This is a genomic window from Salmonella sp. SAL04162 (assembly GCF_046551535.1).
Taxonomy (GTDB): domain Bacteria; phylum Pseudomonadota; class Gammaproteobacteria; order Enterobacterales; family Enterobacteriaceae; genus Salmonella; species Salmonella enterica.
On record NZ_JBGDVX010000001.1, the window covers coordinates 228,121 to 337,515 of the forward strand.

120 protein-coding genes, 5 tRNA genes, 7 pseudogenes and 1 riboswitch (2 of these 133 cut by a window edge) are annotated in these 109,395 nt (G+C 49.9%); of the genes and pseudogenes, 65 read left to right on the forward strand and 67 right to left on the reverse strand.

Features of this window, described 5'->3' with window-relative positions; translation table 11 throughout:
• The 3 genes and pseudogenes from ACLJRH_RS01160 to ACLJRH_RS01170 all read left to right on the forward strand — a co-directional run.
• Nucleotides 1-98, forward strand: a pseudogene (locus ACLJRH_RS01160) (tail fiber assembly protein) (its annotated part extends 34 nt beyond the left edge of the window); the annotation flags it as partial.
• A 67-nt stretch (nt 99-165) separates the two neighbouring features.
• Nucleotides 166-888, forward strand: a complete 723-nt coding sequence (locus ACLJRH_RS01165; protein WP_001033375.1) for a hypothetical protein — start codon at nt 166-168, stop codon at nt 886-888.
• A 108-nt stretch (nt 889-996) separates the two neighbouring features.
• On the forward strand, nt 997-1,188 hold the full coding sequence (locus ACLJRH_RS01170) for a DUF2767 family protein (RefSeq protein WP_000343069.1): 192 nt from the start codon (nt 997-999) through the stop codon (nt 1,186-1,188).
• 15 nt (nt 1,189-1,203) lie between these two features.
• Here ACLJRH_RS01170 and ACLJRH_RS01175 read toward each other — a convergent pair whose 3' ends face one another.
• Nucleotides 1,204-1,470: a hypothetical protein gene (locus ACLJRH_RS01175; RefSeq protein WP_000798891.1), complete on the reverse strand. Its 267-nt coding sequence runs from the start codon at nt 1,468-1,470 to the stop codon at nt 1,204-1,206.
• Between the two features lie 341 nt (nt 1,471-1,811).
• On the opposite strand from ACLJRH_RS01175, the pseudogene ACLJRH_RS01180 reads away from it, so the two are divergent.
• Nucleotides 1,812-1,889: pseudogene (locus ACLJRH_RS01180) on the forward strand (hypothetical protein); the annotation flags it as partial.
• A gap of 129 nt (nt 1,890-2,018) precedes the next feature.
• On the opposite strand, the gene sopA reads toward ACLJRH_RS01180, so the two are convergent.
• On the reverse strand, nt 2,019-4,367 hold the full coding sequence (gene sopA / locus ACLJRH_RS01185; RefSeq protein WP_000704009.1) for an SPI-1 type III secretion system effector HECT-type E3 ubiquitin transferase SopA: 2,349 nt from the start codon (nt 4,365-4,367) through the stop codon (nt 2,019-2,021).
• Nucleotides 4,368-4,634: 267 nt separating this feature from the next.
• Here sopA and ACLJRH_RS01190 point away from each other — a divergent pair.
• From ACLJRH_RS01190 to ACLJRH_RS01225, 8 genes and pseudogenes are all read left to right on the forward strand, one after another.
• Nucleotides 4,635-4,728, forward strand: a pseudogene (locus ACLJRH_RS01190) (heavy metal-binding domain-containing protein); the annotation flags it as partial.
• A gap of 259 nt (nt 4,729-4,987) precedes the next feature.
• Entirely contained in the window at nt 4,988-7,264 is a 2,277-nt protein-coding gene (gene phsA / locus ACLJRH_RS01195; protein WP_023137035.1) for a thiosulfate reductase PhsA, read from the forward strand.
• Nucleotides 7,265-7,278: 14 nt separating this feature from the next.
• On the forward strand, nt 7,279-7,857 hold the full coding sequence (gene phsB, locus ACLJRH_RS01200; protein ID WP_001016236.1) for a thiosulfate reductase electron transport protein PhsB: 579 nt from the start codon (nt 7,279-7,281) through the stop codon (nt 7,855-7,857).
• On the forward strand, nt 7,854-8,618 hold the full coding sequence (phsC, locus tag ACLJRH_RS01205) for a thiosulfate reductase cytochrome B subunit (protein WP_001092553.1): 765 nt from the start codon (nt 7,854-7,856) through the stop codon (nt 8,616-8,618). Before phsB ends, phsC begins: the two co-directional genes overlap by 4 nt.
• 123 nt (nt 8,619-8,741) lie before the next feature.
• Nucleotides 8,742-9,914 carry a serine-type D-Ala-D-Ala carboxypeptidase DacD gene (gene dacD / locus ACLJRH_RS01210; RefSeq protein ID WP_000925038.1) on the forward strand — a complete coding sequence of 391 codons (1,173 nt, stop codon included), beginning with the start codon at nt 8,742-8,744 and terminating at the stop codon, nt 9,912-9,914.
• A 150-nt stretch (nt 9,915-10,064) separates the two neighbouring features.
• Entirely contained in the window at nt 10,065-10,532 is a 468-nt protein-coding gene (gene sbmC / locus ACLJRH_RS01215; RefSeq protein ID WP_023137034.1) for a DNA gyrase inhibitor SbmC, read from the forward strand.
• Nucleotides 10,533-10,650: 118 nt separating this feature from the next.
• Nucleotides 10,651-11,709 (forward strand): FUSC family protein, encoded by a 1,059-nt coding sequence (locus ACLJRH_RS01220; protein WP_023137033.1) that lies wholly within the window; start codon nt 10,651-10,653, stop codon nt 11,707-11,709.
• Between the two features lie 243 nt (nt 11,710-11,952).
• A complete protein-coding gene (locus ACLJRH_RS01225) occupies nt 11,953-12,288 on the forward strand; it encodes a DUF496 family protein (RefSeq protein WP_000450405.1) in 336 nt (111 codons plus the stop codon).
• A gap of 33 nt (nt 12,289-12,321) precedes the next feature.
• Here ACLJRH_RS01225 and pduX read toward each other — a convergent pair whose 3' ends face one another.
• From pduX to pduA, 21 genes are all read right to left on the reverse strand, one after another.
• On the reverse strand, nt 12,322-13,188 hold the full coding sequence (gene pduX / locus ACLJRH_RS01230; protein WP_001518728.1) for an L-threonine kinase PduX: 867 nt from the start codon (nt 13,186-13,188) through the stop codon (nt 12,322-12,324).
• 93 nt (nt 13,189-13,281) lie between these two features.
• Nucleotides 13,282-14,496, reverse strand: coding sequence for a propanediol utilization propionate kinase PduW (gene pduW, locus ACLJRH_RS01235; protein WP_023137032.1), 1,215 nt, complete (start codon nt 14,494-14,496; stop codon nt 13,282-13,284).
• The gene (pduV, locus tag ACLJRH_RS01240; protein ID WP_023137031.1) at nt 14,481-14,933 is read right to left on the reverse strand and encodes a propanediol utilization protein PduV; all 453 of its coding nucleotides are present in this window, start codon (nt 14,931-14,933) and stop codon (nt 14,481-14,483) included. The genes pduW and pduV overlap by 16 nt, the downstream gene beginning before the upstream one ends.
• A 4-nt stretch (nt 14,934-14,937) precedes the next feature.
• Nucleotides 14,938-15,288, reverse strand: a complete 351-nt coding sequence (gene pduU, locus ACLJRH_RS01245; RefSeq protein WP_023137030.1) for a propanediol utilization microcompartment protein PduU — start codon at nt 15,286-15,288, stop codon at nt 14,938-14,940.
• Nucleotides 15,288-15,842: a propanediol utilization microcompartment protein PduT gene (pduT, locus tag ACLJRH_RS01250; RefSeq protein ID WP_000075772.1), complete on the reverse strand. Its 555-nt coding sequence runs from the start codon at nt 15,840-15,842 to the stop codon at nt 15,288-15,290. The genes pduU and pduT overlap by 1 nt, the downstream gene beginning before the upstream one ends.
• A gap of 2 nt (nt 15,843-15,844) precedes the next feature.
• A complete protein-coding gene (gene pduS / locus ACLJRH_RS01255) occupies nt 15,845-17,200 on the reverse strand; it encodes a cobalamin reductase PduS (RefSeq protein ID WP_023137029.1) in 1,356 nt (451 codons plus the stop codon).
• Nucleotides 17,197-18,309: a 1-propanol dehydrogenase PduQ gene (gene pduQ / locus ACLJRH_RS01260; protein WP_001091459.1), complete on the reverse strand. Its 1,113-nt coding sequence runs from the start codon at nt 18,307-18,309 to the stop codon at nt 17,197-17,199. Before pduQ ends, pduS begins: the two co-directional genes overlap by 4 nt.
• Before the next feature lie 11 nt (nt 18,310-18,320).
• Complete coding sequence (gene pduP, locus ACLJRH_RS01265; RefSeq protein ID WP_001605976.1) at nt 18,321-19,715, reverse strand: CoA-acylating propionaldehyde dehydrogenase PduP; 1,395 nt, start codon at nt 19,713-19,715, stop codon at nt 18,321-18,323.
• A complete protein-coding gene (pduO, locus tag ACLJRH_RS01270) occupies nt 19,712-20,722 on the reverse strand; it encodes a two-domain cob(I)yrinic acid a,c-diamide adenosyltransferase PduO (RefSeq protein ID WP_023136923.1) in 1,011 nt (336 codons plus the stop codon). The genes pduP and pduO overlap by 4 nt, the downstream gene beginning before the upstream one ends.
• 9 nt (nt 20,723-20,731) lie before the next feature.
• Nucleotides 20,732-21,007 carry a propanediol utilization microcompartment protein PduN gene (pduN, locus tag ACLJRH_RS01275; RefSeq protein ID WP_000549823.1) on the reverse strand — a complete coding sequence of 92 codons (276 nt, stop codon included), beginning with the start codon at nt 21,005-21,007 and terminating at the stop codon, nt 20,732-20,734.
• A 3-nt stretch (nt 21,008-21,010) separates the two neighbouring features.
• Nucleotides 21,011-21,502 (reverse strand): propanediol utilization microcompartment protein PduM, encoded by a 492-nt coding sequence (gene pduM, locus ACLJRH_RS01280; protein WP_001012960.1) that lies wholly within the window; start codon nt 21,500-21,502, stop codon nt 21,011-21,013.
• The gene (locus ACLJRH_RS01285) at nt 21,499-22,131 is read right to left on the reverse strand and encodes a phosphate propanoyltransferase (protein WP_000356727.1); all 633 of its coding nucleotides are present in this window, start codon (nt 22,129-22,131) and stop codon (nt 21,499-21,501) included. Before ACLJRH_RS01285 ends, pduM begins: the two co-directional genes overlap by 4 nt.
• Nucleotides 22,131-22,613 (reverse strand): propanediol utilization microcompartment protein PduK, encoded by a 483-nt coding sequence (pduK, locus tag ACLJRH_RS01290; RefSeq protein ID WP_001284380.1) that lies wholly within the window; start codon nt 22,611-22,613, stop codon nt 22,131-22,133. The genes ACLJRH_RS01285 and pduK overlap by 1 nt, the downstream gene beginning before the upstream one ends.
• 3 nt (nt 22,614-22,616) lie before the next feature.
• Nucleotides 22,617-22,892, reverse strand: a complete 276-nt coding sequence (pduJ, locus tag ACLJRH_RS01295; RefSeq protein ID WP_001057755.1) for a propanediol utilization microcompartment protein PduJ — start codon at nt 22,890-22,892, stop codon at nt 22,617-22,619.
• A gap of 19 nt (nt 22,893-22,911) precedes the next feature.
• Entirely contained in the window at nt 22,912-23,262 is a 351-nt protein-coding gene (gene pduH, locus ACLJRH_RS01300) for a propanediol dehydratase reactivase beta subunit PduH (protein ID WP_000377981.1), read from the reverse strand.
• Nucleotides 23,252-25,084 carry a propanediol dehydratase reactivase alpha subunit PduG gene (gene pduG / locus ACLJRH_RS01305; RefSeq protein ID WP_023136924.1) on the reverse strand — a complete coding sequence of 611 codons (1,833 nt, stop codon included), beginning with the start codon at nt 25,082-25,084 and terminating at the stop codon, nt 23,252-23,254. The genes pduH and pduG overlap by 11 nt, the downstream gene beginning before the upstream one ends.
• 15 nt (nt 25,085-25,099) lie before the next feature.
• Nucleotides 25,100-25,621 (reverse strand): propanediol dehydratase small subunit PduE, encoded by a 522-nt coding sequence (gene pduE / locus ACLJRH_RS01310; RefSeq protein ID WP_001090597.1) that lies wholly within the window; start codon nt 25,619-25,621, stop codon nt 25,100-25,102.
• A 14-nt stretch (nt 25,622-25,635) separates the two neighbouring features.
• Nucleotides 25,636-26,310, reverse strand: coding sequence for a propanediol dehydratase medium subunit PduD (gene pduD, locus ACLJRH_RS01315; RefSeq protein WP_023136925.1), 675 nt, complete (start codon nt 26,308-26,310; stop codon nt 25,636-25,638).
• 10 nt (nt 26,311-26,320) lie between these two features.
• A complete protein-coding gene (pduC, locus tag ACLJRH_RS01320; RefSeq protein ID WP_001256896.1) occupies nt 26,321-27,985 on the reverse strand; it encodes a propanediol dehydratase large subunit PduC in 1,665 nt (554 codons plus the stop codon).
• An 18-nt stretch (nt 27,986-28,003) separates the two neighbouring features.
• The gene (gene pduB / locus ACLJRH_RS01325; RefSeq protein WP_004105122.1) at nt 28,004-28,816 is read right to left on the reverse strand and encodes a propanediol utilization microcompartment protein PduB; all 813 of its coding nucleotides are present in this window, start codon (nt 28,814-28,816) and stop codon (nt 28,004-28,006) included.
• On the reverse strand, nt 28,816-29,097 hold the full coding sequence (pduA, locus tag ACLJRH_RS01330) for a propanediol utilization microcompartment protein PduA (protein ID WP_003030255.1): 282 nt from the start codon (nt 29,095-29,097) through the stop codon (nt 28,816-28,818). The genes pduB and pduA overlap by 1 nt, the downstream gene beginning before the upstream one ends.
• A gap of 524 nt (nt 29,098-29,621) precedes the next feature.
• Between pduA and pduF the strand changes: the two genes are divergently transcribed.
• The 23 genes from pduF to ldtA all read left to right on the forward strand — a co-directional run bounded on the left by pduF (nt 29,622) and on the right by ldtA (nt 49,647).
• Nucleotides 29,622-30,416 carry a propanediol diffusion facilitator PduF gene (pduF, locus tag ACLJRH_RS01335; protein WP_001000023.1) on the forward strand — a complete coding sequence of 265 codons (795 nt, stop codon included), beginning with the start codon at nt 29,622-29,624 and terminating at the stop codon, nt 30,414-30,416.
• 216 nt (nt 30,417-30,632) lie between these two features.
• Nucleotides 30,633-31,544, forward strand: coding sequence for a transcriptional regulator PocR (pocR, locus tag ACLJRH_RS01340; protein ID WP_023136926.1), 912 nt, complete (start codon nt 30,633-30,635; stop codon nt 31,542-31,544).
• 325 nt (nt 31,545-31,869) lie between these two features.
• Nucleotides 31,870-32,045, forward strand: a riboswitch (cobalamin riboswitch).
• 96 nt (nt 32,046-32,141) lie between these two features.
• On the forward strand, nt 32,142-33,521 hold the full coding sequence (locus ACLJRH_RS01345; protein WP_023136927.1) for a cobyrinate a,c-diamide synthase: 1,380 nt from the start codon (nt 32,142-32,144) through the stop codon (nt 33,519-33,521).
• On the forward strand, nt 33,518-34,477 hold the full coding sequence (gene cbiB / locus ACLJRH_RS01350; RefSeq protein ID WP_000153655.1) for an adenosylcobinamide-phosphate synthase CbiB: 960 nt from the start codon (nt 33,518-33,520) through the stop codon (nt 34,475-34,477). Before ACLJRH_RS01345 ends, cbiB begins: the two co-directional genes overlap by 4 nt.
• Before the next feature lie 10 nt (nt 34,478-34,487).
• A complete protein-coding gene (locus tag ACLJRH_RS01355; protein ID WP_000558993.1) occupies nt 34,488-35,120 on the forward strand; it encodes a cobalt-precorrin-8 methylmutase in 633 nt (210 codons plus the stop codon).
• Nucleotides 35,120-36,259 (forward strand): cobalt-precorrin-5B (C(1))-methyltransferase CbiD, encoded by a 1,140-nt coding sequence (cbiD, locus tag ACLJRH_RS01360; RefSeq protein ID WP_023223154.1) that lies wholly within the window; start codon nt 35,120-35,122, stop codon nt 36,257-36,259. The genes ACLJRH_RS01355 and cbiD overlap by 1 nt, the downstream gene beginning before the upstream one ends.
• On the forward strand, nt 36,253-36,858 hold the full coding sequence (locus ACLJRH_RS01365; protein ID WP_000958829.1) for a cobalt-precorrin-7 (C(5))-methyltransferase: 606 nt from the start codon (nt 36,253-36,255) through the stop codon (nt 36,856-36,858). Before cbiD ends, ACLJRH_RS01365 begins: the two co-directional genes overlap by 7 nt.
• On the forward strand, nt 36,848-37,426 hold the full coding sequence (locus tag ACLJRH_RS01370; RefSeq protein ID WP_000650985.1) for a decarboxylating cobalt-precorrin-6B (C(15))-methyltransferase: 579 nt from the start codon (nt 36,848-36,850) through the stop codon (nt 37,424-37,426). The genes ACLJRH_RS01365 and ACLJRH_RS01370 overlap by 11 nt, the downstream gene beginning before the upstream one ends.
• Complete coding sequence (locus tag ACLJRH_RS01375) at nt 37,410-38,183, forward strand: cobalt-precorrin-4 methyltransferase (RefSeq protein WP_000004870.1); 774 nt, start codon at nt 37,410-37,412, stop codon at nt 38,181-38,183. Before ACLJRH_RS01370 ends, ACLJRH_RS01375 begins: the two co-directional genes overlap by 17 nt.
• Nucleotides 38,164-39,219 carry a cobalt-precorrin 5A hydrolase gene (cbiG, locus tag ACLJRH_RS01380; protein WP_001098922.1) on the forward strand — a complete coding sequence of 352 codons (1,056 nt, stop codon included), beginning with the start codon at nt 38,164-38,166 and terminating at the stop codon, nt 39,217-39,219. Before ACLJRH_RS01375 ends, cbiG begins: the two co-directional genes overlap by 20 nt.
• Complete coding sequence (locus tag ACLJRH_RS01385) at nt 39,219-39,944, forward strand: precorrin-3B C(17)-methyltransferase (protein WP_000953637.1); 726 nt, start codon at nt 39,219-39,221, stop codon at nt 39,942-39,944. Before cbiG ends, ACLJRH_RS01385 begins: the two co-directional genes overlap by 1 nt.
• Nucleotides 39,941-40,732 carry a cobalt-precorrin-6A reductase gene (locus ACLJRH_RS01390; protein WP_001001975.1) on the forward strand — a complete coding sequence of 264 codons (792 nt, stop codon included), beginning with the start codon at nt 39,941-39,943 and terminating at the stop codon, nt 40,730-40,732. The genes ACLJRH_RS01385 and ACLJRH_RS01390 overlap by 4 nt, the downstream gene beginning before the upstream one ends.
• Nucleotides 40,733-40,734: 2 nt before the next feature.
• The gene (gene cbiK, locus ACLJRH_RS01395) at nt 40,735-41,529 is read left to right on the forward strand and encodes a sirohydrochlorin cobaltochelatase (RefSeq protein ID WP_000709792.1); all 795 of its coding nucleotides are present in this window, start codon (nt 40,735-40,737) and stop codon (nt 41,527-41,529) included.
• Nucleotides 41,526-42,239, forward strand: coding sequence for a cobalt-factor II C(20)-methyltransferase (locus ACLJRH_RS01400; RefSeq protein WP_001013552.1), 714 nt, complete (start codon nt 41,526-41,528; stop codon nt 42,237-42,239). The genes cbiK and ACLJRH_RS01400 overlap by 4 nt, the downstream gene beginning before the upstream one ends.
• Complete coding sequence (gene cbiM / locus ACLJRH_RS01405; protein WP_023136912.1) at nt 42,236-42,973, forward strand: cobalt ECF transporter S component CbiM; 738 nt, start codon at nt 42,236-42,238, stop codon at nt 42,971-42,973. Before ACLJRH_RS01400 ends, cbiM begins: the two co-directional genes overlap by 4 nt.
• A 1-nt stretch (nt 42,974) precedes the next feature.
• Nucleotides 42,975-43,256 carry an energy-coupling factor ABC transporter substrate-binding protein gene (locus ACLJRH_RS01410; protein ID WP_000753212.1) on the forward strand — a complete coding sequence of 94 codons (282 nt, stop codon included), beginning with the start codon at nt 42,975-42,977 and terminating at the stop codon, nt 43,254-43,256.
• Nucleotides 43,243-43,920: an energy-coupling factor ABC transporter transmembrane protein gene (locus tag ACLJRH_RS01415; protein WP_000147138.1), complete on the forward strand. Its 678-nt coding sequence runs from the start codon at nt 43,243-43,245 to the stop codon at nt 43,918-43,920. Before ACLJRH_RS01410 ends, ACLJRH_RS01415 begins: the two co-directional genes overlap by 14 nt.
• A gap of 8 nt (nt 43,921-43,928) precedes the next feature.
• Nucleotides 43,929-44,744, forward strand: coding sequence for an energy-coupling factor ABC transporter ATP-binding protein (locus ACLJRH_RS01420; protein WP_000881544.1), 816 nt, complete (start codon nt 43,929-43,931; stop codon nt 44,742-44,744).
• A complete protein-coding gene (locus ACLJRH_RS01425) occupies nt 44,741-46,261 on the forward strand; it encodes a cobyric acid synthase (protein WP_023136913.1) in 1,521 nt (506 codons plus the stop codon). The genes ACLJRH_RS01420 and ACLJRH_RS01425 overlap by 4 nt, the downstream gene beginning before the upstream one ends.
• The gene (gene cobU, locus ACLJRH_RS01430; RefSeq protein WP_000973196.1) at nt 46,258-46,803 is read left to right on the forward strand and encodes a bifunctional adenosylcobinamide kinase/adenosylcobinamide-phosphate guanylyltransferase; all 546 of its coding nucleotides are present in this window, start codon (nt 46,258-46,260) and stop codon (nt 46,801-46,803) included. Before ACLJRH_RS01425 ends, cobU begins: the two co-directional genes overlap by 4 nt.
• On the forward strand, nt 46,800-47,543 hold the full coding sequence (gene cobS, locus ACLJRH_RS01435; protein ID WP_023136914.1) for an adenosylcobinamide-GDP ribazoletransferase: 744 nt from the start codon (nt 46,800-46,802) through the stop codon (nt 47,541-47,543). The genes cobU and cobS overlap by 4 nt, the downstream gene beginning before the upstream one ends.
• Nucleotides 47,544-47,569: 26 nt before the next feature.
• Entirely contained in the window at nt 47,570-48,640 is a 1,071-nt protein-coding gene (gene cobT, locus ACLJRH_RS01440; protein ID WP_001193969.1) for a nicotinate-nucleotide--dimethylbenzimidazole phosphoribosyltransferase, read from the forward strand.
• 77 nt (nt 48,641-48,717) lie between these two features.
• The gene (ldtA, locus tag ACLJRH_RS01445) at nt 48,718-49,647 is read left to right on the forward strand and encodes a L,D-transpeptidase (RefSeq protein ID WP_001255049.1); all 930 of its coding nucleotides are present in this window, start codon (nt 48,718-48,720) and stop codon (nt 49,645-49,647) included.
• A 225-nt stretch (nt 49,648-49,872) separates the two neighbouring features.
• Here ldtA and ACLJRH_RS01450 read toward each other — a convergent pair.
• Nucleotides 49,873-49,948, reverse strand: a tRNA-Asn gene (locus tag ACLJRH_RS01450).
• Nucleotides 49,949-50,107: 159 nt separating this feature from the next.
• Between ACLJRH_RS01450 and ACLJRH_RS01455 the strand changes: the two genes are divergently transcribed.
• The 3 genes from ACLJRH_RS01455 to ACLJRH_RS01465 all read left to right on the forward strand — a co-directional run bounded on the left by ACLJRH_RS01455 (nt 50,108) and on the right by ACLJRH_RS01465 (nt 53,205).
• The gene (locus ACLJRH_RS01455) at nt 50,108-51,565 is read left to right on the forward strand and encodes an EmmdR/YeeO family multidrug/toxin efflux MATE transporter (protein WP_023137323.1); all 1,458 of its coding nucleotides are present in this window, start codon (nt 50,108-50,110) and stop codon (nt 51,563-51,565) included.
• 140 nt (nt 51,566-51,705) lie between these two features.
• Nucleotides 51,706-51,781: transfer RNA gene (locus ACLJRH_RS01460), tRNA-Asn, on the forward strand.
• Nucleotides 51,782-51,942: 161 nt separating this feature from the next.
• Complete coding sequence (locus ACLJRH_RS01465) at nt 51,943-53,205, forward strand: tyrosine-type recombinase/integrase (RefSeq protein ID WP_023137322.1); 1,263 nt, start codon at nt 51,943-51,945, stop codon at nt 53,203-53,205.
• Between the two features lie 627 nt (nt 53,206-53,832).
• On the opposite strand, the gene ACLJRH_RS01470 is transcribed toward ACLJRH_RS01465, so the two are convergent.
• The 3 genes from ACLJRH_RS01470 to ACLJRH_RS01480 form a co-directional block, all read right to left on the reverse strand.
• Nucleotides 53,833-54,717, reverse strand: a complete 885-nt coding sequence (locus ACLJRH_RS01470) for an integrase domain-containing protein (RefSeq protein WP_023137321.1) — start codon at nt 54,715-54,717, stop codon at nt 53,833-53,835.
• Between the two features lie 850 nt (nt 54,718-55,567).
• Nucleotides 55,568-55,900 carry a type II toxin-antitoxin system PemK/MazF family toxin gene (locus tag ACLJRH_RS01475; RefSeq protein WP_023137319.1) on the reverse strand — a complete coding sequence of 111 codons (333 nt, stop codon included), beginning with the start codon at nt 55,898-55,900 and terminating at the stop codon, nt 55,568-55,570.
• A complete protein-coding gene (locus tag ACLJRH_RS01480; protein WP_023137318.1) occupies nt 55,901-56,158 on the reverse strand; it encodes a hypothetical protein in 258 nt (85 codons plus the stop codon).
• Nucleotides 56,159-56,258: 100 nt separating this feature from the next.
• Between ACLJRH_RS01480 and ACLJRH_RS01485 the strand changes: the two genes are divergently transcribed.
• The gene (locus ACLJRH_RS01485; RefSeq protein WP_223120927.1) at nt 56,259-56,447 is read left to right on the forward strand and encodes a hypothetical protein; all 189 of its coding nucleotides are present in this window, start codon (nt 56,259-56,261) and stop codon (nt 56,445-56,447) included.
• Nucleotides 56,448-56,505: 58 nt separating this feature from the next.
• Here ACLJRH_RS01485 and ACLJRH_RS01490 read toward each other — a convergent pair whose 3' ends face one another.
• The 5 genes from ACLJRH_RS01490 to ACLJRH_RS01510 form a co-directional block, all read right to left on the reverse strand.
• Nucleotides 56,506-56,712, reverse strand: coding sequence for a helix-turn-helix domain-containing protein (locus tag ACLJRH_RS01490; protein ID WP_023137317.1), 207 nt, complete (start codon nt 56,710-56,712; stop codon nt 56,506-56,508).
• Nucleotides 56,709-57,188: a hypothetical protein gene (locus ACLJRH_RS01495; RefSeq protein WP_023137316.1), complete on the reverse strand. Its 480-nt coding sequence runs from the start codon at nt 57,186-57,188 to the stop codon at nt 56,709-56,711. The genes ACLJRH_RS01490 and ACLJRH_RS01495 overlap by 4 nt, the downstream gene beginning before the upstream one ends.
• A gap of 637 nt (nt 57,189-57,825) precedes the next feature.
• A complete protein-coding gene (locus ACLJRH_RS01500; RefSeq protein ID WP_023137315.1) occupies nt 57,826-59,868 on the reverse strand; it encodes an AAA family ATPase in 2,043 nt (680 codons plus the stop codon).
• Nucleotides 59,869-60,296: 428 nt separating this feature from the next.
• Nucleotides 60,297-61,427 (reverse strand): hypothetical protein, encoded by a 1,131-nt coding sequence (locus ACLJRH_RS01505; protein WP_023137313.1) that lies wholly within the window; start codon nt 61,425-61,427, stop codon nt 60,297-60,299.
• Nucleotides 61,424-62,422: a ComEC/Rec2 family competence protein gene (locus ACLJRH_RS01510; RefSeq protein ID WP_410958001.1), complete on the reverse strand. Its 999-nt coding sequence runs from the start codon at nt 62,420-62,422 to the stop codon at nt 61,424-61,426. The genes ACLJRH_RS01505 and ACLJRH_RS01510 overlap by 4 nt, the downstream gene beginning before the upstream one ends.
• A gap of 775 nt (nt 62,423-63,197) precedes the next feature.
• Between ACLJRH_RS01510 and ACLJRH_RS01515 the strand changes: the two are divergent.
• Together ACLJRH_RS01515 and ACLJRH_RS01520 are read left to right on the forward strand one after the other, a co-directional pair.
• Nucleotides 63,198-63,663 (forward strand): annotated as a pseudogene (locus tag ACLJRH_RS01515) (STM2901 family protein).
• Nucleotides 63,657-63,983, forward strand: a complete 327-nt coding sequence (locus ACLJRH_RS01520) for a DUF1493 family protein (protein ID WP_000228161.1) — start codon at nt 63,657-63,659, stop codon at nt 63,981-63,983. Before ACLJRH_RS01515 ends, ACLJRH_RS01520 begins: the two are co-directional and overlap by 7 nt.
• On the opposite strand, the gene ACLJRH_RS01525 is transcribed toward ACLJRH_RS01520, so the two are convergent.
• Nucleotides 63,972-64,133, reverse strand: coding sequence for a hypothetical protein (locus tag ACLJRH_RS01525; RefSeq protein WP_001531298.1), 162 nt, complete (start codon nt 64,131-64,133; stop codon nt 63,972-63,974). The genes ACLJRH_RS01520 and ACLJRH_RS01525 overlap by 12 nt on opposite strands.
• 45 nt (nt 64,134-64,178) lie before the next feature.
• Between ACLJRH_RS01525 and ACLJRH_RS01530 the strand changes: the two genes are divergently transcribed.
• Nucleotides 64,179-65,633 carry an AMP nucleosidase gene (locus ACLJRH_RS01530; RefSeq protein ID WP_000428191.1) on the forward strand — a complete coding sequence of 485 codons (1,455 nt, stop codon included), beginning with the start codon at nt 64,179-64,181 and terminating at the stop codon, nt 65,631-65,633.
• A 917-nt stretch (nt 65,634-66,550) separates the two neighbouring features.
• Here ACLJRH_RS01530 and ACLJRH_RS01535 read toward each other — a convergent pair.
• Nucleotides 66,551-67,108, reverse strand: a complete 558-nt coding sequence (locus ACLJRH_RS01535) for an NAD(P)H-dependent oxidoreductase (protein ID WP_023201872.1) — start codon at nt 67,106-67,108, stop codon at nt 66,551-66,553.
• A gap of 114 nt (nt 67,109-67,222) precedes the next feature.
• On the opposite strand from ACLJRH_RS01535, the gene ACLJRH_RS01540 reads away from it, so the two are divergent.
• Nucleotides 67,223-67,564 carry a winged helix-turn-helix transcriptional regulator gene (locus tag ACLJRH_RS01540; protein ID WP_023137514.1) on the forward strand — a complete coding sequence of 114 codons (342 nt, stop codon included), beginning with the start codon at nt 67,223-67,225 and terminating at the stop codon, nt 67,562-67,564.
• A 316-nt stretch (nt 67,565-67,880) separates the two neighbouring features.
• Here the strand turns inward: ACLJRH_RS01540 and ACLJRH_RS01545 are convergent, their stop codons facing one another.
• From ACLJRH_RS01545 to mtfA, 5 genes and pseudogenes are all read right to left on the reverse strand, one after another.
• On the reverse strand, nt 67,881-68,162 hold the full coding sequence (locus tag ACLJRH_RS01545; protein WP_023137513.1) for an Arm DNA-binding domain-containing protein: 282 nt from the start codon (nt 68,160-68,162) through the stop codon (nt 67,881-67,883).
• A 166-nt stretch (nt 68,163-68,328) separates the two neighbouring features.
• Nucleotides 68,329-68,404 (reverse strand) — tRNA-Asn (locus tag ACLJRH_RS01550).
• Nucleotides 68,405-68,572: 168 nt separating this feature from the next.
• Nucleotides 68,573-68,837, reverse strand: a pseudogene (locus ACLJRH_RS01555) (Arm DNA-binding domain-containing protein); the annotation flags it as partial.
• 167 nt (nt 68,838-69,004) lie between these two features.
• Nucleotides 69,005-69,080: transfer RNA gene (locus ACLJRH_RS01560), tRNA-Asn, on the reverse strand.
• A gap of 100 nt (nt 69,081-69,180) precedes the next feature.
• A complete protein-coding gene (gene mtfA, locus ACLJRH_RS01565; protein ID WP_000598926.1) occupies nt 69,181-69,978 on the reverse strand; it encodes a DgsA anti-repressor MtfA in 798 nt (265 codons plus the stop codon).
• An 88-nt stretch (nt 69,979-70,066) separates the two neighbouring features.
• On the opposite strand from mtfA, the gene ACLJRH_RS01570 reads away from it, so the two are divergent.
• From ACLJRH_RS01570 to ACLJRH_RS01605, 8 genes and pseudogenes are all read left to right on the forward strand, one after another.
• A tRNA-Ser gene (locus ACLJRH_RS01570) sits at nt 70,067-70,156 on the forward strand.
• A 286-nt stretch (nt 70,157-70,442) separates the two neighbouring features.
• A pseudogene (locus ACLJRH_RS01575) lies at nt 70,443-71,230 on the forward strand (DUF6387 family protein).
• A 207-nt stretch (nt 71,231-71,437) separates the two neighbouring features.
• Complete coding sequence (locus ACLJRH_RS01580; RefSeq protein ID WP_023137511.1) at nt 71,438-71,677, forward strand: helix-turn-helix transcriptional regulator; 240 nt, start codon at nt 71,438-71,440, stop codon at nt 71,675-71,677.
• Nucleotides 71,678-71,758: 81 nt separating this feature from the next.
• Nucleotides 71,759-72,049: a hypothetical protein gene (locus ACLJRH_RS01585; RefSeq protein WP_023137510.1), complete on the forward strand. Its 291-nt coding sequence runs from the start codon at nt 71,759-71,761 to the stop codon at nt 72,047-72,049.
• A 52-nt stretch (nt 72,050-72,101) separates the two neighbouring features.
• Nucleotides 72,102-72,398 (forward strand): hypothetical protein, encoded by a 297-nt coding sequence (locus ACLJRH_RS01590; RefSeq protein WP_023137509.1) that lies wholly within the window; start codon nt 72,102-72,104, stop codon nt 72,396-72,398.
• A 100-nt stretch (nt 72,399-72,498) separates the two neighbouring features.
• Complete coding sequence (locus ACLJRH_RS01595; RefSeq protein ID WP_023137508.1) at nt 72,499-72,741, forward strand: H-NS-like DNA-binding protein; 243 nt, start codon at nt 72,499-72,501, stop codon at nt 72,739-72,741.
• Nucleotides 72,742-72,790: 49 nt separating this feature from the next.
• Nucleotides 72,791-73,195 carry a hypothetical protein gene (locus ACLJRH_RS01600; RefSeq protein WP_023137507.1) on the forward strand — a complete coding sequence of 135 codons (405 nt, stop codon included), beginning with the start codon at nt 72,791-72,793 and terminating at the stop codon, nt 73,193-73,195.
• Between the two features lie 227 nt (nt 73,196-73,422).
• Nucleotides 73,423-73,965, forward strand: coding sequence for a hypothetical protein (locus ACLJRH_RS01605; RefSeq protein ID WP_223195336.1), 543 nt, complete (start codon nt 73,423-73,425; stop codon nt 73,963-73,965).
• 218 nt (nt 73,966-74,183) lie between these two features.
• Here ACLJRH_RS01605 and ACLJRH_RS01610 read toward each other — a convergent pair whose 3' ends face one another.
• The 4 genes from ACLJRH_RS01610 to ACLJRH_RS01625 form a co-directional block, all read right to left on the reverse strand.
• Nucleotides 74,184-74,588 (reverse strand): H-NS family nucleoid-associated regulatory protein, encoded by a 405-nt coding sequence (locus tag ACLJRH_RS01610; protein ID WP_023137505.1) that lies wholly within the window; start codon nt 74,586-74,588, stop codon nt 74,184-74,186.
• 157 nt (nt 74,589-74,745) lie between these two features.
• A complete protein-coding gene (locus ACLJRH_RS01615; protein ID WP_023137504.1) occupies nt 74,746-75,225 on the reverse strand; it encodes a DUF4756 family protein in 480 nt (159 codons plus the stop codon).
• An 82-nt stretch (nt 75,226-75,307) separates the two neighbouring features.
• Nucleotides 75,308-76,099 carry a hypothetical protein gene (locus tag ACLJRH_RS01620; protein WP_023137503.1) on the reverse strand — a complete coding sequence of 264 codons (792 nt, stop codon included), beginning with the start codon at nt 76,097-76,099 and terminating at the stop codon, nt 75,308-75,310.
• Nucleotides 76,100-76,126: 27 nt separating this feature from the next.
• A complete protein-coding gene (locus tag ACLJRH_RS01625) occupies nt 76,127-76,861 on the reverse strand; it encodes a replication/maintenance protein RepL (protein WP_023137502.1) in 735 nt (244 codons plus the stop codon).
• Nucleotides 76,862-78,215: 1,354 nt separating this feature from the next.
• Between ACLJRH_RS01625 and ACLJRH_RS01630 the strand changes: the two genes are divergently transcribed.
• The 3 genes and pseudogenes from ACLJRH_RS01630 to ACLJRH_RS01640 all read left to right on the forward strand — a co-directional run.
• Nucleotides 78,216-78,485, forward strand: coding sequence for a hypothetical protein (locus ACLJRH_RS01630; RefSeq protein ID WP_023137501.1), 270 nt, complete (start codon nt 78,216-78,218; stop codon nt 78,483-78,485).
• 169 nt (nt 78,486-78,654) lie between these two features.
• On the forward strand, nt 78,655-79,617 hold the full coding sequence (locus ACLJRH_RS01635) for a hypothetical protein (RefSeq protein WP_023223150.1): 963 nt from the start codon (nt 78,655-78,657) through the stop codon (nt 79,615-79,617).
• An 811-nt stretch (nt 79,618-80,428) separates the two neighbouring features.
• Nucleotides 80,429-80,614 (forward strand): annotated as a pseudogene (locus tag ACLJRH_RS01640) (SymE family type I addiction module toxin); the annotation flags it as partial.
• Nucleotides 80,615-80,690: 76 nt separating this feature from the next.
• On the opposite strand, the gene ACLJRH_RS01645 reads toward ACLJRH_RS01640, so the two are convergent.
• From ACLJRH_RS01645 to ACLJRH_RS01655, 3 genes are all read right to left on the reverse strand, one after another.
• Entirely contained in the window at nt 80,691-81,134 is a 444-nt protein-coding gene (locus ACLJRH_RS01645) for an SMI1/KNR4 family protein (protein WP_023136572.1), read from the reverse strand.
• A gap of 1 nt (nt 81,135) precedes the next feature.
• Nucleotides 81,136-81,348, reverse strand: a complete 213-nt coding sequence (locus tag ACLJRH_RS01650) for a deaminase domain-containing protein (protein WP_049815089.1) — start codon at nt 81,346-81,348, stop codon at nt 81,136-81,138.
• 191 nt (nt 81,349-81,539) lie between these two features.
• Nucleotides 81,540-81,980, reverse strand: coding sequence for a hypothetical protein (locus tag ACLJRH_RS01655; protein WP_023136573.1), 441 nt, complete (start codon nt 81,978-81,980; stop codon nt 81,540-81,542).
• A gap of 2,157 nt (nt 81,981-84,137) precedes the next feature.
• Between ACLJRH_RS01655 and ACLJRH_RS01660 the strand changes: the two genes are divergently transcribed.
• The gene (locus tag ACLJRH_RS01660; protein ID WP_000208509.1) at nt 84,138-84,350 is read left to right on the forward strand and encodes a cold shock domain-containing protein; all 213 of its coding nucleotides are present in this window, start codon (nt 84,138-84,140) and stop codon (nt 84,348-84,350) included.
• Between the two features lie 10 nt (nt 84,351-84,360).
• Nucleotides 84,361-84,549 (forward strand): hypothetical protein, encoded by a 189-nt coding sequence (locus ACLJRH_RS01665; RefSeq protein WP_024131163.1) that lies wholly within the window; start codon nt 84,361-84,363, stop codon nt 84,547-84,549.
• Between the two features lie 258 nt (nt 84,550-84,807).
• Here ACLJRH_RS01665 and ompS1 read toward each other — a convergent pair whose 3' ends face one another.
• Nucleotides 84,808-85,986: a porin OmpS1 gene (gene ompS1 / locus ACLJRH_RS01670; protein ID WP_023137089.1), complete on the reverse strand. Its 1,179-nt coding sequence runs from the start codon at nt 85,984-85,986 to the stop codon at nt 84,808-84,810.
• Nucleotides 85,987-86,635: 649 nt separating this feature from the next.
• Between ompS1 and drpB the strand changes: the two genes are divergently transcribed.
• The 4 genes from drpB (at nt 86,636) to ACLJRH_RS01690 (ending at nt 89,677) form a co-directional block, all read left to right on the forward strand.
• The gene (drpB, locus tag ACLJRH_RS01675; protein ID WP_000107430.1) at nt 86,636-86,935 is read left to right on the forward strand and encodes a cell division protein DrpB; all 300 of its coding nucleotides are present in this window, start codon (nt 86,636-86,638) and stop codon (nt 86,933-86,935) included.
• Nucleotides 86,936-87,026: 91 nt separating this feature from the next.
• On the forward strand, nt 87,027-87,722 hold the full coding sequence (locus tag ACLJRH_RS01680) for a phosphohydrolase (RefSeq protein WP_023137090.1): 696 nt from the start codon (nt 87,027-87,029) through the stop codon (nt 87,720-87,722).
• 73 nt (nt 87,723-87,795) lie between these two features.
• Nucleotides 87,796-89,226 carry a DNA cytosine methyltransferase gene (locus ACLJRH_RS01685; RefSeq protein WP_023137091.1) on the forward strand — a complete coding sequence of 477 codons (1,431 nt, stop codon included), beginning with the start codon at nt 87,796-87,798 and terminating at the stop codon, nt 89,224-89,226.
• Complete coding sequence (locus ACLJRH_RS01690) at nt 89,207-89,677, forward strand: very short patch repair endonuclease (RefSeq protein ID WP_000785978.1); 471 nt, start codon at nt 89,207-89,209, stop codon at nt 89,675-89,677. Before ACLJRH_RS01685 ends, ACLJRH_RS01690 begins: the two co-directional genes overlap by 20 nt.
• Here ACLJRH_RS01690 and yedA read toward each other — a convergent pair.
• Entirely contained in the window at nt 89,666-90,586 is a 921-nt protein-coding gene (yedA, locus tag ACLJRH_RS01695; protein ID WP_023137092.1) for a drug/metabolite exporter YedA, read from the reverse strand. The two genes, ACLJRH_RS01690 and yedA, sit on opposite strands and share 12 nt — an antisense overlap.
• Nucleotides 90,587-90,755: 169 nt before the next feature.
• Here yedA and ACLJRH_RS01700 point away from each other — a divergent pair, with 169 nt between their 5' ends.
• From ACLJRH_RS01700 to dgcQ, 3 genes are all read left to right on the forward strand, one after another.
• Entirely contained in the window at nt 90,756-91,673 is a 918-nt protein-coding gene (locus ACLJRH_RS01700; protein ID WP_085920526.1) for a DUF808 domain-containing protein, read from the forward strand.
• 76 nt (nt 91,674-91,749) lie between these two features.
• On the forward strand, nt 91,750-91,935 hold the full coding sequence (locus tag ACLJRH_RS01705; protein WP_000232161.1) for a YodC family protein: 186 nt from the start codon (nt 91,750-91,752) through the stop codon (nt 91,933-91,935).
• Nucleotides 91,936-92,099: 164 nt separating this feature from the next.
• Complete coding sequence (gene dgcQ / locus ACLJRH_RS01710) at nt 92,100-93,812, forward strand: cellulose biosynthesis regulator diguanylate cyclase DgcQ (RefSeq protein ID WP_001119828.1); 1,713 nt, start codon at nt 92,100-92,102, stop codon at nt 93,810-93,812.
• Here the strand turns inward: dgcQ and ACLJRH_RS01715 are convergent.
• Both ACLJRH_RS01715 and yodD read right to left on the reverse strand, forming a co-directional pair.
• The gene (locus ACLJRH_RS01715) at nt 93,791-94,606 is read right to left on the reverse strand and encodes a mannosyl-3-phosphoglycerate phosphatase-related protein (protein ID WP_000948786.1); all 816 of its coding nucleotides are present in this window, start codon (nt 94,604-94,606) and stop codon (nt 93,791-93,793) included. The genes dgcQ and ACLJRH_RS01715 overlap by 22 nt on opposite strands.
• A gap of 309 nt (nt 94,607-94,915) precedes the next feature.
• Nucleotides 94,916-95,143, reverse strand: a complete 228-nt coding sequence (gene yodD, locus ACLJRH_RS01720; RefSeq protein ID WP_000844798.1) for a YodD family peroxide/acid resistance protein — start codon at nt 95,141-95,143, stop codon at nt 94,916-94,918.
• Between the two features lie 128 nt (nt 95,144-95,271).
• Here yodD and dsrB point away from each other — a divergent pair, with 128 nt between their 5' ends.
• Nucleotides 95,272-95,466, forward strand: coding sequence for a protein DsrB (dsrB, locus tag ACLJRH_RS01725; protein WP_000867218.1), 195 nt, complete (start codon nt 95,272-95,274; stop codon nt 95,464-95,466).
• A 38-nt stretch (nt 95,467-95,504) separates the two neighbouring features.
• Here dsrB and rcsA read toward each other — a convergent pair whose 3' ends face one another.
• The 14 genes from rcsA to fliF all read right to left on the reverse strand — a co-directional run bounded on the left by rcsA (nt 95,505) and on the right by fliF (nt 107,022).
• Nucleotides 95,505-96,128, reverse strand: coding sequence for a transcriptional regulator RcsA (gene rcsA, locus ACLJRH_RS01730; RefSeq protein ID WP_000103971.1), 624 nt, complete (start codon nt 96,126-96,128; stop codon nt 95,505-95,507).
• Nucleotides 96,129-96,409: 281 nt separating this feature from the next.
• Entirely contained in the window at nt 96,410-97,204 is a 795-nt protein-coding gene (fliR, locus tag ACLJRH_RS01735) for a flagellar biosynthetic protein FliR (protein ID WP_000616953.1), read from the reverse strand.
• An 8-nt stretch (nt 97,205-97,212) separates the two neighbouring features.
• The gene (gene fliQ, locus ACLJRH_RS01740) at nt 97,213-97,482 is read right to left on the reverse strand and encodes a flagellar biosynthesis protein FliQ (RefSeq protein ID WP_000187355.1); all 270 of its coding nucleotides are present in this window, start codon (nt 97,480-97,482) and stop codon (nt 97,213-97,215) included.
• 9 nt (nt 97,483-97,491) lie between these two features.
• Nucleotides 97,492-98,229 (reverse strand): flagellar type III secretion system pore protein FliP, encoded by a 738-nt coding sequence (fliP, locus tag ACLJRH_RS01745; RefSeq protein ID WP_001253411.1) that lies wholly within the window; start codon nt 98,227-98,229, stop codon nt 97,492-97,494.
• Nucleotides 98,229-98,606 carry a flagellar biosynthetic protein FliO gene (fliO, locus tag ACLJRH_RS01750; RefSeq protein ID WP_000978275.1) on the reverse strand — a complete coding sequence of 126 codons (378 nt, stop codon included), beginning with the start codon at nt 98,604-98,606 and terminating at the stop codon, nt 98,229-98,231. Before fliO ends, fliP begins: the two co-directional genes overlap by 1 nt.
• A complete protein-coding gene (gene fliN, locus ACLJRH_RS01755; protein ID WP_023136534.1) occupies nt 98,606-99,019 on the reverse strand; it encodes a flagellar motor switch protein FliN in 414 nt (137 codons plus the stop codon). The genes fliO and fliN overlap by 1 nt, the downstream gene beginning before the upstream one ends.
• Nucleotides 99,016-100,020, reverse strand: coding sequence for a flagellar motor switch protein FliM (gene fliM, locus ACLJRH_RS01760; protein WP_000502811.1), 1,005 nt, complete (start codon nt 100,018-100,020; stop codon nt 99,016-99,018). The genes fliN and fliM overlap by 4 nt, the downstream gene beginning before the upstream one ends.
• 4 nt (nt 100,021-100,024) lie before the next feature.
• Nucleotides 100,025-100,492, reverse strand: coding sequence for a flagellar basal body-associated protein FliL (gene fliL, locus ACLJRH_RS01765; RefSeq protein WP_000132169.1), 468 nt, complete (start codon nt 100,490-100,492; stop codon nt 100,025-100,027).
• A 104-nt stretch (nt 100,493-100,596) separates the two neighbouring features.
• Complete coding sequence (fliK, locus tag ACLJRH_RS01770) at nt 100,597-101,820, reverse strand: flagellar hook length control protein FliK (protein WP_023136535.1); 1,224 nt, start codon at nt 101,818-101,820, stop codon at nt 100,597-100,599.
• Nucleotides 101,817-102,260: a flagellar export protein FliJ gene (fliJ, locus tag ACLJRH_RS01775; RefSeq protein ID WP_000046981.1), complete on the reverse strand. Its 444-nt coding sequence runs from the start codon at nt 102,258-102,260 to the stop codon at nt 101,817-101,819. Before fliJ ends, fliK begins: the two co-directional genes overlap by 4 nt.
• A 21-nt stretch (nt 102,261-102,281) precedes the next feature.
• Nucleotides 102,282-103,652, reverse strand: a complete 1,371-nt coding sequence (fliI, locus tag ACLJRH_RS01780) for a flagellar protein export ATPase FliI (protein WP_000213257.1) — start codon at nt 103,650-103,652, stop codon at nt 102,282-102,284.
• Complete coding sequence (fliH, locus tag ACLJRH_RS01785; protein WP_000064158.1) at nt 103,652-104,359, reverse strand: flagellar assembly protein FliH; 708 nt, start codon at nt 104,357-104,359, stop codon at nt 103,652-103,654. Before fliH ends, fliI begins: the two co-directional genes overlap by 1 nt.
• Nucleotides 104,352-105,347 (reverse strand): flagellar motor switch protein FliG, encoded by a 996-nt coding sequence (fliG, locus tag ACLJRH_RS01790; RefSeq protein WP_000067735.1) that lies wholly within the window; start codon nt 105,345-105,347, stop codon nt 104,352-104,354. Before fliG ends, fliH begins: the two co-directional genes overlap by 8 nt.
• Entirely contained in the window at nt 105,340-107,022 is a 1,683-nt protein-coding gene (gene fliF / locus ACLJRH_RS01795) for a flagellar basal-body MS-ring/collar protein FliF (protein WP_001276830.1), read from the reverse strand. The genes fliG and fliF overlap by 8 nt, the downstream gene beginning before the upstream one ends.
• Nucleotides 107,023-107,238: 216 nt before the next feature.
• On the opposite strand from fliF, the gene fliE reads away from it, so the two are divergent.
• On the forward strand, nt 107,239-107,553 hold the full coding sequence (fliE, locus tag ACLJRH_RS01800) for a flagellar hook-basal body complex protein FliE (protein WP_001529222.1): 315 nt from the start codon (nt 107,239-107,241) through the stop codon (nt 107,551-107,553).
• Between the two features lie 120 nt (nt 107,554-107,673).
• On the opposite strand, the gene ACLJRH_RS01805 is transcribed toward fliE, so the two are convergent.
• From ACLJRH_RS01805 to yedE, 3 genes are all read right to left on the reverse strand, one after another.
• A complete protein-coding gene (locus ACLJRH_RS01805) occupies nt 107,674-108,060 on the reverse strand; it encodes a hypothetical protein (RefSeq protein ID WP_080187403.1) in 387 nt (128 codons plus the stop codon).
• 264 nt (nt 108,061-108,324) lie between these two features.
• Nucleotides 108,325-108,558 carry a sulfurtransferase-like selenium metabolism protein YedF gene (yedF, locus tag ACLJRH_RS01810; RefSeq protein ID WP_023223116.1) on the reverse strand — a complete coding sequence of 78 codons (234 nt, stop codon included), beginning with the start codon at nt 108,556-108,558 and terminating at the stop codon, nt 108,325-108,327.
• A protein-coding gene (gene yedE, locus ACLJRH_RS01815; protein ID WP_323808606.1) for a selenium metabolism membrane protein YedE/FdhT crosses the window boundary here: on the reverse strand, nt 108,555-109,395 show its 3' portion. Its footprint extends 422 nt past the window's final position; 841 of the gene's 1,263 nt are visible here — the last part of the coding sequence; the start codon falls outside the window, past its right edge; the stop codon is at nt 108,555-108,557. Before yedE ends, yedF begins: the two co-directional genes overlap by 4 nt.

The window sequence follows — 109,395 nt, forward strand, 5'->3', positions numbered from 1 at the left end:
AATGGAAAAAATACAGGGTGCTGGTAAACCGGGTGGATACATCGACCGCGACAAAAATCGACTGGCCTAAGAAACCTGAACAACCGCGTACCTTATAGGTTGATTTGAGGCGCAGTGATGATGGTGTACACTGCGCTTATCGGTACATATGTTTAGGGATGAAAAATGAATAAAATTGGTATAGTAGTTTTGTTGTCATTTTTTATGATCGGTTGTAGTGCTTGGGATAAAGGTAAAGCAAAAACAATCGAGCAAAAGCGGGATTACCTATTGGAGTATGGTCCGCAGTACGTGCCAAGTTTTTTAGTTCCTCAGTCATTGGTACATCAGCCTCCTCTAAGCGTTACTGTGTTACGAACTAAACTAGTTGATAATGGTGGGGAGACAAGTGAATTTCTCCACCGATTGGTTGATAAATGCTTTGAATCTTCGGATAGGTATTGCACTGTTAGTATGTATTATTCTGAGAACGAAAAAATAGAGAAGAAACGGCAAAAAATAGCCAATAAAAATAAACAAACATCAGTAAAAAAAGGAGACCTTTTTTATTGTCGAATGACGTTAAATCAATCTGGTGGGCCAGTTGATACTAGTCGCATGAGAGTACGTGTAAAGGACAACGTTGATTCCGTTGGTTTCCTTTTTCCTGACGATAAGCAGATTATCTCACCAAAATTAGAAGTTGTTGATTCTGACTCAGGTGAGCGATATGGACGGGCGGCTGATGGCTCCATAACCGTATCGGCTAGTTATGATGGTCATGCTTACGAAATTCAAATATTTAATACTTTGCCTGTAAGCCAATTTAACGGGGCGGTGGTAACACACACTTCGGCACTCGAATTTGCGGGTAGTATTGATGTATTTGATTGTAAAAAGGTTAAATAAAATACATATCAATATGTTTATAACCATAGAAATATATAGACATAAATGGTGCACTATGGCCTATATTACAATGATGTTGGTTCAGCGATAACAGAGCGAGAAACAGTTATGGATGAGGAAAAACAAGCTGTTTTTGACGATATATGCAGGGTTATTGGACGCGCAGTAGTCATGCTAAAAGAAACTAATCAGCCAGTTACCAAAAACAGCATAAACCTGATGCTGCAAGCGCACTCGGATCAGAGTGATGATGCGTATCTGTCCAGAATCTATGCTGTTGCAAAAGATGTAATGGAATAGCGTAAACCTTCCTATTTACTGGATTAAATTTTCTGAGCGACGTTCTATCCCCGCGTTCATGTAGTCGATAGCCTTTTGAAGCTCTTCTATGAGTGCAACCGCCCGAGTACGAGAGATACACATAAACTGGTCAGGAAACTCTTTAATTGGCCAGTTTGGTATACAGGCCATGTTATCTGTGAATGAAGCGGACAGGTAAACTTCATTAGTTCGAAGGGAATAGCCTACTTCAAAACTGGTGAGTTCGGGTAAGCTGCTTACGTTAGATTCAGTGTTTTTCATGTGGTGCTCCCGTACTGGTTTTTTGTACAGTATTATTCAAATTTAGGCTATCAGTCAAATGGCAAATTTAGGGGTGTGAGTACATAATTAAGTACATTTTTATATGTTACTTTTGTTTAATTCTATTTAATTCAGTGGGTTGTGATTTTGTTTTCGTAATCGTGGAAGAGGAATGTGCTCTGTATGCTGTCGTTTTTAACTGTCACTTGATGTACACGCCTGATGTTATATGTATATGAAATATTTTATTCTTTTATTTTGTCGTTGATTGATTGTATTTGTACACCAATTGATATTGTTGCTAATGTTCGTACATGCGATGGTGAGTACAAAATACTAAAATGACCATCAGCGACACTAAGCTACGCTCCCTCTATGGTAAACCATATTCCGGTTCATCTGAAATTACTGATTCCGATTTAGTACTGTATGGAATTTAGGCCAGGGTCAATCTGGCCGGGATCTCAAAAAATGCATGGACTAAAACGGGTCTATTTACAGAGGGACACAACGCTGTGTCCCTTAATTCCATACGGGTTAAGGCTGGACTACGCCCAGGCCAGTGGCAGGATGGATGACAGAACACTCGGGAAATATTTTCTGGCATGACGTTGCATACTATCCGCCACAACGCTGGTACAGGTAAAGGCGCCATGGAGGCCGTGAAAACGGTCGGACCAGTCGGTAAACTGTTCGCTGGACGGGAAGATCGCCGGAGACAGCTCCCAGGCTTTCTGCATCAGCGCCTCCGCATAGCCTCTCAGGGCCGGCGGAGAGTCATGCTCAGTGCCGAAAATGGCGCTGGAGGAATAGCGTGCGAATGCGGTACTGAGACAGAACAGGGTTTCCGCCTGCTTCTGTGGGGTGGCGTCAGTCAGGTGATAAGCACTGAGGATGTGCTGGTAGTGTGCCGGGCTGAGTTTGCCTTCAGGAAACAGGGGGTCAAAAATGGTGTTCAGACGCGACACTGAGGCATCATCAATCAACTTCACGGTGGAATGTTTCTGGTTCGTGGCGGCAATAAACTGCTGGTTCAGCTCCCCGTGCTCTTCAGTGCTGAGGATGATATCAATCAGTTCCCCAAAGCGTCGCTGCACGGCCTGCTGATTAAATGCGGCGAGAAACACCGGAAAGTCATGACGGAATAACTCTACCGGAGAGATTTGCGCGGTGGAAACGTTCTCTCCGGCTCGCAGCAGGTAAAAGTTGTCCCATGCAGTGTCAGGAGTAGGGTTTAGCATTGTTAACAGCGTGTCAGTGGAGAGCATCATCGCCGTGTCTGAATCTTGGGAGGAAAGCAGCAGGAAATTATCTGCAGCGCGGGTTGTCCAGTCCGGGCTGCCGTCATAATTGCCGAAGAGCCCATTATGGATGTGGGGAGACACCGCCGGGTGAGCAAGATACTGTTCATAAAGCGCTGCAGCTTTCTGGCGGGTGCCATCAGTGCAGTCTACGCCTGTCATACAGTGTAAAATCACCTGATTAAAGAGTCCGCTGTGAGTGGTCATGGCGGCGCTGTTCCTGTCAAACGAATCCAGCAACACAGGCAGTATGCGCTGCTGATAATATGTGTCAGGAGCCGGCAGGGGAACGTCATTATAGGTCTGGCACTGGTGGGCAAAAAAACGTTCCTGAACAGGCCTGATCCACTCGCTGATAAGCGCACTTTGCGTATAGGGGGGGTGGGCCAGTACGCTCACCAGCGAGCTTTCAACTGGCCGGATACGTGCCTCTGTTAAGCGGCCACTCCGAAATGACTTTACCAGATCTTCCATTGCACGGACTTTTTCCTGTCTGTATTTATCGGGCAGGTTGTTAATGGTCATCAGAATACTTTTACCATTATTATGTTCATGATTTAAAAATCCATCCACAGCGTTCTCAGTCCAAAGGAGTGGCATTTGCAGCCAGATATCACCTAGACGAATAAAATTTCCGCCCCCTGACACTGACGGAGGTGATGAATTATCCGGTTCATTTAAAATAACGTCGGAGAGGTTGGCTTTGTGAGGTATAAGCGTATTTTTTAAGGTTGTATTAATAAAAGAGGGCTGTTGTTGTGTAGTAATTGAATACAGTAAAGACACTTCATTCATGTTTGAATTACTAAATTTCGTATTACTGCAGACTACATCATTCAGTGTCGAATAAGTGAATCGGCATTCGTCAAAATGTAAATGAGATATATCAGAATAAGTAAATTTTGAATTTGAAAAGTTGAACCCCTTGATAATATCGCCGTCTCGCTTCATGAAGTTGGGGGGCAATATTTTGCTGAATTTAATATTACGGAAATCTGCGTTTGAAAAATCGCGATCTGCGGTCGTAAGGGGTTCTCCGGCTTGCTGTCGTAAAACTGCATCCGTGAGTTTCTTAGCCCAGTCGGCAGGTGATGACGGGGAAGACGTAGCCTGAAGTGAGAGGGAGGGGGATACTGGTGGTGTTCTACCTTCAGAAACCGTTGGCCTGTTATTGGCTGATACAGAGACTCCACCGGGGAGCGGGGCCGCACCTGTCACTCTGTAATTATAATCACGTGATTGATTTGCTATATGCTTACGCATGAATGCTGCAGTCATTTTTGAGGCATCTTCTTCTGAAATATTTTTCTTACCTGTATTATTTGTATCTTTAATATTTTTAACAGTAATCAATGTTTTGTTTAAGGTGTTTTTATCTTTCGGCTGAAAGAAGTCTTTTATTTTTTGTGGTAACGTGAACTCAATCGGTGAGTCCTTTCCTGTTTTAAATTTTTCATTTAAATATGTATGCGTGTTTTTAACACTGGTTATTTTTGAGGCGAGCCCGTTTTTCGTATGTTCACGAATAGAGGTAATTAATTTTTTAACCTGGTTAGGAATAGTAGAAAAATTAATTGTGCCTGATGATATTTTCATTAGAATTCCTTATCAACATCATTATGGAAAAACGGTCTGGATTTTTAACGCCTTAGAAGTAAGTTTCATATGTCGGTATGGCGATGGAGATCACAATTCACCATGTTATCTGGCAGGTTTCTTTCAGAAAGTGTCCATCCTGCCATCATGTCACCGTATTGTGGGATGCTGACGTATCTGAGGAAAAATCCATGCATAAGAGAGCGGGTCGGGTAACGAAGCCTATAAGTGCGCAAAAGTAAACCCGCTTTGATGCTCAATCAGCGTTTTTTCGCCGGCATTCGGGATATCGTCGGCGGACGGTCCGGCGCGTATGAGAAAGAACTGCGAAAAGCCGCGCGAAATCGCTTTTCAGGAACTAATCGTTTTTTTTAAAATATTATTACGTGTTATTGGAGTTGTATCATTTTTATAATTAACAGTGAGTTGTTTGATAATTCTGCTGATTATTTAATGACAGTCCATGTGCGTGTTCAGAAAATATAAAATTTTTATAAAACAAAAGGTTTTATCGTGTCGGCATCTTCATTTTAACAACTATTTCAAATTGTGATTGAAGCCGACATTTCATAATACAAATTAAATATAATCTTCAGCTATATCTAATAACAGGAGGTTATATGAGCATTAGTCGTCGTTCTTTTTTGCAGGGGGTAGGCATCGGCTGCTCTGCCTGCGCGCTGGGCGCTTTTCCGCCCGGGGCGCTGGCGCGCAACCCGATTGCCGGCATTAACGGTAAAACCACGCTAACGCCAAGCTTGTGCGAAATGTGTTCCTTTCGTTGCCCTATTCAGGCGCAGGTAGTCAATAACAAGACCGTTTTTATCCAGGGCAATCCTTCTGCGCCGCAGCAGGGGACGCGCATATGCGCCAGGGGCGGGAGCGGCGTCAGCCTGGTCAATGACCCGCAACGGGTTGTAAAACCTATGAAACGCACCGGGCCACGCGGCGACGGTGAATGGCAGGTGATTAGCTGGCAACAGGCTTACCAGGAAATCGCGGCGAAAATGAATGCCATCAAAGCGCAGCATGGCCCCGAGAGCGTGGCTTTCTCTTCCAAATCGGGCTCGCTCTCCAGCCATCTTTTCCATCTGGCTACGGCCTTTGGTTCGCCTAATACCTTTACTCACGCCTCAACATGCCCTGCCGGGAAAGCCATTGCGGCAAAAGTGATGATGGGCGGCGATCTGGCGATGGATATCGCTAACACGCGCTATCTGGTTTCGTTTGGCCACAATTTGTATGAAGGGATTGAAGTTGCCGATACCCATGAGTTAATGACCGCGCAGGAGAAGGGGGCCAAAATGGTGAGCTTCGATCCGCGTTTGTCGATATTTTCCAGCAAGGCGGATGAGTGGCACGCTATTCGTCCCGGGGGGGATTTAGCGGTTCTGCTGGCGATGTGCCACGTCATGATTGATGAACAGCTCTACGATGCGTCTTTTGTTGAGCGTTATACCAGCGGATTTGAACAGTTAGCACAGGCGGTAAAAGAGACGACGCCGGAATGGGCCGCCGCGCAGGCCGATGTCCCAGCCGACGTTATTGTCCGGGTGACACGCGAACTGGCCGCCTGCGCGCCTCACGCTATTGTCAGTCCTGGTCATCGCGCGACGTTCTCGCAGGAAGAGATCGATATGCGGCGTATGATTTTTACGCTTAATGTGCTGCTCGGTAATATTGAGCGCGAAGGCGGGCTATATCAGAAAAAAAACGCGTCGGTTTACAACAAACTGGCCGGAGAAAAGGTCGCGCCAACGCTGGCGAAACTCAACATTAAAAATATGCCGAAACCGACGGCGCAACGCATCGATTTGGTCGCACCGCAGTTTAAATATATCGCCGCTGGCGGTGGCGTGGTGCAAAGCATTATTGACGCGGTGTTAACCGAGAAGCCTTACCCGATAAAGGCGTGGATTATGTCGCGGCATAATCCTTTCCAGACCGTCACCTGTCGTTCGGACCTGGTAAAAACCGTTGAGCAACTGGATCTGGTGGTCAGCTGCGATGTCTATTTGAGCGAGAGCGCGGCGTATGCCGACTATCTGCTGCCGGAATGCACTTATCTCGAACGGGACGAAGAGGTATCGGATATGTCGGGACTGCACCCGGCTTACGCTCTGCGCCAACAGGTCGTAGAGCCGATTGGCGAGGCGCGTCCGAGTTGGCAAATCTGGAAAGAACTTGGCGAGCAGTTGGGATTAGGGCAGTACTATCCGTGGCAGGATATGCAGACGCGCCAACTCTATCAATTGAACGGCGACCATGCTTTAGCGAAGGAACTGCGACAGAAAGGGTATATCGAATGGGGCGTTCCGCTGCTATTACGCGAACCAGAATCCGTTCGCCAGTTTACGGCGCGTTACCCCGGCGCTATCGCGACGGACAGCGACAACACCTATGGCGAACAGCTTCGCTTCAAATCGCCCTCCGGCAAAATCGAACTTTATTCCGCAACCCTGGAGGAATTGCTCCCAGGCTACGGCGTTCCGCGCGTTCGTGACTTTGCGCTTAAAAAAGAGAATGAGCTTTACTTCATTCAGGGCAAGGTGGCCGTGCATACCAATGGCGCGACGCAGTACGTACCTTTACTCAGCGAGCTAATGTGGGATAACGCGGTCTGGGTCCATCCGCAAACGGCGCAAGAAAAAGGCATTAAGACCGGCGATGAGATCTGGCTGGAAAATGCTACGGGTAAAGAGAAAGGTAAGGCGCTGGTGACGCCCGGAATCCGCCCGGACACGCTTTTTGTCTATATGGGATTTGGCGCTAAAGCTGGGGCCAAAACGGCGGCGACGACACACGGTATCCACTGTGGCAATTTACTGCCGCACGTGACGAGTCCGGTATCCGGTACGGTAGTGCATACCGCAGGCGTGACGCTGAGCCGGGCATGAGGGAGGAGGGAACCATGAATCATTTAACGAATCAGTACGTCATGCTGCATGATGAAAAGCGTTGTATCGGCTGCCAGGCGTGTACCGTTGCCTGCAAAGTGCTTAATGACGTACCGGAGGGATTTAGCCGCGTACAGGTACAAATTCGCGCCCCTGAACAGGCATCCAACGCACTAACCCATTTTCAATTTGTCCGCGTCTCCTGTCAGCACTGTGAAAATGCGCCATGTGTCAGCGTTTGTCCTACCGGAGCGTCATATCGTGATGAAAACGGGATCGTGCAGGTGGATAAATCGCGCTGTATTGGCTGCGATTATTGTGTTGCCGCGTGTCCTTTCCATGTGCGCTATTTGAATCCGCAAACCGGTGTCGCCGACAAGTGTAACTTCTGTGCCGACACGCGGTTGGCGGCTGGCCAGTCTCCGGCGTGCGTATCCGTTTGCCCAACGGACGCGCTGAAATTCGGCAGACTGGATGAGAGCGAGATCCAGCGCTGGGTCGGTCAGAAAGAGGTCTATCGCCAGCAGGAAGCGCGTAGCGGCGCGGTCAGTCTGTACCGTCGTAAAGAAGTCCATCAGGAGGGTAAAGCATGAATACTATCTGGGGAGCGGAACTACATTATGCGCCAGATTATTGGCCGCTGTGGTTAATTTACGCAGGCGTCGTGGTGCTGCTCATGCTTGTTGGGCTGGTTATCCATGCGTTATTGCGCCGGATGCTGGCGCCAAAAACGGCGGGCGGCGAAGAGCATCGTGACTATCTCTACTCGCTGGCGATTCGCCGTTGGCATTGGGGAAATGCGTTACTGTTTGTTTTATTACTGTTAAGCGGTTTATTTGGTCATTTTTCTCTCGGCCCTGTAGCGCTAATGGTACAAGTGCATACCTGGTGTGGTTTTGCCTTACTGGCTTTCTGGGTCGGGTTTGTGCTGATCAACCTCACCACAGGTAACGGGCGTCACTATCGGGTAAATTTTTCCGGACTGGTAACGCGCTGCATACGCCAGACGCGTTTTTACCTTTTTGGCATTATGAAAGGGGAAGCGCATCCGTTCGCGGCAACAGAGCAGAATAAGTTCAATCCACTGCAACAACTGGCATATCTGGCGATTATGTACGCGCTGGTACCGCTGTTAATCATCACCGGTTTGCTGTGTCTCTATCCGCAGGTTGCGGGTCTGGGCCCTGTGATGCTGGTGCTGCATATGGCGCTTGCTATCATCGGCTTACTGTTTATTTGCGCGCATCTCTATCTGTGTACTCTTGGCGACACGCCGGGACAAATTTTCCGTAGCATGGTTGACGGCTATCATCGTCATCGTACCGCGCCGCGCGGGGATAAGTCCGCCGTCTGAGCGTATCCATAAAATAAAGTCAGCAAGAAAATGTGCCTTGTGTCACATTTTCTTGCAATTTATCCATGTTTGTTTAACTGAACTTCCGTAAAAAGAACGGCAAATAGAGACCATCCTGAGGACATGCTGTTGAAACGCCGTTTGTTTATTGCCGCTTCTTTATTCGCGATGCACCTTTCTCCTGCGCTTGCGGCCGATGCCGTAAGTTTTGCTCCCCAACCGCCAGCCATTGATGCAGGCGCCTGGGTGTTGATGGATTACACTACGGGACAGGTTCTTACCGCCGGTAATGAACACCAGCAACGTAATCCCGCCAGCCTTACCAAGCTAATGACGGGCTACGTCGTCGATCGCGCCATCGATAGTCATCGTATCAGCCCTGACGATATCGTCACCGTTGGGCGCGACGCCTGGGCGAAGGATAATCCGGTGTTTGTCGGCTCCTCGTTGATGTTTTTAAAAGAAGGGGATCGCGTGTCGGTGCGTGATTTAAGCCGTGGCTTAATCGTGGATTCCGGTAACGATGCCTGTGTGGCGCTGGCGGATTATATCGCGGGCGGGCAGCCGCAGTTTGTGGCGATGATGAACAGCTATGTGAAAAAACTCAATTTGCAGGATACCCATTTTGAAACCGTCCACGGTCTGGATGCGCCGGGACAACATAGCTCCGCGTATGACCTGGCCGTACTCTCCCGGGCGATTATTCACGGCGAGCCTGAATTCTATCACATGTACAGCGAGAAAAGCCTGACCTGGAACGGCATCACGCAGCAGAACCGTAACGGCTTGTTATGGGATAAGACCATGCATATCGATGGGCTTAAAACCGGACACACATCGGGGGCGGGATTTAATCTTATCGCATCGGCGGTGGACGGGCAGCGTCGACTTATCGCTGTTGTGATGGGAGCGAAAAGTTCGAAAGGCCGTGAAGAACAGGCGCGAAAACTGTTGCAGTGGGGCCTGCAAAACTTTGCGACGGTGCAGATTTTGCACAGCGGTAAAAAAGTGGGCAGCGAGCGAATCTGGTATGGAGACAAAGAAAAGATTGCGCTGGGTACGGAACAGGATTTCTGGATGGCGCTGCCTAAAGCGGAAATTCCGCATATCAAAGCAAAATATGTGCTGGATAGAAAAGAGCTGGAGGCGCCAATCGCCGCTCATCAACAGGTAGGTGAAATAGAGCTCTACGATCGGGATAAACTGATCGCTCAGTGGCCGCTGGTTACTCTGGAATCGGTGGGTAAAGGCGGTATGTTCTCTCGTCTGAGCGACTATTTTCAGCATAAAGCGTAAGCCGTTGTCACACACCGTTCACCGCCATCTGAGGTGTCAAAAGGGCGGGATTGCGAGGTTGCTCACAAAATGATCACGCAGTCCTTGTGACCGTAAAATGCTGTAATTATACTGTACATTCATACAGCATTGTAAAGTGACGGAGGCAGCATGGATTACGAAATCAGGCAGGAACAAAAACGCAAGATAGCCGGTTTCCACATGGTCGGTCCATGGGAACACACCGTGAAGCAGGGTTTTGAACAACTGATGACGTGGGTGGATCGACAGCGGATCGTGCCAGTTGAATGGATTGCCGTCTATTACGACAATCCAGATGTCGTACCTGCAGAAAAACTCCGCTGCGATACCGTGGTGTCCGTGGCAGAGAATTTCATCCTGTCGGACAATAGTGAAGGCGTAATCGTGACCGCCATTGAAGGCGGCGAATATGCCACTGCTGTCGCGCGAGTGGAAGACCGTGACTTTGCGAAGCCGTGGGAACGGTTTTTTGACGTCCTGGAGCAGGATAGCGCTTATCAGATAGCCTCTGCGCCCTGTTTTGAAACCTATCTGAATAACGGTATGGAAGATGGATACTGGGATATTGAAATGTATATTCCGGTACAGCGGAAGTGATCGACTGGTTTCCTGTCTGAAAAGAGCGGACGGATAATGTGTTCCGTCCGCCAGTGCGCTATTTTTGCTATAAAGCAGGTACAATGCATTTTTTGCCATTCCCGTAAGGAGCGCAAGCGTGCGTGCCGATAAGTCATTAAGCCCTTTTGAAATACGGTTGTACCGTCATTATCGCATCGTGCATGGCATACGTATCGCCCTGGCGTTCATTCTTACCTTTCTGCTGGTTCGTCTGTTTTCTATTCCCGAGGGCACATGGCCGCTAATCACGTTAGTGGTGATTATGGGGCCCATCTCATTCTGGGGAAATGTAGTGCCTCGTGCTTTTGAGCGCATAGGCGGTACGATCCTGGGCGCGGCGTTAGGGTTGGTGGCGCTACGCCTGGAGCTCTTTTCCTTACCGCTGATGCTGGTGTGGTGTGCGATAGCGATGTTTTTGTGCGGCTGGCTGGCATTAGGGAAAAAACCGTATCAGGCGCTACTGATAGGCATAACGCTCGCCGTTGTTGTCGGTGCTCCCGCTGGTGATATGAATACGGCATTATGGCGTGGCGGGGATGTGATTTTGGGGTCGCTACTGGCGATGTTGTTTACCGGCATCTGGCCCCAGCGCGCCTTTTTGCACTGGCGCATCCAACTGGCGCATTGCGTCACGGCGTATAATCGGGTGTATCAGGCAGCGCTGTCGCCGAATTTGCTGGAGCGCCCCCGGTTGGATAAACATTTGCAACGGTTGCTGAACGATGTCGTCAAAATGCGCGGGCTGATAACGCCCGCCAGTAAAGAAACCCGGATACAAAAATCTATTTTCGAGGCCATTCAGACCATCAACCGCAATCTGGTTTGTATGCTTGAATTACAAATCAATGCCCACTGGGCGACGCGCGCCAGCCATTTTGTGATGCTTAACGCGCACACATTGCGTGAAACCCAGCAGATGACGCAGCAAACCTTGTTAACGATCGCCCACGCGTTGTATGAAGGCAACCCGCAGCCGGTACTGGCAAATACCGGTAAACTGAATGATATTGCTGCCGAGTTGCGGCAGCTAATGAACGAGCAGCAGGGCGACGCGGTGGCTGAAACCCCCATCCACGGCTATGTTTGGCTAAGTATGGAAACGGCCCGACAGTTGGAACTGCTTTCGCATTTGATCTGCCGGGCTTTGCGCAAATAAAAAGCAGATGGGGTGAATGAATTTGTTGCTGCTTCGATTCAGCAAAGATTAAGAGTATGATACTAATATAAGGATAAATGAGTGCTACTGGCAACGATTTTATCCCCGAACCTTCAGGTTTCCCCAGACGGCGACGTAACGGTGTTTCCTCTGGCGGCTTGAAGTATGACGGGGATAAACGTAATGTTTATCCACTAGCAGTTGCTTAACGAATCCGAATCTCACATTATCAGGGGTGTAAAAATGGAAACAACCAAGCCTTCTTTCCAGGACGTGCTGGAGTTTGTTCGTCTGTTCCGTCGCAAAAATAAACTGCAACGTGAAATTCAGGACATTGAGAAGAAGATCCGTGACAACCAGAAGCGTGTGCTGCTGCTGGACAACCTGAGCGACTACATCAAGCCAGGTATGAGCGTTGAGGCGATTCAGGGTATCATCGCCAGTATGAAAAGCGACTATGAAGATCGTGTTGATGACTACATCATTAAAAATGCCGAAATCTCCAAAGAGCGTCGTGACATTTCCAAAAAGCTGAAAGCGATGGGCGAAATGAAACACGCCGATGTAAAAGCCGAATAATGCGCTACGGCAGTGGGAGCGTATATCAGGCTCTCACTGCAGTTTGACCCCGCCTGTGACCATCTTGAGTAAATGTTGTTTTGGCCAGTGTCGGGTAAGTTTTTTCTCTGCCAGCTTACCTTTCAGACGCGCAATATCATGACGTTTCCGGTCCAGCATCAGACCCACCACGCTACCGCTATGCGCCACGTTCAATCCGTATAAATCACACTCTTCGACCAGCGACAGCAGGGCGGTAAAGCCCGGCTTAGGTAACAGCGTCTGGCTGGCGATAGCGCTAAGCGTTGCCGCCTCACCCAGTCGGAGCGGATTTTGCGTTATACAGGCTTCCTGCACCAGATTCCAGGCCTGCTGCAAGGTTGCTGAACTTGCTATTAATTTCTGCTGGCGAGGGAGACGGTGGTAATCTTGCGTGCGCAGTGTGACCGGGCTTTCCAGTACCAGCAAATCGATTGGCGGCGGTGGCTCGCAGGCGATTTGCGTGGCCGCATTATTATGATCAAACAGCGTTAACTGATGAAAAACGGTGCTATCAGTGGGTTCGATTGAGACGCAAAGCTGTGCAAGGGTAGTTTCATCCAGCGAATGGCCAAGATGATGCGCCGTTGCCACTGCCGTAGCGGCAATATCTGCGGTGCTGCTGGCCATGCCTTTGGCAACGGGAATTGACGAACGCACATCGACGCGAATCTCGTTACTCCAGTGCGCAGGATACTGCCAGTGCGCCAGAACGCGCTCCACCATCGCCCGCGACAATGGGCGCTCGTTTACCAAGGGCGGCGCAGCCGTGACTGCTACGGTGCTGTACCAGTCAACGGGGCAGGAGACCAGTTTCTCACTGCCCAGAATCCATCCCTGGATAAGTTCTCCGCATGAGGCGGGGCATTGCGCAACAGCCACGTTATCACCTTTCAGGTACGAATAGTGTGCGCGCATAGTGTCATGGTAAAAGCGTTATTACCATGACTTGCCGCAATGCGTCGTATAACCCTCTCAGGCTGGTACACAAAGCCCTTCCGTGGCCGGTAGCGCAATGCGCATAACGTCTTGTGCGATCATTAACTCTTCGTTGGTGTTGATGACGGCGACTTTCACCAGGGCGTTCTCCGTCTGGATAAATGTCGCATTACGCTGATTTTTCTCTTCATCAACGGCTAAGCCTAAAAACTGCAAATTATGGCAAACCGCCGATCTGGCGCGCGCTGAGTTCTCGCCAATTCCCCCAGTGAATACCAGCGCATCCAGTCCTCCCATTTGCATAATATAGCTGCCAATAGTGGCGCGAATGCGTTCGGCAAACAGAGTGAGAGCGAGTTTAGCCTGCCGGTTACCGGTATTGGCTGCCTGTTCGACATCGCGGTAATCAGACGACACGCCAGAAACGCCCAGCAAGCCTGACTCATTATTTAATAACTGATTCAACTGTTGCGGCGTTTTGCTTTCGCGCTGGGCTATCCACGGCAGAATAGAGGGATCAATATCTCCGCTACGGGTGCCCATCATCACGCCTGATTGCGGCGTAAAGCCCATCGACGTATTGACCGAACGCCCGTTCTTGATGGCGCAGATGCTGCTACCGTTTCCAAGATGACAACAAATCACCCGTAATGTGCTGAGTGGTACGCCCAGCTTTTCCGCCAGAACGCCGCTGACATACTTATGGCTGGTGCCATGAAAGCCATAACGGCGAATCCCCAGTTCAGCATAATAATGCCAGGGAAGCGGGTAAATATAGGCGGGTTCATCCAGCGTCTGGTGAAATGCCGTATCAAACACGGCTACGGAAGGGGCATCAGGCAACAGTTGACGAAAAACGTGAATACCCAACGCGTTTACCGGGTTGTGAAGCGGGGCCAGTTCAGCAAGACGTTCGATTTGCGCTAACGTTTCATCCGTGACCAGCGTCGAGTCTTTAAAAAACTCACCGCCGTGCGCCACACGATGGCCCACCCCGTCAATGTCCCGCAGACTGTTAATGATTTGATAACCCAGCAGCTTTTCCAGAAGCAGCGTTACCGCATCGCGATGATCGGCAACGGGGACGGTTTCCTGCCATTTTTGGCTGTGCGTCTTAATTGTCACTTGCGCATCCGCCATACCGATACGTTCAATCAGCCCCTGACAGAGCATGTCGCCCTGCGGCATCTCCAGCAGCTGGAATTTTAACGATGAGCTGCCGGCGTTAATGGCCATTATTTTGTAAGACATAAAGGTTCCTTCGAATTCAGAAAATCCAGCACGGCGTCGAGACCCGAATTATTCAACGCGCTGGTAATAAATATCTGCTGTGCGCCAGCCTGCGTAAGCCATTGTGCGATAAGCGAAATACGCTGCGGCTCGGCGAGATCGGCCTTGGTGACCAGGCCAATCGTCGGGCGGTTCATCGGGGCGGTAAACCCCGGAGAAAAGGGCGACCACTGGGCGTCGGCATTTAACACCAGGGCGATAACGTCGGCCTCGCAGGCGCTGGTTAGCAGGGCGCTATACAGGCAGCGGTTCTCCAGATATTCGCCCGGCGTATCGATGGCCATCGGCGACCATTCAATGGCCTGGGTTTTCTTATAATGGAGCGCTTCGCCGCGCAGGCTTTGGGTCAGCGAGGTTTTTCCGCACTGGCTGGGGCCGATAAACATCAAACGCTTCATGACGTTACGTCCGGGTGATCGAGCAGGTGGTGAAATGCATCATCTCGCCCAGCGTGCGCGTTACCTGCTTGAGGGCATATTCCACAGCGGAAACATCGCCGGTCAGCACCACGGCACCGGTAAAGCGATCGAGAAAACCAATTTCCACCGCGCCGGATTTAGTGGCGATATCGCAGGCGATAATCGATGCTTCGCTCGGCGTGATGGTAAGGATGCCAATGGCGGACACTGCATCCGGCAGGCCCAGCTTCTTAAAGAGATCTTTCCCTGGATTAGCAATCAGGTGCGCGAGAGTGACCTGTTTCCCCGGCACGTATTCCTGAATCATGCGATCCGTTGTCGGTTGTCTTTCCATTATCCCTCCACCATCTGTCGCCACATGGCTTCATGCGGGCGCGGGATCACCGAGCGGTAAACCAGCAACCCTTTCTCGCCCGCGCTTTCGCTGGCAACCGTCACGGCGTTATTGACGTCAGAAACGTCGCCTGCCACCACCATGTAGCATTTACCGCCGATGCCGAAGGCCATATGCACCCGCACCAGGGTGACGTTTGAGCCTTTCACCGCCCGGTCTGCGGCGCTAATGCAGGCCGCTACGCTCCAGGTTTCGACGATACCTACCGCCTGGCGCTTATCGACGCTGTTCAGGCCGCTGATGGCCGGAAGTACGCTGGGATGAATATTCGCCAGCACCAGGCTGTCGACGAGCATCTCGCCGGCCTGCGACGTACCGGTTTCAATGGCCTGCTGGATAGCGCCGATATCGCCGCCCAGCATCAGTAAAAACTTACCTGGGCAGATGGTCTTGCTGACCAGTAGATCGACGTTGGCGCTTTTCAGCATGGCATCACCAAGCTCCATGCCTTTGGCGATGCTGGTGAGTTCTAAAATTCCTATAGCCTGAGACATGGTTAACCTCTTACAACCGTGATGGCCTGTTCGCTGATGGCCGAAACAATGCCGTCGATGCTGGCGTGAATGGGTGCGCCGAGCGCGCCAGGCGGGACATCGGCAACGCATTGCCCGCGCGTCACGCGTTCTCCCACCGCAACGTTCGCTACCGCGCTGGCACCAATATGCTGGCGCAGCTGCAAAGTGACTTTTTTTACTGACGGCTCTTCTTCAACCAGCGGAGCTTCCTGGTACCAGGGGCTTAGTCCCAGTTTGGCGATCAGCCGCTTCACCGGCACCAGGCGATATTTCGCCATTTCGTCGGCCGGGTTCAGCGGCCCTTCGTAGCGCTGGTTTTGCGCCCGCAGCTCGCGTTTTAACATGCGGTTGATGCGCATCGGCGAGATCCCCACCGGGCAGGCCACGCTTTCGCAAACGTTGCATTCCGAGCAGGTAAGGGCGCTCAGCAGCAACTGCGGCGTGGCAGCCTGGTGAAAGTTCACCGCCCGCACCAGCAGGTGCGGGGAGAGTTCGTGGCCGATCAGGTGTCGCGGACAGAGATCGGTACACAGTCGGCACTGTTCGCAGACGGTACGCGCGACGGAAAGCACCGTGCGCTCGTCCTGCATTCTCCGCTGGATAAGCGGATGGCTTTTTGGGAGCACCAGCAGGCCGCCGGTAGTTTTCGTCACCGGGTTATCAAGAGAGGTAATCAGGCCCCCCATCATCGGGCCGCCGTTAATAAAACCAGGGTCGTCGACCGTTGCGCCGCCCGCCAGCGCCAGCACTTCATGCAGTGACATGCCGATAGGAACGGTAACGGTCAACGGTCTGGCGACCGCGCCGTTCACGGTCAACGTGCGACGAGTGACCGGAAACTGCTGCTCGACCGCCCGGGCAATATTCAGCACCGTTTGCACGTTATTGACGACCACGCCGACGCTGGCCGGTAGCGCAGCCGGGGCGACCCGGCGGCCGGTTGCCATCCAGATAGTTAGCACCTCATCGCCCGCAGGATAAACATCCGGCAGGATATACAGGCGGATACCGGCTGGCAGCTGCGGGGTGAGCGCGTCGATGGCCCGGCGGTATTTTTCTTTCAGGGCTATCACCCCTTCGCGCGCGCCGGTTGCCGTCATCGCGTACTGCACGCCGCGAACAAGACGCGCGGCCTGCTGCCACATCAGTTGCTGGTCAACTTTGAGCATCGGTTCACACTCGGCGGCGTTCACCAGAAAAATCTCTACCTGCGCCTGTAGTTTGACGTGAGCGGGAAAACCTGCGCCGCCCGCACCCACAACGCCCGCTGCGCGAACGCGCTCGCGAATTTCATCGGCACTATGGGGCATTTCAACGGCGTTGACGGCGGTACTCATAGCAGTTCCTCCAGCAGTTCACGAATTTCCTCGGCGCTGGCCGGGCGCGGGTTGGTGCGCAGCGTAACGTCAGCCAGCGCAGCCTGCACCATCGCCGGAATGCGTGCGGAAAAGTCGGATCTTCCTTCTTTAAGCGCAACGGCCAGTGAGGGAAGGGCACAGCGTTGCTTAAGCAGTTCGATTTGCTGAATTAGCGCATTGATTGCCGCAACGTCATTGGCTTCTGCCGGGCAAAAGCCGCAGGCTTTGGCCATTCGCGCGTAGCGTTTGGCGGCGCGCGGAACTCCGGCGTTAAAACGGATAACCGTGGTTAACAGCAGGGCGTTGGCCAGGCCATGCGGAAGATGAAACTGCCCACCAAGCTGGTGGGCGATAGCGTGGTTAAGCCCCAGCCCCGCCTGGCTGAAGGCCATCCCGGCGAGCGTTGAAGCGTTGTGCATTTTCCCGCGCGTCGCCACGCAGTCGCCTTTTTCCACCGCCGTGGGCAGGTACTGAAACACCAGTTTGGCGGCTTTTTCCGCCAGCGCGTCGGTAAAGTCGCTGGCGTGCGGTGAAACCCACGCTTCCAGGGCGTGGGTCAGCACGTCCATGCCGGTGTTGGCGGTAATCTGCGGCGGTACGCTGACCACCAGCTCCGGGTCGAGGATCGCCATATCCGGATACAGCGCATTGTTGAACAGCGGATACTTAATGCCTTTATCCGGGTCGCTAATTACGCAGGCGCTGGTGACTTCCGAACCGGTGCCGCTGGTGGTCGGGATCGCCACGCAGGTTTCGATATTGATGCCGCTTTGCTGGCTAAACCAGACAATCGCTTTCGCCGCGTCCATTGCCGAGCCGCCGCCAAAACCAATCACCACCTGCGGCTGCAGGGCCTGCATTTGCGCAATGCCCTGCACCACGGTATGGATGGTGGGGTCCGGCGTTATCTCGCTAAAGACGCTGATGCGGTTATCTGCGGGCAGCGCGTTACGCAGGGTATCCAGCAGCGGAGAGCGAGCCAGAAAGCCATCGCAGATTATCCAGATGTGCTTATTGGTAAAGCGCTTGAGCACCGCCAGGCTGCCCTGACCGCTGTACAACCGCGTTTGTAGTGAGAAGGTATTCATCGCGACCTCGGTTAGCGAATAGAAAAGCCGTTGGTCAGCACGCAGCGCCGGGAGCGGGCAAAAGTACGCGCTGACGTGGTCCCTTCACCGGTTGGCGTGGCGATAGTGAAGGTGGTAAAGCCTTCGCCGCCGACGCCGATCCCGGCATAAGAGGGGCCGTTTTTGACGAATATCGAGGTTTGCAGCGTGCGGGCCGCGAGGTTCAGGCGCGACACGTTCTGCGAGTGCATAATGGCGGTATGATGCAGCCCCTCTTCAACCTTCAGGGCCAGGGCCAGCGCGCTATCGAAATCGCTGACTTTTACCACCGGCAGCATCGGCATCAGCTGTTCGCTGGTGACCCACGGATCGTCAGCGCTAACCAGCGCAATCAGCAGACGCGGCGCTTTTGCAGGGACAGCGATCCCGGCGGCTTCCAGCATGGCCGATGGGCTCTTGCCGACCAGTTTTTTATTGGCCTGACCTTCAGGCAGGCAGACGGCGCGGAGTTTGTCGGTATCGGCCGGGCTTAGCAGCAGCGCGCCGAAGGTTTGCATTTGCTGCACCAGACGCTCGGCGACGCTCTCCACTACGATCAGGCTCTTCTCGGCAATGCAGGGCAGGTTGTAATCGAATGACGCGCCGTTGATAATATCTTCCGCCGCTTTCACCAGGTCTGCTGTTTCATCGACGATGCAGGGCGGGTTACCCGCGCCAGCGCCAATCACCTTCTTACCGCTCTTCATGCCCATTGCCACAATGCCCGGGCCACCGGTAATGGCCAGTACCGCGATTCGCGGGTGGGCCATCATCTGCTGGGTCGCTTCGAAGGTGGGTTCAGCCACGGTCACCACCAGATTGCGGATGCCGCAGCAGCGGAAGGCAATCTCTTCAATCAGGCTAATCAGCTTCAGAGAGACCTTTTTCGCGCCCGGATGCGGGCTAAAGTAAATACTATTGCCCGCCGCCAACATGCTGATGCTGTTATTGATGATGGTTTCCGTCGGGTTGGTGCTTGGGGCGACCGAACCGATGACGCCAAACGGTGAGTATTCAAACAGCACCATGCCGCCGTCGCCGGTCAGCGCGGTGGTGGTGAGATCTTCTACGCCCGGCGTGTTGTCCAGCGCAGCCTTGTTTTTGAGGAGTTTATCTTCTTTGTTGCCCATCCCTGTTTCATTGGCACTCTCTTCCGCCAGGGTCGCCAGCAGCGGCGTCAGCTCCTGACGCATCGCGCTGATAATGGCGCTGCGGGTTTTTAGCGGGCACTGCTGATAACGTAAGAATGCCTGGTGCGCGGCATCGATGGCCTCGCTCACGGACTGGAAAATCCCTTTGCCCTTAGGCTGGGCCGGCGTTTGCGCTGGCGTGGTTAATTGCTCGCTAAGAATGGTGCGAATCAGGGTTTCGAGTTCAGAAGTATTCATTGATGAGTTCCCACGTTAATAGCCGCGATGGCGGTCTGTGCTATGTCCATGTCCTGCTCAACGCTGCCGCCGCTGATGCCAAGACCCCCAATTAATATGCCGTCGCGCCACAGGGCGTAACCGCCGCCAAAGGTGACCACTTTTCCCTGTAAATGATTTTCCAGACCGTAAAGCGCGGCGCCCGGCTGAACGACATCGCTCAGCTCATGGGTCGCCGTTTTCATCGCCACTGCGGTCCAGGCCTTTTTCGGCGCCAGTTCGCTGCTGACCAGCAGGGCGTCCGGCATCCGCCAGGTCACAGTTTCCGTGCCGTGCGCGTCAACGATGCTGACGACTACCGGAACCTGCAGTTGCTGCGCGCGCTCAACGGCGGCGCGGGTGAGCTGGTGCAGATCGTGGAATGAGAGGGCCACGGGCGTTGTCTCCTTGCTGCGGGTCGGCTGGCTGGCAGCCAGATAGCGCTTGCTAACTTCACGGATGATGTTGGCCTGGTGCGCATCGCTATCTTCCGCGCGGGCCAGGGCGTACAGGCAGTCCGATAAGCGGTTGATGTAGCGCATCAGCACCTGGCGTACGTTGACTTCAGTTGCCAGTTCAACCAGACGGCGTTCGGCGCGGCGCGCCAGCGTGCGGGCAAAATGTAAGCGGCTCGCGGCTTCGCAGCGTCCGGGTAAAATAAAGCTGTGCAGCGGTTCGACGCGGGCCATTGCCCGATCGATAGCGGCTTCCAGGGCCGAAATCTCTTCGCTGCTGATGTAGCGCTGTTTGGGCGACGGCTGCTCGCTGTCGCTGGCCAGCTCTGCGCTAAACCAAAAAAGTTGCTGCTGGATGGCCTCGAGTAAGGTGCGGTGATTTTCATCCGCAGCGGCGCAGGCGCACAGGCTCAGCGCGGCGTTCAGCTCATCCAGCGTGCCGTAGGCTTCAACCCGCGGGTGGGTTTTGCTCACCCGCTGGCCGGTAAACAGTGATGTGGTGCCAGCGTCACCTGTTCGGGTATAAATCGCCATAACCGCCCCTTAACGCGAAAGCGTATCTACAATGCCGACAACGGCGAGGTCGATGGCCTCATTTGGCCCGGAAAAAACGTGCCTGGCGCTGGAGCCGCCGCTGAGCAAAACCAGCTCGCCAATGCCTGCGCCGACGGAGTCCACGGCCACTTCATCGCCGGAGGTAGGCGAGGCGGGGAGTTCGCCATCGGCGCTGACCCGACGCACCAGCAGCAGCTTTTTCCCAATCAAAGAAGGTGATTTTTGCGTGGAGACAACCGCGCCCGTGACTCGTGCCAGATGCATGATTTACTCCTGCTTAATTAATTGAATATTCCGCGCATTGGCCGCGTCACGCGCCATGGCGGTCACGATGCATTTGCGGTGGACAACCACACGCCCCCGGCTTAGCAGCGCGACATCGCGATAGCTCAGCACCGAACCCGCATGCAGAACCAGCGGCAGTCCGTGCTCATCGGTGAATACCAGCGGCAGACGAGCCAGTTTTTTTACCGGGATAACCGGCAGCAGCTGGCTGTGCAGGCTGAGCTGTACGCGGATGCCAAACGCCAGCGCGTCGTGAATTTTCCGGGCGGCGGCATCGTCGGTTTCTGCATCCGCAAGCTGACTCAGCAGCGGCAGGTCGACGAGCAGGATGCGCAGCGACGCGTGCTGACAGAACAGTGCTGGACAGTCGGCATCGCGAAGTTGCGTAACGCTCAGCGTCGCCGTGCTCTGGGCACGGCGATGCAGCCGGGAGACAATCTCCTCGACAATGCGCTGCAGGGTTTCGCCGTTCATCGCGGGCCTACCAGCCGGGCAAAGGCCTGCGGGTTATCGGCACCAGCGGCGTTGGCTTCATCGGTATCAATGTGCATTTCGAGGCGCATGTCCGGTGAAACGCGAATCGCCACGTTGTTGAAAATCAGCCCGCGCTCGTCGCCTTCAATCGCCACTGAAACCCTATCGCCGTGGGAAACCCGCAGGATCAGCGCATCAAGCGGCGACATATGGATATGCCGCTGCGCGACGATAACCCCGGAAGGTAGCTCCAGTTCGGCAAAGGGGCTGACCAGGCGGATGCCCGGCGTCCCCTTCAGGTTGCCGGACATTCTCAGCGGCGCGGCAATCCCCAGCGTTCTCGCATCGGTACGCGAAATTTCCACCTGGCTTACCGAGCGCAGCGGACCGAGCAGGCGCACATTTTTGAGCTGCCCTTTCGGTCCCACCAGGGTGACGGTTTGCTCCGCGGCGTATTGTCCCGGCTGCAGCAGCGCTTTTTTCTCGCTGATGGGATGGCCGGGAAACAGCCGCTCATAATCCTGTGCGGACAGGTGGATATGACGGTTTGAGACGCCCAGCGGGATAGGCCGCAGGCGCATCTCATCAAGAACTTTACTGACCGTTGATTGCAGAAGCTCTTTATCCATTACGCTTCACCTCGCTTACCGGGATGAATGCAAAGCGTACGAGGTTCGCCCTTCTGGCGAGGACATTTTGGATCCAGACACAGGTTGCAACTGACCAGTTCTGATTCCTGCGGGGCCTCTTCTGCTGTCGCTTCAGAAACGACATCAGCTATCTCTGACGCTTCAGGCTCAGGTTCAATGACGGAGGGTGGGGGGGGCTCTGCGAGCAGGATCCCTTCTCCGGGCCTGGCGATAACCTTGTGGGCCACCAGGCCATTCCGCTGTTCGGCGAAATGCGCACCGGTGGTGATAGCCGCCTGAACGGAGGCCACATCACCGGTAATTTTAATCACCATCCAGCCTGAACCATTGGTCTTTTCGAGGGCGAGCAGCGTGATAGAAGCGGATTTCGCCATGATATCGGCGCAGCTGATAGCCAGTGCCAGACCACAAACTTCAAGTAATCCCAGTGATTGCTTCACGCGGTGCTCCTTATTCGCCATCGATTAGGCTGATTTCGGTAAAATGGCCTCAACATCGCTGTGCGGACGCGGGATAACGTGGCAGGATTTCACTTCACCCACGACGCTTGCCGCCGCGCTGCCTGCATCTACGGCTGCTTTAACCGCGCCGACATCGCCGCGAACCATGACGGTAACCAGGCCAGAACCAATTTTTTCGTAGCCCACCAGCTGTACGTTGGCGGATTTAACCATTGCATCGGCGGCTTCAATGGCGCCGACCAGCCCTTTTGTTTCAACCAGTCCCAGTGCGTTATTCATACTGCAGTTCTCCTGTTGCTTAGCTATTCAGATCCCGGAAAGGGATCCCTTTGACCAGCCGTGCCGCGTTATTACCGGTGTTGCGTTGGGCCTGACTGTCCTGATGATGCATCAGCGTAAAAAGCGGCGCCGATGCGGGTAAATTCTTGTAATGCACGACCAGCGAGTGTCGATCGCAGGCAATGCCAACCAGCAGCGGCGAGCTGCGCGCCGCCTGCCAGGCGCTGTCAACGACCTCTCCTGCCGGATGATGCTGAAGCAGGAAAGGGATGCCTTCCTCTTCAATGCCCAGCAGCACTTCGTGCCAAAGGCTGGCGCAGTCGCTGATAACGGTAATGACGATTGCCGGGGCGCTGTGATTACTGTCCATGTGCAAACTCCTTATGCCAGGAGAGAATCAGGCCGGTGGCCACCGCGTTTCTTGGGCCTTCGCTGCCGCGAATATTTCCTCGCCCGGCGACCAGGCGGTAGTGCGCCAGCGCATCGGTGACCAGCTGCGGAACTTCGAAATCCAGCGACGAGCCGCCGACCAGCACCACGAACGGAATATCGCGAATGTTGCCGGTTGGACTGACCTGACGCAGCGCGCGCAGGGCGTTGGTGACAAAGACGCGTTCTTTAGCGCTGCGGCGAATGGCGCGCACTTTTTCCAGCGCTAAGTCGCCGGGAAGCGGCACCAGTTCGTCCGGTTTCACCACGCAGACGCGGGCGAACACAGCGGGAGGCAGCGGCGTCGGGAAGAACTGGACGCTGCCGTCCTCGTGGCGTAAGTGGAACAGGCTTTCGACCTTAGCCAGCGGGTATTTTTTGATCTCTTCCGCCAGATAGCGGTCTTCCAGCCCCAGTTCGCGGGCAATAATCATCGTGACCATGTCGCCTGCCCCGGCGAGATGGGTGGCGATGATTTCGCCTTTAGGGTTGATGATGGAGGCATCGGTGGAGCCCGCGCCGAGGTCGAGGATCGCCAGCGGTCGGGTGGTACCCGGCGTGGTCAGCGCGCCCAGAATGGCGGCTTCAGCCTCAGCGCCGCCGATCTGCACGTCGATATTAAGCTTCTGCTCAATTTCACGGGCAATCATCGCCATCTGCAGACGGTCTGATTTCACCATCGAAGCGATGCCGACGGCCTGCTCCAGCGAGAACTCCCCGGCCAGACCGCCGGTGACGCTCACCGGAACCGAGGTGTCAACGGCCAGAAGATCCTGAATGAAAATCTCACTGCTCGGCTTATTGGTTAGCTCGGCCATGGTCTGGCGTACGTGTTCCAGCATGCCGCCGATATTGGTCCCGGCCTCGCCGGTGACGTTGTCGAGCTTGCCGCAGCCGTCCACCGCTTTCATGATGGCTTCGGCACCGGCGGCAACATCCACGCGCATGGTACGACCCTGCGCCTGCAGCTCCAGGTTACCGGCGGGTATTGCGCGCGCTTTGACGTCGCCGGATGGCGTTTTAACCACCACGGCGGAACGGTTGCCGATCAGCGCGCGCGCCATCGGGACGATGTTTTTTGTCTCATCGGCGTTGAGATTAAATACGGTGGCGATACCGTAAGGGTTAGAGAGGGTTTCGATAACCTTTCCCGGCACGGCGACTTCAATCGCCGCCAGCATCCCCAGCGGAATGCGGTCGATGTACAGAACTTCATCGACAATCGGTAGCGATTTTTCCAGCCGGTTGCTGACCAGTACGCCATCGTCGCGCTGCAAAATGACGCCGGTAATCTGGTATCCGGCGCGCATTGAGGCGTTGATAACATTGGCGATATCGGCAAAATCAAAGGCTGACGATACCACCAGAATATAGGACGAGTCCGCCGGGCGGGTTAACAGCTCCTCCGGCGTAATCGTGATACCCACACCAAGGCCTACTCCGCCCGGCGTTTTTGGGTTATGGCCAATCATTGTCGATTCGGTGATGATGGTTTCGGTAATGGTTTCCATCGCCACATCGCCAATCACCGGCGTGGCTTCGTTAATGCGGATGAGCGAAATATCGCTGACATTGATCCCCGCGCGCTTTGCGACGAGGGCGAGCGCTTCCTGAATGCCGAACACGTTACGCAACGTGCCTTTGATCCCGGTCGTTTCCGCCAGCGCGCTGTGCGTAATCGTCAGTGCGCCAGTCTCATCTTGCCGCGCCAGCGCGACTTCCGTCGATGAGTTACCGATGTCAATGCCAGCTATATATCGCATCACATACCCCTGTAATTAATCGTCGCCTTTGAGTTTTTTACGCTCAACGTACAGCCCTGCCGCTTCACGAACGAAAGCTGCGCAAATCTTTGCCTGATAACGGTTTTCGAGATCGTCGGCGATAGCGAGCAGCTCTTCTTTCGTTGAACGATACGGACGAAGGGCGTTGTAGATTTCCAGAATGCGATCGTCCGGTACCGCGGTCAGTTCGGCGGCGCGTTCGAAGTTCATCGCCAGCCGGTCGCGGCCCGCGTCCTTGGCGATAGACGCCTGTAAGCGCAGGGTTTCCGGGGTAATACGCATATCCTGAGCGGTGACTTTATTGCTCAGCACGTTTTCCAGCGTAAAGTCGTCCAGCGTTTTATTGGTGGCGGTTTTCACCCATTCCGGGTGTTTGTTCGCCAGCGGGTAGTCGCTGACCTTTGCGCTGCGGGACGTGCCGCCTGCCGCAGGAGCCGCTGCTGGCGCATCGCCCTGCAGGCTGTTCATGCGGCTCAATACGTCCCGGACCATCGATTCAATTGCGTCGGTATTCATGGAGTTATCCTTTATCAAAGCGCCACGCGCAGTTCCTGCGGGTTTTTGCCCGTCACGACGTACTTGGTCTCTTTAATGTGCAAAATGGCCGACTTTGCCTGGTACTTCGGGCGTGCCATCTGGTCATTGAGCGTAGGGACCGGCTGCGGTGATTCGCGTTTCGCATAACGGGCGGCGTTTTTACCAATCTGACGGTAGGTTTCCAGCGTCAGCAGCGGTGCCTGCGGGAACAGCTCCAGGTTGGAGAGCGGCGGTAGCCCCTGCTGGTGGATAACCGTAGTACCTTTCGACTGGATGCCGATGGAGATGCCGGATCCGCTCAGGCGGTTACCTTCAACGGCGACGAACGCCACGTCGGAAGATTTAAAGCAGCGAATCACGCGCGCCTTGATGCCTTCTTCTTCAATACCGGCAATGACTTCGCGCAGAATGCTCTTATGCGGTAAGCCCACGATATTGACGGTTTGCGCCAGGCCAAATGCCGGGCCGACGGCGATAATGACTTCGTCCTGCTGAGTGCCCTGGCGCGCTTCGCCCACTTCGGTCAGAAAGCTGTCGCCCGCAGGCGCAGCGGTCTGTGGTGCTGTGGATGCCGCAGGCGCATTAAACGAGACGGGTTTATCGCTGCCCTTCATATCGCGGAGCACATCTTCAATTATCTGGCGCAGCAATTTTTCATTAATTTCCATTTCTCACCCCTTAATCAATCTCGTTGGGATCAAGAGCGCCAGGGATGTTTTTAATCTCTTCCCAGCGTTCTCCCTGCAGGCGATAACCTGTTGCCGGACCGGCATAGTCATTGACGTCATTAACCGCAGAGAGCACTTGTCCGTCGCCGACGATAATGGCGGAGGTGTGCAAATAGTCGCCGGTTAGCTTGGCTTTCTGGATGTTGAGCATGTCCTGGGCCACGTCGGTAAACCCGCCCTGCGCCAGCGCTTTAACGACTTCCAGACCGTTGCGGTTTTTATTGATGATTTCCTGGGCGAACTTGATGTCTTCGACGATGTTACGCTCCGGCATATCTTTCGAACCGTGGGCATAGGTCGCGGCTTCAACTTCTTCATCGGTAATCGGCGGTAGTCCCATTCCGGCAAACACGGCCTGCAGCGCGCGGGCGGCTTTGTTACGGATGGCGATAACGTCCTCTTCGCGAACCGGGCGCAGACCGCCGTCCACTTTCAGGTCACGCTGGATAACGTTGTAGTCGTCAAAGTCTTCCGCATCTTCGTTGGAACCGGCGAACATGTTGTCGTAGTTCGGCACCGCGGAATAACCAGAGGAGATAAAGTCGGTACCCGGCAGGAACTGCATCAGCAGGCGCGCTGTACGACGCATATCGGAGTGGGTGAAGGTCTGGTCGTTACTGGAGGCGCATTCCAGATCCAGCGAAGAGCAGATCAGGTTTTCCGCCAGCACGGCACGAATGCCTGACGGCACGGCAGACGGTACGCCGATGCAGCTTACGGAGCCGTTTTGCAGACCCTGAACGCCAGCCGCTTTGGTGATATAGATGCAGCGCGCTTCCAGATACAGCATGGATTTGCCTTCGGCGTAGCCCATCTGCACTTCGGAGCCAGAACCGGAGGTGAAGCGCATTTTCAGGCCGCGAGAGGCGTAGGAAGAGGCTAAGAAGCCCTTCGACCATGGTGTATCGTCACCGTCGGTGAAGACCGGCTCGGTGCCGTAAACGGAGATGGTTTCGGCGTAGCAGGTGTGGCCCAGCATGCCGAGCTTAAGCTCGGTGGCTTCTTCCAGGGAGCACTGCGTCAGTACGCCCGGACGACCAACCTGAGAGCCGACCAACAGCGCGATGGCGTTGAACGGCGCGTAGCGTGCTACCGCAACGGTGGTTTCTTGTTCGTCAAACCCGCGCCATGCGCCTTCGGCGGCGTCGGCGGCGATTTGCACCGGGTTATCCTTGACGTTGGTGACGTGTGCCTGCTGAGACGGCGTGCGGCGAGCGCGCATTTTTTGCATCGCCATCATCATTTCGACGACGTTCATATGCGAAACCACTTCAACAATTTTCGCCGGGGTCATCGCGGTGGTCAGCGGGACGATTTCGCTACGCTTAACGTTCGGATCGCAGAGCATGTTGGCCAGCTTGACCGAATCCATCGCCATCACTTCTTCGGCGCGGTTCAGGTTGATGCCGTAGCGAGCGATAAAGTGGTCGATCAGGTCGAATTCGCTAACCGGTTTTCCGTCCAGCTCGGTCACCGCGCCGTTAACGATTTTAATCGACGGTTTCGGGTCGTTCGGGCTTTCCATTGCGATAAAGCCTTCTTCGATCCACTCCTTAACGAAGCCGTCCTGATTCACAGGGCGTTTCGCCAGTGCTTCAAATCTTTTCGATCTCATGAATCAGCCTCGTGGGTATCAGATGTAGGACGGGCGATCGTTTTTCGGTTCAGAACCGAGGGTCGCAAGGACGGTTTTGCCGATTTCGCGGGCGGAGGTCACCGCCTGGCGGACCGCGCCGGAATCGCCGGAAATCACCAGAATAGCTTCGTTACTAAAGCTGGTGCCGTGCGCCGGAGAGCTGTACGCCACGACTTCAACGTTGGCTGACTTCAGCGCGGTATCGGCCATCAGTACGCCTACGGAAGCCGGAGCGCCGACGATAATGCCGCAGGCGCGGCCAATCGGCGCGCCGAACGCTTTTTCCAGCGCGTAGCTGGCGCGAGCGGTGTACTGCAGTTCGATATGTCCGGCTTCGTTGCCGTAAACATCACCGAAGGTGCGGTCCAGCTCTTTCAGCGCGACTTCGATACCGCGCTTGACGTCGGAAACGTCGTTGCCGCCTAAAATAATCAGCGAACCGTGGCCCGCGCCGCCTTTGGTATCGCGCGGCAGCTCAATGCTGACTACTTCGGTATTGGTGGCTTTCACCGCTTCGTCCGCCGCCATAATGTGCGGGCCTGCGCCGGTGCGGGCGCCGAGAATGCCGATGGAGCGATAGCGCTTCTCAAGCTTCATCGCATCCAGCAGGGCGGTATCGACGTTAGCGATAACCAGGCCAAGGGTGTCGCCAATGGCGGTCCCGACAAATTCCGTTAAACTGCAGCTTTTTTCTGCCATAGCCGTCTCTCGTATTGGGTGGTTTTCAGTAGGGATGGCCTGCTGTTCCGGCGTTGCCACACGGGCAATCACCTGCGCCATGATCTGTTCAACCAGCTCATTGCTGCTCATTAGCTAATTCCCTTCGGTAAGATTTTTTCTACATCGGTGTGAGGGCGTGGGATGACGTGTACGGCTTTCACTTCACCCACGTTGCGTGCGGCTGCGGCACCTGCATCGGTGGCCGCTTTGACCGCGCCAACATCGCCGCGCACGATGACGGTTACCAGCCCGGAGCCAATCTTTTCATAGCCCACTAACATCACATTGGCTGACTTAACCATTGCATCAGCGGCCTCTATGGCTGCGGTTAAGCCTTTGGTTTCTACCATTCCTAGTGCTTCTTGTTGCATAAAGACCTCGCATGGAGTGTTCCGATAGTGGGGACTATAAGAAGATGCGAGGAAAAAGAATGGCTGACTTGCTGTTGAGCATCAGAAAATAATGGGAAAACAATATGACTAAATTGTCTTTTGCTTTTATAACTTATTGATAAATTACATTTAATTTATTATTGTCTATATGATTATTTTGTTTTTATTATTTCATTTTTACATTTTTGTTAGTGACGAGAGTATTTTTATTTGATATGGCGAAAGACGCAAAATGTGATGTTTATTCGAAATTGATAAGTTGGCTTGTGCAATATTTTATTATTTCAACAGGCGTATTTTATAGCTCAAATTTCCCGTGTGATGGGCTGATAAAAATATCGGAAAAGCAAAATTTTGCTATCGCAACACGATTTTTCCGGAAGGCAGGCCCGCAGGTTGCCAACAATTTACAGGTGGCACTTTTTATAGTGAGGTTAGCTGTACTCTACCGCCAGCCGAAACTTGCGCTGGCCAGGACACGAACTTTGCTCAGAAGGTGTCACATGAATGATTCTCTAAAGGCGCAATGTGGTGCGGAATTTTTAGGCACCGGACTCTTTTTGTTTTTTGGTATCGGTTGTTTGAGCGCACTCAAAGTCGCAGGCGCCAGCCTCGGATTATGGGAGATTTGCATTATTTGGGGGCTTGGAATTTCACTGGCCGTTTACCTTACGGCCGGGATCTCCGGCGGACATCTTAACCCTGCGGTGACGATTGCGCTGTGGCTGTTTGCCTGCTTCCCCAAACAGAAAGTATTGCCTTATATTATTGCCCAGTTTGCCGGCGCTTTTGGCGGCGCTCTGCTGGCGTATGTGCTTTATAGTAGTCTTTTTACTGAATTTGAGACTGCGCATCATATGGTGCGCGGTAGCGTCGAAAGTTTGCAATTAGCCAGCATTTTCAGTACCTATCCGGCCGCAGCGCTAAATGTATGGCAGGCTGCGTTGGTGGAAGTGGTCATTACGTCGATTCTGATGGGCATGATCATGGCATTGACGGATGATGGCAATGGCATTCCTAAAGGGCCGCTTGCGCCTTTGCTTATTGGGATACTGGTTGCCGTTATCGGCGCGTCTACTGGACCTCTTACCGGTTTTGCAATGAATCCGGCGCGTGATTTCGGTCCCAAACTGTTCACATGGTTAGCGGGGTGGGGGAACATGGCGATGAGCGGTGGGCGAGAGATCCCTTATTTTATCGTGCCGATTGTCGCGCCTGTTATCGGCGCCTGTGCCGGAGCAGCCATATATCGCTATTTTATTGGTAAGAATTTACCTTGTAACCGCTGTGAACTGTAAGAAAATGCGAACCAGATTCACAGCAATGATGTATCGTAAAAACAGGTGAGATAATTTCGTGATCTGCTTTCACGAACTGATCAAAACGTCTCCCAGCAATGGGAGACTTTTGATATTGTCATTGTACTTTTTATCAGGGCCAGGATAATGGTAATAAAAAGTGAATGTAAATAATGTGTTTTGTTTATAACAATAAATTAACTGAGGGGTTTTATCATGATTTCTGCGAGCGCTCTGAACTCAGAACTCATTAATAAAATCGCACAGGATTTTGCACAAGCCACCGGTCTGGCGGTTGTGGTTGTCAATATTCATGGTGATGAAATATCTGAGCTATTCAATTTCACGCCGTTTTGTCAGTTGATGCGACAGCATCCCCAGCATAGTACACGTTGTCGTATGAGCGATCGCTGCGGGGGACTGGAGGCATCGAAGTCCGATCAACCCTGTATTTATCGTTGTCATGCCGGTCTAACGGATTTTTCTATTCCGCTGGTAATTGCAGGGCATTTAGTTGGCTTTGTTTTATGCGGACAGGTTCGTTTAAGTAATGACGTGGAGTTGGTAAACATTCTTAATATCGACGATCGCTGGCAGGCTGACCCTGAGCTCTTGAATGAATTTCGGAATGTGCCAGAGATGGACTATTCACGCGTTATCGCTTCCGCCGATCTCCTTAAACTGATTGTTGAGAATTGCCTGAAAAAACAGCTCAATTTCGTGGTTATCAAAGACAATCCGCAGCAATCGGAGGCAAATAAAGCCGCTCGTGGTCCCACTCCGCATGACAGTAAAATGAAAAAAGCGCTTCGCTATATTGATGCGCATTTGTCCGACGATCTTCGTCTTGAGGATGTCGCCTCACATGTCTATCTCAGCCCCTATTACTTCAGTAAGCTATTCAAGAAATATCAGGGAATCGGATTTAATGCGTGGGTGAACCGCCAGAGAATGGTTAGCGCCAGAGAATTGCTTTGCCATAGTGACTGGAGTATTGCCAGTATTGCGCGTAATTTAGGCTTTTCGCAAACCAGCTATTTTTGTAAAGTCTTCCGCCAGACCTATCAGGTTACGCCGCAGGCTTATCGCCAGCAGATAAATGAGAATTCTCATCCTCCATCGTTATGAATAGCAATATTTTGCTATTGCCGATTTTTGATAGTGTTTTGTATCTTAATCATTTCAGAAAGAAAATTTATCTGGTGTAACAATAAATTGTCATAGCGCAACAAAATAATAAAATTTAGGGCATAAACTGCACCAGTTTTTATTTTTGTGATGAAGTACAGTGTCAGGAAAGATAAGTTTTATTACGCTTTGTCGATACGTTTTATCGTCAATATACCGGTAAGGATGAGTAGATTAACGTCAGATGAGCAACCGCTCAGGTTATTGCTCACAGAAATGTAAAACGTAGCACATTATTAATTGCCGTTATGGGTGTGCCGTACAGCCATAACGTAAACCAACAGGTTTGCCACATTTGTGGTAGGGAAGGGGGTGAAAATCCCCCGCAGCCCCCGCTGCTGTGATGCTGACGACCCCGTAAAGACCACTGATCGCAAGATTGGGAAGGACGGGCGAGGAGGACGCTAAGCCAGAAGACCTGCCTGTCGGTGATAACCAACAACTTCGGTGGGAAGTGGGTTGCGAAGACGCGTACAGTCGAAAGACTGAACATGCGCGTACCTGTATACCCCTACCACCCTGAACAGGATCAGGGTAATGGCGGCAAGGCATCACGCATTTATTCTTGCAGGCACAGGAAGCGGTTGCGGCAAAACCACGGTGACGCTTGGTTTGTTGAGGCTGCTGCAAAAACGCGCGCTGCGCGTACAGCCGTTTAAAGTTGGGCCAGATTACCTTGATACCGGCTGGCATACCGCTATCTGTGGCGTGGCGTCCCGTAATCTTGACAGTTTCATGCTTCCTCCTCCTGTTCTCAACGCCTTATTTTGCGAACAAATGCGGCAGGCGGATATCGCCGTCATTGAAGGGGTCATGGGGCTGTATGACGGCTATGGCGTCGACCCCAATTATTGCAGTACAGCCGCAATGGCGAAACAGCTTGGTTGCCCGGTCATCCTACTGGTGGACGGCAAGGCTGTTTCAACGTCGCTTGCGGCTACCGTTATGGGATTTCAGCACTTCGACCCGACCCTCAACCTCGCGGGCGTGATTGTGAATCGCGTCACTAGCGACGCCCACTATCAGCTCCTCAAAAATGCCATTGAACATTATTGCTCACTGCCGGTACTGGGGTATGTCCCTCCTTGCGACGGCGTCGCATTACCTGAACGCCACCTGGGGTTGATTACTGCCAGAGAATCCCTCGTCAATCAGCAATCATGGCATGATTTTGCCGCCACGCTGGAACAAACAGTGGATGTGGATGCGTTACTCTCGCTGAGCGTGTTATCAGCGCTTCCGACGGGAATGTGGCCTGAGCGCCCCGATAACACAGCGGGGGCAGGGCTGACGCTTGCTCTGGCGGATGATGAGGCCTTTAACTTTTATTACCCCGATAACATCGATTTGCTGGAGCGTGCCAGCGTTAACATTGTGCGTTTTAGCCCACTGCATGACCGCGCATTGCCTGATTGTCAGATGATCTGGCTGGGCGGTGGATATCCCGAATTATACGCCGCAGAGCTGGCGGCAAATACGGCGATGTTAAAACATTTGCGGGCGGCGCATCAGCGCGGCGTGGCGATTTACGCGGAGTGTGGCGGTCTGATGTATTTGGGGAGCACTCTGGAGGATAGCGGCGGGGAAATTCATCAGATGGCGAATATTATCCCCGGTCACAGCAAAATGGGTAAGCGACTTACCCGCTTTGGTTACTGTGAGGCGCAGGCTATGCAGCCAACGCTATTGGCGGTGCCTGGTGAGATAGTGCGCGGCCATGAATTTCACTACTCAGATTTTATCCCCGAAACACCCGCCGTTATGGCCTGTCGTAAGGTTCGCGATGGTCGCGTGTTACAGGAATGGACCGGCGGCTGGCAGACAGGCAACACGTTTGCCAGCTATCTGCACGTCCATTTCGCCCAGCGTCCGGAAATGTTGCAGCACTGGCTGGCGGCGGCGAGGCGCGTATTATGACGATTCTTGCCTGGTGTATCGCCTGGGTGCTGGATTTTATCATCGGCGACCCTCAACACTGGCCCCATCCGGTACGCTGGATAGGCCGTTTAATCACGTTTGTGCAGCGTATTGTGCGTCGCTATTGTCCCGGCGATAAAGCGCTGCGGATTGGCGGCGGCGTAATGTGGGTTGTGGTTGTCGGGGCGACCTGGGGCGTGGCATGGGGCGTACTGGCGCTGGCGCAGCGGATTCACCCCTGGTTTGGCTGGAGCGTCGAAGTCTGGATGATCTTTACCACGCTGGCCGGACGCTCTCTGGCCCGCGCCGCGCAGGAGGTTGAGCGACCGTTGCGGGAGAACGACCTTGCGGAAAGCCGAATAAAACTCTCCTGGATCGTCGGGCGCGATACGTCACAACTTCAGCCAGCGCAGATCAATCGCGCCGTGGTGGAAACGGTTGCAGAAAACACCGTTGACGGCATTATCGCGCCGCTCTTTTTCCTCTTTCTCGGCGGCGCGCCGCTGGCGATGGCCTACAAAGCCGTCAATACCCTGGATTCAATGGTGGGCTACAAACATGAAAAATACCGGGCGATTGGTATGGTCAGCGCCCGTATGGACGATGTAGCGAACTATCTTCCTGCCCGACTGAGCTGGCTGTTGCTGGGCATTGCGGCAGGACTGTGTCGCCTGAGTGGTTGGCGGGCGCTACGTATTGGCTGGCGTGACCGTTATAACCACAGTAGCCCAAATTGCGCCTGGTCGGAAGCGTGTGTGGCCGGCGCCTTAGGAATCCAGCTCGGCGGCCCAAATAACTACTTTGGCGAGCGTGTGGACAAGCCCTGGATCGGCGACGCGCAGCGCGATATTTCCGTGGACGATATTTCCCGAACGATTCGATTGATGTGGGTCGCTTCAACCCTGGCGCTGGCGCTGTTTATTGTAGCGCGGTGCGGGTTATCTGGCGTGGCCTGAGGACGACAGTATGCATTATATCCAGCAGCCCCAAACCATTGAGGCCAACAGTTTCACCATTATTAGCGACATTATTCGCGAAACGCGTCCTGATTACCGTTTCGCCAGTCCGCTCCATGAGGCCATTATCAAGCGGGTTATTCATACCACCGCCGATTTCGACTGGCTGGACATTTTGTGGTTCTCTGCCGATGCGCTGGAGCAGCTTTGTGATGCGCTACGCCAACCGTGCATTATTTATACCGATACCACGATGGCGCTGTCCGGCATTAATAAAAGATTACTGGCGACGTTTGGCGGCGAGTGTCGCTGTTATATCAGCGATCCGCGCGTGGTGCGCGCCGCAAAAACGCAGGGGATTACCCGTTCAATGGCCGCCGTCGATATTGCTATCGCCGAGGAGGAGAAAAACAAGCTCTTTGTTTTCGGTAATGCGCCGACGGCTCTGTTCCGTTTGCTTGAACATAACGTGACGGTGAGCGGCGTGGTGGGCGTACCGGTAGGCTTTGTCGGCGCGGCGGAGTCCAAAGAGGCGCTCACCCATAGTCATTTTCCCGCGGTTGCCGCGTTAGGGCGTAAAGGCGGCAGTAACGTGGCTGCCGCTATCGTCAATGCGCTGCTCTATCACCTCCGGGAGGCCTGATGAGCGAGCTTTCTTTTGACGCGCCGGTCTGGCACCACGGTAAAGCGTTACGTAAAGGATATACCACCGGTTCCTGCGCGACGGCGGCGGCAAAAGTCGCCGCGCTGATGGTATTGCGTCAACATCTGATTCATCAGGTCTCCATCGTCACGCCGTCGGGCGTCACGCTATGCCTGAACGTGGAGTCGCCGCACATTGAAGGCCAGCAGGCGATAGCCGCAATTCGTAAAGATGGCGGCGATGACGTGGATGCCACGCACGGGATGCTGATTTTTGCCCGTGTTACGCTCAACGACAGCGGTGAGATTACGCTCACTGGCGGCGAAGGTATTGGTACGGTAACGCGTAAAGGGATTGGACTACCCCTCGGGAGCGCCGCCATCAATCGTACGCCGCGTCATACCATTGAATCTGCGGTGCGCGAAGCGATAGGCCCGGCGCGTGGGGCCGATGTGGAGATTTTTGCCCCGGAAGGTGAAGCGCGGGCGCAAAAAACGTATAACTCGCGGCTTGGCATTCTTGGCGGCATTTCCATTATTGGCACTACCGGCATTGTGACGCCGATGTCGGAAGAAAGCTGGAAACGCTCGCTATCGCTGGAACTGGAGATCAAACGGGCGTCAGGATTAACGCGGGTGATACTCGTGCCGGGCAACCACGGCGAACGGTTTGTTCGCGAACAAATGGGCGTCGACACACAGATGGTCGTCACCATGAGCAATTTTGTCGGCTACATGATTGAAGAGGCGGTACGGCTGGGATTTTGCCAGATAGTGCTGGTGGGGCATCCTGGAAAATTGATCAAAATCGCCGCCGGGATCTTTCATACCCATAGCCATATTGCCGATGCGCGCATGGAAACGCTGGTCGCGCATTTAGCTTTACTGGGCGCGCCGCTGGAGTTACTCACCCTGGTCAGCGATTGCGATACCACTGAAGCGGCAATGGAGCACATTGAAGCATATGGCTTCGGGCATATCTATAACCATCTTGCCAGGCGTATTTGTTTGCGAGTCATGCAGATGCTGCGTTTTACCAAAACGCCGCCTGTCTGCGACGCCATCCTGTTTTCTTTTGATAACCATATTCTCGGCAGTAATCGTCCCGTCGACGAGATTGCTAAGGAGCTGCAATGCTAACGGTCGTGGGAATGGGGCCCGCCGGACAGCATTTGATGACGCCTGCGGCGCTGGAAGCGATAGACCACGCCGATGCGCTGGCAGGCGGTAAACGGCATTTGGCGCAGTTTCCGGCGTTTGGCGGCGAACGATTTACGCTGGGCGCGGATATTGGCGCGTTGTTGTCATGGATTGCCGCCCGTCGGGATAAAGGGATCGTGGTGCTGGCCTCCGGCGATCCGCTGTTTTATGGCATCGGTACACGCCTGGTGGCGCATTTTGGTATCGAACAGGTTCGCATTATCCCTGGCATCAGCGCCGTACAGTATCTGTGCGCACAGGCTGGAATTGATATGAATGACATGTGGTTGACCAGTAGCCACGGTCGTTGCGTCAGCTTCGATCAGTTAGCGAACCATCGCAAAGTGGCGATGGTCACGGATGCCCGCTGCGGGCCGCGAGAAATCGCGCGGGAACTGGTCGCGCGGGGCAAAGGGCATCGCTTAATGGTGATTGGTGAAAATCTGGCGATGGAAAATGAGCGGATCCACTGGCTACCCGTCAGTGCGGTCAACGCCGACTATGAAATGAATGCAGTGGTGATCCTGGATGAAAGATGAGCTTTTTCTGCGCGGCGAGAACGTACCGATGACCAAAGAGGCGGTACGGGCGCTGGCGCTGTCGAAACTTGAGCTCCACCGCGCCAGTCACCTGATTGACGTCGGGGCGGGAACGGGAAGCGTCTCAATTGAAGCGGCGCTGCAGTTTCCTTCGTTGCAGGTGACGGCTATCGAGCGTAATCCTGCCGCGCTACGGCTGCTTGATGAGAATCGTCAGCGCTTTGCCTGCGGCAATATCGATATTCTCCCCGGCGAAGCGCCAATGACCATAACCGGGAAAGCCGATGCGGTGTTTATGGGCGGCAGCGGCGGTCATCTGACGGCGCTGATTGACTGGGCGATGGGCCATCTGCATCCCGGTGGCCGTCTGGTGATGACCTTTATCTTGCAGGAAAACCTTCATAGCGCGCTGGCGCATCTTGCGCACATCGGCGCATGTCGAATGGACTGTGTACAGCTTCAGCTTTCATCGTTAACGCCGCTGGGGGCGGGACACTATTTCAAACCGAACAATCCTGTTTTTGTTATCGCCTGTCAGAAGGAAGAAAACCATGTCAGAGACATTTGATCCACGCTGTGTATGGTTCGTCGGCGCCGGGCCGGGCGATCGCGAGCTGATCACGCTTAAAGGCTACCGCCTGCTGCAACAGGCGCAGGTAGTTATCTATGCCGGTTCGCTGATCAATACCGAACTGCTGGATTACTGCCCCGCGCAGGCAGAACGCTACGACAGCGCCGAACTGCATCTTGAGCAGATTATCGAGCTGATGGCCGCGGGCGTGAAAGCGGGAAAAACGGTGGTGCGGTTGCAAACGGGCGATGTCTCGCTGTACGGCTCCGTGCGTGAGCAAGGCGAAGAGTTAACCCGCCGTGGTATCGACTGGCAGGTAGTGCCTGGCGTCAGCGCGTTTCTCGGCGCTGCGGCGGAGCTGGGTGTGGAATATACCGTACCGGAGGTATCGCAGAGTCTCATTATTACCCGTCTGGAAGGGCGTACGCCAGTACCGGCGCGCGAACAACTGGAGGCGTTCGCCAGTCACCAGACGTCGATGGCGATTTATCTCTCCGTTCAGCGTATTCACCGGGTGGCAGAACGTCTCATTGCCGGCGGTTATCCGGCAACTACGCCTGTCGCGGTCATCTATAAGGCTACCTGGCCGGAAAGCCAGACCGTTCGCGGCACATTAGCGGATATTAGCGACAAAGTACGTGATGCTGGCATCCGTAAGACGGCGCTAATCCTGGTCGGGAATTTTCTGGGTAAGGAGTATCACTACTCAAGACTCTATGCAGCGGACTTTAGCCATGAATACCGTAAAGCCTGAATCCATTGCGTTGTTTTGCCTGACGCCCGGCGGCGTGGCGCTGGCAAAGAGACTCGCCGCGATGCTGCCGTTAACCTGCTTTACCAGTGAAAAACTGCGGGAAGAGGGATTTATTCCCTTCGATGGCGGATTCGCTAATACCGCCCGGCAGGCTTTTACCACTTATACCGCGCTTATTTTTATTGGCGCGACCGGCATTGCCGTTCGTGTCCTGGCGCCGTTAGTGAACGACAAGTTCAGCGATCCGGCGGTGGTCGTCATTGATGAACGTGGTCAGCATGTCATTAGCCTGCTTTCCGGTCATGCGGGAGGGGCCAATGCCTTGACGCGCTACCTGGCAGGAATGTTAGGCGCCGATCCGGTGATTACCACGGCAACGGATGTCAATGAGATGTCCGCGTTGGACACCTTAGCTTTCCAGCTTAACGCCCGTATGACCGATCTTCGAACGGCGGTAAAAACCGTTAACCAGATGTTGGTCAGTCATCAACGGGTGGGGTTATGGTGGGATGCCGAACTAACGGAAGAGATCGGCCAGTGCGATATTCGCGGTTTTATCCCTGTTGATGATTTGCAGCGGTTGCCTGAGCTGGATGCGCTTATCTGCGTCTCTTTGCGTAATGACCTCCCTGAGCTTCCCGTACTGCACTGGAAACTGGTGCCCCAGCGTGTGGTGGCGGGAATTGGCTGTCGCCGCAATACGCCATTTCCCCTGTTAGCGACATTACTGGCGCGCCAGCTTGAAGCGCAGAAACTCGATCCGCTGGCGTTAAAAGCGATTGGCAGCGTCACGCTCAAAAAAGGGGAGCCGGGGCTTATTCAGCTCGCCTCCTGCTGCCGCGTGCCTTTTAAAACCTTTACCGCCGAAGCGTTGCGCGAATTCGAACACCATTTTCCCGGTTCTGGCTTCGTCAGAAAAACGGTGGGCGTTGGCAGCGTATCCGGCCCGGCTGCGTGGTTATTAAGCCAGGGACAATTGTTAGGCGAGACCCTGCGAGAACAGGGCGTCACTATTACTTTAGGAGTTGCACACTGATGTTGAGCGTAATTGGTATTGGCCCCGGTTCGCAGGCAATGATGACGATGGAGGCGATTGAGGCGCTTCAGGCGGCGGAAATCGTCGTGGGCTACAAAACCTATACCCATCTGGTTAAAGCATTTACCGGCGATAAACAGGTGATCAAGACCGGCATGTGTAAGGAAATTGAACGCTGCCAGGCGGCTATTGAACTGGCGCAGGCCGGGCATAACGTCGCGCTCATCAGCAGCGGGGATGCGGGAATTTACGGCATGGCGGGTCTGGTGCTGGAACTGGTCGGCAAGCAAAAACTGGACGTCGAGGTGCGGCTCATTCCTGGCATGACCGCCAGCATCGCCGCCGCCTCTTTACTGGGCGCGCCGCTGATGCATGACTTCTGCCATATCAGCCTCAGCGACCTGCTGACCCCGTGGCCGGTAATTGAAAAGCGCATCGTTGCCGCCGGAGAGGCAGACTTTGTTATCTGTTTTTACAACCCGCGCAGCCGCGGGCGCGAAGGGCATCTGGCGCGCGCGTTTGACCTGCTTGCCGCCAGTAAAAGCGCGCAAACGCCGGTTGGCGTGGTGAAATCCGCCGGACGTAAGAAAGAGGAAAAATGGCTGACTACGCTCGGCGATATGGATTTTGAACCGGTAGATATGACCAGTCTGGTCATCGTTGGTAATAAAACGACCTATGTTCAGGATGGGCTGATGATAACGCCGCGAGGTTACACGCTGTGAATGAGGGAGATGTGCTGGTGGTGGGCGGCACCAGCGATGCGCGCGCGTTATGCCGACAACTGGATGCGGCGAACGTCGCATACACCTTATCCGTGGCGACGCCAGCCGGAAAAGCGCTGGCTGGCGACATTAAAGGACAGGTGCGCTGTGGTCGTCTGGAGTACGGGCAGATGGTCGCCTGGCTAAAAGAAAACCGTACTCGCTGGGTAATAGATGCATCGCATCCTTATGCAGAAATGGTCAGCCATAACCTCCTTCGCGCCTGTGAAACGGCAGGCGTGTTGTTAAGTCGTTATCAGCGTCCGGAGCAGCTTAGCAATCTGACGCATCCGCTTCTCTATACGGCGCGCAGTATTGCCGATGCCTGCGAGATAGCGAGGCGTTTTGGTCCGCGCGTGTTACTGACGACCGGCAGTAAAGATCTGGCCGTCTGGCGTGCCGGGCTGGCGGAAAAAACGTTGCTGGCGCGCGTACTGCCCGTGGCGGAGGTGATTCAACGCTGCAGCGAACTGGGGTTCGGCGTTGGAGAAATTTTCGCATTGTGTGGGCCGTTCAGCGCTGATTTTAACGCCGCGTTTTACCACCAGTGCCGGGCCGACGTGGTCATTACCAAAGCGTCCGGCGCGGAGGGGGGATATCAGGAAAAAGTTCAGCCCTGTCTGGATGCGGGCATTCCCTGCATCGTTATTGCGCGCCCGACGCCACTTGTGACGGGTGATGAGTTACTGGAAAGCCAGGCCGCCTTTGCGCAGCGTTTATCGCGCTGGCTGGCCGCAGCTAAGGAGTAAAAATGAAAAAAGCGCTTCTGGTGGTCAGTTTTGGCACCAGCTATCACGACACCTGTGAAAAAAACATTGTGGCGTGCGAACGTGATCTGGCGGCGTCCTGCCCCGATCGCGACCTGTTTCGCGCCTTCACTTCCGGAATGATCATTCGCAAGCTTCGCCAGCGTGACGGTATCGACATCGATACGCCATTACAGGCTTTGCAAAAGCTTGCCGCACAGGGATATCAGGACGTGGCGATTCAGTCGTTGCACATTATTAACGGCGACGAATATGAAAAAATTGTCCGTGAAGTACAAACCTTGCGTCCGTTATTCACTCGCCTGACGCTGGGCGTGCCGCTGCTGAGCAGCCATAACGATTATGTGCAGCTAATGCAGGCGTTGCGACAACAGATGCCATCGCTCAGACAAACGGAGAAAGTCGTTTTTATGGGCCACGGCGCCAGCCATCACGCATTCGCAGCTTATGCCTGTCTCGATCATATGATGACCGCGCAGCGCTTTCCGGCGCGCGTCGGCGCCGTAGAAAGCTACCCGGAGGTCGACATCCTGATCGACAGCCTGCGTGACGAAGGCGTCACCGGCGTACATTTGATGCCATTAATGCTGGTGGCGGGCGATCACGCCATTAATGATATGGCTTCAGACGACGGCGACTCATGGAAAATGCGCTTTAACGCGGCGGGCATTCCGGCGACGCCGTGGCTGAGCGGGCTGGGAGAAAACCCGGCTATCCGGGCGATGTTTGTCGCGCATTTGCACCAGGCGCTGAACATGGCGGTAGAGGAGGCGGCATGAACGGTAAATTATACGCATTAAGTACCGGGCCAGGCGCGCCCGACCTGATAACCGTCCGCGCAGCGCGGATTCTTGGCTCGCTGGACATTCTGTATGCGCCCGCCGGTCGTAAGGGGGGCGATAGTCTGGCGCTGTCGATTGTGCGCGACTATCTCGGTGAGCAGACGGAAGTACGTTGTTGCCATTTCCCTATGAGCGCTGACGGCGCCGAGAAAGAAGCGGTCTGGAACGAGGTTGCCGCCGCGCTTACCGCAGAGGTGGAAGCAGGTAAACAGGTCGGTTTTATTACCCTGGGCGATGCGATGCTATTCAGTACCTGGATTTTTTTACTCCAGCGAATCGGCTGCCCGGAGTGGCTGGAGATTGTCCCCGGCGTCACGTCCTTCGCCGCGATAGCCGCCCGCGCGAAAATGCCGCTCGCCATAGAACGGCAATCGCTGGCGGTTATTTCTTGTACCGCGCCGGAAGCGGAAATAGCCCAGGCGCTACAACAGCATGATAGCCTGGTGCTGATGAAAGTGTATGGCCGGTTCGCCCGTATTAAAGCGTTGCTGGCGCAGGCCGGCCTGCTGGAGTGTGCCTTAATGATGTCCGAGGCCACACTGCCCGGCGAGCAGTGCTGGCGCCATCTCCACGAGGTCAACGATGATCGACCGTTGCCCTATTTTTCGACCATTCTGGTCAATAAACAGTGGGAGTATGCAGAATGAAACTTGAACAGCAGCTTAGACAGTTGTCTTTCAGTGGACTGGCTGCAGCGATATTGCTGATGGTTGTCCCGCAACAGGCGTTTGCGATGCATATCATGGAGGGCTTTTTACCGCCAGTGTGGGCGCTGGCCTGGTGGTTACTGTTTTTACCCTGCTTGTGGTATGGGCTGGTGCGCTTACGGCGTATTGTGCAGGAGGATAATCATCAGAAGGTACTGCTGGCGCTGTGCGGCGCGTTTATTTTTGTCCTGTCCGCGCTCAAAATTCCGTCGGTAACGGGGAGTTGTTCACATCCGACCGGCGTTGGTCTGGCGGTTATCTTGTTCGGGCCCGGGGTGGTGGCGATTCTCGGTGCGGTTGTGCTGTTGTTTCAGGCGCTATTGCTGGCGCACGGCGGCCTGACGACGCTTGGCGCAAACGGAATGTCGATGGCGGTGATTGGCCCGGTTGTCGGTTATCTGGTGTGGAAAATGGCCTGCCGTGCCGGACTGCGCCGCGATGTCGCCGTTTTTCTGTGCGCGATGCTGGCGGATTTGGCGACCTATTTTGTGACTTCAGTCCAGCTTGGCGTTGCGTTTCCCGATCCCCATGCCGGAGCGACAGGGTCTGTTGTGAAGTTTATGGGGATTTTCTGCCTCACACAGATTCCTGTCGCCATTGCCGAAGGTTTATTAACCGTCATGATTTATGACCAGTTGACTAAACGGCAAGTGATTACCGTACAAGGACATTAAAATGAAAAAAACGTTGATGTTGTTAGCGATGGTGGTGGCGCTGGTGATTCTGCCGTTTTTTATTAACCACGGCGGTGAATATGGCGGTTCAGACGGCGAAGCGGAAAGCCAGATTCAGGCTATTGCGCCGCAGTATAAACCCTGGTTTCAGCCGTTATATGAACCTGCCAGCGGTGAAATTGAAAGCCTGCTGTTTACCCTTCAGGGCTCTCTTGGCGCGGCGGTGATTTTTTATATCCTGGGGTATTGCAAAGGTAAACAACGCCGTGATGACCGGGCTTGATCGACTCAGCTATCAAAGCCGCTGGGCACACGTTGCGCCGCAGCGCAAGTTTTTGCTGTGGCTGGCGATGATGATACTGGCGTTTGTTCTGCCGCCTGTAGGGCAGGGCATTGAGCTGCTGATCATTGCCGGATTGAGCTGTTGGCTATTGCGCATATCCCTCTGGCGCTGGTGTCGATGGATGGCGATACCTTTTGGATTTTTGTTGGTCGGCGTGATAACGATTATCTTCAGCATCAGCCGCGAGCCGCAAATGCTGCTGGCTGGCATCTCTGTCGGGCCGTACTGGATCGGGATTACCCGTGCGGGCGTGGTTACGGCGAATGAAACGTTCTGGCGTAGCCTGACGGCGCTGTCCGCGACGTTGTGGCTGGTGATGAACCTACCGTTTCCGCAGTTAATTAGCTTGCTTAAGCGCGCGCATATTCCACGCCTGCTTACCGAGCAAATCCTGTTAACGTGGCGCTTTCTCTTTATTCTTCTGGATGAGGCGGTGGCAATTCGTCGCGCGCAAACGCTGCGTTTTGGTTATTGCAGCCTGCCGAACGGCTATCGATCTCTGGCAATGCTGACTGGACTCCTGTTTACGCGGGTGTTAATGCGTTATCAGCAAATGACCACCACGCTGGATATCAAACTGTATCAGGGTGATTTTCACCTGTAAGGACTATTATGCTTGCCACTTCAGACCTGTGGTTTCGTTATCAGGATGAGCCGGTACTTAAAGGGTTAAATCTGGATTTTTCGCTTTCGCCTGTTACCGGTTTGGTGGGCGCGAACGGCTGTGGGAAGTCTACGCTTTTTATGAACCTGAGCGGCCTGTTGCGTCCGCAAAAAGGGGCCGTGTTGTGGCAGGGAAAACCGCTGGATTACAGCAAGCGCGGACTACTGGCGCTGCGCCAGCAAGTTGCGACGGTTTTTCAGGACCCTGAACAGCAGATTTTTTATACTGATATCGATAGCGATATTGCGTTTAGTTTACGTAATTTGGGGGTGCCGGAAGCGGAAATCACGCGCCGCGTCGACGAGGCGCTAACGCTGGTTGACGCCCAACATTTTCGCCATCAGCCCATTCAGTGTTTGAGTCATGGGCAAAAAAAACGTGTGGCTATCGCCGGAGCGCTGGTGCTACAGGCGCGCTATCTATTGCTGGATGAACCCACTGCTGGTCTCGATCCCGCAGGGCGCACTCAGATGCTTGCTATCATCAGGCGGATTGTGGCGCAGGGCAATCATGTCATTATCTCCAGCCATGATATCGATCTTATTTATGAAATTAGCGATGCCGTATACGTGTTACGTCAGGGCCAGGTCCTGACGCATGGCGCGCCTGGCGAGGTTTTCGCGTGTACGGAAGCGATGGAACAAGCGGGGCTAACCCAGCCCTGGCTGGTCAAACTTCATACTCAACTGGGACTGCCGCTGTGTAAAACAGAAACGGAGTTTTTTCATCGAATGCAAAAGTGCGCATTCAGGGAGGCGTCATGACACAGGCAGTTATGTTGCAGGGGACGGCATCCGACGTCGGCAAAAGTGTGCTGGCGGCGGGTTTATGCCGCATTTTTTATCAGGATGGTCTGCGTACCGCGCCGTTTAAATCGCAAAATATGGCGCTTAATTCTGGTATTACGCCGGATGGTAAAGAGATGGGGCGGGCGCAGATTTTTCAGGCGGAAGCCGCGGGGATCACGCCAGATGTGCGTATGAATCCGGTGCTGCTCAAACCGACCAGCGATCGCCAGGCGCAGATCGTGCTGATGGGGAAAGTGGCGACCAATATGGATGCGGTGAGTTACCATGACTATAAACCGCGTTTGCGTGAGCAAATCCTTGCGGTCTATAACAGCCTGGCGCAGGAATATGACGTTATTGTGCTGGAAGGCGCCGGAAGCCCGGCGGAAATCAATCTGCGCGATCGTGATATCGTCAATATGGGAATGGCGGAAATGGCCCAGTGTCCGGTTATTCTGGTGGCGGATATCGACCGGGGCGGCGTATTCGCCGCTATTTATGGCACGCTGGCGCTGTTGCATAAACAGGAGCGTGACAGAGTAAAGGGCGTCATTATCAACAAATTCCGCGGCGACGTGGCACTACTCTATTCCGGTATCGAACAAATCGAATCGCTTACCGGCGTCCCGATCCTGGGCGTGATGCCGTGGCTGGATGTGGATCTGGAAGATGAGGATGGCGTCGCGCTGCAAAACGATAAATATCGCGGTAACGCCCCCCGTGATATCACTATTGCCATTGTGCAACTGCCACATATTTCTAACTTTACGGATTTTAACGCTCTGGCGGCGCAGCCGGATGTGCGCATACGCTATATTCGCCGCCCGGAAGCATTGACTGACGTTGATCTGGTGATCCTGCCGGGCAGTAAGAATACGCTGAGCGACCTCGCCTGGCTGCGCGAAAGCGGGATGGCGGATGCGGTATTGCAGACACATCGGCAGGGCGTGCCGGTGATGGGAATTTGCGGCGGCTACCAGATGCTGGGCGACACCATTGTGGATGAGGTGGAGTCGGGGCTGGGTACGCAGCCGGGCCTGGGGCTGCTTAATACGATCACTCGCTTTGCACAGGATAAAACCACGACGCAGGTTAACGCGACAATGTCAGACGAGCTGCCCGGCTGGCTGGCTGCCGCAGCGGGGCTACCGGTACGCGGTTATGAAATTCACATGGGGGAAACGGTGCTGCAGGAAGGATGCTGTACGGCCATGACGTTACAGAAAAATGGATGCTCTGTGGCGGATGGTGCGGTCACCGCCGACGGACTGGCGTTTGGCACTTACCTTCACGGCCTGTTTGACAGCGATGCGTTTACCCGTGCGGTGGTCAATGGGTTACGGGCACGAAAAGGGCTTGCGCCGTGGGAAACGACTTTTTGTTATGCGGAGCATAAAGCGCGGCAATTTGATCTGCTGGCGGAAGCGATGCGGCAACATATTGATATTGATAAAATTTATACCATCATGCAACAACATCAGGAGCCGGTATGATGATTCTGGTGACGGGCGGGGCGCGTAGTGGTAAAAGCCGTCATGCTGAAACCTTAATTGGCGATGCGTCGCAGGTACTGTATATCGCCACCTCGCAGATTCTTGATGACGAGATGGCGGCGAGAATTCAGCATCATAAAGATGACAGGCCGGCACACTGGCGGACCGCAGAATGCTGGCGGCATCTTGATACGTTGATTACCGCGGATCTTGCCCCTGACGACGCGATTTTACTGGAATGTATTACCACCATGGTGACGAATCTGCTGTTTGCGCTGGGAGGAGAAAACGATCCCGAACAGTGGGATTACGCGGCGATGGAGCGCGCCATTGACGATGAAATTCAGATTTTAATTGCAGCCTGCCAGCGCTGCCCGGCGAAAGTGGTACTGGTGACAAATGAGGTGGGAATGGGGATCGTCCCGGAAAATCGTTTGGCGCGCCATTTTCGTGATATTGCCGGTCGGGTCAACCAACGACTGGCGGCAGCGGCGGATGAGGTCTGGCTGGTGGTCTCAGGTATTGGAGTCAAAATTAAATGAGTAAGCTGTTTTGGGCCATGCTCGCTTTTATTAGCCGCTTGCCCGTGCCGTCACGCTGGTCGCAGGGACTGGATTTCGAGCAGTATTCGCGTGGGATCGTGATGTTTCCCTTTATCGGGTTGATTCTGGGAGGGATAAGCGGCCTGATTTTCATCCTCCTGCAATCCTGGTGCGGCATTCCGCTAGCGGCGTTGTTCTGTATTCTGGCGCTGGCGCTGCTGACCGGTGGTTTTCACCTGGATGGGCTGGCCGATACCTGCGATGGCATTTTTTCCGCGCGCCGCCGTGAGCGAATGCTGGAGATTATGCGCGATAGTCGTCTGGGAACCCATGGCGGGCTGGCGCTTATTTTTGTGCTACTGGCAAAAATTCTGGTGGTCAGCGAACTGGCGTTACGTGGAACGCCAATGTTGGCGGCGCTGGCGGCGGCCTGTGCGGCTGGGCGTGGCAGCGCCGTTTTATTGATGTACCGTCATCGCTACGCCCGTGACGAGGGGCTCGGCAATGTATTTATCGGTAAAGTCAGCGGACGGCAAACCTGCATTACTCTGGGATTGGCGGTAATCGTCGCCACGGTATTACTGCCTGGTATGCAAGGACTGGCCGCAATGGTGGTCACACTCGCGGCGATTTTCATCCTTGGCCAGTTGCTTAAACGTACGCTTGGCGGTCAAACCGGCGATACGCTGGGCGCGGCGATCGAACTTGGCGAACTGATCTTTCTGCTGGCTCTGTTATGAGCCGATTATTACGGACGAGACATCTTATGCAGACACTACACGCTTTACTCCGTGACATTCCTGCGCCGGACGCCGAGGCGATGGCGCGTGCGCAGCAACATATTGACGGCCTGCTCAAACCGCCGGGCAGCCTGGGCAGACTGGAAGCCTTAGCCGTTCAGCTCGCGGGAATGCCGGGGCTTAACGGTACGCCGCAGGTAGGTGAAAAGGCGATGCTGGTGATGTGCGCCGACCATGGCGTCTGGGATGAAGGCGTAGCGGTTTCGCCCAAAATCGTGACGGCGATTCAGGCGGCGAATATGACGCGGGGAACAACCGGCGTATGCGTGCTTGCCGCTCAGGCCGGTGCGAAGGTGCATGTCATTGATGTTGGTATTGATGCTGAACCTATTCCTGGCGTAGTTAATATGCGCGTCGCGCGCGGCTGCGGAAATATTGCCGTTGGCCCGGCGATGAGTCGCTCGCAGGCTGAGGAGCTTTTGCTGGAGGTTTCCCGCTACACCTGCGACCTGGCGCAACGCGGCGTGACCTTATTTGGCGTAGGGGAGCTGGGAATGGCGAACACCACGCCAGCCGCCGCGATGGTCAGCGTTTTTACAGGAAGTGATGCAAAAGAGGTGGTGGGGATTGGCGCGAATCTTCCGCCTTCCCGCATCGATAATAAAGTGGACGTCGTGCGGCGGGCGATTGCGATTAATCAGCCCAATCCGCGCGACGGCATTGATGTGTTGTCGAAGGTGGGTGGTTTTGATCTGGTCGGGATGACCGGCGTGATGCTTGGTGCGGCAAGGTGTGGCTTACCCGTATTGCTGGATGGCTTTCTTTCCTACTCGGCAGCGCTGGCGGCCTGTCAGATTGCGCCTGCCGTGAGACCTTATCTGATCCCGTCGCACTTTTCGGCGGAAAAGGGTGCCCGCATCGCGCTCGCGCATTTGTCTATGGAACCCTATTTGCATATGGCGATGCGGTTAGGTGAAGGAAGCGGCGCGGCGCTGGCGATGCCGATCGTGGAAGCCGCGTGCGCCATGTTCCACAATATGGGGGAGTTAGCGGCCAGTAATATTGTCCTGCCGGAGGGGAACGCAAACGCAACATAACCCGGGCGCACAACACCAGCCATGTGAGAAAAAAGCTATACTTAACGCACACCTGCCGCGACAAAGGAAGGGATATAATGCGTCGTACCACACCTTTTTTTCCGTTTTTCGTCTTGTTGGTAAGCCATTTCTCGCTGGCTATAAGCTATCCGTTGCCGCCCGAAGGCAGTCGTCTGGTAGGACAGCCTGTCACAATCGCTGTACCGCAGAACAATACTCAGCCCTTAGAGTCATTTGCCGCCCGCTACGGTCAGGGACTGAGTAATATGCTTGAAGCGAATCCCGGCGTGGATGTGTTTTTACCTCAGTCTGGTTCCACACTGGTGGTGCCGCAGCAGTTGATTCTGCCTGACACCGTTCGTGAAGGTATTGTGGTAAACGTCGCCGAGATGCGCCTTTATTATTATCCCGCAGGCACGAATACGGTTGAGGTGCTACCTATTGGTATTGGTCAGGCTGGCCGTGAAACGCCGCGCAACTGGGTAACTGCGGTTGAACGCAAACAAGATGGCCCGGTTTGGGTGCCAACGGCTAATACGCGTCGGGAATATGCTAAAGAGGGAAAAACGCTGCCCGCGATGGTGCCTGCGGGGCCGGATAACCCTATGGGGCTATACGCAATATATATCGGCAGGTTATATGCCATCCATGGCACTAATGCTAACTTTGGCATTGGCCTTCGCGTCAGTCAGGGCTGTATCCGTTTACGCAATGACGATATTAAATATTTATTTGACAATGTTCCTGTAGGAACCCGCGTTCAGATTATCGACAGGCCCGTTAAATTTTCGGTAGAGCCGGATGGCAGCCGTTGGCTAGAGGTACACGAACCGCTTTCTCGCAACCGTGCTGAATTTGAGTCAGACAAAAAAGTTCCATTGCCCGTTACGCCAGTGCTGCGCACGTTTATCAAAGGGGATGACGTTGATACTTCGCGGGTTAATGAGGTGCTGGAGCGCCGTTCCGGAATGCCGGTCAACATTAGCGCAGGCAGGTCTGGCCTTTAAATATCCTGCCACATTGCTGGTTTTCATGGGCTGGAGTATCTGTATTAGTAGTGAGTGTCATGGCAGGGGCTTCATTTTCTCAACGAACCGTGAGGCCCCCGATTAAGTCCCCAAAAACTATGGGTGTCAAAAAACCCGGCAAACCTTATCAGGTCAACCGGGTAAAGATAAGTTCTTGTTTTTTAAACGTCTCCGGACTCACCAGGATGTCCCGAAACTAAAATCTGGCTCCTCTGACTGGACTCGAACCAGTGACATACGGATTAACAGTCCGCCGTTCTACCGACTGAACTACAGAGGAATCGTGTGGGGTCGTATATTAGCGGCGGAAAAATTTTTGTCAAACCCCATTTAACCCCTTACAGATTCGATTGCGGGTTATCTCATCACTTTGTTGCATTTGCAGACATTTTTTCTGCAAAAAGCTTTGCAGCCTTACGATTTCTCGCTCATTATTGAAATGTGGTTTCAACTCTCTTCTTTAAGGTCCATTTTGAACGTCTCCACTGCCTTACGCCAGGTTGTCGTCCGTACGCCCTGGTATGCCAAACGCAAGAGTTACAAGGTGTTGTTCTGGCGTGAAATCACCCCACTTGCTATCCCCATTTTTCTGGAAAATACCTGTGTTTTGCTAATGGGCGTGCTCAGTACTTTTCTCGTCAGTTGGCTGGGCAAGGAAGCAATGGCAGGCGTGGGGCTTGCCGACAGTTTTAATATGGTAATTATGGCTTTTTTTGCGGCTATCGATCTTGGTACTACGGTGGTGGTCGCCTTTAGCCTGGGCAAGCGCGATAGGCGACGGGCAAGGGCGGCGGCGCGCCAGTCGCTGGTGATTATGACGCTATTTGCCGTTGTGCTGGCAGTGGTCATTCATTATTTCGGCAGCGAAATTATTTATATTGTCGCAGGCGAGGCGACGCCAGAAGTAAAGGGGCTGGCGTTAACGTACCTTGAACTGACGGTGCTGAGTTATCCGGCTGCGGCAATTGCGCTAATCGGTAGCGGCGCGCTGCGTGGGGCAGGGAATACGAAAATCCCGTTGATGATTAACGGCGGGATGAACATTCTCAATATTATCATCAGCAGCATCCTGATTTACGGGGCTTTCTCCTGGCAAGGGCTGGGTTTTGCCGGCGCGGGGCTGGGATTAACCATTTCGCGCTACATCGGCGCGGTAGCGATTATTTGGGTGCTGATGATTGGTTTTAATCCGGCGCTGCGCATTCCGCTGAAAAGCTATCTGAAGCCGCTGAATTTCGGCATTATCTGGGAAGTGATGGGTATCGGTATTCCGGCGAGCATTGAGTCAGTGCTGTTCAACGGTGGCAAGCTACTGACACAAATGTTTGTCGCCGGAATGGGCACTAACGTTATTGCGGGTAACTTTATTGCTTTTTCCGTGGCGGCGCTTATCAACCTGCCGGGTAACGCCCTTGGTTCGGCGTCGACTATTATCACCGGTAAGCGTCTTGGTACCGGACAAATTGGTCAGGCAGAGCGTCAACTGCGCCATGTATTCTGGATGTCGACTATCGTACTTACGGCAATCGCCTGGGGGACAGCGCCGTTCGCGGGTCTGTTTGCCTCATTTTATACCCAGGAGCAGGACGTAAAAGAGGTAGTGAAAGTTCTGCTCTGGCTTAATGCTGCCTTTATGCCAATTTGGGCGGCCGCGTGGGTGTTGCCGTCGGGTTTTAAAGGCGCGCGCGATGTGCGATTTGCGATGTGGGTATCGATGCTGGGGATGTGGGGCTGTCGCGTTGTGGCAGGGTATACGCTTGGTATTGTGCTGGGTATGGGGGTTGTAGGGGTTTGGCTGGGGATGTTTCTTGACTGGGCCGTGCGCGGCGCACTGTTTTACTGGCGTCTGGTAAGCGGGCGCTGGCTGTGGAGATACCCGCGCGTAAAGAGGGAGTAAGCGCTTTTTGCTGTGAAAATCATCAGGAAACGGTGAATTTTAACCGAAGTGTGGAATAAAACAGCAAACGAACTTTTTTTGTGAAAACAGGCTTTGACAAGCCAGGGGCACCTCGTTAATATTCGCCCCGTTCACACGATTCCTCTGTAGTTCAGTCGGTAGAACGGCGGACTGTTAATCCGTATGTCACTGGTTCGAGTCCAGTCAGAGGAGCCAAATTTCTGTTTTCAGGCGTACTTAAGAGTACCTATATGATTAGGTTTCAATAAGTTAGCGTGAAAATCTTCCCCGATGCGTATCTGGTTTTCCCTCCGCATCCGGCGAAATTGGTGGTCTGATTTGGGGTCATTTCAGTTCGATAATGGAGTGACCACCATATGTCCCTGTCCGACGCGAAAATCCGCAGTATCAAGCCTTCTGATAAACCCTTTAAACTGACCGATTCTCAGGGTCTGTATCTGCTTGTAAAGCCGGGCGGTTCACGCCTCTGGTATCTCAAATATCGCTTCAACCGAAAAGAATCCCGTATCGCATTAGGCGCCTATCCGCAGGTCTCGCTTTCCGACGCCCGCCAACAGCGCGACGGTATCCGTAAACTACTGGCGCAGAATATCAATCCAGCACAACAACGCATGACTGAAAAAGCCGCCGCGTCACCGGAAAAATGCTTTGAGGCCGTTGCGGTGGCATGGCACAAAACCAACAAAAAGTGGTCGGCTGACTATGCAGAGCGCATCCTTGCCAGTATGAAAAATCATATCTTTCCGGCAATCGGTCATCTGCCCGTCACTCTGCTGAAAACGCAGCATTTCACGGCATTGCTGAAAGTTATCGAGGACAAAGGCTTTCTGGAAGTTGCGTCCCGAACCCGGCAGCAGCTTTGCAACATCATGCGTTATGCCGTGCAGCGGGGGCTAATCGAAAACAATCCGGCGCTGCATCTGGAAGGCGTCACCGCGCCGCCGGTTAAAAATCACTATCCCGCCCTGCCGCTGGAGCGGTTGCCCGAGCTGCTGGAGCGTATCGGTGACTATCAGCAGGGACGGCAGTTAACAAGGCTGGCGGTGGTGCTGACACTCCATCTGTTTATCCGTTCCAGTGAACTGCGCTTCGCCCGCTGGAGCGAGATTGATTTCAGACATAAAATCTGGACTATTCCCGCTACCCGCGAGGCAATTGACAAAGTTCGTTTTTCAGGTCGTGGCGCAAAAATGCGTACTCCGCATATTGTCCCGCTTTCTCGTCAGGCTATCGCCATTCTGAAGAAGATACACGAAATTTCCGGCCATCTGGAACTGGTGTTCCCCGGCGACCATAACCCGTATAAGCCGATGAGTGAAAACACTATTAACCGGGCGCTGCGTCTGATGGGTTACGATACCAAAACCGAGGTCTGCGGACATGGCTTCCGGGCAATGGCCTGTAGCGCACTGGTGGAATCTGAACTCTGGTCGCGGGATGCCGTGGAGCGGCAGATGAGTCATCAGGAGCGCAACAGCGTGCGGGCGGCCTATATTCACAAAGCGGAACACCTTGATGCTCGTAAAGCGATGATGCAGTGGTGGTCAGATTATCTGGACGTGAGCCGCGAGAGGTACGTTGCCCCCTATATTTATGCCCGGCGGCATAAGGCTGCCTGAGCCAGAGACGGCATAATTTGTTGAAAATGAAAAAGCAGATCCTGATTGAATCCGGATCTGCTTTTTGCATTGGGAAATCGCCGCCAGACAATCTGCACCAGTTCAGTGTCATCGTTTACCTGCACCAGTCCGCCGTCACCTGCCTGTGTCAGGATTGCGCCAGATATTATCGGATAAACATCGAACTGCGCCAGTGTTAAGGCCCTTTCAGCCCTTTGGCCTTTTCCGGTCTGGCGCTGTTACCCTTAACCCCCCTTTACCTTTATCTGGCCTTTTCCTTTTGCTGGCGCAATCATCAGCAAAAATACCGTATATGCTGCACCAGAAGCCTGTTACCAGGCTATACCGTTCATAAGCACCGTTATTAAGAGGAAACCGTACAAAAAATTTCTACGTAGAAATTTTTTCGGTGGATAACGATGAATAAAGGATATTTTATAATATGATGGCTATCAAAAATCGACCAACAAAACTTAACACATTGATTTACAATAAATAATCATGAATTTAATAGTCGATAATTATTGTTCTTGTCAGTATTGATAGGAAATCGTACAAAAAATTTTGCCCCCAAAATTTTTTGTACGAAAACCGATGGATAACGCGATCTTTTCAAGACAACAACTATCAGTCAGCATCCCATCGCCCATAAACCTGCGCCACATACCGCCCGCGCCCGTCGCCGTGACCCAAATCCATCGCCGTCATCGCCAGCGCTTCCTTCTCACAAAATCCCTGCGCCAGATAATGACGGATCGCATCCTGAGCCCAGGCGTAGCGAAGGGAGTGCGGAGAGTATGCGCCCGTTAACCCGAGACGTGACGCCTGACTGTGCCAGTATTTCATCGCGCTTTTCAGATCCGGCTTATCTATCAGCCTGCCGTGACGATCTTCTGCCACAGCCAGCGCATTATCCAGCACTTTTCTGACAGCGCCAGCATCAAGAATAATCGTCTCGCGGGGCCGCCCGCCTTTGCTGCCGAACACCACAGTTAACCGGGGATCGCCGCGTTCCAGCGCCTGCCGCCACGTTTTCAGCGACTGCACGCTCTGCACCGCCTCCTGCGAGCGTAATCCCATCAGCCTTGAGAGTTCCAGCGCTGCCGCCAGCCCCGGATCTTTTGCGCGGGCCGTCTCCAGCACGTCACGATAGTGCTCCGGCGTGATCGCCAGCTTTGTACCGTTGCGGGATGCGCCGGACAATCCCAGCGAGCGGTTGTTCAGCCGCTCACTCTGCGCCAGCCTGTCACGCCCGGCCTGTTTCAGAATACAGCGCACCGCCGCCATCTCATTTTGCAGGGAACGCTTTGTAATGCCCTGCGCCAGCCGTTCACGGATATAACCCTCTATATGTCGCGCCTTAAGCTGCTCCACCCGGCGGATCTGCACATTCTGCGCCAGTACCAGACGCTCACAAAACCGCTGCGCCAGCTTAATGCGGTCGTGAACGGTCTTATGGCTACCGCCTGCCTGCTGCGCCAACCGCTTCATTTCCTGCTCCAGTATTCCCATACATTCTCCTTTTCATGAATGCCGCAAACTCATTCCCCAAAAATCCAACACTAATACCGCTTTCCCCGGCGCACAGGCCGATAGCCCCTGTTTTTTTGTCGGGGCTGCGAACGATACCTGAGCGCCGGGGCGGCAGCCGTTGAGGTGTGGTGGGGCTTCGGTTGTGCTCTCTGAGCAGCCGCCCGCTTGCGCGGGTTATCCCCCGGATCGTCCTGATCCGCCTCGGTATCGGTTCATGTTCTCCTTATGGTCAAATGGCCTGAAAAGGCGGTGTCAGATCCCAGCCGTGGGCTGGCGCAGTTGAGTTTTCTGGTGCAGGTCGAAAGGGCTGCGTGCGTCACTTTCCCGCTTGGCGCGGTTAAAGTGACGCACGGGACTGGTGCAGTGTTTTTAAAATCACAGGCTGGTGCAGTTTTACGGCCACGCGGCAGCAAATCCTGACGGCAATGCAGGCCGCAGCCCGTAAGGTAAAAGGCGCTGAGGGTGTCAGCAGATGCAGGTTATCCGGGAGAATTCCGGCGCGGTGCAAATTCAGACCAGCAGATTGGCGCAGTAAAGGGTGTATCGTGTTAAAACTCGGGCCTCCGTCGCGATGCTCTGCGACCCGGTGTTTGCAGAGGTCTGCACCGGTAAACGGATCAACCGTCCTGATAACAGGCGCTTCTTTCAGGTTGCGAAGCGTTGGGCGCTGTCAACGACAGCATGGAGCAGGAGGGAGACTACGCCAGTGCCGTTGGCGCAGAAAGGAAAAACTGTTTTTACCCGCAAAAGGATTTTTTAATCACTTGTTGATATAAAAAATGAGGGCGCCGTATGTGACAGCGCCCTCGTTCAGGTTACATAAAAAGCATCAACTCAAAATGGCTTCCAGTCGGGCCAGCACTTCATTCACGACAGCGTCGGGTATGCGCTCCAGTCGCTTGCCATTTCGGGCTCCCATATCAATGGTTCTGGGCTGGTCGCAGCGGATTACGCCCGTTGTTTTCGTTCCCGCGTCGTCCAGTGAGACGGTAAAACCGGCTGCACGGGCAAAGTTTCCGCCGCTGGTGACGGGAACAACAACGGGTAGTCGGGTCAGCTTGTTAAACGATGCTTGCGATACGATGAGTACCGGACGTTTTCCACTTTGCTCATGGCCGGCAATCGGATCCAGTGAAACGAGCCAGATTTCCCCTCTGTCCATTTACAGGAGCTCCTTGCCCACCGCAGGCGCATCAATCCATTCCCGATCTTCCTCACTCATTTCTGCGTGCGGATCGCACTGCGCCAGCAGTTCCTCAAGCGAATAACGGGGCCGTCTCTGGGGTTCAATAATCAGGCAGCCATTATCAATGGTCATTCCCACTTCGCTATCTGTCGACAGCGCCAGCGTTTTCAACACGGCGGGAGGAACCGCCAGCATGACGGATCCGCCGACCTTTTTCAGGCGAGTTGTATACATAGAGCACCTCCGAATATTATATTTTAATATAACATCAACGGCAGGCGATGCACAATTATTCATCAGATTCATTGTGATTTCCTTAGCGTAATAATGCGTGATGAAAGCCTTAATCCATCGAAGGACAGATCCGGCAGTTTTCAAAGGCGGCATTGCCGGTAAAACGGCGACCATCCTGATACATCAGGCGCTTCTTTCAGGTCATGAAGCATTTCGTGCAGGCGGGAGCTTAGTTCGTGGTAAGAAGGTCGATAATAGAAAACTGTTTTTGCGGTTCAAAGGATTATGACAAATCAGATAAACAAAATGCGGCGCAGCTTCCGTATCCGGGCTGCGCCGGAGGAACATCAGAGATAGCGTGAAGGCCAGATTTGCTCAGGCGCGATGCCTAACGCTTCCGCTATCAACCTTTCGCCTTTGGGCCAGCGGCGGTTAAGGGCGTTGGTCAGCGTGGAGGACGCCAGCCCGGCGTTACGGGAAACCGCCGCCAGCGATGTCCCCCGCTTTTTCAGCGCCGCGATAATGTCGGCGGGATGCCAGTCAGACGGCATCATGCTTTGACCTCCACTCCGTCAATAAATTTCACGCCACCGGCAGTACGCAGCCAACGTGGGGCCTTCATTTCCGCAGCGAAGTAGTTGATCAGGTCGTACAGCAGCCAGCTAAGGTATTTTTCCGTTTCAGAGGCAAATCCCAGCCCCGAGAGGGTTTGCGTGATAGCAAGGCAGTAATGACAAAGCTCAGTACATTCAGGATCGAAACGGGGAGTGGTCGCAGGAAGCGTGTCAACGGTCAGGCTTTCAACCAGATGGGGAGGAACAGGTTCTAACAGTGTTGGTTGCAGCAGCATCAGACAGGTGTTGATTCTGCCGCAGAGCGCCATTTTCAGCGTGGGATTGTTACTCTCAATCAGGGTTTCGGCAAAGGTTTCGCAGTGATCGGCAAGTACGGTGAAATCCGTAGCAGCGCTGAAGGGAACGGAAAGTAACGCACCGGGTGACTTAATGAAAGATGGAGTGAAATCTGGCATAAATGCCTCCGTGAAATTTTTTTGAGATGGCCACATAAAGTGGTGCCGGGAGGCTCAAAACGGCTTCACGAAACCGCGGACTTATTTCCCCGAAGGGTGTTGTATTAGTCGCCCTCCCGACTTTGATCGGGCAGCATACTCCCTCCGTCCTTTCGGACGGAGGGTATAAAAAAGCCAACACTGACGGGGTTGGTTTTGGCCGCGTGAAAGAGGTTTTGAGTCCTCGTTTGTTAGGATATCAACGATTAGGGACTGACGGCAAGAGGGCTTGAGGAATATTGCTGACATTCATACAATAAAAATATCATTAAATTGTCATTTATATGAATTCTGACACTTCCTGAAGCCCATATTGCAAAAGGTATCACTCAGGAAATCTGTCCCCACAAACTGGAACGACTACAATTATTCGTTGCTAAGTTTAAAAGTAGAGAAGAAGGTTGGATATAGTGGAATTTGTTCGCATTACTTATTTTCCACAAGCTCTCTAATTATAGAGATCTGTCAGAAAATTATATATCCATTACTAACCCTTCGTAAATAATGAGTAATATAAACATTCTAAATGCCATATCTTTGGCATAATTTACAAAATCAAAAAGGCACATTATATTAAAATAATATGCCTTACAATTTATTATTCAGATGATGCCCGAACACACTTCTTGCCATCAGGGTCTATATCTATTAAAGTGTATTTATATTTACCACCTAAGTTGCCTAGTACTTTGCTTAAGTTAGCAGTATCAGTTTTATGCCGTGTATCTTTTGATATACACATAATAATCTGTTTCTTCGTTAAAGACGCATATTTTAGTAAGGCAGACATACTCTCAACATTCATAGCATGTTGTCCAGGTTCATCCATGACCAAGAACCCTGGATGATTTTTAGATGATTCTAGTAATGTCAGATAAAAAGCCCATTGAGCACGGATAAAATCGCTTGCAGACGAACTAAGTCTAATAGGTTGAACATTCCCTCGAATAATAACAACTGGAAGCAGTCTTGATGGGGGTTTATTCTGTATAGTTATATGATTTATATCGTTGCTTGTATAAAAGAAATATTCCTTGCTTAATAAGCGTTTAAATCCACCAATATAATCAGATATCTTTACATTATCTCGCTCGTCAGAAACTTTTAAGGAGCTTTTTTCATCTTTAATTTCTGACAATTCCACTAATATATCTTTAAGCTCCTTTTTTATTCTACTGAAATCATCTAAAAGTCTGTTGCACTCGTTTATTTTTTGGCCTATAGTTATTTCATTAAATATAAGGGTCCTGATATTTTTATCTTGAGATGATGAGATATCTTTTCTTAGATTTTTAATCTCTTCTTTCTTAAGAAAAATTTCTTTTGACAAAAAAGAACTCACGTCATTAAAGTTAGAGTCCAATTCCTTATATTTTCTTATATAAATATCATATAAGTTTCGTTGACTTTTAAGAAAGCTTATCGAATCCTTTAAACTAACCTTGGAACTATCAATTTTCAGTCTTGATTCAACATCTAACTCATGATCACATACAGGGCATAGAATGAGATCTTCAGCATCAGGCATAAATCTATCCAACTTTATAGCACTATCTAACCTCTCAATCTCAATATCAATCTTTTTAATTTCCTCAAGGTAGCCATCTATTTTTCTCTGTTCTTTTATTTTTTCATTGTTTATAGCTCTCAACTGTCTATTCAATAATGTGATTTCTGACTGTAATTTTAACTGAGAGTTTTTAATATTATCTGGAGTGTTAGAATTCTCTTCATTTTTTATTTTCTTAAGAATATCAGAACGTTCACCAACTAGATTTGATATGTAATCTTTTAGATCAATCCAATCTCTTTTTTCTTCAGATATGACGCTTAATGATGATAATGAGACTCCTTTTAGATCATTCTTTATTAAATCAGGATAAATACCTCTCAAAGAAAACCCTTGTGAAGTTGCTCGCTCACTAATTTTTGTATATCTCATTCCCCATTCATCTTTTATATTTTTTTCACGCTGTAGTAAAATATCTTTTCTTATTTCGTTATCTAAGCTTTCTAGTTGCAACAAGAACTCAACAAGTTTTTGTTTTGCATCTTTAATTCCAAAGTTTGGCATCTGTGCAAAAAAATCAGACCATCCCTTTGTTTGTTCAATAAGAGCACAAGGAAATACATTCTGTAGGTATAAACTTTTACCTTGGTCTAAAGCATCCTCATGAACCGTTGGTAATGTAATACCTAAAAATAAGGTTAACCAATTATAAAAGCCTTCAGGTCTATCATGATCTCCTCCAGAATGTAAATAATATGAGGATGTACTACCATTTTCTATCACTATAATTTTATTACAGCTTTCATTGTTAAAACTTTTTATATATCTCTTTAATGTTGCTTCACGAGTTTCATTTTTTATAATCAGTTCCGCATAGGAATTTGTAACCTGTAGAGTATTATTATCGTATTCAAACTCTTCAAACAAACTTTTATCAAGAACTAAACTCCTATTTCCCCCTAGTAACTGCTCCATTCCTAAACAATAATAAATACATGAGACTATCGTTGACTTTCCACTTGAATTTTGCCCCGTTATAATATTCAAACCGCTGCTAAAACCATAACAAAAACCGAACCTTGTAGCATGATGCTTTACATCTATAAGAACCTTTATTTGCTTTATTTCCATGATCTCACCAAATTAGTTTTTGATTATCTAATTTTTTCAAAGTTAACGAATACGCCAATCTTTGAGCAGATATATTTATTTCTGAAAACAAACCTTCATTTATCATCTCTTCGACGTAACTATTCCCATTTTCCGTCATATGAAATTCTAATCCCGTAGATTTCCTTTGGAATGAAAGAAGTCCATAAGAGCATAACATGACTAACAAGGGTTTTAATAAAGGATTGATATTCCATGTGGATACATACTCATGATCTGTTAGGATTGTATTATTCATGACACAATCAAAGGAAAAATTGATATAATTAATTCTAACTGATTTACATCTACCTCTTACAGCATGGTATATAATGAACATTATAATTGCCGAATAGATCTCATTAGTATTAAAACTACTAGCCAAGACTCTTTTATTTTTCAGTTTTATTTCAATCATCATTTTCATCCATAAAATCCAAATCACAATTGGCAAGCCAAAAAGCAATGTCTCTGTTACAAAGCATATGAATATCATCATCAGATAACCCTAAAGGGCGCAGAGCTCCTGCTAATGTAGTGAAATAATCATCACTTATTTTATGATATCGATTATTGGCCTCAACTCTACTGGTAGCATAAAAAGTCATATCTTTATCACAAAAAGCCGAATGAGCATATGAATACCCTTTTTCAAATTCAGGTGTAACCCTCATTCTTTCGCCATATAAATAATCACCAATCATAAGACCTCTGATTACTTTCCCTTTTACAACATCTAATTTGTTTTTATTATGCAAAACACCCAATTTTCTGTTGATATTATTAGCATACTCAATGTTTTTTGAGTCATTTTCCCATTCATCAATAGTAGAATCTAAAATTTCTTTTCTCATTATATTTACAGAATCTATTATTACATCACGACCATAATTATATTCACTATCATTATAAGCTTTTAATGAAGACTCTAAACTTAAAAAACCATTAGCATTACTACACACTACTTTTGCCAACATTCCTTCATCAGGAATTGATGTTATAATACCGGTTAGGATTAAATACTGATGTGTCTTAAGAAAAACGCCAGCACCAGAAATGCCTTCCATTGCATTTGCTCCCCAATTTCCTGATGAATCACCTAATATATCCTTACTCACATTAATGATAAAACACGAATCATCATGTTGTTCTACTTGCTCTTGAGAGTATAGAATCGCAGGCATAGACATAGTTTTTGATTTAACTTTAGAAATTAAATCCGTTTCTGGTTTCAAAGTCCCTGAAAAAAACACAATAGTATTTAATTCATTAGTGCCACCAATTAGATAGAGTATTGCAATATCTTTTTCAGCACAAAACTTGCAGTCAGAAACTGAATAAATAGAACCGTTTTCATTTTTTATTTTAATTCTATGAAAACAATTATCCATATGAGAGACAGCTGTACTAATTACATGATATGCAGTGACTACCAATATATAATTCTCATTTTTAAAAATCACTGCACAACCTTTGAATTCATCATCAATGAAAACAAACGCCATAACATCTTTTATTTTATTAACTTGTGACATTATCATATGAACACCTCGTTAGATATTATTCTATGAATTTTTATACCCAGATCACTTTCATTAAGAACATCAAAATATGACGGATATTCATAGTTAAAATAAAAATAAATCTCTGTAAATCCTTTTGATCTAACATTAATTATTATTTTCGATAGAACTTCTGAGTCAGAATGGCTATACGGTCTACTGCCATCTGTTGATATGATGAATCTATTGCATGATATAAGATTAAGAAATTCAACAGTCGTATTATGCTTGCTGCCGTGGTGAGATATTTTTATCAAATCAACATCTAGAACTTCGACTTTACGTGTAAACAATATTTTTCTTAATGATTTTGATATAACACTAGGATGTGAATCCCCTAATAATAAAATTCTCTTATCATTATATTCAGCTAGCAACGCTATTGAACTGGCATTTATAATATCCTTACATGGATTATTTTCAAATTCTTCCACCATGATATCAGACGTTACAGAAAAAGATTTTTTTCTTGCTGAGACTTGGTCATCAACAATATCGTGTTGGTATCGTCCATTATGGAACTCATTCCATTTCTCAGCTAAAATTTTAAGATGTTCATTATCAGGTGACAGAGCAAAAAAACTTGCCCCATCAACATTAAAATAATCACCAGAATTCATACTTTGTATATTTATTCTTAATTTTTTAACGCTTTCACTTAACAAACCTCCATGGTGATAACCTACCTTGTCATCATTTTTATATCTTATTAATTCTGGAGTGTTAACAAAAAACCTCAAGTCAGGATGAAATGATTTTATTTCTGAATGGCTAAATATATGCAGAAAACCACCTATATGATCATAATCAATATGAGTAAGAACGAAAAAGTCAATATCTTTTATAGGAGGTAATAAAGGATTTCGATCTTTCCTTAAGGTGGCAGGGGTTCCACTATCAATGAGCATATGATGCTTTTCCCATGATAAAAGCAACGAATCACCTTTTCCAGCCTTAAGGACTAAAACTCGCATATCAATCTTCCTTGAAGAGATTTATATCAATAGCTACACATTGATTACACTAGAGTTTCCCATAAACATCCTAGCATCAAGTATTCATATTTACACCATGTACAAATAAACACTGTATTTATATACATTAAAATTAATAGCTATAGGAAATGGGCTTCTCTTTGATATGAAGGTGAAAGACTTTGGGGAAAGCCCGAACTACATAAGTATATTTCAACGCAAAAAATTGCAGCTATGCTGTAGTAAGCATTCAATAAAAGGTGGTCATTCTGGTGGTCTTGACAACCCTAACTTTTAGGTTTAGCTTATCAATCAGCCAGTTACTGGCTAAGGCGATCCCAGTCAGAGGAGCCAGATTTTAGTTTCGGGACATCCTGGTGAGTCCGGAGACGTTTAAAAAACAAGAAATTATCTTTACCCGGTTGACCTGAGAAGGTTTGCCGGGTTTTTTGACATCCATAGTTTCTTGAGGGCTTAATCGGAGGCTTCACGGTTCGTTGGAAAAATGGAGCCCCCGCCGATGGCATTAACCGATACCGCTATCCGCAAGATCAAACCCGTATCAGTATGCTGACATATAGATGTGTTCGGTTCAAACGGAGCGATCACACAAGCTTGCCAGGTGATGCCCCTGGTGGGAATCGCGACTGTCTCTTTCATCTGATTTCAGATATTTTCCGTGATCTTGATCCGTTCTTTCCCAAAAGATTGATTTCTTTCATTCGAAACAAGGCTGTACAATAAGTAAACCAAAATAGCAGCTATAGAGTTTCTAATGGATACAGTAGAAGAACTAAATGGAACATACTTCTATGCAGGAAAATCCAATCTGAATGCTGCCGAACTTCTGTTTATGATTTTTTGTGAGAATACCGCAAGCCAGTTTGGGATTGGTGTTGCAGATTTCGGGGCCGTTGTTGCTCTGGTATCAGGTCGCAATAATCTCTGGACAAGGGCGAAACCCGCTGGAGCGACTAAAGGCACATCATACGCGTCCAGGACTGCACGTGCAGTGTTTAAAAAGTCAAAATTTCCCTTTGGAATATCCCTTCCGACATGGTTAGGGCGGTTACACCCCGTGGACAGCCAGACGTGTTATGGTTCGTAACATTGCGCCGTTTGTTGGACGTTCCATTCCTTTGATCGGGGAAATTATCCTTGCCGCAGATGTGTCACAAATAACATATCGCACTATACGCGACTACAATACCATTGCTCGGGGCAATGATAAGTTATGGTAGACAATATTGAACAGCAAGTTTACGAGCTTGTACGGCCTTATGTTGGCACATATCTGTTCAACATTAAGCAAGTGGAATTAACACCAGAGATTGACCTTGATACTGATCTGAGCATTGATGAACTTGAAGCCGAAGATCTCATGAATAAATTCTTCGAGAAACTCAATGTCGAGCGAGGTAACTTCAGAATAGAAACCTATTTTCCTAATCACCCTTTTTCATGGCATCCGTTCAAGAAAACGGAGCCTGTACCCGTCCCAGATTTCACTATCAGCATGCTGATCGAGTCAGCAAAAGCCGGGAAATGGTTATATGACTAATTGTAATGAACTTAACAAATGGCTGTACCAGTACCCTTCTTTTTGAGCGATGATGGTGGCGCTAAGATAGTTCTCTTTTCTTTTTAAAGGGTTCATGTTTACTGCCGCCGCCCTTACGCTAACCCTTTTAGTTTCTTCCTTTGCTGTCATACTATCGAATGACGTGCCTCACCTGTGAACGCTAAGGAGAATAATATGGAAAATAAAGGCACAAACCTGACGCCCGAGCAGGCGCTGGATCGCCTGGAGGAGCTGTACGAGCAGTCGGTTAACGCGCTCCGTGAAGCCATCGCTGACTATGTTGATAACGGCACGCTGCCCGATCCCCATGCCAGGCTTAACGGACTGTTTGTTTATCCTTCGCTGTCTGTAAGCTGGGATGGCGCGACACCGAACCCGCCTAAAACACGCGCTTTTGGACGCTTTACTCATCCCGGCTGTTATACCACTACCGTTACGCGGCCTGCGCTATTTCGCGCTTATCTTCTGGAACAGCTTAACCTCGTTTATCATGATTATGGCGCGCATATTGCGGTGGAGGCCTCGCACCATGAGATCCCGTATCCTTACGTGATTGACGGCTCAGCTCTGACGCTGGATCGTTCTATGAGCGCCGGGCTAACGCGCCATTTTCCTACCACAGAACTGGCGCAGATTGGCGATGAGACGGCAGACGGTCTGTTCCACCCCGGCGAATTCTATCCGTTATCGCACTTCGACGCGCGTCGTGTTGACTTCTCGTTGGCCCGGTTACGGCACTATACCGGTACGCCGGTTGAACATTTTCAGCCCTTCGTTTTGTTTACCAACTACACCCGCTATGTCGATGAGTTTGTGCGCTGGGGATGCAGCCAAATTCTTGATCCTGACAGCCCCTATATCGCGCTTTCCTGTGCCGGCGGAATTTGGATCACGGCAGAAACGGAAGCGCCGGAAGAGGCTATTTCCGATCTGGCCTGGAAGAAGCATCAGATGCCCGCCTGGCACCTGGTAACGGCAGATGGGCAGGGGATTACGCTGGTAAATATTGGTGTCGGCCCTTCAAATGCTAAAACGATTTGCGACCATTTGGCCGTGTTGCGGCCTGACGTCTGGCTTATGATTGGGCACTGTGGAGGGTTACGAGAAAGTCAGGCGATTGGCGATTATGTGCTGGCCCATGCCTACTTACGCGATGATCATGTGCTGGATGCTGTTCTGCCGCCTGATATTCCTATTCCAAGCATTGCGGAAGTACAGCGTGCGCTGTACGACGCTACCAAAGCGGTTAGCGGAATGCCCGGCGAAGAGGTGAAACAGCGACTGCGCACGGGAACAGTCGTCACCACGGATGATCGTAACTGGGAGCTTCGTTATTCCGCATCGGCGCTGCGATTCAACCTTAGCCGCGCGGTTGCGATTGATATGGAGAGCGCGACGATTGCAGCCCAGGGCTATCGCTTTCGTGTGCCTTACGGCACGTTGCTTTGTGTTTCTGACAAACCTTTACACGGTGAAATTAAACTGCCCGGGCAGGCAAACCGGTTTTATGAGGGGGCTATTTCAGAACATTTGCAAATTGGTATTCGTGCTATTGATTTGCTACGCGCAGAAGGTGATCGTTTGCACTCACGTAAATTACGCACGTTTAATGAGCCACCGTTTCGCTAACGAAATGAGCTGTCGCCTGCTGTTGGACAGGAGCGGAAGAGACGTATTTATATGATATGGAAAGTGGCTGAATGAAGCCTTAGCGGGAGGCGATTCCGCATCCCGCTAAGGCCTTATTGTGCCGCGAGCTTCATCACCATCGCCGGAGACCTGTCGCCGATAATCACGTCTACGCCAGGAAACGCGCCGGAAGGCGAAAACATTGCGCCACACTTCACGCTCCTTGAGCGCCTGACCCACAAGCCCGGATTGACAAGCAGATACAATCGTGTGAATCGATCAGTTTAAAGGGGTTATCAAAAGGCTTGATACTGCGGATTTTCGTGTCGGACAGGAATATAGGGTGGTCACGCCATTATCGAACTGAAATGGCCCCAAATCAGACCACTAATTTCGCCGGATACGCAGGAAAAACCAGACACACATCGGGAAAGATTTTCACGCTAACTTATTGAAATCTAAGGTAATAAGAATTTATAAGTAAGCCTGAAAACAGGAATTTGGCTCCTCTGACTGGATACTGATATTGATTTATCATATTGAATTTATGAAGATTTTATTTTTAAAATTGGAGTGAAGCCCTCAATAAGGCGCCAAACGCAATAACTATTCTGAAATGTGATATTTGTCATGTTTTAGATTACTCTTTGGCCGTAAGTGGGCATAACAGACAGCTTTGTGTCAAAGTGGACATCGGTTATGTAATTACCTGAGTGCCAAAGCCAAAATATCAGTACGATAACCAACTCAATACGAAATTTGTGAGTTGGTTTGTAATGGTTCGGTTAAATTTCACTGTGTTCTTTTGGCTTAATTACAAATAAGGCAATCAAGACACTAATTGATGCAGCAAGCAGAACCATATTATTTACTGCATCATAAGCGAAAATATATGAGAACGGGCTATCAAATTAACATTACTTACTTGTTACTAACTCACTGTAAGTTAATTTAGTTAAGTACTTAACATAGCCTACTGCGTTTTCTTTAATCACTTCTCTGGAAGGATTATATTCTGCACCATAAAAGGCAAAGTGTGGAACATATTCAGCACCAACATATTTAATCGTAATTTCAAATGGGCGAAGTACTTCTTGCATGGTAAATTTATAACGGCCATTCGCCATATAGTCTGCAAGTTCAATACCGGCAGTTACAGCCAAAGCTATTTTTTTATTCTTCAGCTTATCGCCTGTAGAGCCGTATGCCCATCCATAAAGAAACACTTCATCCAGCCATTGTTTCAACATGGGAGGGCAGTTGAACCAGTAAACTGGGAACTGCAAAACCAGCGACTCATGTTGCTCAACCAGTCTTTGCTCAGTCTCGATATTGATCCTGCCGTCAGGGTATGCTTTATAAAGCTCATGGACAGTAAACTGATCAGGATACTTTTTTAACTCATTTATCCAACACTGATTAACAACTGAATTTTCAATATTTGGATGAGCGACAACTATAAGCGTTTTTTTCATCATTTCCTCATTCAGGACTGACTTGCGGTTGGGTTACTCAGGAGTATATGATTGGCCCTGTCGTTTGTGAAGTACGCAAATTTAGGTTATATACTTACCAAAAGGAGAGTGTAAATGGTGACTGAGACATGCTCACAGACTGGTATCAACCTGGAGGAAACCGATTTTGGTTATACTCTTTCCTTAATTAGCGGGAAATATAAAATGATAGTTATGTACTGGTTAAATGAAAATAAACCAGTCATGCGATACAACGAGCTTAAACGCCGCATCGGTACGATTTCTTTCAAAACTCTGAGTAATACTCTGAAAGAACTCGAACAAGATGGAATAATCAATAGGGTGGAGTATCCTCAAATACCGCCCAAAGTTGAATACAGTCTTTCAAAACGAGGGGAATCATTAATGCCAATTCTGGATTTAATGTGTGATTGGGGTGGGAAAAACCGCAACTAATAATTTAGTGGTGTGGATACAGATGATGAACAACTCTGAGTAATTCTCAACTGTTCATAGCAGACTTCGGCGATCGGTGTAATGATTGGCATCGCTCAGTCCGGCTGGTGACTGGTGATGTTTAGCGATTGATCAGATCGCACAATCCGGGCTGAGTTCCCTCAAAGCGATCTGCTATTCCACACTATTTAGGAACACGTTATTGTAGCTTAGCTGATAGCCTGCATATCATGATAGATAAATGCAGATATTTTCTGAATCACTTCAAAGTGTAATCCTTAGGGGCGAATGGCTATATCCCGTTCTTAGCCGACTGTCAGAACTGGCTATACATCTGCGCCACATACCGCTCACGCTCGTCACCATGCCCCAAATCCATCGCTACCATCGCCAGCGCCTCTTTCCTGCTAAACTCCTGCGCCAGATAGTGACGAAGGCTAGCTTCTAGCTTCTTCTCTTTGCCATCAATGCGGTACTTCATGTACCAGAGTTTTGAGCCGTTGGGTTTGATCAGCAGGTTGGGTTCTGAACCGTCGGTGATCTTGAAGGATTTCTCGGTGGGTTTGATCTTGCGGATAGCGGTATCGGTTAATGCCATAGGAGGGGGCTCCATTTTCTCAACGAACCGTGAAGCCTCCGATTAAGCCCTCAAGAAACTATGGATGTCAAGAAACCCGGTAGGCCTTCGCAGACCAACCGGGTAAAGATAAGTTCTTGTTTTTTAAACGTCTCCGGACTTACTGGGATGTCCCGAAACAAAAATCTGGCTCCTCTGACTGGACTCGAACCAGTGACATACGGATTAACAGTCCGCCGTTCTACCGACTGAACTACAGAGGAATCGTGTGAACGGGGCGCATAGTAACGATGTGTGATCGGCTTGTCAAAGGGGGAAATAAGATTACGCGTTTGTTTGCTGACAAAAACAACAAAGCGTTGAAGTTTTGATCTAATCCATACTTTGCTCCGGCATGGCGCAACTTTGTCTGTAATTACACAAGTCAAATTTTCCTGAAGGATTTTTTCATCAGCCTGTTTTTTTGCGTTCGGGTCAATCCCCTGAGCCAGCTACCTTTTAGCCTCGTCACGGCATTATCTGGCATCGGCAAGCGATACAGCAGGGTAAACCCCAATGGAAAACACCTCCTGATTGCCATAATAGCGGTAGCCCAACTGCCAGTATTTCGAACCGATAGAGGCCAAACCCGTCAGTGAGCTTGACGGCCTTTTCCGCTGGTCTGGCATTTTTTACTTTGGTATCAGTCAGTGACATGACGGTTCCCTCGGCGTACCGGTAAAACGCAAATCGAACCAGCTTTACCAGCAAAAGGGTATGGCTTCGAATGATTTTTAGTGAACGAGGGTGAACCTGAAGAAGGAGATAACCAGTTGATATAAATGCAGAAAGCAGACGTCAGTGAACGTCTGCTTCCCTTAAATTGGCTCCTCTGACTGGACTCGAACCAGTGACATACGGATTAACAGTCCGCCGTTCTACCGACTGAACTACAGAGGAATTGTTTCAACGAGGCGCATAATACTGGGCCCGCTATAACGTGTCAACAGTAAAATTAACGCGCCAATTCAATTGGTTAATTAACCCACAAAGTGAGGAATTAATGTTCGGATTCCTCGCCGTAGTCGCCTTCGGCAGCGTTTACCCGTAAGCGCTGAGAAGGATCCTGGCGATAGAACTGGCAAAAACGCTGCCATAGCGCCGGGAAACGTGGAGCAAACAGTTCTGGCGCGCTGAAAAAATACTCTGACAACACGGCAAAACATTCTGCAGGGTCGGTGGCGGCATAGGCATCTATACTGGCAGCGCTTTCGCCAACAAGATCGATTTCATCCTGAATATTATTCATTGCCGCGTGGAGATCGTGTTCCCAGCCAGCCACATCGCGCAACGGGATGAAAGGGATGCCGCTGGCGCGATCGCCATTACGCATATCCAGTTTGTGCGCGACTTCATGGATAATGAGGTTGAAACCCGAAGCATCGAACGAGTCCTGGATATCCAGCCAGTTCAGAATGATGGGCCCTTGTTGCCAGCTTTGTCCCGACTGTACGACACGCTGGCTGTGCACCAGACCTATGTCATCTTCCCATTCATCATCTACCACAAAGGGCGCGGGATAAATGAGCACTTCATGAAAACCATCAAGCCACTCAATACCGAGCTCCAGGATCGGTAAGCAAAAAATTAACGCAATACGTGCACTTTTTAACGAGTCGAGCTCAAATCCCTGTAGCGCTACCAGTCTTTTCTGCTGCAAAAAACGTTCGGCTAGCGCAATAAGCCGAGCCTGTTCTTGCGCGGTGAGGTTTACCAGAAGAGGTATAGCCAGCGCATCATTCCACGGCCAGTCTTCGTTCTGGGTTATTTCTTGTGCTTTCCAGGGCCACTTAATCATCGTTTTGCTCGTAAACTCGTCACTTGAACAAAATTACCCGAATAGGGTCTGTTAAAATGCCAAATTACCTGGCATCATTGCAACATACGGAGAGATGCCGGAGCGGCTGAACGGACCGGTCTCGAAAACCGGAGTAGGGGCAACTCTACCGGGGGTTCAAATCCCCCTCTCTCCGCCAATCATTCAACAAAATCAATAGCTTACGAAGCGTTTTTGATTTTGTCATGCATAAATCCCTGCATTAAAACTTCTTTCTATCGCTCTGTTTTCTCGCCTCTACGCTGCCATTTTTACCATGTTGCTTCGTGTTGGGCATCCACTTTTATCTTCTTTAGTTCACAAGCTCACATTCTTAACAACAACTTAGCCAGTCTCGCATCTCCGATAACAAAACAGTTGAACTGCATGCGTTTCACACGGATCCTGTGAAGATATATCGAAGGAAATGGATTGCTGGAGGATGGATGAAAAGAAGTGAAATCAGGAAAGCACTGGAAGCATGGTTTGATGTTGAGCGCTATGAGGCGATAGAGAAGCTAAGCCTTCAACAGTTTTATGTGGAGATTGAGCGGCGTATCTTGGCCTACAGGATGTTGTTGAGCCGGAATACCATACCGACCCTGAACAGACTTTTGCTGGATGACTACCGCTATAAAATTTTGCGAGGCGAAATCTTTTTCAGTCACGAAGCCATGCGCAATTTTATGCGAAAACGCTGACATTAACTGAAGCCACTCCTGAGATTTCCGCGTTAAGTGAATCCGAATTTCTGTCCGAGTATCTAAAACAAACATCGCTGAAAAACCTTGCCCGTATCACTGTCGATATTCATTTGGAAGAGGCATCAACCGAAGAGATCATTGAACATCTGAAAGTGCTAATCCCTAAATGGAAGAGACAGCTAAAGATGAAAGCTCCTGCGGAACGGGAGTATCGTTTCGGTAAAAGCACGTTCAGAAAAATCATTGAATATCGTCTTATTCCGATGATGGACCTGATTTTCTGGGGTGAGGACAATGGCGTCAAAATACCGCTTTCACTGATTTCTTCACTGCTTCACGAAGACAGCGACAACGATCGTGATGAAGGAATGCTAAAGGCAACGGACTACCCGCTGGCAATGGCTTTTCTGACTGATGAAAACTATCTAAAATCGCTTGAAGACTACATCATGCAAAACAATCGCTTAAAAAACTCACCGGTTGATAAGCATGTTGAGGATGATAAGAAGAAGAAAAAAGCCGCCAAGTAAAAAGGGTTACGTTCGCCGTGAGCGAACGTGATCGCATCCAGCCTTAACGAACCTCTTTCTGTTCATCTCCCTTCATATTTTTCAAAAAACTCTTTTATGAACGCCCCTAAAACGTCATAAGCGAATTCGCTATTATTGTTCTCGTCGCAATAACATAGAGAAAAATGAAATCTCATAGAGATTACGTAAAATAATAGAGGACAGACAATGAAAAACAGTAATCAGATAGATGCTATGAAAAATGAATATGTCGCGAAACGATTTATTCGTGTTCCTGATGTTTTAAATCGAGTGGGATTCAGTCGCACTACCTTATATGAGCGTATTAAGGAAGGCAACTTTCCAGACAGGGTAAAAATAGGTCCACGGTGTGTCGCTTTTGTTGAAAGTGAGATTGATGAATGGATTGAAGCGACTATTCGAAACTCACGGCAGAACGCAGCATAAAAACAGAAATAGGATCTCGTGTCGAACAGATAACTATTCGCACAGGGCATCTTATTACCCTAAACAATAATGGAGAAGAATATGAAGATAGAACTTATTACGACAAAACAGTTTATTGAACAAGCCGAGTGTTATTTCAGGAGCTATATGGATGGATTGTGGAGGAATGCACCAGATGATTTTTATTATTTTATCAACAATAAATATAATATGAATGACATTATGGAAAGTATCATTAAAAAAACGAGATATCATTTTTATGATGACACCGAAGAAGGCAAAAGGAATCGGATTTATGGAGAAGTAAGCCACAGTAAGGTAAAACAACACCTTCGTCAGCTTTGGATTGTCTATAAATGTGTATACCGCTAATACTTACACAAATATTTTGCTGTTCCAATATAAAACTAAAGAGGAAATGAAAATGAATACATTTAAAAATAAAAACACTGAAATCTTTTATGTTGTATCCTTGCATATCTATGCGGAGCTTTTTAACTCAAAGGATAAAACGATCAGTAATATGATTATAACGCATGTAATGGATCATGAGTTTGTCTGTAGGCTAATCGATCTGGCGATGAGGAATGCTGAGAAGCATCTTTTGAAAAAAGCATGGAAAAAGAACGCTGCTGAAAAAATGTCTGAGGTGGATTTTAAAGGGGTTAAGCAGGCATTAGCCAAAATGCATTACACTGTTCTGGCGGAATCCCTATGCTGACATGTGCTGACGTATATTGGCCCCTGAATGGGGCTGATAACAAATATGATTTGAAAGCTAAAAATGGCAGTGAAAACATACTCGATACAAGGAGCCAACAATGATTGATGAATTTCATGCAATGTATATGTATAAAAAAATCCAAGCAGAAGCCGCAACAACAGATATGAAAACATTGGAACAGCTTTTGAAGAAGTTTCGTCAAGTCGTGGCAGAGCGCCGGGAAGAATACTATCAGGAAATAGGTGAGAAAAAAGCACGTAAGTTGAAAATGAAAAGAGCACAAAGATTTCTTGAGAAAATGGAGTGTGACCGGGTTTCACCAGAAGATCTCATTGACTGATAAGAGTTCTGTATAATAATGTATCTACATCAAAAACATGGAGGTGGTTATGGGCTGGGAGCTTCACATAGTAAGAACAGAATGTTGGTTTGATAGCGCAAGTGATCCAATAAGCCGTGAAGAATGGCTCCAGCTTGTTAATGACGACGAAGAACTAACAATAGATAACGTGAACGGTGATTCTTATGCTATATGGAGTGGTCAGAGTGAACATGATGAGCCTTGGCTTGGCTGGGATGATGGAAGGATTTCAACAAAGCATCCTGACGAAGCCCTTTACTGTAAAATGTTGCAAGTAGCTGAGAAGCTAAATGCTGTTGTCGTTGATGATGATGATCATAAATATTTATTACCAAGTGATCTTATGAATCCATCATGGGCGAAATCATCACCTACCGGTAGAAAACAAAATTTATGGGAAAGGTTGTTTTCAAAATTAAAAAAACTCTTTTAAGTCTTTTTTAGAAAAATTTTATCTGATTCACTAATAATTAAGAATGATGCTAAGGAACTAAAATGATCATAAATGACATTTTTAAAATATCTGAAACAATCACATCCCCATTTCACTATATATTCAAGAGAAAACTTTCACATTACTTATATCAGAAGAATATTATTGAAATTCTCGGTAGAGTTAATGATGACAAACTGCGAGGATGGTATAGTCCATGTGATTTGATGAATACAAGAGAATTCAGAGGAATGATTAATTCGCTTTTCCAACCCGGTGACTATCATTTTTCTACTATGGATATTGCTGCTGCAATTAGTATTGCAACAGGTCATTATTCTGATAACGAGTTTAACAAATTCAGCCACGAGATTATTGATTTCTCATATCACATATCGCATGAAATAAAGGAATCAATAATTAAAAATAAAGTAATTCGAGATGGTTTGGTTGATTATGGGAAAAACATTAGCTTAATTGATATAAAATCAGATCGGACAGCAATTGAATGCCTATTTAAGGATAAAAAAGAGTTGTTTCGACATTATTTTTCCACGTTCAATAATGCTATCTATAATCATAGTATTCAGATTTGGCATCAAGGTAATGATAATACGTGGATTGACTGGACCGAAAAAAATTCTATACGCATAAACATTAACCCCTATAAAATCCGAGAGGGTTTCTTTTTAATCGGATTTGACTATCGTGATGTCACAAATGATAAAAGGTTGCATGTTGCCAGTAATAAAGATGGATATGAATATTAATAGTTCACGTGTGTGGATGCAGTAAACAAACAACAATTGGCTAGCAGCAAGGTATGAGATAATTCTAGTGTTCATTAATGAATCATCACTATTTTGTAACCATTTTTTTTTGGGGGGGTAATTTCAACTTTCTGTTCAAAGCCGTCTCAATTGTTGCATGTTAATTACTGATAGAGCGAAAGTAAAACCGCCAAATTATATTGACGGTCTTAGAGTGATTAGATCGCGAAGTCTTCCAGTTTTTTACCAGCTTCAATAGCAGCAGCGATCGCTTTAGGAGTGCGGCCCTGACCTGTCCAAGTCTGCTCGTTGCCGTTTTCATCTGTATATTTGTATTTAGCTGGGCGTGGAGCGCGTGTCGATTTGGCTTTAGGCTGAGATGAGCCAACAGTAGCAAGCAGTTCAGCCGGGTCAATACCATCTTCTAACAGTTTCTGACGGAAGGCTTCAAGTTTAGCCTGACGTTCTTCTTGTTCTTTACGGACGGCACTTTCTTCCTCACGACGATCTTCAACGACAGCAGTGAGTTTTTCCAGCATCTCTTCCAGAGTTGCCAGATCTGTTTCACGAGCATGTGCGCGAAGTGTACGAATATTGTTCAGTGCCTTGAGAGCTTCACTCATAGTATGTTATCCGGTGTTTTAAAATGGGCGATTAATAAAAATAATGTATGCTGTGTTGTTGTATAGTCAAAAAACAACCCGTAAATAATATAGTAAATATTGTCGGTTAAGCAATCTTAAAAAATCCCGTTTGACACGGATAACATAAAGCAGTTTTTTAAAGAGACATTTTCCTGCGCTTCTGGCTTGATGGCTCGAACTCTGACGAGATGTGAGAGAGTTGCTCAAGACTTTGTTCTATGTATCGCTGGAACTCAACAGCGGCTTCTGTACGCTGTTTTATGACCAAGGCAATTATTTCTTCATCGCTCTTTTCTGAAATAACCTTACGGTATAATACGCGTTCGTTAAATAAATCAAGATTACCAGTTGATCTCGCTGATGTGTTAGCTTTTGAACTACTAATAGGATTTAACTCGTTAATAAAGTATTCAATAAGAGATTCTCTCTTTTTTTCAAGTCTGCGAAGTTCAGTGTGTGCAGATTTAAACTTTTGGGCTTTTATTAAAGGAATACCATCGGAGCGTAGTCTACGATATTCATTTCTGTATTCCTCAATCGTAATATGATTTTTTAATTCTTTGACTGTATTTACGTATTCGATTAAATCACTGTTGTCTATTTTTACTTTTCTCATATAAGACCTCGCAAATAAAATAGTAGATATATTTATATTACGAGATATGGTTCAGGTGTCAAATTGACATATGCATAAAGGATTATTTTGTTTTATACTGTTCAAAAATAAGATTACCTGAATCTGTATAAATTTCCACTTTTCTTACTTTCCCATCAGTGCCTTTTATCGAGAGACGAATTAATCTTTCATTATGATATTTGTCTAACAAGTCTGGTCGTTCAGTAAAATATCTTGATTTTGTGGAGCTATCTTTCAGATAGTCGCAGCTTGAACAAACCTGCTTTTTGAAATCCTTCTCCGATAAGCCACTTTCTTTTATTTTTAAAGAAATAAAAGCCTTTAAAGGTCGTTCATATTCCTCTCTTTCTTTTGCTTTGCGTATTTGTTCCGCTTTCTTGCGCTGTTCTTCAATACGGTAAAGTCTGCTTTGTTCTTCCTGCGCTCGTATTATATCCTCTTGGATCATTTTACTGATGATTGAAGCTGGAACTACACTGATACCTTCAGACCACCCCTGATAAGGATTATTGTTTTGTATATTTCGGACTGTAGCAGATATTCTGTCTATATCCAGTTCTTTATCAAAGGAAACAGTACGTTGTCCGTTTTCTTTTGATATGAGCTTAGCCGTGTTTACAGGGGATTCAAGACCCTTTAATTTGAATGTGGCTACGGCACTGTTGCGACTTCTATAATATAATGCTTGTTTCTTATCTCCAATATAGCATTCAAGGTAAGAGAAAATCTTAAATTCCTGAATGCCAAATGTTTCCTCAAGCATAGTCATCTGCTCAGCCAATATATTTAGTATATCACTCTTGGATAGTTTTTCATGGAGCTTAATCTCAAGCGAACCGGGTAGTTTTTTCATTGTTATTTCCTTGTTGTTGTTATTTTATCAGGATACTTTCTGCATATGAGAGTCTGCGTCAACAGCGTTTCTTCTTGCTTCCTCATTTTCCTTCGTTCTTTTATATACTTTTCGTGGTTTATCAATATGTATGCTATTGTTGGTATTAGGAACAGCGTTATTCTTTTTCTTCTTACTGAAAACAAATGCGTCAGTATAGATTTCTTTGGTTTCAGTTTCTAAGGAAAGGGTTCTTCTTTCACTTTTTGACATAGCTGAATAACTTTCTGGATACTGTTCTATTTCTGCGTAAAGATTGCGAGCGTTGCTCAGCTGTTCTTTACGTTTCTGATCCAGTTGATGACTCATCCCTTTTGCGAAAATGTTAGAGTTGATATAGAGATGGCCATGATGCTCGACGAGTATTCCTTTCTGTCTGAGTTTTTTGAAGATGTTAGACATATTACCGGAAGCGATATTCAATGCTTTGCACAGAGATGATTGTGAAAGGTTAATCAGATTTCCAAACTCCATATACTCCAAGATATATGTTAATACACGGAATTCATTCTTGGATATGTCAAGATCAGAGAAAACACGAAAGTTGGAAGTAAAAGCAAATACATAAGGTTGTGAAAACGAAATAGCTTTATCTTCCTCAGAAGAAATAACTGTCGTTGATTTTATTTCTTTGTTTTGTAGTAAGCGTCTTGCGATATCAATCTTTTGCTCGGTGGTTAATGATTCAAATAAGTGTAATAGATCAGCATCGTTTGTATTCATATTATTCTCTCTTATTATTTTTGTTATATGTATTTTAATACTATGCAAAAAAATAAAAGTCAATAGTAGAACTATAAATAAAATAGGAAGTATATTTTTATGATAATGCTATATGTTAAAAAAACTATGTTCGAACATAGATCTTGCTATGTTCGAACATAGGACGGATCTATGTTTGAACATAGGAGTTTGCTATGTTCGAACATAGGAAAAAAAGTTGCGAAGCCGCTATTTTACTGGTCCGGGACTATGCTTATAATTAAATAATTAGTAAGAAGTTAAGAGAGTCCAGTTTTACTTTTGTGTTATGTTTTAGTGATTTTACAAGGGATGTTGTATTCCTTAATAACTGCTATCAGCGAAGTGATTGTGTTGAACAATCACGAACCGCTGCTTTTTATTGTGAGAGCTTAATTAATATTCCTTTTACTTTATATGTGTCTTCGACGCGATCTTTTTTGGATAAATCCATCATTAACAGGGGCAAGCCCTGTCCAGCAAAGTGATTGTTGGCAACAATCACGAAGTGCTGCTACTAAGGATATAGTTTTCCTATGCGTTTAAGAGCAAATGCTATATGTCAGAGGGAAGATATTATATTCAAGCATAAGATCTGAGTTCTAACCCGGTGGAGTAAATGATCTTTATACTGGTTACGTTGTTTTCCATTGATAAAATATTAATGACTTATAAGTGATCAAGAAAAATAGTTTCAAATCAGTATCTGGGGCATAGCCGTGCGCCAGCACAAAAGATGTGTTTTCAATAAATAGTTATTAAATATATCAGGTGAAAATCAATATCAATGGATATAAGTAAACGTGTTTTATAAATGGCTAATAAACTGCACAGGAAGCTTAGTAAGATGTTGGGAGCAGGAAGATGACACATGTAATTATCTTTGTGCTTAAAACGCTTATAACTGACTACAGGCAGTAATTTTATATGAAGAAAATTATTAATAAAAAAACATCACTAACAGGAAAAAGCCCTGTTCAGCAAAGTGATTGTTGCGAACAATCACGAAGTACTGCTACCAAGGATATAGTTTTCCTATGCGTTTAAGAGCAAATGCTATATGTCTAAAGGGGAAAACTATGTTTAAAAATAGGATCTAAATTCAGCATCATGAGGAAAAGAGATCAAACAATGATCGAATACTTTTCTTTTTATTTAACAGACAGGAGATGAATAAAATAAAAATGTCAGAGTCAGGGCGTAGTCGTGCGTAAGCACAGAGATAAAGATCTTTTCAAAAAGGATTTTAAAAACATGGATAAAACACAAATATATTTGATTATTACACTTGCGATAGAGTATTAAATAGTAATAAATAAAAAAAGGAAGAAACAAAATGAACAATATTAAAATGATAACACTCCTTCATCCCCATGAGAAAACACCATTTCTGATATGTGTCGTAAACAAAGTGGAAGATACCGAACATGGAATAAAACTTACTCTTGAAAACGGCAATGATATTTTTGTAAATAATTACAGCCATTATCTGTTATCAGAGTCTGTAAGTCGTTGCGATAAAAACAGGCTGAAAAATATTTATATTCGCTTGGTTTCAGAACTCACGCTGATGAGTGAAGAAACTATAAAATCACAGATGTTATAACATGAGTTATCAGTTTCAGATGTTGAGATGTTATCCATAAGGCCAATGCTTTTGGGTTGAATCTATATCCAGAGCTATCAATGAACATGGGTCAGGTTAAAGTCGAATACGATAAGTGGCAGTGTTCTGGTAAAATGCTTTGTCTGATAACGTCAGGAGGCGGTGAGCGATGGAAGGTAAGTTAATTTTTTGTTCCGATGCAATACTGCGGTTTCAGTCCGATTACGATGAAACCTCGACTGTTGCGTTGCTTTCCATACAGAACGCGATAGCTGATGCTGATCCCTTTTTTCTTCTACGTTTCTTCCACCATACGGCCCTGATTGAAGAAGGGACAACGCTGGCAAGTATCTTCTTGGCTATAGAGCCGTGGAAGGAATTGTTAGCGGCTTATCTGGACAGAGATGTTGGTGCCTACATAGATGAGGTAAGAAAACCGTCCGGGCCAACGACATGGGATATTGAATGGATCGGAATTGACCGTCGAAGCTCGGTTTATCGCGCTTACAAGCGTCAGAACATGGAAGAAGGAGAAGATTTTTCAACCTATTTTAATCGCGAGCGGTTTCCGACTGATGAGTTTGACATAGAAAGTAGCTGCGATGCTTCAGGTTTCATTAAAGGTGATAAAGAACGCTGGAGTATCAGCGGTGATGTTCACGAAATTAAAAATCTGCCTGTAATCCTCTACAGCAAACAGACGTTGATGACTTCACCGAAAGACGGCCTGCTGAAGAAAAATGTATCAGGGGTGAAGAGTTCCAAGCATAGCTGCTTTGTCTATGGCGATACCTCGTTTTCTTTCAGTGAGGTAATGGAAGCTATCTTCATCAGTGGGCTGTTCTTCTATGCGCCAAGAGACGCCGCCAGTAGTCTTGATGAACTGAAAGCGAGTATGGCTGGGCTGGAAGAAGAACTGGCCGAAGAGCCTGAAACAGAATCGGCTGATAATGAAACAGATAAAGAACCTACCATAATCGTAGCCGAAGGTGCTTTTGATTCGGTCGCTGCTCACATGGAAACAGAAGCTGAGGAGTGGCAATCCATTAAGAAGCTGTGCCAGCGAGAAGGTGAGCTGCCTATCCGCATAGGTGGCATAAAGGTAGCTGAGCCTCCTGAATTAAGTTCATGAGAGAGGCTGTTCAGCAGTAAGGAAATCGACAGCTATCGATGGTTTAAACTTTTGATGACGACGGAGGAGAAGGGGGCATGAGCATGCAGTCTGCCTGTCGCAAAATAAAACCATTCTTGTATTCTGAATTGATAAATTATCAATATAGTGAATTTTTAGATACATAGTATTATTGCTGGTAATATGATGTGCAATTATCTACATTCTTGTATTCAAATGTCTCGTTGCGCAATTTACACTTGTTCCTGAAAACGTATAATCATTGGCAAGTGATTTATAAGTTTACGGGGACAGAATGAATACTTATGATAATGCTTTTATCTTTGAAAGTATCTATCTTATAATTTCTTTTTTGATCTCGATTGTTGTTTTTTATGTGCGGGTTTCTTTTAAAAAAGAACGTTCGAGAAATGTTTTATTTTTTACATCAATACCAATAATGTTTTTTCACCTTATCGTATCGCAACATGGTTTATGCTCGGTATTTAAATTATTTGGTTCGGCATCGCATTATACTTTTGATGAATCATTTATAAAAAATACAGCTATAGTTTTCTTTTTAATAACATGGGGACTTAATTCCAATTTATTCTGGAAAAATAACCGATAATTTATCACGTTAACAAAAACATATAGAGTGGATAAAAATAAAGTTGTTCAGGTTCATTAGCTTTGGCAGTACGGATCGCTCACAATTAGAGTAAGGTTTAACTGACTATTATCGTCGTATTACTTAATGTTCACATTTTTTATATAGCGATCTTTCCCATATAAGCTGTTGAACCAAACTTCAAATCGAAGGTTCTGGCATCCCGCCCTCCACCTCAAGGGCGACTGGCTGGCCGAGGCAGTATTTGAGACCGGGCGCGGCGTGACAGTGAAGGTTTCGGAGGGGTGCATTGTGTTGGTGGCCGACACTAATGAGGTGCAGGAGCTGCGCGAACAGCTCTACCGGGCTAAGCAGGTGGTCAAGGGGGTGAAGGACGTACTGGTTTAGTGGACTGAACGGGGTCTAAGTAATAAAAAGCCGGGAAGAGTTAATTTCTTTCCCGGCTTTATTAACACCTAATGTATTACTGGTATCTATTATACAATTCTATTTCAGCCAAAACATATTCACTGAAAACATATTTAGTTTTCTTTATCTCCTTCCCTTCTGTATAGCAATATACAGAAGGGTCATCATCTCTTTCAATAAAAAACAACGCAGAATATCCTTGATGCAATAAAAAAGAATACATTCCGACTGGAATGCTTATATTATTTTCTTGCATCAACTCAATTGTATACTTATTTATATCATTTATATCTTTAAAAAGAAGATCAGTCCCTTCCTTAAAGTCACCAGATTCGACACCCAAAAGAGATAAAAATAATTTATAAGACTTTGGTAATTCTCCATAGTTTTCTTCCAGATACAGTATATCCTCTGTAGAACACCCCTTGACAGTCATGTTTTTTGACGTTATCGATGCAATTAACTTGTTAATTTCAATCAAAAAAGCTCGCTGTTCCATATTACCCTCCCCATGTCACATTAACTTCAATATTAGGATACATTGCTTTGAATTGAGTTATAACCTCTGAACATGAGGGGCATACTTTTAATTCCGAATATAGATCAATACGACCTTTTGCCGTTGTTGGAAATTTATTGGCTATATGTTCAAATATTTTAACTTCAGAATCGAAAGCCCTGTCCCGCCCTACACACCGGTCACGCCTTCCCAGCGAATCTCGCCTTTCTCATCCGACAATCGCTCCGGCATACCGTTCGGCTGACAGAGATACCGCGATACTGGCTTTCTTTACCCCTGCCTTCCACCCTTACCAGCGGCGTGTAGCTGCTCTGACTTCATACACATACAGCCTTGTTCTGCCATCCTGTTCCTCTGACAGCAACCGCAACTCTACCCAGCGCATCAAAACTCTATATATCCATCTCCATTTGAGTGAATGAGATTACCATTATCTTTTTGAATAATTATTTTATAAATGCAAGAAAAACCATCCCCCAAGTCTTTCTTGGAAGCGAATATATAATGAGTATCTGTCCTAGGAAAATCAATATGTTGAGCTGATAATGGTATTTTAAATTGTTCAAGAAAAACCATTGGCCTTCCATTAAAATATGGCCAATCATATTCGCCCACCCATTTAGGGGAATCTTTCATAGATACAAAAGAAAATTTAATCATTTCATCCAGCCATGCCTTCTTATTTTTAGGTTGCACGTTCAAATAATCACTATATAATTCACGGGCAAATAATTCCCCCTGCTTACCGTCAGCAGATGCTTTATATTTAGCCGCAACCTTAGAAACTTCAGCCCAAAAATCTCTAAATTCTTTACTATCTGACATATATCATCTCCGTCAATTAAGGTGTCCATGTTCCCGGTGCTTGCGTTATTTTAATAATCTCCCATCCAAAATTTCGATAACCTCCATTGAAGAATGCCTCCATGGATCAACCCACTCTAGTGGGTAAGGCCACCTGCTAAACTGATCGGGCCGAGGAGTACGATATAACTGAAGCTCGGAGTTACTGGCAGTTTTGCATACAAATCACGAAATATAATTGCACCATAGTTTATATGCTACCGCCATACCCTGATCATCTTCCATCTGCACCCATGTAGTTTATGGCATAAATTGTTATTCACAAAGCGTAGACATCCAAAGCCTTTACTGAAACAGTATTTTCAATTTGCATCTGTGAGATCAAGAAAGTAATTCATTCATAGAAATAATGGTTTCTGGTGACAATCACAACATGTTGTTTCAAAATATACAAAATTTATGTATTTTATGATGAACTATAAGTATGGGGTATGATTTTGTGTTTGGGCATCAGTTCCATTTGAAAATGTAATCACAATGCTGGTTTCAATATAATTCTATATAAAAACATTAAGATTATACCGATAATTTTTTATTAGTGTCAGGAGGTGGTAATGCATTAACACAGAGATAACCATCTAAGTAAAATAAATGGTGTTAGATGAATTAGAGAACTATAAAGTAATTAATAGCATAAGTAAAAAAATCAAAAAAATAAGTCTATTAATTGAAAATATTCTGGATTGGATAGCGATGTAATTAAAAGACTCTGATTATTGTTTTTATTATATCCTGTTATTGATAATTTCAGGAGAATTGTTTTGTATTCATAAATCAAATGAAATGTTCTATTTTGATATTTCCTGATTATTGTTAATGTGTTTGGTATCAATTTTAGTATTTGATTTTTATTTGCCAGTGGTGTTTCTGTTTGTAATAACTGACGATGATATTGAGTCCCTCTGGAAGATAAATAAAGGAGAATGTGATATGAGTTCGGTTCCTTATCACAGTAACAATTCCGTCATGCCGGTCCGGGTAACGATTTATGAAGCCGTTAATATTATAAAAAAGCAAGCTAATGAAGAGCTTACAGCCAGTGAAATATGACGTTATGCGCTCTATGGGCACCTTACGCTATCCATCTATTTTCAGTCTCCGGTGATCTTTCGGCGGATTAAAACCAGAAAAAATAAAATATTTTTAATGAAGGGAAAGGATGATCCAGTTAATCGACTCTGTTACCTGAACAGTGATATCATTTTATGAGCAATAGCTGGAGGGTGAAAACTGAAGGTGATTACATCTCTCCACCCAGTCATATAATGGATACACCATTACTAGGCTATGAATATGTTATGCTGCAACGATTTCTGGCGCATTCACTGAATCTACCGCTACCGGAGAGCGGGCAGTGTAATATCTATTCTGGCGTTCTTGTCAGTGATGGAAGTGATATTTTTCAGGTTTTTGAATATCAGTCTCTGGAGCAAAGGATTTTTTAGCAGTTACAATTAATTCCGGTAGATAAAGCAAGCCTTTGCCATGACGAAATCAATAAAATACAGTTCGACAGAAGAAAGATTACTTTCCTGTCTATCATTTTCCAGGAGATGCCTGTTTCGTTGTAAAAATGTAGCATCTTGAGTCATTCATCAGCCGGTTTTATTCCTCTCAGACTAAGCCATCAACACAGATTTCAACGCCGCTGTCGCGGTTATTATGGCTTGCCTGTAAACATAATGAACACACTAATTCTCTGCTTGACCACCCTTATAAACTGGCCGCACGAGATCACAGGAACCTCTCACGATGATGCGCATGTATTCTGGTTTACGACATCAGAAAATGTGGCGCGTTTATTGCCAGGTAGGCGTTGGAAGACGTCACTTATTTACGCCAGGTTTCAGCCATAGCGACGGGCATGGATAAAAAGAGTATGGCAATCAGCGGGATAATGCTAAAAAACAATTAATATTTTTTTAACAAAACTAAAGCTTGCTATGTTCAGTTAACCATGCGTTAATGGTTGTGCGGTTTGATACAAACTTATCTGAAGTAGTGATTGTAATATTTCTCATCATTTGTTCCTCTTGAGATCTCCTTTAGGTTTTTTTCTCTCTGATAATTTTCTTCAGGCCATTTTGCCCAAGGGCTCATTCAAAAGGTAACAATATTATGACGACGAAAATCACTGGTTTAGTAAAATGGTTTAACCCTGAAAAGGGCTTTGGTTTCATTACGCCTAAAGATGGCAGCAAAGATGTGTTTGTGCATTTTTCCGCCATTCAAAGTAATGAATTCCGCACTCTGAATGAAAATCAGGAAGTGGAGTTTTCAGTAGAGCAGGGACCAAAAGGTCCATCAGCGGTCAACGTTGTGGCGCTTTAAGGCAACTGATATTACTAATAAAATTCACTTCCGGTGTCCATGTTGCCATGGTTCACAATACAGAACATCGACATTCGATGTTACTGAGCAAAACCCATTTGGCGCGAAATGTATTTTTTGTAAGTCAACCATGATCACTTTTGATAATGTTGGATTATACATTCGCTCAGGGCAGGTTCCGCTAGATTTTAGAAAATAATTCATATTAGCTCCGTATCGGAGCTTTTTTATGCCCGATGATTATCATCTATAGACGCTGACATCCATCATCTATAGTGGCATTTACCTTTCCCCAAAGGTGTTATTTCTCTTGCAGACAGCGCCTGAAAAGAGCGACGTTGTCTTCATCTATCCGATGAAGCCAGGTCACCTGTCTTTGCGCCCTTATCCGTTATTTAATTCTTGCCCTATAATAACAAGCCCGCGCTAAGCACGGGCTTGAATAACATAAAGCGTCTTAGAACTGGTAGACCAGACCAACACCTACGATATCATCGGTTGCAATACCGTTGTTTGCGTAGAAGTCATCATCTTCGTCCAGCAGGTTGATTTTATAATCAACGTAGGTGGACATATTTTTGTTGAAGTAGTAAGTCATACCGACGTCAACATATTTAACCAGATCTTTGTCGGTGTAACGCCAGTTGCCACGATGGACTTCCTGACCGCCTAAATCTTTGCCCTTAGACTGCAAGTAGGCGATGGACGGACGCAGACCGAAATCGAACTGATACTGCGCAACCACTTCAAAGTTCTGGGTTTTGTTAGCAATACCGCCATTATCTTCGCCATTGCCGCCGCCATAATAGGTCATGTTGCGGGTTTCAGCGTACATCGCCGCCAGGTAAACATTGTAGGCGTCATATTTGGCACCTACGGTCCAGGCTTCAGCGGTTTCACCACCAGCATAGTTGTTGCGCTCATTCATGCCGTCGCCATAACCACGAGCAACCTGATTGTCCGTACGGTCAGAGGAAGAGTAGGCCGCACCCAGGCTTAACCCGAAGTCAAAGTCGTAGGAGGCAGACATACCGAAACCGTCGCCGTTTTCACGGGCCAGTTTGCGGCTGCCGCCGTTACCTGTACCTTCACCAGCACCGCCGTTTTCATTATTACCCTGGTACTGCAACGCGAAGTTCAGGCCTTCCACCAGACCGAAGAAGTCGGTATTACGGTAGGTAGCAACGCCGTTGGTTCTGCCCAGCATATAGACATCGGTCTGGGTATAAGTATCACCGCCGAATTCCGGCAGCGCATCGGTCCAGGCTTCAATGTCGTAGATAACACCATAGTTACGGCCATAATCGAAAGAGCCGTACTCGCCGAATTTCAGACCGGCAAAGCCCAGACGAGTCCAGGAGTTTGCACCTTCGCCTTCGGTGGTGTTCACCTTAATGTTGTATTCCCACTGACCATAGCCGGTCAGCATATCGTTGATTTGCGTTTCGCCTTTAAAGCCAATACGGGCGTAGGACTGGTCGCCGTCGCTGCCTGCGTCGTCAGAGAAGTAACGCAGACCATCAACTTTGCCGTACAGGTCGAGTTTGTTGCCATTTTTATTATAAATTTCAGCCGCATTTGCTGCGCCTGCCACTAATAACGCCGGGACAAGCAGTGCCAGAACTTTTCTGTTCATTATGTATTCCCTTATGATAATAATTTATATGAATATGTAGCCACTTCAACAAAACTACAAATTGATACTATTCTATGAAGTTCATGGAATTTAAAAAATAACATGTAACAAAGGTATTTAAAATATTTCAATTTGTTTCTATTTGGTTTTTTATAATAAAGACTATATAAGTAACTAAGAATATATATTCTATAATTATCATTTTTTATCAATGGGTTATGTGTTTTGATTTGATGGTTGTTGGTGTGAATATAATTTGTTTTTTATATGTATTTGATGCTTTGATTATGAAAAAACATAAAAAAAACCGGCATAAATGCCGGTAATGTGGGTAATGATAAAATAAATGATAAAAGGCTAATAACCGAATCATTCTGACACTTAATGCTAATAAAATAAAACGCTATCGCGGTGCGTAAAAATAAGTTGTTCTGGTTATGGGTTATTCTGCATCAGAGTGCGATTCAATCACCATTCCCTTATTTAACAGCAGGTTCAGCGCCAGGCGTAACATTAACTGAGAATAAACTATTTGTGGAATGAATAACCAAAACAGGTGGATAAGGTATTCTATGGTCGAAATGTGATTAATGTCACATTATAATGTAATTAATGTCATATGACTTACATCACAAAAGCGGAGTAAAGTTTGAGTACCAGGGAGGACAACGCCACCCGTAGCATGGGTGGCAAATTAGCGTTATGGGTTTTTTATACCTTTTGCGGCTACTTCATCTGGGCGATGGCGCGTTGCGTGTGGCTGATGTCCGCCATACAAACCGAGCCGGTTCTCGGCCCAATCAGCACTCCTGGCAGCGCAACGGAAAAATGGCTTAACGCGCTTTCGCTGGGCGTCGTCTGGCTTATTCTGGGGAGTATTGCCTGGTATACCCGGCCTCGCAAAAACAGGGCTTATCCCGCCGACACTAAGCCAGAAACGCGCAAGTAAGCAGGGATGTAAAGTGGTGGCGGATATGTCAGGATAGCGAACCCTGTGCTCAGGCATGTAATAAAAATGGTCTGCTATAAAGAGAGGGCGTATGGACTCAGGATACTGGCAATCGCAGTTTGAAGACTGGCTACGTCACCACCACCAGGAACAGGATGCCGCCCATGACATCTTCCATTTTCGTCGTGTTTGGGCAACCGCGCAAACGCTGGGGGAAAACAGTCCTGTCGACTGGCTGGTGGTGCTATCGGCATGTTATTTCCATGACATCGTCAGCCTGGCGAAAAACCATCCGCAGCGGCATCGTTCTTCCATTCTGGCGGCGGCAGAAACCCTGCGTATTTTTCTGCGGGATTTTCCTGACTTTCCGGCAGAAAAACTGGCGGGTATTTGTCATGCTATCGAAGCGCATAGTTTCAGCGCAAACATTGCGCCCGCCACGCCAGAGGCAAAAATCGTGCAGGATGCAGACAGGCTGGAGGCGTTGGGTGCCATTGGTCTGGCGCGGGTCTTTGCGGTCTCCGGCGCGCTGGGCGTCGCGCTGTTTGATGCCGACGATCCCTTTGCCGACAGACGGCCTCTTAACGATAAGCAATTCGCGCTCGACCATTTTCAAACCAAACTGCTGAAACTGCCGCTGACGATGCAGACCGAACGGGGCAAGTACCTGGCGCAGCGTAATGCGGATTTTCTGGTGTCGTACATGGCGAAACTGAGCGCTGAGCTGAAAGGCGACTATGAAACACGGGATGAGGCGGTCATCCAGATGTTTGCTACGCATCAGTAACCCCTGCCGCTGAAACGTAAACCGCGTCATTTTATGTTAGTCTGTCGGCAATTATTTTTGGCCGGTTAAATGTATGCAGGAAAATATTTCAGTAACACACGCCCGGAACCTCATCGCCGACGACGCCGGAAGCGAGATCCAGGCGATGCTGAGTCAATTGCTGGAAATCTACGATGTTAAAACGCTGGTGGCGCACCTTAACGGCCTGGGCGAACAGCACTGGAGCCCGGCCATCTTAAAGCGCGTAATGATGAACGCGGCATGGCATCGCTTGAGCGACAATGAACTCACCTGTCTTAAAACAGGGTTGCCGACGCCGCCAGCGCATCATCCGCATTACGCCTTTCGTTTTATCGATCTCTTCGCGGGCATCGGCGGCATTCGCCGCGGATTTGAAGCGATAGGCGGACAGTGCGTGTTTACCAGCGAATGGAATAAGCACGCGGTACGGACATATAAAGCGAACTATTTTTGCGATCCGCTGCAACATCGCTTTAATGAAGATATCCGCGATATCACGTTGAGCCACCGGGAAGGGGTCAGCGATGATGAGGCGGCGGAACACATTCGCCAGCATATTCCGCAACATGATGTCCTGCTGGCGGGCTTTCCCTGTCAGCCATTTTCTCTGGCGGGCGTTTCCAAGAAAAATGCGCTGGGCCGCGCCCACGGCTTTGCCTGCGAGACTCAGGGGACGTTATTTTTTGATGTCGTAAGAATTATCGACGCTCGCCGCCCCGCGCTGTTTGTGCTGGAAAATGTGAAAAACCTTAAAAGTCACGACCAGGGCAACACCTTCCGCATTATTATGCAAACGCTCGATGAACTGGGATATGACGTGGCGGATGCCGCTGACAATGGCCCGGACGATCCGAAAATTATCGACGGGCAGCACTTTCTTCCTCAGCATCGGGAACGTATTGTGTTGGTGGGATTCCGCCGCGATTTAAACCTGAAAACCGATTTTACGTTACGCAATATCGCCCGCTGTTATCCACTGCGCCGTCCGACGCTGGCAGAACTGCTGGAGCCCGTCGTCGAAGCCAAATATATCCTGACGCCGGTGCTGTGGAAATATTTATATCGCTACGCGAAAAAGCACCAGGCGCGGGGAAACGGTTTTGGCTATGGCATGGTTTATCCTGACAATCCGGAAAGTGTGGCGCGCACGTTATCTGCTCGTTACTACAAAGATGGCGCCGAAATTCTGATCGATCGTGGTTGGGATATGGCGAAAGGCGAAGTGGATTTCGACGATGCTGGCAACCAACAACATCGTCCCCGCCGACTCACGCCGAGAGAGTGCGCGCGTTTAATGGGATTTGAGGCGCCGCAAACGTACCAGTTCAGGATACCTGTCTCGGATACGCAGGCCTATCGCCAGTTTGGCAATTCCGTGGTGGTGCCGGTATTTGCCGCGGTAGCAAAGCTGCTGGAACCCAAAATTCACCAGGCGGTGACGCTGCGTCAGAGAGAGACGGTAGATGGCGGACGTTCACGATAAAGCCACGCGCAGTAAAAATATGCGCGCGATAGCGACCCGCGATACGGCTATTGAAAAACGTCTTGCCGGCCTGCTAAGCGCGCAGGGGATTACGTTTCATACTCAGGACGCGACATTACCAGGCAAGCCGGACTTTGTGGTGAATGACTATGATTGTGTGATTTTTACTCACGGCTGCTTTTGGCATCATCACCACTGTTATCTGTTCAAAGTACCGGCCACGCGAACGGCTTTCTGGCTGGAAAAAATCGGTAAGAACGTTGAGCGCGATGAGCGCGATATTCAGCGTTTACAGGCGCTTGGCTGGCGGGTGCTGATCGTCTGGGAGTGCGCCTTGCGCGGACGAGCGAAATTGAGCGACGCGGCGTTGGCGGAGCGCCTGGAAGAGTGGATCTGCGGCGGCGGCGCCAGCGCGCAGATCGACACCCAGGGGATTCATCTACTGGCGTGAATCTTCCGTTTTACACGGCGTGACCACCGCCTTGACAGGAAACAGGTACTTACCCAGAGTCACCAGCACTACGGCAAACACAATCACACCCAGCGCGGCCCATTCAACGGGCGATAACCTCTCGCCGCCCAGGCCAGTGCCAAGCAACACGGCGACAACCGGATTCACATAGGCGTAGCTGGTCGCCAGCGCCGGACTGACGTTGCGAATCAGGTACATATAGGCATTAATGGCGATAATAGAACCGAACAACGCCAGGTAGCCGACGGCCATAAACCCCGATAAGCCAGGCAGCGTGGCGAGCTTTTCGCCGGAAAGAAATGCCGCGCAAAGCAATACCACGCCCGCCGCCAGCATTTCAATCGCGCCCGCCATCATGCCCACAGGGAGGGCGATGCGCGAGCCGTAAACGGAACCAAATGCCCAGCTCATCGAACCTATCAGGATCAAAATCGCGCCCCACGGATTGCCGCTTAAGTTGCCGCCGCTGTTCAGCAGAATAATCCCGGCAAGTCCAATGGCAATCCCCACCCATTCTAATTTGCGCGTTTTAATACCAAAAAAGTAGCTAAAGCACAGCGTAAATAGCGGGACAGTGGCGACCACGACGGCAGCAATGCCTGATAGCACGTTTTGATGCTCCGCCACCGTCACCAGACCGTTACCCACCGCCAGCAGCAGTAGACCAATCAGCGCGGCGTTGATGGTCTGGCGCAGCGGCGGAAGTTTTTCGCCGCGCAGCAGCAAAAACGCCATGAGCAACATCCCCGCCGAGAGAAAACGTACGCCTGCCATCATCAGCGGCGGCCAGCTTTCAACGCCTATGCGGATAACAAAATAGGTAGACCCCCAAATGATGTACAAGGCAAAAAGCGCGCCAAAAAGAGGTAATAACTGCCGGAAACGCATAATCACTCACGGTGAAATAAAAAGGGTGGATATAGTAAACGTCAAAATTATTATGCTGGCGAGCATTATAATTGTCCTTTTGGAATAAAAAGGCGTTGACCCGCGCCGCCGGTTTCGGCATTGCGCGTTTTGCTACATACTTAACGTCTTAGAAGAAAAGACCGAGGAAATCATTTTGGCAGGAAGTAGCTTACTGACATTACTCGACGATATCGCCACGCTGCTGGACGATATTTCGGTAATGGGCAAATTGGCCGCGAAAAAAACCGCGGGCGTACTGGGGGACGACCTGTCGCTCAATGCACAGCAGGTGACCGGCGTTCGTGCTAATCGCGAGCTGCCAGTGGTATGGAGCGTGGCGAAAGGATCATTAATCAACAAGGTTATTCTGGTGCCGTTGGCGCTGCTGATAAGCGCATTTATCCCGTGGGCCATTACGCCTTTATTAATGTTAGGCGGCGCGTTTCTCTGCTTTGAAGGGGTAGAAAAAGTCCTGCATACCTTTGAGGCGCGAAAACACAAAGAAGACCCGGCGGAGCGGCAAAAACGTCTTGAGGCGCTGGCTGCACAAGATCCTTTGGCCTTTGAAAAAGATAAAGTAAAAGGGGCGGTCCGTACCGATTTCATTCTGTCCGCTGAAATTGTGGCAATTACCTTGGGGATTGTCGCGCAGGCGCCGCTGCTTAATCAGGTGTTGGTACTGGCGGGGATTGCGTTGGTTGTGACCATTGGCGTGTATGGCCTGGTGGGTATTATTGTCAAACTGGATGATATGGGGTACTGGTTGGCGGAAAAGCGTAGCGTGCTGGCGCAGGGCGTCGGTAAAGGATTACTGATTATCGCGCCCTGGTTAATGAAAGCATTATCCATTGTCGGTACGCTGGCGATGTTTCTGGTCGGCGGCGGGATTGTCGTACACGGTATTGCGCCGCTACACCATGCCATTGAACATTTTGCGCAGCAGCAGGGGGCTTTCATGGCGCATACGATCCCTGCGGGGCTGAATCTGGTGCTCGGCTTTATTATCGGCGCCATTGTGGTGGCGCTGGTGAAAGGTGTGGCGAAAATTCGCGGTGTTTCGCACTGATTTTCTACAATGAATTATGCAAAATTGCCCATCCTCGTCTAAGGTGAAAACGTTTCATCTGATACAGGAGGCAGGTATGGTCTTTTCTGTCAGTGAGGAAGTTACCGTGAAAGAGGGTGGGCCCCGGATGATCGTCACCGGTTATTCCAGCGGAATGGTAGAGTGTCGCTGGTATGATGGTTTTGGCGTAAAGCGGGAGGCATTCCATGAGAATGAGCTCGTGCCAGGCAAGGAAAGGCGCGTGCGGGACGAAGCCCGATGACAAAACGCCCGGTTAATGCCGGGCGTTTTGCTGTGGAGAAAAAGAGTCGTCGCGCTGCGACATGCTGCTACCTGGTTATGCCAGGATTGAGTGGTATCCCTTGATGAGGTCTGGCTACCGTAAGCCATCAGGGGGCGTTGTATCAATAACCAGGAGTTACCAGGGTGCCGCACGAAACACTGTTAGATAATCAAGGCTGGTTTAAAAAGCTGGCGCGGCGTTTTGGTCCCGGTCATGTCGTCAACACCTGCTTTCTGATCGTAATGCTGTTCTCGACGCTACTTACCTGGCGGGAAGTGATGATACTGAAAGACGCGTATGTCGCCAGTCAGCGCAATCATCTGGGGAGCGTCGCGAATGTCCTTGACCGCCAACTGCAATTCAACATGGACAGGTTGATCTTTTTACGCAACGGTATGCATGAAGCGCTGGTGGCGCCGCTGGCTTTTTCCGCATTGCAAAGCGCGGTGACGCAGTTTGAGCAACGACGCGTCAGACATTTCTGGCAACTGGAGTTGGATAAGCGGCGGACATTGCCGTTATATGGCGTTTCCGATCAATTTGTCGCCCGGACGACGCTTCTTTCGCGGGAGAGTCGTGACCTGGCAAATGAATTGACCGCCACTCTGGAGTTAGGGTATCTGGCGCGTCTGGCTCGCTCATCCGCCATGCTGACGCTGGAGACGATGTATGTTTCTCGCTCAGGGTTTTACCTCTCAACTCTCCCTACGGCGTACGGTAGCGATATTGTCTCCCGTTACTATCAGTACGTGACCCAGCCCTGGTTTATCGAGCAAAGCCAACGGCGTAACCCACAGCGCGGCGTGCGGTGGTTTACCTCCGCACAGCCCTATGTTGCTGACGAGCAGAAAAAAGTGACAGCCAGTCTACCGCTGGATCACGATAATTACTGGTATGGCGTACTGGCAATGGATATTCCCGTCGCGTCATTACAGCGGTTCCTGCGCGATGCGGCCGAAAAGGATATTGAAGGGGAATATCAGCTATACGATAACCATCTCCGTTTGTTGACGGACTCCGCGCCGGAACAACAAACCGCGAATACGTTAAATGACCGTGAGCGCGCCTTACTGGCGCGTGAAATAGAAAAAGATACCCTGGGCGGGCTGCGTTTAGGAACGCATTATGTAAGCTGGGAGCGGCTGGATCATTTTGATGGCGTCCTGCTGCGCGTGCATACACTACGTGAAGGCATCCAAGGGAATTTTGGCAGTATTAGTATCGCGCTGACGCTGTTATGGGTGCTTTTTACGGCGATGCTGTTGATCTCCTGGGGCGTTATTCGACATATGGTCAAAAACATGTTTGTTCTGCAAAATTCGCTGCAATGGCAGGCATGGCACGATCCGCTGACCCGGCTATATAACCGTGGCGCGCTGTTTGAAAAAGCGTCCAGGCTGGCAAAGCGCTACCGGGAAGCCCGCCAGCCATTTTCTGTGATACAGCTGGATTTAGATTATTTTAAAAGCGTTAACGATCGCTTTGGTCATCAGGCAGGCGATCGCGTGTTATCCCATGCCGCTGGGCTCATTGGCAGCACCATTCGAGCGCACGACATCGCCGGACGGGTAGGGGGCGAAGAGTTTTGTATCGTGCTGCCCGGCGCGACGAAAGCGCAGGCGCTGCAGATTGCCGAACGCATACGCCAGCGCATTAATGACAAAGAGATTCTGGTGACGAAAAGCACGACGCTTCGTATCAGCGCGTCAATGGGGATCAGTAGCGCGGAGGAATACGGCGACTATGATTTTGAGCAGTTGCAGTCGCTGGCCGACAAACGGCTTTATTACGCCAAACAGTCCGGACGTAACCGTATTTGCGCCAGCGACGCGACTCAGGAGCGGGAAAAGAAATAGTCCATTCCTTCGCGCCAGCCATCCGGCCCTTCGTTCTGGCTACGGTAGACGCGCTGAGGATCGTCGTTACGCAAATGTACGCCCTCCCGGTTTAGCCCTTTGACGACAACCGCATAATCCATCACATCCAGTAAAGGCGCATCATTGGGGCCGTCTCCTAGCCCCAACGTCAGAGGACGCGCGCGCCACTGCCGACGATATGCTTCTATCAGCCAGTTAGCAGCCTGATCTTTACCGGCGGAGGCGTCCAGCACATGCCAGAAACGGGCACCATGGACAAATTGCAGTCCCAGGTCATTTAAATGGGCGACAAACTGCGCCATGCGTTCATCGCTATCGCGCCAGATCAGCGACACCGACGCTTCATGCAGACGGGTTAGGGCAGACTGTGCCCGGTTTAGGCCCGTCCATTCGCTTATCACCTGATCGTCAACGTCATCAAACGTGGTGAACTTAAACTGTTCCTTTTCACGCAACTTATGCAGGACGAGGCGGATTTCGTTGTGAGAAATACCGGCAATCAGACGGGGATAGTTGGGATGGTCTTCCCAATGAACGTCCAGTTGGATCACCGCGCCGTTTTCCGCAATCAGCGGCAGTCCCTGTAGATTTAACGTCGTCTGGAGCTGGAGCATTTCAGCCGCGGTTTTACTGCTACAGAGGATCACGGGCACGCCGCTTTCATGCAGGCGTGTAAGCCAGGGGGCCGCGGGCTGCCACTCAAACGTGTGGCTGTTCAGCAATGTGCCGTCCAGATCGGTAAAAATCAGCAAGGGGTCATGGATTGAGAGCATTTTTTCCTCATTTTCCGTTGCAACGGCGGGCTTATTTCCAGGAAAAGTCCTAAAGCACACCCGAAAGAAGTCGAACGCTAACTGGAACCGATCCCGTCGCTTCCAGGCAGCACATGCGTTGTCACACTTTTGCTACCGAACTATTAGCGCGCTTAATCATTCATGTAAAAAATATTTACTTGTCATGCAAAAAAATTGCAGATAAGGTAAATCTCACATCAGATTTCCTGGTGTAACGAATTTTCAAGTGCTTCTTGCATAAGCAAGTTTGATCCCGACCCGTAGGGCCGGGATTTTTTTCGGCCATTTTTAACGGTTTACTTCTGTTACACTAAAATCATGAATATCCAGCTCGAATGCTTCAGCTAATTCATGCCATGTATGATATTCCCGTCCGTCTACGCTCACCCGCTCAGGATCTTCCTGGCTACGGTGAACCTCGCTTTCGCTGATTTCATTGATGGCCGCCAGTAGCGCATCTACATCGACGCTCACTTCGCGCTTGGCCGTATCACTGTACTCTTTTGCCGTTTTCATCTTCACTACCTCACGGGTTCCTGACAGCCTAAGTATAGACCGTTGAGAAAACCAGCAAACACGCCGGCAAGGCGCTGTCAGACGCAGAAAATTGTTCTACACTGGCACAAAGCGACAGGAGGAAAATGATGAAGGTGAATGATCGGGTAACCGTTAAAACGGACGGCGGTCCCCGCCGACCGGGCGTGGTACTGGCAGTGGAAGAATTTAGTGAAGGCACAATGTACCTGGTTTCGCTGGAGGATTACCCGCTCGGCATCTGGTTCTTCAATGAGTCAGGTCACCAGGATGGTATTTTTGTCGAGAAGGCGGAGCAGGACTAATTGAGCCGGACTGGAGGTACATTGCCAGTCCGGATGTCTCAGCGCATGTTAACAAAAATGCCGTTAGTGACGTTATCTGTCAGCCGTACTACATGATAGATCACTTGTTTATTATGCGTTTTTATCTTTCTTTTTATATTCCCCTTATGGGAGGATACTGTTTTTGCTTTAATATTCATTCTGTCAGAAATCTGAATGGTTCCCTGACCTTCCATCCACATTCGCAACATGCTGGATTCAGTTCGACTTAACGATAATGTTGGTAAATTTATGGTTCCTGAAATACCCGACTCTTTTTTCAGAATATCGCCAAGAATGGTATCCAGCGAGTCAGGTTTAATCGATTTTGAGCTAATCAATAAGTTTTTTCTTACTAATAAATATTCATCAAAATGCACATTAGCAATTGCCATAAAAACAATAAATAACGTGTCAGGATGTTGATTAATGATTTGCTTTATTTGTTGACTGTCTGAAGGCGTATGAATGAAACAGTCCTCATTAATAAACACCACCGAAGGCTGATGCGCGCCACAAGCGATAGCGAGTTCGTCAACGGTTTCGATGTCGTTGATTTCCCTTTTTTTCACCCCTCTGCTGACCAGATACCCGCTTAACCCTAGCCGGGTGTAACTGCATAAATCCATAATAATCGTTGACATGGCATACCCTCACTCAATGCGTAACGATAATTCCCCTTACCTGAATAACTCACCATAATCAGACGGAACACGAATAGTCACCTTAGACAACGCTTACGCGGTTTTTCAGGCGAACTTACTATCCCGTAAAGTTACATATAATTTGCCAGGAATCATCTTAAAGTAAAGTGAATGTTGCGTTATGTGAGTGAAGTAAAAACAAATAAGGGGCAGCGGATATATCCTGGTGAATGTTTTTTAAAATTTATTTTCGGATAAACCTTAGTAAAACAGGATAAAAATTATGGGTTATTATTTATCGGCATCTCGCTAACAATATCAGCAAGCAAATTGAAAATTTCGCTGAATAAATGTTCGCAAAACGGCGCAATTAATGGCATTAGCGCGGCCATCAGCATAATGCCGACGGTGAGGGTAAGCGGGAAACCGATAACAAATATCGAGAGCTGCGGCGCCATGCGGTTTAATAGCCCCAGCGCCAGGTTGAGCGTAAGCAGGAGGGTAATGACCGGCAATGCCAGCATCAGTCCGTTTAAGAAAATGAGCCCTCCGGCCCTGGCGAGCGCCATAAATGCATTACTGTTCACCGGGTTACTCCCGATGGGCAGAGTGTGGAAGGTATCGACCAGCAGCGAAATAAGCCACAAATGGCCATTAAAGGTGAGAAACAGTAGCATGGCGAGCATATCCATAATACGCGCCAGAACCGGCATATTCAGGTGGCTGCCCGGGTCGACGAAGGTGGCAAAGGAAAGCCCCATTTGCAGACCGATAAACTCACCTGCGGTACGCACCGCCGCAAAGGCGAATTGCATGGTAAATCCCAGCGCAATACCGATCAGAATTTGTTGCATCGCCAGCCATAAGGCGGCAATAGAAAAAAGCGGCGTATCGTTTGCCGGTAGCGACGGCGCGATAACGAGGGTAATCATTATTCCCAACCCCAGTTTTACCCGCTTGGGAATAGCGCGCTCGCTGAGGATTGGCGCCGTTGAAATCAGCGCCAGTACGCGCAGCAAAGGCCAGAAATAGAGATGCAGCCAGTATAGCCATTGCTCGCTTGTAACCTGAATCATCGTTCTGTTTATCCGATGATATAAGGTAAATTGCTGAACAGAGTGCGTACGTAGTCCAGCAGCAGGTTGAGCATCCACGGGCCGGCAACGATAATTGCGATGAATACCGCGACGATTTTAGGGATAAACGACAGCGTCATTTCATTAATCTGAGTCGCGGCCTGCAAAATACTGATAATGAGGCCGGTAATCAGCGCGACGAGTAACAGCGGCGCAGCCAGGGCGAGAGCGACTTTCATCGCCTCGGTGCCCATCATCATGACGGATTCAGGAGTCATTTTGCGCCTCTAACTGTAAAAGCTTTGGGCCAGCGACCCCACAAGCAGTTGCCAACCATCGACCAGCACAAACAGCATCAGCTTAAACGGCAGGGCGATTGTCGCTGGCGGCACCATCATCATCCCTAACGCCATCAATACGCTGGCGATCACCAGGTCGATAATCAAAAAAGGGATGAAAATCGTAAAACCGATCTGAAATGCCGTCTTTAATTCGCTGGTGACATAAGCGGGCAGGAGGATACGCATCGGTACTGCTTCCGGTCCCTGTAACGGACCGCTATTGGCCAGACGGGCAAACAGCGCCAGATCGGCTTCGCGGGTTTGGCGCAGCATGAACGCGCGTAACGGTTGCGCGCCTTTATCCAGCGCTTCCTGCATAGAAATTTTCTGCTCGCTAAACGGCTGGTAAGCGTCCACGTAAATCTTGTCAATGACGGGCGACATAATAAAAAAGGTCAAAAACAACGCCAGTCCGAGTAACACCTGGTTTGGCGGTGCCGAGGGCGTGCCCAGCGCGTTACGCAACAGGCCAAAAACAATGATGATACGCGTGAAGCTCGTCATCATCAGTAAAATCGCCGGCAGAAACGTCAGCGAGGTGATGAAAACCAGCGTCTGGACGGATAATGACCAGCTTTGGCCTCCGCCCGCTAATGGTTGGCTGATAAGCCCCGGTAGTTGCGCAGCGGCGGCGGGACTAAAAAGCCACAGACCCGCCAGAGAAAGGAATAACAAACGGCGCATCAGGATCTCCCGGAACGCTTGAGTAAGTTCTTCATCATGTTCTGGAAATCCGCCGGTGGGGCAACGGGTGCTTCCGTGTCATTCTCCGCGGGCGGGAGGGTGTGCAGCAGGTTGATCTGCGAGGCGGTCACGCCCAGTACCAGACGCGCATTTTCGACCTCGACAATCACCACGCGTTCGCGCGGGCCAAGCGAGGCGCTGGCTGACACCTTGAGTCCCCGGACGCTATTTCCTTTTGGTACGAATCCCATACGCTTAATCATCCAGGCCGCCGCCAGAATGAGCGCAATAATGCCAATTAATGCGCCGCTCACCTGCATGAGCGGCGATCCGGCTGGCGCGGTGGGCTGAGAAACCGTGGCTTCTGTCTTCATCATTAACGACTCAAACGACGCATACGCTCGGATGGCGTAATAATATCGGTGATACGTACGCCGTATTTATCCGCCACGACGACCACTTCACCCTGGGCAATCAGGTAGCCATTAATCAGGATATCCAGCGGCTCGCCCGCCAGCCCGTCCAGCGCGACGACCGACCCCTGCGTCAGACGCAACAGTTCTTTAATGGTCATTCGCGTGCGGCCCAGCTCTACGGTCAGTTTGACCGGGATATCCATAATCAGATCGATATCCTGCATAGCACCGCTGACATCGCCGCCGCCAAGCTGTTGGAAAACCGCGTCGGCGGCGCTTTTATTGGTGGTCGCTTTTTGCTCGTTTAACGCGTCAGCCCACAGATCATCCAATGCGCCAGTATTCTCATCGGACGGATTATTTATGTCACTCATTTGGGCTGTTCCTCATTCAGCGAATTCAAAATTGGGTTGATCAAATGTTCTACGCGTAGCGCATACTGTCCGTTTACGGTGCCATATTGGCTGGTGAGTACCGGAACGCCGTCCACATGAGCAATAATGCGGTCGGGTTTTTCAATCGGCAGTACATCGCCGGGTTTCAGCTTCAAAATCTGGGAAAGACGTAACGGAATATCGGCAAAATTGGCTACCAGCTCCAGTTCAGAGTGCTGAACCTGGCGCACCAGGTTATCACGCCAGTTCTGATCTTCATGGCGCGAGTTTTCCAGCGGCGGATTCACCAGCAGCTCACGCAGCGGCTCGATCATGCTAAATGGCAGACAGATGTTAAATTCACCGGTCAGATTGCCGATCTCCACATGAAACGGCGTATTGACGACGATATCGTTCGGCGAGGTGGTGATATTGGTAAATTTCACCTGCATTTCGGAACGTACATACTCCACTTCCAGCGGATTAATGGCTTTCCATGCGTCGCTATAGCCTTCCAGCGCCAGTTTCAGCATACGGTTGATGACCCGCTGTTCCGTATGGGTAAACTCGCGGCCCTCGACTTTGGTCGGAAAACGGCCGTCGCCGCCGAACAGGTTATCGACGGCAATAAACACCAGACTCGGCGAGAACACCACCAGCCCGGTGCCGCGTAGCGGCTTCAGGTGGATCAGGTTCAGGTTGGTCGGTACCGGCAGGTTACGCGCAAATTCGTGATACGGCTGAATACGTATGGCGCCCACGGTAATATCCGGGCTGCGGCGCAGCAGGTTAAATAATCCCATCCGGAACTGGCGTGCGAAACGCTCGTTAATAATCTCCAGCGCCTGCAAGCGTTCACGCACGACGCGACGCTGGGTATTGGGATCGTAAGGGCGAATATCGCTATCGCTTGCGATACCGGGAGTGGGTTCGTCTTTGGTGTCGCTGTCGCCGTTCAACAGCGCATCGATTTCAGCCTGAGAAAGAATACTATCGCCCATATCGTTACCGCAGAATAAAAGCTGTATAAAGCACGTCAGTGACGACCTGTTTTGGTTGTCCGGCAACGAGCGGCGCGGCCAGCGTCTCTTTAATGGCGGCAATCAGTTTTTGTTTGCCAGCTTCTGTTGAGAGCTCGGCGGCATTCTGACGGGAAAACAACAACAGCAGACGGCTGCGCACTTCCGGCAGATATTCATTTAATCGCGCGCGCGTCGCTTCGTCTTTCAGACGCAGGGTCACGCCGATATACAACACGCGATCCGCATCGCCCAGATTGACGGTAAACGTATCCAGCGCAAAAAATACCGGCGCGGGCGGCGGAGCCGGTTCCGCTTTAGCGTTCGTGGTCGGTTGCTGCTGCATACGCCAGTAGCTATAACCGGCGGTCGCGCAGGCGGCGAGGGTAATCAACACCAGCAAAGGTATCCAAATCGAGCGTTTGCTCTTTTTGTTAATCGCGGAGTCAGTCATCTGATACGGGCTTCCTGTTTCGGTACTGCTTATTGGCTGATTATCCCGTGTCCTGTCCACGACAAAGCGTGGAAAAGACGCGGATAATCATGCTACCTCTGGCGTTAGGCGAAGATATCCACTGCGCCATTGCCGCGCGCGGCGGCCTGAAGCGAGGCCGGCGCCGCTAACGCTATGTCATCTTCAGCGCCAAACGCGTCCGTGTGTTGGGCGCGGCCAGACTGTTGTTGCGATGAAGACTGCTGCTGTCCGGCAAAGCTTTCGCTACTGATACTGCTTTGTCCCAACTGAATGCCGCTTTCCGCCAACTGAGTGCGCAACATGGGTAGAGCGGCTTCTAGCGCGGCGCGGACATGGCTGTGCGGCGATACCATCTGGAGTTGCGCCTGATTGTCATCCAGCTTGAGCGAAATATGCACCTGACCTAACTCTTCCGGATGCAATCGAAGCTGCGCGCTTTGCTGTCCCTGACGCGTAAATAACATGACCTGCTGACTGAACGTTTGCTGCCATTCATGGCTGCCTAACGGCGCGCTGAGTACCGGGGCTGAGGCGACAGGTAGCGGTTGCGGTTGCGCCGTGGCGCTGCTGAGCGTCGGCATTGCCGCGCCATGCGTTACTGGCGCGGGTGGGCTATCCACCTCCACTTTCGCGCTGGTCGCGGCGGCAGCGACCACCAGCGGCGTCAGTGCTGGACCCGTGGCGCGATCATCGCTGGCGCGCGCAAGCGACGCCTCGGTTTTCCCTTTTTCATGCTCGCTAAAAGAGAGCGTATGTGTCTCTTCCTGCGGCGCCGATGGCATGTCGCCGCGCAACAGTGACGGCAAGGCGATGTGATTTTCAGCCGGCGTCTCTCCGGCGACAGGCGTCGCGACAGGTTGTCCGGGCAGCATGGCGAATAAAGCGCTCAGACTGGCAAGATCCTCATCGCTCAGCGCGGGCGTTTTCTCGTCATGCTGCGCCGTCTTACTCAGTGCGGCCAGAGCGCTGGTTTTCAACGATGGCGTTAGCGTAGACAGTAGATGCTGCGCTTGTGTCAGATCGGTAAGCGTTTCATCCGTCGCATTCGCTTTTTGCGCCAGCAGGTCGGCAAGCTTCACCGCCTGGCCCGGCTCGCCATGTTGGGTCAGTAACCCTTTCGATAATTTGCCGCCTGCCGCCTGTAAATCGGCCAGCGTGATGCGGGCGTCTTTGCCCTGTGCGCCGTCTGCGCCTAACGCGCCCGCCAGGAGCGCCAGAAAGTCCTCGGCTGAACCGGTGGTTTTTCCTGACGTCAGACCCGCGGTCATGTCGGTATCGGTGGTGATCAGTTGGGGCAGGGTGATCATTCGGGTTTCCTCATTGCTGCACGCTGAGCAAATTCATCCATCTTTTTCTGATCCATGCGGTTTTCAGCTAACAGCGCTGCCGCGGTTTGTCGGTCCTGTAAGGTTTGCCAGGCCTGAAGTCGCTGCTTTTTCTCACGCCAGCTCTTCAGCGCCAGGTCGACTTTTTGCGTCCACTGCGTAAGCTGGAGGCGATGCTGCTCTATCGCCTTTTCCAGTGTCTGAATAAACTGCTGATAGTTGATCCAGCGATTACTGGCGATGCCGTTGCCCATATCGGTGTTCAAATTACTGCGATACTCATTCTGATAATCGATCAGCATTTTGAGCTGTTCTTCCGCCTGTTGGCAGCCGCGACGCATTTCGCCCAGTAAACGCGCCGCGTCATCTACCTCTTTTTCGGCCAGATCTTTGAGTGTTTCCAGAGCGCCATGTTGTGCCATGATCGTCGCCCTCCTGCTTTATCACACCGTCGGGAAAATTAAATCGAGCGCCTGCAGAGAGTCCTCCCAGTCGGCCCGTTCAAAAATGCCTTGCTGTAAAAACGCTTCCAGTTGCGGCCATAAGGTAATGGCTTTATCGAGCATCGGATCGCTACCTTTGGCATAGGCGCCGACGCTGACCAGATCGCGGTTACGCTGGAAACTGGAAAGCAACTGTTTAAATAGCCGTACCCGCGCATAGTGCTGCTCGGTAATGAGCGCGGTCATCGCCCGGCTGATTGACGCCTCGATATCAATGGCCGGATAGTGCCCGGCCTCCGCCAGACGGCGGGACAAGACAATGTGCCCGTCGAGGATTGCGCGTGCCGAGTCGGCAATGGGATCTTGTTGGTCGTCCCCCTCGGTCAACACGGTATAAAACGCGGTGATAGAGCCACCGCCATGGATGCCATTACCGGCACGCTCGACCAGCGCCGGCAGCTTTGCGAACACCGAGGGCGGATAACCTTTGGTGGCTGGCGGTTCGCCGATTGCCAGCGCAATTTCACGCTGCGCCATCGCATAGCGCGTCAGCGAATCCATAATCAGCAACACATGCTGTCCGCGATCGCGAAAGTCTTCGGCGATGCGGGTGGCATAGGCGGCGCCCTGCATTCGCAGCAGCGGCGAAACATCCGCCGGGGCGGCAATCACCACCGAACGCGCGCGACCGTCGGGGCCGAGAATATTTTCGATAAAATCTTTAACTTCGCGGCCACGTTCGCCGATAAGTCCCACGACAATCACGTCCGCCCGCGTGTAGCGCGCCATCATGCCAAGCAGAACCGACTTACCGACGCCGGAACCGGCAAAGAGTCCCATACGCTGACCGCGCCCTACGGTTAACAACGCGTTGATAGCGCGTACGCCGGTATCCAACACATGTTCGATTGGCGTTCGCTGTAGCGGGTTAAACGGCGGCGTGATTAACGCGCCGGTTTCCAGCGTATCCGGCGCAGGCAGTCCGTCGAGCGGTTTACCGCCGCCATCCAGCACCCGACCAAGCAGGGCCGGGCCGAGCGGTAGCTGTTTGCCGCTTTGCAGACCGTCGCCATGCCCGTTACGGGCGTAAACGCGGGCACCGGGCAGAATGCCTTCGACCTCTTCCAGCGGCATTAAAAACAGACGCTGGCCGTTAAAACCGACGACTTCCGATTCCACCTCTTTGGTTTCAGGGCCGTCCTGGCGCTCAATAATGCAGGTGGCGCCCAGCGGAAGCTGGAGACCGGTGGCCTCCAGTACCAGGCCAGTGGCGCGGGTTAAACGTCCATAACGACGCACCGCCGGCAATAACGCCATTTTTGCTTCAAAGTTGTCGAGCGCAGTAAGCCAGCGGGTCAGGCGCGTGGTCATCAGAGCACTCCCGGTGCCGCCAGGCGACACAACTCTTGCCAGCGAGTAGCGACGCTGGCGTCCAGATCGCCCTCATCGGCAGAGACTTTACACCCGCCGTGATGCAACGTTGGATCGCCGCGTAACCGCCATCCGTGAAGGCTGAGCGTGGCGCCCAGCATCTCTTCCACCCGCTGTAAGTCGTCCGGATGCACGCGCAACTGCGGCTTGCCGCTAAAGAGCGGCTCTTGCTGCAACAGTTGTTGGATCTGTTTAATCAGCGCCGAGTTGTCCACCGCCGGCGTTTGGCCGATGACCTGACGCGCAGCCTCCAGGGCCATTTGCATCAGCCGTGAGGCGATAACGCTATCGAGCGCGTCAAGCGTGTTCTGAAACTCGCTCACTAACTGCTGCATACGGGCATGAATCGGCGCCTGCTGCGTCTGCGCCTGAGCTTGTCCTTGCTCCAGCCCCTGCGCTAACCCTTCCTGGTATCCCTGCGCGTGTCCTTTTTGCCGTCCCTCCGCCAGCCCGGCGTTATAACCTTGTTCATGGGCCTGTATTTTTAACTGCGCCAGCTCCTGCTCCAGCTGCTGTTCGGCAGTGAGTTCGGGCTCCGGCGTATCGTCTGTCAAGGTCACGTTATCAGCCTCAACCGGCACAAACGTCTCCGGCGGCGGGGCGAGATCGTCGGGGGTCCAGACTTGCCACGGCAATTCATTAGACATAGGTATCCTCGCCGCTGCCAATCACCATTTCGCCGGTTTCCGCCAGACGACGCACAATAAGCAGAATCGCTTTCTGCTCGTTTTCCACCTGAGACAGACGAACCGGGCCACGGTTGGCAAGGTCGTCGCGCAGGATATCGGCGGCGCGCTGGGACATATTGCGCAGGAACTTCTCGCGTAATGGCGGTTCGGCGCCTTTCAGAGCGATCAGCAGCGATTCGGAATCCACTTCCTGCAACAGACGCTGGATACTGCGATCGTCCACATCCACCAGATTTTCGAACAGGAACATCTCGTCGATGATTTTCTGCGCCAGTTCGCCGTCGAATTCGCGCACAGCGGTAATAACCGCTTCTTCCTGCTGCGTTTTCATCAGGTTGATAATTTCCGCCGCGGTTCTTACGCCGCCCATTTTGCTGCGTTTCAGGTTCTGACCGTCGAGCAGGCCATTCAGCACTTCGGTCAACTCCGCCAGTGCCGCCGGCTGTACGCCGCCAAATGTCGCGATACGCAGCATCACATCATGACGCAGACGTTCGTCAAACAGCGCCAGAATATCGGCGGCCTGACTGCGTTTGAGGTGGACCAGAATGGTGGCGATAATCTGCGGGTGTTCATCGCGAATCAGGTCGGCGGCGCTCTGCGGTTCCATAAAGTTGAGCGTTTCGATACCGCTGGTGGTATCGCGCGTTTCCAGAATATCTTCCAGCAGGCTGGAGGCGCGTTCTTCGCCCAGCGCTTTAACCAGTACGGAGCGCAGGTATTCGTTGGCGTTAATATTCAGCGCGGCGAACTGCTCCGCTTCTTGCTCAAACTCTGATAGTACGTCCGTCAGTTGTTTGTTGGAGATCTGACGCACGTTAGCCATCGCCGTACTTAGCGCCTGCACTTCGCGGGTGGAGAGGTGTTTAAACACCTCTGCCGCCCGGTCTTCGCCAATGGTCATCAACAAAATGACGCTTTTATCGGTACCGCTAAGATTACTCATGATCGTTACTCATCCACTGGCGAATGACCAGCGCCACCACGCGCGGATCGTTGTCTGACATTTCGCGAATACGCTGGCTCATCACCTCAGCGCCCAGACGCTGGTTAGCCCGGCGTTGCTGGAGCTGCTCGTCTTTGCTAAGGCGTACTTCCACGGCTTCTTCGGTTTCCTGGCGAACCTGCGCCTGTTCCTGCGCCGCTTTCGCTTCTTCAACACGGCGCGTCAACTGCGGACGTACCGCTTTGCGCCACAGAATCCAGGCCACCACCAGCACCAGTAACCAGCGACCTGCCGCGAGCAACTGATCGATAAAGGACTGCTGTTGCCAGAAGGGCAGTTCGCCGCCGGTGTCATCCACTGCGCTAAACGGTGAATTCACCACGTTTAGCGTATCGCCGCGTTTATCAGAAAAACCCATCGCTTCACGGGTTAGATCCTCGATCTGTTTCATCTGATCGGCGGTCAATGGCAGCGGTTTGCCATCTGCCAGCGTTTTGTAATTCACCACGACGGCCACGGAGAGACGCTCAATATCGCCCACATTCATTTTGGTGTGACGAATGGTGCGGTCCACTTCGTAGTTACTGGTTTCATTACGCTGTGTATTGCGCGGGCCAGCACTGTTACTGTTGGTACTGGTGCTGGTTTGTGGCGTATTCTGCGCGTTTTGTTGATTGGTCGGCGGCGTGGCGATCGGCGCCTCGTTAGGCGGCGCTGGTTGGTTCGACAGCGCGCCAGGCACGCCGCCGGGATAGCCCGCGCCTACCTGTTCGCTAATATTCAACTGACGTGAACGCAGGGTGGCCTTCGACGCATCGCCGTTCGGGCTGTAGTGCTCTTCCGTCTGTTCTTTATTGGCAAAATCCAACTGGGCGGTTACCTGAGCGTGAACATTACCGTTCCCGACGATAGGCGACAGAATGGCTTCGATACGGCGTTGGATGCGGCTTTCCACATCATTAGCAAATTTTAATTGCGCGTCATTAAGGTCGCGACCGCTGGTATTGGATTGCGTGAGCAGATGACCGGATTGATCGACCAGAGTGACGTTTCCTGGCGGCAAACCGGCGACAGCGCTGGAAACCAGATGTACCACGGCGCTAATTTGTCCTTCATCCAGCGCCCGTCCCGGTTCCAGTGTGACGGTGACGGAGGCGGAAGGGGATTTTTGTTCCCGCACAAATAGTGACGGCTTTGGCATCGCCAGGTGAACACGGGCGCTTTTTACCGGACCCAGCGTCTCGATCGTCCGGGCCAGTTCACCTTCCAGCGCGCGCTGGTAATTCACCTGCTCGCTGAACTGACTGATACCGAATTTTTCCTGATCAAGCAGTTCAAAGCCTACCGCGCCGCCTTTAGGCAGCCCCTGCTGCGCCAGACGCAGACGCAGTTCATGCACTTTGTCGGCGGGCACTTCAATCGCGCCGCTGCCATTGGCAAAGCGATAGGGGATATTCATCTGGGTCAACTGCGCGACGATCGCGCCGCCGTCCTGATCGGAAAGGTTGCTAAATAGCGTGCGGTAATCGGGCGTTTTGGCCCACAGCACCATCGCAACGACGATCGCCACGGCAGCGGAACCCGCCACAATTAACGGAATTCGGGGATTCGCGCGTAGGCGATTAAGCCACTCGAGAGGTTTAGGTTGGGTTGCAGTCGATGCAGTCGCACTCATCTCGCACCTCGTGACTGATCGTGGACGGCGTTTTTTGCAAAGTGGAACAAGACTCACTCCCGGGTCAGCAAACTCGAAAAATTGACGGTCTCATTATTTGTGGTTTCGAATTTTTCTATGCGCTAAAAACCGAGGTTTTTTATCGTTATTTAACGCCTTTATCTTATTGACAAACTGGTAATCTCTGCTGCGTAAAAAATCATCCAGGGGAATAGCATGGCAGCAATACAGGGGATTGAAGGGGTTATTAGCCAGTTGCAGGCGACGGCGATGGCCGCGCGCGGGCAAGACACGCACTCGCAGTCGACGGTGAGTTTTGCCGGCCAGCTACATGCTGCGCTGGATCGTATTAGCGACAGACAGACGACGGCGCGCGTTCAGGCGGAAAAATTCACTCTGGGTGAGCCGGGCATTGCGCTTAATGACGTGATGGCTGATATGCAAAAAGCGTCCGTCTCCATGCAAATGGGGATTCAGGTGCGCAATAAGCTGGTCGCCGCGTATCAGGAAGTCATGTCCATGCAGGTTTAAGCCAGGGCTGAAAACCCATCCGCAACGAACTCCCGGGCGCTTACCTAGGTCAGCGGCGGGGGACGCGACGCCCATGCAACCAGTGCGTGATTATGTGGGCTTGTTTTTTGCGAGGCGCGCTCATTTTATTGATAAGCGGGTTGCACATTGTTGCAGGGACTTATTAAAAATAGGGTACGCCTGTTTACTGACGCCATTCATTCCTACTATTCGTTCTGAGGCTATTGTCATTGAGTTTGCAATCCAGAATGTTTCTGCAATATATGCGCCGTTGCGATAATACACGGTAAATTCTTTATTAATGCCTGGAATATCTGTTTCATGGAGATCCAGTATATACCCATACGGGGACAGATTATCAGCGAGACAGCGGGCAATGGCGCTCGGATGTGCATTGACCACTGTGACGGGTGAGTAACGGGCAGCGGCAAGACAGACGACTCCAATAATGGAGATGAAAATAATTTTTATCATTTTTTTGGCTTCTGCTGTGCATAAATAAATCATCACCTGATGGTGTCAGTGAGTAAAAATATAAATACCTGATAGTCTTTTATGGCGTAGACGGAAAATAATAATTATTTTATGTTTTGCTTAAAATAACCCTGGGTTTTTCATCGGCTCAGACAAAATTAATACGGTATACGTTATATAATAGATTTATGCCACGGCGCACAAGACGACCTTGTCTGATTTCTTTTATGCGTTTTAGATTTTTGCCGGTTACGCCGTAAAAGGTCTCCCGCCGTAACGTACAGCGGGAGCATGCGTTTATTTTTGAATCAGATAACGAATTGTCGGGCCATCCTGCTGGATATCCAGCATTGTATAGCCGTGATTGCGCGCATCCAGCGGAATATTATTAATGGATTGCGGACAGTCGCTCACCACCTCCAGGATCTCACCTTTTTTTAACTGCGGCATCGCTTCCAGAGTGGCGACCGCCGGGTATGGACAAGGTTCGCCAACCATATCCAGACGGTAATCAGGGACGATATTTTTCATACAGATTCCTTAGCAGGCGTCAGACCCGCACGGCGGAAAAAACGTTTTTCCCAGCCGATAATTAACATCAGCGCGGCAAATAATAACAGGTAGGTGACCAGCAGACCGCCCAGCGGACCAAAGGTATTCAGCAGGTTAACTTTATCCCAACTGGTCGCCAGCGCGGGCGCGAAATCATCCCAGTAGTAAGCCAGGATGGTCGAACCGATGACATTGCCAAGCCCTACCCACCAGTAATGCACCTGGCCTTCTACGGCGCGGTACATCCAGCCGGTTTCGCAGCCGCCCGCCAGCACGATGCCAAAACCGAACAGCAGTCCGCCAATGACCGCATTCGGGCCAGCCCACATAATTTTAGGTGCAACGCCCAACTGTACGTAGCTGAAAATACCAATGGCGCTGACCGCCATGCCGAAAATAATTGCTTTCGCCATATGGGCGCGTCCGGAGATCCACAGGTCGCGAAAGGCCGAGGTAAAGCAGATTTGCGCGCGCTCGATCAGCAGCCCAAACCCGACGCCGAACAGCATCGCCAGCCCCAGTTTCGGCTGATGCATTGCCGTTAATAACGCCCAGCCAATCATGCCGATAAAGACCAGCATACCGAGCCTGAAACGCCGTCTTGCCTGATCCGGTTTCTGCGTCAGTGGTGAAGCCGCGGAGACCTTTTGCATTTTCACCGGTATGCGAAATATCGGCAGCAACGTAAAGCGGGCGCCGAACCAGGAGCCGATAGCGGTCGCCAGCGCAAAGAACCACGCGTGTAGGGAGAACTGCGGGATCCCGGTAAAAAAAGCGGCCAGGTTACACCCCATCGCCAGACGCGCGCCGAAGCCA

What these genes read in the sequence shown, in the direction of transcription:
- pduJ (WP_001057755.1), bottom strand. Translation starts at nt 22,892, where the DNA reads ATGAATAACGCACTGGGACTGGTTGAAACAAAAGGGCTGGTCGGCGCC.
- fliL (WP_000132169.1), bottom strand. Translation starts at nt 100,492, where the DNA reads ATGACTGACTCCGCGATTAACAAAAAGAGCAAACGCTCGATTTGGATA.
- cbiG (WP_001098922.1), top strand. Translation starts at nt 38,164, where the DNA reads ATGAATACCGTAAAGCCTGAATCCATTGCGTTGTTTTGCCTGACGCCC.
- ACLJRH_RS01545 (WP_023137513.1), bottom strand. Translation starts at nt 68,162, where the DNA reads ATGGCATTAACCGATACCGCTATCCGCAAGATCAAACCCACCGAGAAA.
- ACLJRH_RS01285 (WP_000356727.1), bottom strand. Translation starts at nt 22,131, where the DNA reads ATGGATAAAGAGCTTCTGCAATCAACGGTCAGTAAAGTTCTTGATGAG.
- ACLJRH_RS01590 (WP_023137509.1), top strand. Translation starts at nt 72,102, where the DNA reads ATGAATACATTTAAAAATAAAAACACTGAAATCTTTTATGTTGTATCC.
- ACLJRH_RS01690 (WP_000785978.1), top strand. Translation starts at nt 89,207, where the DNA reads ATGGCGGACGTTCACGATAAAGCCACGCGCAGTAAAAATATGCGCGCG.
- dacD (WP_000925038.1), top strand. Translation starts at nt 8,742, where the DNA reads ATGCTGTTGAAACGCCGTTTGTTTATTGCCGCTTCTTTATTCGCGATG.
- yodD (WP_000844798.1), bottom strand. Translation starts at nt 95,143, where the DNA reads ATGAAAACGGCAAAAGAGTACAGTGATACGGCCAAGCGCGAAGTGAGC.
- pduV (WP_023137031.1), bottom strand. Translation starts at nt 14,933, where the DNA reads ATGAAGCGTTTGATGTTTATCGGCCCCAGCCAGTGCGGAAAAACCTCG.
- ACLJRH_RS01475 (WP_023137319.1), bottom strand. Translation starts at nt 55,900, where the DNA reads ATGGACAGAGGGGAAATCTGGCTCGTTTCACTGGATCCGATTGCCGGC.
- fliM (WP_000502811.1), bottom strand. Translation starts at nt 100,020, where the DNA reads ATGGGCGATAGTATTCTTTCTCAGGCTGAAATCGATGCGCTGTTGAAC.
- ACLJRH_RS01455 (WP_023137323.1), top strand. Translation starts at nt 50,108, where the DNA reads ATGTGGTTTCAACTCTCTTCTTTAAGGTCCATTTTGAACGTCTCCACT.
- ACLJRH_RS01535 (WP_023201872.1), bottom strand. Translation starts at nt 67,108, where the DNA reads ATGAAAAAAACGCTTATAGTTGTCGCTCATCCAAATATTGAAAATTCA.
- ACLJRH_RS01630 (WP_023137501.1), top strand. Translation starts at nt 78,216, where the DNA reads ATGAACAATATTAAAATGATAACACTCCTTCATCCCCATGAGAAAACA.
- cobS (WP_023136914.1), top strand. Translation starts at nt 46,800, where the DNA reads ATGAGTAAGCTGTTTTGGGCCATGCTCGCTTTTATTAGCCGCTTGCCC.
- ACLJRH_RS01365 (WP_000958829.1), top strand. Translation starts at nt 36,253, where the DNA reads ATGCTAACGGTCGTGGGAATGGGGCCCGCCGGACAGCATTTGATGACG.
- phsB (WP_001016236.1), top strand. Translation starts at nt 7,279, where the DNA reads ATGAATCATTTAACGAATCAGTACGTCATGCTGCATGATGAAAAGCGT.
- cobT (WP_001193969.1), top strand. Translation starts at nt 47,570, where the DNA reads ATGCAGACACTACACGCTTTACTCCGTGACATTCCTGCGCCGGACGCC.
- pduW (WP_023137032.1), bottom strand. Translation starts at nt 14,496, where the DNA reads ATGTCTTACAAAATAATGGCCATTAACGCCGGCAGCTCATCGTTAAAA.
- pduQ (WP_001091459.1), bottom strand. Translation starts at nt 18,309, where the DNA reads ATGAATACCTTCTCACTACAAACGCGGTTGTACAGCGGTCAGGGCAGC.
- fliK (WP_023136535.1), bottom strand. Translation starts at nt 101,820, where the DNA reads ATGATCACCCTGCCCCAACTGATCACCACCGATACCGACATGACCGCG.
- dsrB (WP_000867218.1), top strand. Translation starts at nt 95,272, where the DNA reads ATGAAGGTGAATGATCGGGTAACCGTTAAAACGGACGGCGGTCCCCGC.
- ACLJRH_RS01420 (WP_000881544.1), top strand. Translation starts at nt 43,929, where the DNA reads ATGCTTGCCACTTCAGACCTGTGGTTTCGTTATCAGGATGAGCCGGTA.
- ACLJRH_RS01585 (WP_023137510.1), top strand. Translation starts at nt 71,759, where the DNA reads ATGAAGATAGAACTTATTACGACAAAACAGTTTATTGAACAAGCCGAG.
- cbiK (WP_000709792.1), top strand. Translation starts at nt 40,735, where the DNA reads ATGAAAAAAGCGCTTCTGGTGGTCAGTTTTGGCACCAGCTATCACGAC.
- ACLJRH_RS01500 (WP_023137315.1), bottom strand. Translation starts at nt 59,868, where the DNA reads ATGGAAATAAAGCAAATAAAGGTTCTTATAGATGTAAAGCATCATGCT.
- pduC (WP_001256896.1), bottom strand. Translation starts at nt 27,985, where the DNA reads ATGAGATCGAAAAGATTTGAAGCACTGGCGAAACGCCCTGTGAATCAG.
- ACLJRH_RS01370 (WP_000650985.1), top strand. Translation starts at nt 36,848, where the DNA reads ATGAAAGATGAGCTTTTTCTGCGCGGCGAGAACGTACCGATGACCAAA.
- pduH (WP_000377981.1), bottom strand. Translation starts at nt 23,262, where the DNA reads ATGGACAGTAATCACAGCGCCCCGGCAATCGTCATTACCGTTATCAGC.
- phsC (WP_001092553.1), top strand. Translation starts at nt 7,854, where the DNA reads ATGAATACTATCTGGGGAGCGGAACTACATTATGCGCCAGATTATTGG.
- ACLJRH_RS01415 (WP_000147138.1), top strand. Translation starts at nt 43,243, where the DNA reads ATGACCGGGCTTGATCGACTCAGCTATCAAAGCCGCTGGGCACACGTT.
- ACLJRH_RS01620 (WP_023137503.1), bottom strand. Translation starts at nt 76,099, where the DNA reads ATGAAAAAACTACCCGGTTCGCTTGAGATTAAGCTCCATGAAAAACTA.
- fliH (WP_000064158.1), bottom strand. Translation starts at nt 104,359, where the DNA reads ATGTCTAATGAATTGCCGTGGCAAGTCTGGACCCCCGACGATCTCGCC.
- ACLJRH_RS01625 (WP_023137502.1), bottom strand. Translation starts at nt 76,861, where the DNA reads ATGAATACAAACGATGCTGATCTATTACACTTATTTGAATCATTAACC.
- sopA (WP_000704009.1), bottom strand. Translation starts at nt 4,367, where the DNA reads ATGAAAATATCATCAGGCACAATTAATTTTTCTACTATTCCTAACCAG.
- fliE (WP_001529222.1), top strand. Translation starts at nt 107,239, where the DNA reads ATGGCAGCAATACAGGGGATTGAAGGGGTTATTAGCCAGTTGCAGGCG.
- pduM (WP_001012960.1), bottom strand. Translation starts at nt 21,502, where the DNA reads ATGAACGGCGAAACCCTGCAGCGCATTGTCGAGGAGATTGTCTCCCGG.
- phsA (WP_023137035.1), top strand. Translation starts at nt 4,988, where the DNA reads ATGAGCATTAGTCGTCGTTCTTTTTTGCAGGGGGTAGGCATCGGCTGC.
- ACLJRH_RS01385 (WP_000953637.1), top strand. Translation starts at nt 39,219, where the DNA reads ATGTTGAGCGTAATTGGTATTGGCCCCGGTTCGCAGGCAATGATGACG.
- ACLJRH_RS01685 (WP_023137091.1), top strand. Translation starts at nt 87,796, where the DNA reads ATGCAGGAAAATATTTCAGTAACACACGCCCGGAACCTCATCGCCGAC.
- pocR (WP_023136926.1), top strand. Translation starts at nt 30,633, where the DNA reads ATGATTTCTGCGAGCGCTCTGAACTCAGAACTCATTAATAAAATCGCA.
- cbiD (WP_023223154.1), top strand. Translation starts at nt 35,120, where the DNA reads ATGAGCGAGCTTTCTTTTGACGCGCCGGTCTGGCACCACGGTAAAGCG.
- ACLJRH_RS01805 (WP_080187403.1), bottom strand. Translation starts at nt 108,060, where the DNA reads ATGATTTATTTATGCACAGCAGAAGCCAAAAAAATGATAAAAATTATT.
- fliR (WP_000616953.1), bottom strand. Translation starts at nt 97,204, where the DNA reads ATGATTCAGGTTACAAGCGAGCAATGGCTATACTGGCTGCATCTCTAT.
- fliJ (WP_000046981.1), bottom strand. Translation starts at nt 102,260, where the DNA reads ATGGCACAACATGGCGCTCTGGAAACACTCAAAGATCTGGCCGAAAAA.
- ACLJRH_RS01705 (WP_000232161.1), top strand. Translation starts at nt 91,750, where the DNA reads ATGGTCTTTTCTGTCAGTGAGGAAGTTACCGTGAAAGAGGGTGGGCCC.
- ACLJRH_RS01610 (WP_023137505.1), bottom strand. Translation starts at nt 74,588, where the DNA reads ATGAGTGAAGCTCTCAAGGCACTGAACAATATTCGTACACTTCGCGCA.
- pduU (WP_023137030.1), bottom strand. Translation starts at nt 15,288, where the DNA reads ATGGAAAGACAACCGACAACGGATCGCATGATTCAGGAATACGTGCCG.
- ACLJRH_RS01595 (WP_023137508.1), top strand. Translation starts at nt 72,499, where the DNA reads ATGATTGATGAATTTCATGCAATGTATATGTATAAAAAAATCCAAGCA.
- ACLJRH_RS01615 (WP_023137504.1), bottom strand. Translation starts at nt 75,225, where the DNA reads ATGAGAAAAGTAAAAATAGACAACAGTGATTTAATCGAATACGTAAAT.
- ACLJRH_RS01600 (WP_023137507.1), top strand. Translation starts at nt 72,791, where the DNA reads ATGGGCTGGGAGCTTCACATAGTAAGAACAGAATGTTGGTTTGATAGC.
- pduD (WP_023136925.1), bottom strand. Translation starts at nt 26,310, where the DNA reads ATGGAAATTAATGAAAAATTGCTGCGCCAGATAATTGAAGATGTGCTC.
- fliO (WP_000978275.1), bottom strand. Translation starts at nt 98,606, where the DNA reads ATGATGAAGACAGAAGCCACGGTTTCTCAGCCCACCGCGCCAGCCGGA.
- ACLJRH_RS01470 (WP_023137321.1), bottom strand. Translation starts at nt 54,717, where the DNA reads ATGGGAATACTGGAGCAGGAAATGAAGCGGTTGGCGCAGCAGGCAGGC.
- fliI (WP_000213257.1), bottom strand. Translation starts at nt 103,652, where the DNA reads ATGACCACGCGCCTGACCCGCTGGCTTACTGCGCTCGACAACTTTGAA.
- fliN (WP_023136534.1), bottom strand. Translation starts at nt 99,019, where the DNA reads ATGAGTGACATAAATAATCCGTCCGATGAGAATACTGGCGCATTGGAT.
- ACLJRH_RS01660 (WP_000208509.1), top strand. Translation starts at nt 84,138, where the DNA reads ATGACGACGAAAATCACTGGTTTAGTAAAATGGTTTAACCCTGAAAAG.
- ACLJRH_RS01645 (WP_023136572.1), bottom strand. Translation starts at nt 81,134, where the DNA reads ATGGAACAGCGAGCTTTTTTGATTGAAATTAACAAGTTAATTGCATCG.
- ACLJRH_RS01170 (WP_000343069.1), top strand. Translation starts at nt 997, where the DNA reads ATGGATGAGGAAAAACAAGCTGTTTTTGACGATATATGCAGGGTTATT.
- ACLJRH_RS01485 (WP_223120927.1), top strand. Translation starts at nt 56,259, where the DNA reads ATGAAAGCCTTAATCCATCGAAGGACAGATCCGGCAGTTTTCAAAGGC.
- ldtA (WP_001255049.1), top strand. Translation starts at nt 48,718, where the DNA reads ATGCGTCGTACCACACCTTTTTTTCCGTTTTTCGTCTTGTTGGTAAGC.
- pduT (WP_000075772.1), bottom strand. Translation starts at nt 15,842, where the DNA reads ATGTCTCAGGCTATAGGAATTTTAGAACTCACCAGCATCGCCAAAGGC.
- pduS (WP_023137029.1), bottom strand. Translation starts at nt 17,200, where the DNA reads ATGAGTACCGCCGTCAACGCCGTTGAAATGCCCCATAGTGCCGATGAA.
- ACLJRH_RS01680 (WP_023137090.1), top strand. Translation starts at nt 87,027, where the DNA reads ATGGACTCAGGATACTGGCAATCGCAGTTTGAAGACTGGCTACGTCAC.
- pduE (WP_001090597.1), bottom strand. Translation starts at nt 25,621, where the DNA reads ATGAATACCGACGCAATTGAATCGATGGTCCGGGACGTATTGAGCCGC.
- fliQ (WP_000187355.1), bottom strand. Translation starts at nt 97,482, where the DNA reads ATGACTCCTGAATCCGTCATGATGATGGGCACCGAGGCGATGAAAGTC.
- ACLJRH_RS01410 (WP_000753212.1), top strand. Translation starts at nt 42,975, where the DNA reads ATGAAAAAAACGTTGATGTTGTTAGCGATGGTGGTGGCGCTGGTGATT.
- pduP (WP_001605976.1), bottom strand. Translation starts at nt 19,715, where the DNA reads ATGAATACTTCTGAACTCGAAACCCTGATTCGCACCATTCTTAGCGAG.
- ACLJRH_RS01655 (WP_023136573.1), bottom strand. Translation starts at nt 81,980, where the DNA reads ATGTCAGATAGTAAAGAATTTAGAGATTTTTGGGCTGAAGTTTCTAAG.
- pduG (WP_023136924.1), bottom strand. Translation starts at nt 25,084, where the DNA reads ATGCGATATATAGCTGGCATTGACATCGGTAACTCATCGACGGAAGTC.
- cbiB (WP_000153655.1), top strand. Translation starts at nt 33,518, where the DNA reads ATGACGATTCTTGCCTGGTGTATCGCCTGGGTGCTGGATTTTATCATC.
- ACLJRH_RS01425 (WP_023136913.1), top strand. Translation starts at nt 44,741, where the DNA reads ATGACACAGGCAGTTATGTTGCAGGGGACGGCATCCGACGTCGGCAAA.
- pduA (WP_003030255.1), bottom strand. Translation starts at nt 29,097, where the DNA reads ATGCAACAAGAAGCACTAGGAATGGTAGAAACCAAAGGCTTAACCGCA.
- pduN (WP_000549823.1), bottom strand. Translation starts at nt 21,007, where the DNA reads ATGCATCTGGCACGAGTCACGGGCGCGGTTGTCTCCACGCAAAAATCA.
- pduB (WP_004105122.1), bottom strand. Translation starts at nt 28,816, where the DNA reads ATGAGCAGCAATGAGCTGGTTGAACAGATCATGGCGCAGGTGATTGCC.
- ACLJRH_RS01355 (WP_000558993.1), top strand. Translation starts at nt 34,488, where the DNA reads ATGCATTATATCCAGCAGCCCCAAACCATTGAGGCCAACAGTTTCACC.
- ACLJRH_RS01505 (WP_023137313.1), bottom strand. Translation starts at nt 61,427, where the DNA reads ATGATAATGTCACAAGTTAATAAAATAAAAGATGTTATGGCGTTTGTT.
- ACLJRH_RS01465 (WP_023137322.1), top strand. Translation starts at nt 51,943, where the DNA reads ATGTCCCTGTCCGACGCGAAAATCCGCAGTATCAAGCCTTCTGATAAA.
- cbiM (WP_023136912.1), top strand. Translation starts at nt 42,236, where the DNA reads ATGAAACTTGAACAGCAGCTTAGACAGTTGTCTTTCAGTGGACTGGCT.
- ACLJRH_RS01480 (WP_023137318.1), bottom strand. Translation starts at nt 56,158, where the DNA reads ATGTATACAACTCGCCTGAAAAAGGTCGGCGGATCCGTCATGCTGGCG.
- pduF (WP_001000023.1), top strand. Translation starts at nt 29,622, where the DNA reads ATGAATGATTCTCTAAAGGCGCAATGTGGTGCGGAATTTTTAGGCACC.
- rcsA (WP_000103971.1), bottom strand. Translation starts at nt 96,128, where the DNA reads ATGTCAACGATTATTATGGATTTATGCAGTTACACCCGGCTAGGGTTA.
- ACLJRH_RS01400 (WP_001013552.1), top strand. Translation starts at nt 41,526, where the DNA reads ATGAACGGTAAATTATACGCATTAAGTACCGGGCCAGGCGCGCCCGAC.
- ACLJRH_RS01715 (WP_000948786.1), bottom strand. Translation starts at nt 94,606, where the DNA reads ATGCTCTCAATCCATGACCCCTTGCTGATTTTTACCGATCTGGACGGC.
- sbmC (WP_023137034.1), top strand. Translation starts at nt 10,065, where the DNA reads ATGGATTACGAAATCAGGCAGGAACAAAAACGCAAGATAGCCGGTTTC.
- fliF (WP_001276830.1), bottom strand. Translation starts at nt 107,022, where the DNA reads ATGAGTGCGACTGCATCGACTGCAACCCAACCTAAACCTCTCGAGTGG.
- ACLJRH_RS01580 (WP_023137511.1), top strand. Translation starts at nt 71,438, where the DNA reads ATGAAAAACAGTAATCAGATAGATGCTATGAAAAATGAATATGTCGCG.
- ACLJRH_RS01525 (WP_001531298.1), bottom strand. Translation starts at nt 64,133, where the DNA reads ATGACAGCAAAGGAAGAAACTAAAAGGGTTAGCGTAAGGGCGGCGGCA.
- ACLJRH_RS01635 (WP_023223150.1), top strand. Translation starts at nt 78,655, where the DNA reads ATGGAAGGTAAGTTAATTTTTTGTTCCGATGCAATACTGCGGTTTCAG.
- ompS1 (WP_023137089.1), bottom strand. Translation starts at nt 85,986, where the DNA reads ATGAACAGAAAAGTTCTGGCACTGCTTGTCCCGGCGTTATTAGTGGCA.
- ACLJRH_RS01605 (WP_223195336.1), top strand. Translation starts at nt 73,423, where the DNA reads ATGAATACAAGAGAATTCAGAGGAATGATTAATTCGCTTTTCCAACCC.
- fliP (WP_001253411.1), bottom strand. Translation starts at nt 98,229, where the DNA reads ATGCGCCGTTTGTTATTCCTTTCTCTGGCGGGTCTGTGGCTTTTTAGT.
- ACLJRH_RS01375 (WP_000004870.1), top strand. Translation starts at nt 37,410, where the DNA reads ATGTCAGAGACATTTGATCCACGCTGTGTATGGTTCGTCGGCGCCGGG.
- yedF (WP_023223116.1), bottom strand. Translation starts at nt 108,558, where the DNA reads ATGAAAAATATCGTCCCTGATTACCGTCTGGATATGGTTGGCGAACCT.
- ACLJRH_RS01540 (WP_023137514.1), top strand. Translation starts at nt 67,223, where the DNA reads ATGGTGACTGAGACATGCTCACAGACTGGTATCAACCTGGAGGAAACC.
- ACLJRH_RS01510 (WP_410958001.1), bottom strand. Translation starts at nt 62,422, where the DNA reads ATGCGAGTTTTAGTCCTTAAGGCTGGAAAAGGTGATTCGTTGCTTTTA.
- cobU (WP_000973196.1), top strand. Translation starts at nt 46,258, where the DNA reads ATGATGATTCTGGTGACGGGCGGGGCGCGTAGTGGTAAAAGCCGTCAT.
- yedA (WP_023137092.1), bottom strand. Translation starts at nt 90,586, where the DNA reads ATGCGTTTCCGGCAGTTATTACCTCTTTTTGGCGCGCTTTTTGCCTTG.
- pduO (WP_023136923.1), bottom strand. Translation starts at nt 20,722, where the DNA reads ATGGCGATTTATACCCGAACAGGTGACGCTGGCACCACATCACTGTTT.
- ACLJRH_RS01345 (WP_023136927.1), top strand. Translation starts at nt 32,142, where the DNA reads ATGGCGGCAAGGCATCACGCATTTATTCTTGCAGGCACAGGAAGCGGT.
- ACLJRH_RS01530 (WP_000428191.1), top strand. Translation starts at nt 64,179, where the DNA reads ATGGAAAATAAAGGCACAAACCTGACGCCCGAGCAGGCGCTGGATCGC.
- ACLJRH_RS01175 (WP_000798891.1), bottom strand. Translation starts at nt 1,470, where the DNA reads ATGAAAAACACTGAATCTAACGTAAGCAGCTTACCCGAACTCACCAGT.
- pduK (WP_001284380.1), bottom strand. Translation starts at nt 22,613, where the DNA reads ATGGCGAATAAGGAGCACCGCGTGAAGCAATCACTGGGATTACTTGAA.
- mtfA (WP_000598926.1), bottom strand. Translation starts at nt 69,978, where the DNA reads ATGATTAAGTGGCCCTGGAAAGCACAAGAAATAACCCAGAACGAAGAC.
- ACLJRH_RS01490 (WP_023137317.1), bottom strand. Translation starts at nt 56,712, where the DNA reads ATGATGCCGTCTGACTGGCATCCCGCCGACATTATCGCGGCGCTGAAA.
- ACLJRH_RS01225 (WP_000450405.1), top strand. Translation starts at nt 11,953, where the DNA reads ATGGAAACAACCAAGCCTTCTTTCCAGGACGTGCTGGAGTTTGTTCGT.
- fliG (WP_000067735.1), bottom strand. Translation starts at nt 105,347, where the DNA reads ATGAGTAATCTTAGCGGTACCGATAAAAGCGTCATTTTGTTGATGACC.
- ACLJRH_RS01165 (WP_001033375.1), top strand. Translation starts at nt 166, where the DNA reads ATGAATAAAATTGGTATAGTAGTTTTGTTGTCATTTTTTATGATCGGT.
- ACLJRH_RS01520 (WP_000228161.1), top strand. Translation starts at nt 63,657, where the DNA reads ATGGTAGACAATATTGAACAGCAAGTTTACGAGCTTGTACGGCCTTAT.
- ACLJRH_RS01495 (WP_023137316.1), bottom strand. Translation starts at nt 57,188, where the DNA reads ATGCCAGATTTCACTCCATCTTTCATTAAGTCACCCGGTGCGTTACTT.